This is a genomic window from Allorhodopirellula solitaria, from assembly GCF_007859855.1.
GTDB lineage: Bacteria > Planctomycetota > Planctomycetia > Pirellulales > Pirellulaceae > Rhodopirellula > Rhodopirellula solitaria.
This window is the reverse complement of the sequence record NZ_SJPK01000003.1, coordinates 126,853-242,195: the sequence shown is the minus strand read 5'-3', so window position 1 is coordinate 242,195 and position 115,343 is coordinate 126,853. Positions and strand designations below refer to the sequence as shown.

Here is a 115,343-nt window from a genome sequence, read left to right as displayed (position 1 = left end):
CTGCCCGATGGGGGCGCCGATCACTTCTATCGATGCGTCCTCGCTGTCCGCGAACGCACCGGCGCGACCACCGAGGTACTCACGCCCGATTTCGTCCAGTGCAAAGACGCCCTCGCACGCGTTATCGAAGCCCGGCCGGATGTGTTCAACCACAACATGGAGACGGTGCCACGGCTCTACCGCCGCGTCCGCGGCCCCAAGAGCGACTACGCCTGGACCCTGCAAATGATGCGGGAAGTCAAGAAATACGACGAGAGCGTGAAAACCAAGAGCGGATTGATGCTCGGCCTCGGCGAAGAACGCGGCGAACTGCTCGACGCGCTCGCCGACCTGCGGGAGCACGGTGTCGATTTCCTTACCCTCGGTCAATACCTCCAGCCCGGCGAGAAGTACTTGCCCGTCGTCCGCTACGTACCACCGGAAGAATTCGACGAGCTGGCCGATCTGGCCAAAGAGATGGGCTTCATCAAGGTCGCCGCTGGCCCCTTCGTCCGCAGCAGCTACCACGCCCGCGACATGGCCGAGACGACCTGAGCGCCGCCCGAGTTGTACGAATCTCGGGCAAGATGAATTCTGACGCCGAGAACGCATCGCTCCCTCGTCGGGCGTGTATTTCAGCAGTCTCCGAAGTTCGGGGAAGGGTATTACGCTGGTTTGGGACTTTACGCTTGCGCTGTCGGCCCTCCCCGGAAGACTCGCGAAAGGCTCGTCTCCCGACCCTCCCAGCTTCGCCGGGCGGGTGAAGTCAATCATTGAGTGACAATCACTTGAAAGCTGCACGACCTTTTGTGGGTAATCAATAGCTCGTCGCCTCGTTCTAGGGTGTCTCAGGGGAGGCGGCTTCGCCTCTCAGGGCTAGCGTGGCTCGATGCTCGCGACGGGCGGAGCCGTCGGTCGACTATTATTGACATTGTTGCCGAAGTGGCTGCGCGCGTAGACTCTGCCGATGCCGTTTGAAAGACCGTTTCAGCGGCTCAAATCGACACTGCCCGGCCACCCCAGGGACTCGGATGTACCGCCTGCTGCTTTGTTTTCGCTACCTTCGCACTCGCTACATCGCGCTTGCATCGATCATCAGCGTCACGCTTGGCGTGGCCACGCTGATCGTCGTCAACAGCGTGATGTCGGGTTTTTCCGCTGAGATGCACGAGCGGTTGCATGGTTTGGCCTCGGATATTTTGGTCGAGTGCCACGCCAGCGGCGGGATGCCCGATCCGGAAGGACATCTCGCGGAGATCAAACGCATCGTCGGCGACGACTTGGAAGGCGCTTCCGTCAGCGTCCATGTGCCCAGCATGCTCGGTATCGATTTCAACGGCCAATTGATCACGCGGCACGTTAATCTCGTCGGCATCGATGCAGCCACCTACGACAAAGTCAGCCAATTCGGCCGCTACCTGATCCACCCCGAAAACCAAAAGCAAGTCGATTTCAATTTGCGGGAAACCGGATTCGCTGAGTCACGAGAAGGATTCCCTGCCTCGGGATGGCACTACCGCCGCGCCCGGGTCTCCTATGAACGAGCCCTGGCCGAGGAACAGGCCCGGGTGGAAGCGATTAATCGAGAAGCAGAAAAACTCAGCAGTGGCAAGCCACCCCAGCGTACGGGCGACGCTCCTTCAGCGGGCCAAGAAGCCGTTGCGGGACTGATCGAGGACGATCAAGACAGCGAGGCTGAAAATGCCTTCGCCGCAGCCGGCCCGACGATGGGCGGATTCCTGCCACCGGAACTCGGCGGCGGCCAAGGGGCAGCCGAAGCTGCTGTCTTTGACCCGGCCACCGAGCAGTACCCCGGTATCATCTTGGGAATTTCGACCTGCAGCAACAAACTCCGCGACGACTCCGGCAACGTTCGCGATCACTATTATTGCCGCCCCGGCGACGATATCCGCATGATGTTCCCAAGTGCCTCGGAGAACCCCAAGGTACTCAACCAGAAATTCACCGTCGTCGACCTCTATGAATCGGGCATGAGTGAGTACGACAGCACCTTCGCGTTCGTGCGATTGGACCAACTGCAAGACCTCCGCGGCATGATCGATCCGGTGACAGGCGTCCGCAGCGTCACGACGATCCAGCTCAAACTCGTCGAAGGCGCCAACCTCAATGCTGTCCGCGATGCGCTTCGCGATCGCTTTCCCCCGGATACGTTCGCCTACAGCATCCAAACGTGGCGCGACATGCAGGGGCCATTGCTCGCAGCGGTTCGTTTGGAAACAACCATTCTGAACATCCTGCTGTTCCTGATCATTGCTGTTGCCGGTTTCGGCATTCTCGCCACCTTCTTCATGATCGTTGTTGAAAAAACGCGAGATATTGGCACGCTCAAAGCCCTGGGTGCGAGCGGTGGAGGCGTGATGAGCATCTTTCTCAGCTATGGACTGCTGTTGGGAATCGTCGGTAGCGGCGTGGGCTTGGTCGGAGGCATCGCGTTCGTCCATCACATCAACGAGATCGCAGGCGTGATCGAAAAAATCACCGGCCAAGAAGTATTCGACCCCACGGTTTATTACTTCACCGAAATCCCCACGATTCTCAATCCATTCACACTCGCCTGGGTGATGGCGGGCGCCGTGGCGATCGCAACCACCGCCAGCGTATTGCCGGCGATGCGTGCAGCACGCATGCACCCCGTCACCGCTCTGCGTTTTGAGTAAGCAACGCTTCGAATCCCCCCAAGCAAAAAATAGATCCATGAATCCACTTCTCGAAGCCCGTGGCATCTGCAAGAGCTACTACAAAAACAAAATTGAGTTGCCGGTTCTACGCGGCGTCGATGTGGCTTTCCAACACGGGGAGGTCTCGGCATTGGTAGGCCGTAGCGGCAGTGGCAAGAGCACGCTGATGCATCTCCTGGCGACACTCGACCAACCCGACGCCGGGGAAGTCTGGTTCGGCGGCCAACGGGTCGACAACCTTTCCAGGCGGCAGCGCGACGAGTACCGCAACCGCCAGATCGGGATCATCTTCCAGTTCTACCACCTGTTGCCGGAACTCTCGGCACTCGAGAATGTGCTCACCCCCGCGATGATCTCCCGCAGCGTGCTCGGCTATTGTCGTGATCGCAAAGCACTCACTCTCCGCGCCGAAGCGATGCTTGACCGGGTTGGCTTGCTCGACCGCAAAACCCACAAGCCAGCCGAAATGTCGGGCGGCGAGATGCAACGAGTCGCGATCGCACGCTCTCTGATGAGCGAACCGGAACTGCTGTTGGCGGACGAACCGACGGGGAACCTCGACACGGAAACCGGCGAGTCGATCCTGCAACTGCTGCGTCAACTCAACACCGAAGATGACTTGACCATCGTCATGATCACGCACGATGAAACCATCGCCGAGCGAGCCGATCGCTGCTACCGCATGCAAGACGGTTTGCTCGTCGACCGCTTCACGGTCGAGCCCGCCGAAGAAACCTTCACTCCCCGCGCTCGCGTGGTCGCGTGAACATCGCGTGACGAAATTTGCGAAAGTTGTTCTGTAGTGTCCGCACACTTTGACGTGATCGTCGTGGGGGCAGGGCCCGGTGGCTCTCTGACCGCGATGCAGTTGGCCCGCCGCGGGCGCCAGGTGGCGATGCTCGACAAGACGCAGTTTCCTCGCTTTGCCGTAGGCGAATCCTCCACGCCGATCGCCAGCCGTACGCTGGAGCAGATCTCTGTCGATTTCGGCATCGACGAGCTCGCGCCGCTCACACGCTGGGGAAAATGGCGTGAGTCGCAAACGCAGGCTACCGGCGGCCTCAAACGGGGCTTCACCTACTACGACCATCGCCCCGGCCGAAATCGAGATGCAACCGGCCTGTGGCCCGCTGACCCCGCGGCTCGCCTACTCGTCGCGGCAAGCGCCAGCGATGCTGACGGCGACTCACATTGGGTCCGCGCCGAAGTCGATCAATACCTGGTCGATATCTGTCGTCGCCAGGGTGTTGAGGTGCGATTCGGATGCACCGTCGAGCAGATCCAGGCGGAGTCTCCCTGGCGCATAACAGTTCGCCAGGCCGGCGATTGGAGCGCGAGTGAAACGCTCAGCTGCGACACGCTCGTCGATGCGTCGGGACGAGCCGGGGTTATCCTGCGCCAATTAGGATACCGCGACGCTGTTGATGCCTTGCGGACGCAGACCTCAGCGCGGTTCACCCACATCGTAAATACCGCAGTGGCCGAGGCGGCCGATGCCGACAAACTGCCTTACCGCGCCCACGAAGCCGCCGTACACCATCTGCTGCACGATGGCTGGGTATGGGAACTGCGGATGAGCGACGGCCGAACGAGCATAGGACGCGTTTGGACCGGCTCTGGACCAACGGATGCCGCTGCGAATGGCACGCGTCCCTCACCCCATCAGCTGCGCGACAACCTCGACGTGGCCAGCTCCCCCAGTCTGTCTGCTTGGCTCAGCTCGGCACGGCTGGCGGAGTCCCCGGGCGATTGGCTGCAGTCCGCACGGGTCCAACATCGTTGGTGTGGCGGCCGAACAATGTCGCGATCTTTTCTAGCCTTGCCCACCAGCTTGGCCACCATCGATCCACTGCATAGCACCGGATTGGCTCACGCGATCACGGGCTCGCAACGCATCGTTGACCTGATTGTGCGTGAGGCCGGCGGTGACGTTGCCCGCTATGCAGAGCAGGTCGAAAGCGAGATCGAATTGCTCGATCGTGCCGTCTCACTGGCCTACCGCGTATGGGCTCGCTGTGACCTATTCTTCGATGCCTGCATGCTCTACTTCGCACTCGCTATCGGCGATGAGGAGGACCGTATTTCGAAGGGGTTCCAGCCTGAGCGGGCGACGTGGCGTGCCACCGAGCTGCAGGTTCAGCAAGCACAGAGAGCTGCCGAGGCGATCATAATGGACGCACTGAAAGCCGATCGGCCGATTGACCGACCCGCTTTTCGACGCCAACTCGCAGAAATTTGCCAGGTGCCGCTAGCTTGTCGAGACGACAACTTGTACGCATACACCTTTGGCTAGTCTTAGCCTTCGACAACGATGCCCATGCTGCGGGCGGTGCCTTGGACCATCAGAGCGGCTTGCTCGATGCTGCGGGCATTAAGGTCGTCCATTTTCTTTTGAGCGATTTCTTCGCACTGAGCTGCGGTGACTTTGCCGACTTTGTCCTTGTTAGGAACGCCACTGCCCTTGGCGATGCCAGCTGCATCCTTGAGCATGGAAGCCGCTGGGGGGCTCTTGGTGATGAAGTCGAAGCTACGGTCGTTGTAGACAGTGACGATTACAGGAATCGGCGTGCCGTTGTATTCCTTGGTACGATCGTTGAACTGCTGGACAAATTGGCCCAAGTTCACACCGAACTTACCGAGCGACGTACCGACTGGCGGTGCGGGAGTGGCTTGTCCGCCGGGGACTTGGAATTTGGCTTGGCCGGTGACTTGTTTTGCCATGAGTGTAGCTATTAGCTGTTAGCGATTTGCGGTTCGCTTGGAATGGTGCAACGATTCGCTGCGGAGCGTACGCAATCAAGGGTGAGGGAAGTTGAAATAGACGAATATTGGCTTGCAGCCGTGTGTTTTTCTAGAGCGGCTCGACTTGCCAGTGATCGAGTTCCATCGGGACGCTGCGGCCGAAGATATTGATAATCACGGTCACGCGGCCATTGGCTTCATCGACGACATCGACTTCGCCTTCTTGGTTCTCGAAATTGCCTTCCTTGACACGGACACGATCACCCACTTTGAAGGGGATCGCGGTCTTGATCGGGGCGTCCTCATCATCATCGACCAAGGGTCGGTTGACGAATCGCTCGACATCTTCAGGTTCCATCGGCATGGGCTTGCCCGCTGAACCGGTGAAATCACTGATCCCTCCTGTCTCGCGAACGAGAAACCAGGTGTCATCGTTAATCGACATGAAGACCATGATGTAGCCCGGCAACAGCTTCCGCTTGGTCACCCGGCGTTTCCCGTCACGAGTGAACGTCGCAACGTCCTCGGTGGGGACAACAATCTCACCGAAAAACTCACTCATTCCCTCCATCTTGACCTTCTTGCGAAGTGCGTCAGCAATGGAGTCTTCGCGGTTAAAGGCAACCTTGAGGATGTACCAATCCATCGGCGCCTCGTCGGACACCTCTGGTTTTGGCGGCGCATTGGGATCGACGGGAGCAGCGGGTGGCAGCGTAGGGCCAGCGGAAGCGGTGTCCGAATCAGCCGTGTTCTCAGTTTCGTCTGCGCCGTTGGAATCGACGTTCTCAACGAGTTCGTTTTCGGTTGTTTCGTTTTCGCTCACGAAGTGACCCCGAGGGTACTGAAGATAAATTGCCAGATGACATCAAAGGCGAACAGCGTGATAGCCAGAAAGAAAATTGTAAAGATGACCACGACCGCGGCCCGCTTCAGTTCGTCCTTGCTCGGCCAGGTGACCTTGTTCATTTCCGCTTCGACGGCGATCAAAAAGTCCGCGAAACGCGGCCAGTTCACGACCCGAAAACCGAACCACAAGCCTGCGGCCAACAGCACCCCAGCGATCGACCTCGCGACCACAGCGTTGTTCATCACCGTTGGCAGAAACGAATAGAGGCGCCAACAGCCGAGCCCGACAATGACAAAAACAGCCAGAGCGGTTAATTGGCGGACCATCCGGCCCTGATTGGGCTTGTACACATTGCCGTGAAACAGCTCACTCGCCAATGGGGTCATTGCCGTGTTTGATTGAGTGATCTCTTTTGACATTCCTTTAGGTCCTTCACAGCCAATGATTTCGGCAGGAATTGTATGTTTTGAAGAAGCAGGGGCGGCGAGAGTCGAACTCACAACCGCTGGTTTTGGAAACCAGTGCTCTGCCAATTGAGCTACGCCCCTGTCATTGCGGAAACCTTGGGTGGTGAATGGTACACCATCCAAGGAATCGCAGTATGATTGTAGCGTCAACCCGGCTTGAACTGAATAGCAAGCTGGGCCGAAGCAAATGTCTAGCTGATGATCTTGGTCACCACGCCTGAACCGACCGTCCGGCCACCTTCGCGGATAGCGAAGCGAACGCCGTCATCCATGGCGATTGGCTTGTGCAGTTCCACTTCTACCTTGACGTTGTCGCCAGGCATGCACATGTCGGCGCCAACCAAGTTGGCAGTACCGGTCACGTCGGTCGTGCGGAAGTAAAACTGTGGGCGATAACCGCTGAAGAATGGCGTGTGACGGCCACCTTCGTCTTTACTCAGGCAGTAAACCTCAGCTTCGAACTTGGTGTGCGGGTTGATGCTCTTAGGCTTGGCCAAAACTTGGCCGCGTTGAATGTCTTCACGCTTCACACCACGGAGCAGGCAACCGACGTTGTCACCAGCACGGCCTTCGTTCATTTCCTTGCGGAACATCTCGACGCCGGTGCAGGTGGTTTTGACGGGGGTTTCGGCGAGACCAACGATCTCAACTTCTTCACCGACGGTAACCACACCACGCTCGATCCGACCGGTAGCCACAGTTCCGCGGCCTTCGATCGAGAACACGTCTTCGATTGCCATCAAAAACGGCTTGTCGTCTTCACGAACGGGTTCAGGAATGTACTCATCGAGAGCGTCCATCAGTTCCGAGATGCACTTGGATGCTTCTGGATCCGAAGGATTGTTGTAGGCTGGCAGCGAGCTACCTTGGACGACGGGAACGTCATCGCCCGGGAAGTCGTACTTGCTGAGCAATTCACGGACTTCGAGCTCCACCAATTCGAGCAACTCTTCGTCGTCGACGAGGTCACACTTATTGAGGTACACGACGATGTAAGGGACGCCAACCTGGCGAGCCAACAACACGTGTTCTTTCGTTTGCGGCATCGGGCCGTCGGCAGCCGACACAACCAAAATCGCACCGTCCATCTGGGCGGCACCCGTGATCATGTTCTTGACGAAGTCAGCGTGGCCGGGGCAATCGATGTGAGCATAGTGCCGATTATCCGTCTCGTACTCCACGTGAGCCACGGCGATGGTCACGGTCTTGGTCGCGTCACGGACCGTACCACCCTTGGCGATATCGGAGTAACCCTTTGCTTGAGCCAAGCCCTTAGCCGCTTGAACAGCAAGAATAGCACCCGTCGTGGTCGTTTTACCGTGGTCAATGTGGCCAATTGTCCCGACGTTCACGTGGGGCTTGGTCCGGTTAAATTTATCCTTAGCCATGCTAATTTCACCTACAATTGCAATCTGCACCACTACTTTCACTGAGATACGCTCTGCGAAAGCCCTCATCGCCGGCGACCGTGTTCACACCCACGGTGGACCGCTGACGAATCGGCCGTGCCGATCGCATTCGACTTTCAAAAAATCGAAACGAAACGGAATTGTTTGGACGTCCCGTATCTGGTTGGATCGGCCACGTGTGCTTTGCACGTAAAAATGCCAATCCTCCGGACGCCCCGAAAGCTGCTGATGGGATTTGAACCCATGACCTCATCCTTACCAAGGAGGCGCTCTACCCCTGAGCTACAGCAGCAGGAAGCGGCTAACCCTTTGCCACCAGCAACAGGCCCAGCAGTCACGAATTTCGCGACTAGCCCAAAGCCAGTGGCTAATAGCTAGCAGCTAGTAGCTTTCTCTCTCAAAAGCGGGTGAAGGGAATCGAACCCTCGTATTCAGCTTGGAAGGCTGCTGCTCTACCATTGAGCTACACCCGCACGACACGCTGCCAGACCGAAACTCTCAGCCACTAACTACTCGCGACACCCGGGTCACACCCAGACATCTCGTCAGCGGCCAATAGCCAATCGCTAGCAGCTCTTTTCCAATGGGGGCTACAGGATTCGAACCTGTGTAGGCATAGCCAGCGGATTTACAGTCCGCCCCCTTTAACCACTCGGGCAAACCCCCAAAAAATTCATTTCAGTCGTGTTGTCGTCATTCTTTGCTGGCGAGCTTTGCAAGGCTTGCCAAACTACATCATATCGATGTCTTTCAATCTGTTTAACCGGTAGCACGCAAATAAATTACCTCGCGTGCAAACTCTCTCTGATCGGCAGTCTTTGGTGCGGTCACAGACAAAGACATCCAAGAGCCAACGGAGGGATTCGAACCCACGACCGGCTGATTACAAATCAGCTGCTCTGCCAACTGAGCTACGTTGGCCGCTGTTTCCGACCAAGGAAGGCAGAGTGTACCGATCCGCGGATTCGGAACAAGACGGAATTGACGCAAAAAAAGCAGAGAGAAACAAAAAGTTCGCCAGAAGCGGCCCGGACCCACCCCAGCACGACCGAATTGACGACGATCGAAAGCTGCCTGCGGGAGGATCACCGCCCCTGTCTTCACATAGCGTCATTCACACTGGGCTAGCCAGGCAACCTGCATTCCCTGGGACCGATTGAGCCCACGGGGGCGGCCTGCACGCGTAGACGATCGCTCTCCCGGCCGAATCGATCTGTCGCGCCCTTTCCGCCCGCCCCGTGGCTTGGTATCACCTGCGTGCATGAACGAGCACACCGAAAACCTTGACTCCGACGATACCTTCGAAGCGGCCCTGCAGCGACATGGAATGGAGCTCGATGAGCCGCTGACCGAATCGCTGCGGCAGTACGCTGAGTTGATGTGGCGGTACAACGAACAGCTCAACCTGACCCGCCATACAACTTGGGATCTCTTCGTCGGCCGCGACCTGCGGGATTGCCTGCAATTGGCTCATCTCATCCAGCCCGACGAAGTCGTTCTCGATCTCGGCAGTGGCAACGGAGTACCCGGCATCCCGCTGGCGATCCTCCGCCCTGATATCGAGGTTTCCCTGGCTGAATCAGTGGGCAAACGCGCCAAGGTGCTCGACGAACTGGTGACGGAACTGAACCTGGCGGTGCCGGTCTACGCTGCCCGAGGCGAGCAGCTTCTCGAGGACTTTCGCTTCACGACGATTGTTAGCCGCGCCGTCGGCAGCCTGATGAAGTTCTGTCGCTGGGTCGAACCACACTGGAATAGCTTCGACCGGATGCTGCTGGTCAAAGGACCGAAATGGGTGGAGGAACGTGGCGAAGCCCGCCATCACGGATCACTCAAAGGCGTTGACCTGCGGGTTGTCGCCAACTACCCATTAGGACCGCCCGCACTCGACTCCGAAACGGCTGAGGCGTCACCGGACACCGAGCTAGCCGATCAGGATCCTGCCGATCAGATGAGTGAAGGCCAGGGCGTTGTCCTGCAACTGTCTCGCAAAGGGCGTTTCGAGTAGCGGCATCCGAAGCATAGAGGGGGAATCCTTCGCAACGTTACCGCGGACTGTTCGACCTTTGGGGTTGCCAGCCGTTTTGCTTGGTTTTGCCGCGTTGCGTTCCATCCTGATTTCACCCTTCCGAGCGTCAAAGGAACGCCGCCCCTTTTCGGCTAGCCCATTAAATTATGGTGACCTTTTGTGCTGCAAACGCCGAAAGGGGTTTCGTGGCCAATCACCACTGTCTTTTCTGCGGCGACCATTGGTCCGTCGCCCCCGGCAAATCTTGCCCAGGCGGTAGGCCTGTTGAAATTCGAATTGCCAACTATACTTGGCGTGCCCGCCTCCTCCCTTTTCTGTCCGTTTCTATCCGCCAGCACTTGCTCAACGGTTCCCATGTCAGATTACAGCCTCACTCACCTACGACAGCTCGAGGCCGAGAGTATTCAGATTTTCCGCGAAGTCGTCGCGGAATTTGACAAGCCAGTCATGCTGTATTCGATCGGCAAGGACTCTGCCGTTCTGCTGCGTTTGGCACTCAAGGCGTTCCACCCGGCCAAACTGCCGTTCCCGCTGTTGCATGTCGACACGACGTACAAGTTCAAGGACATGATCGAGCATCGCGAGGATTATGTCCGCGGCGAACTTGGGCTCGACGTGCTGGTGCATATCAACTCGGAAGCACTCAAGCTCAACATTCACCCTTGGGAGGATAGCGAGCGGCATACCGAATTGATGAAAACCGATGCCCTCAAGTCCGCTCTGGACAAATATCAGTTCGACGCGGCGTTCGGTGGAGCTCGCCGAGACGAGGAGAAGAGCCGGGCGAAAGAGCGGGTCTTTAGCTTCCGCGATAAATCCCATCGCTGGGACCCGAAGAACCAACGCCCCGAACTTTGGAACCTCTACAACGGGCGGGTCAACAAAGGGGAATCCATTCGCGTCTTCCCAATGAGCAACTGGACCGAACTCGATGTTTGGCAGTACATCCATTTGGAGAACATCCCCATTGTCCCGTTGTATCTGTCGGCACCACGCCAAGTCGTTCGCCGCGACGGCGTCCTGCTGATGCGAGATGATGAGCGGATGCCACTGCTACCCGGCGAGGTCGAAGAGACGAAAATGGTGCGGTTCCGTACGCTGGGCTGCTACCCGCTTTCGGGGGCTGTCGAAAGCGAAGCGACAACGCTTCCGGAGGTCATTCAAGAGATGCTGTTGACCCGCACGAGCGAACGCCAAGGCCGCGTGATCGACCAAGACGAGGGCGGGGTCGGCATGCAGAAGAAGAAAGAACGCGGCTACTTTTAGCGGCTTCGCCGCGGCTGCGGGCTGTGAGCTTCTAGCTAACAGCCGTTGGCGGACTACCGATTTGATTCGACCCAAGCGCGTCCGGCGCAGTGAATAGAGCTAGTAGCGAAACGCTATTAGTGAAGAACCCCATCCACCATTACCGTCTGTTTTTAGCTAGCAGCTAGAAGCGAACAGCTAGTAGCTACCAAAATGTCACATCAATCAGATCTTATCGCAACCGACATCGACGCCTACCTGAAACAGCACGAGCAAAAGCAGCTCCTGCGTTTCATTACCTGCGGCAGTGTCGATGATGGCAAGAGCACGCTCATCGGTCGTTTGCTCTATGATTCCAAACTCGTCTACGAGGACGAACTCGCGAAGGTCCAGAACGATTCGGTCCGTCAAGGATCCGTCGCTGGTGGGTTCGATCCAGCCCTGTTCATGGACGGGCTCAAGGAGGAACGGGAGCAGGGCATCACGATCGACGTGGCCTACCGGTATTTCAGCACGGCCAAGCGTAAATTCATCATCGCCGATACGCCGGGGCATGAACAATACACCCGCAACATGGTGACCGGAGCGAGCACGGCCGATCTCGCGATCATTCTGATCGATGCTCGCCATGGAGTGCTCACCCAGACCCGGCGGCACTCCTTCATCGTCTCATTGCTCGGCATTCGGCACGTGGTTGTCGCGATCAACAAAATGGACTTGGTCGATTTCAGCGAAGAGCGTTTCGACGAAATCTGTGCCGACTACCGCGCCTTTGCGGCGCGGCTGGATCTCCCGGATCTGAACTTCATCCCGATCAGCGCTCTCAACGGGGACAATGTTGTCGATCGCAGCGCCTCGTCACCGTGGTACAACGGGTCGACGCTGATGAATTTCTTAGAAACGGTGAACATCGGGTCGGACCGCAACCTGCAAGACTTCCGGATGCCGGTTCAATACGTCAATCGCCCCAATCTCGATTTCCGCGGATTCTGTGGCACGATCGCGTCAGGAATCGTCCGCGCGGGCGATGAAATCATGGTGCTGCCGAGTCGCCAGAAATCCAAAGTCAAACAGATCGTCACCTACGACGGGGACCAAGAGGAATCGTTCGCACCGCAGTCGGTCACACTGACGTTCGAAGACGAGATCGACGCCAGTCGCGGTGACATGATTGTGCGCAGTGGAAATGTCCCCCGCAGCGATTCCAATGTCGAAGCCATGCTCGTTTGGATGGGCGAAGAGCCGATGGTGCCGGGCAAGACGTACCTGGTCAAACACACGACTCGGACACTGCCCGGAAACGTCCAAACACTGCAGTACCAAGTGGACGTCAACACGCTCCATCGGACCCCCTCGCCGACACTCGAACTTAACGAGATCGGACGTGTGGCAATCGAACTTTCGGCGCCCATTCAGTTTGACCCCTACCGCCGGAATCGGTCCACAGGCGCCTTCATCTTGATCGATCGCATCAGCAACGCGACGGTCGCAGCGGGCATGGTTCTCGATCGCGGGGCGACTGGAAAATCACGATCGGTATGGGACGATGATATCGAAGCGGCAGAGACCGACGCTGACGCGGAAGTCTCGGCCGTCTCCATCGAAGAGCGCGCCGCTCGGTTTGGTCAGAAACCGGTCACCGTCTTGTTGACCGGACTGACCGGCAGCGGGAAAACCTCGATCGCCAAGGCCGTCGAACGGAAACTGTTCGATGCCGGACGGGCTGTCGCCGTGATCGATGGCGAGCAGATTCGCCGCGGGCTGAGCCTCGACCTTGGTTTCACAGCCGAAGACCGCAGCGAGAATCTCCGCCGAGGTGGCCACCTCGCCCACGCACTCAATGATGCCGGGCTGATCTGCATGGCGTCGATGGTGGCGCCCGCAGAGGACGTCCGCCAAAAGGTCGGCAAGCTGATTGGGGAATCACGCTATCTCGTCGTGCATGTCGCCACCCCGCTGGCCGTCTGCCGCGAGCGTGATACGAAGGGGCAGTACGCGAAGGCGGATGCCGGCGAACTGCTTAATTTCCCCGGCGTCACGGCTGAATACGAAGCCCCCACGGCACCCGATCTCGTTGTCGATCCATCCGATTCATCGTTGGGGAACTGCGTTGATGCGGTAATCGAACTCCTGAAATCTCGTGGATTCATGAAATGAAACTGGAAATTGTCCGCAGGTTCAGCGTGACCGCTGCGCTGCTTGCCTCGACTTCTCTCCCCTGTCTCGCTGGACCACAGGCGACAGGGGCAGCTTCCGATCCACCGGCCCACCCTGAGCAGACTGTGACTGATTCCAAGACCACTCAAACGCTCGATTCGTCCGAAATGCTCGACGCCTGGAAGGGGCCCTATGGGGGCGTCCCTCCCTTTCGCAGTGTCCGCGTCGACGAGTTCTCTCAGGCGTTCGATGTCGCTATCGAACAAGCCGAACGCGATATCGAGAAAATCGCTGACAACCCCGAGCCAGCAACATTTGAGAACACGCTCCTCGCTCTCGAAACCGCTGGCGAGACGCTCGACCGACTGGAGGTTCTATTTGATGTTCATGCCTCCAATTTGAACCTCGGCCCGATCCCTGACCTCGAACGTGAGATCACTCCCAAACTGGCCGCACACTCCGATGCGATCACACAGAACGCCAAGCTATTTGCGCGGATCGAATCGGTTCACCAGCAAGTGTTTGATCAGGAGACGGTAGAATTGCGACCCGATGCCCGGCGACTGCTCGATGAAACGTACAAAGCGTTCATTCGCAGCGGTGCGAAACTCTCCGCCGGCGACAAGTCGAAACTGTCTCAGATCAACGCCCGTTTGGCCCGGCTCTTCACCGATTTCAATCAGAACGTGCTCGAGGAAGAGAAGCGGCATGTGACTTGGATCGATTCGCGTGAGGATCTCGCAGGTCTCTCGGATTCGACGATTGCTGCCATGGCAGATGCTGCCCAAGAAAAAGGCGGCCAAGCAGCTTACGCAGTCACCAACACGCGGTCGTCCATGGACCCGTTCCTGACCTATGCGGAGAACCGCGAACTTCGCGAAAAGGTCTGGCGGAACTATTATTATCGCTGTGACCACGATGACCAGTTCGACAACAAAGACATCATTCGTGAGATCCTGCACCTCCGCGGCCAACGCGCTGCATTGCTGGGTTATCCCACCCACGCGCACTGGCGAATGGAGTCCACGATGGCTGCCCAACCCGAGGCGGCAATGGAGCTGATGATGCAGGTGTGGAAGCCTGCCATTGACCGCGTGGCCGATGAAGTCGCCGATATGCAGGAGATCGCCGACGTCGAAGCGGCGGCTCAGGGCACGCCCACGATCGACATCGAGCCCTGGGACTATCGCTTCTATGCGGAAAAAGTTCGCAAGGAAAAATACGACCTCGATATGGCCGAGGTCCGGCCCTATCTGCAGCTCGACAAGATGCGTGAGGCCATGATGTACTGCGCCGAACGCCTCTTCGGTTTGCATTTCGAACGCGTCACGGGTTTGCCGACCTTTCATCCGGATGTGACCGTCTACGAAGTCACCCGTGATGGCAAGCATGTAGGCTTGTTCTACCTCGACCCATTTGCCCGCGAAGGCAAACGTAGCGGCGCGTGGATGACCGACTACCGGGAACAGTCGGGAACGGACTTGGCTGCCACGGACGAGAACATTCCCGTCAGCACCTCGATTGTTTCCAACAATAGCAATTTCATCTCGGTCTCCGGCGACGGTCCCATCCTGATTTCATGGGACGATGCGACGACGCTCTTCCATGAGTTCGGCCACGCCCTGCACGGGCTCTCCAGCGAGGTGCGCTATCCGTCACAATCCGGCACGAATGTGGCACGCGATTTCGTTGAGTTCCCCTCTCAGATCCTCGAACACTGGCTGTCGACCCCCGAGGTGCTCAGCCAATTTGCGACGCATTACGAAACCGGCGAACCCATGCCAGCGGAGTTGCTCGAGAAGATCGAACGCTCCTCCAAATTCAATAGCGGATTTGACACGACTGAGTATCTCGCCTGTGCGATTCTCGATATGAAGCTGCACCAAGCCAATGCAGCCGATATCGATATCAATGAATTCGAAGCCGAAGAACTGGCGGCGATCGAGATGCCGGCGGAACTACCGATGCGCCATCGACTGCCCCACTTCAGTCACCTCTTTAGCAGCGATGCCTATTCAGCGGGCTACTACAGCTATCTGTGGAGCGATGCCCTGACCGCCGACGCCGCTGAGATGTTCGAGCAGGCCGACGGCGAGTATTTCGATGCCGATGTCGCGAGCAAACTACGCGAACATGTACTCAGCGTCGGCGACACGATCGACCCAGCGGTTACCTATCGTGCGTTTCGCGGCCGTGACGTCGACACCAATGCGTTGTTGCGGAAACGGGGATTCGCCCCGGCGAACCCATAGCCAGACCGTTCTCTTACCGAGTATCCGTGGACCATGTCGGATTCCATCGAACAACGCCTCAACGACCTCGAGATTCAGTTGGCCCATACCCAACGAACCTGTGAGCAGCTCAACGAAGTCGTGACCAAGATGTCAATGGACGCGCAGACGCGCGAACGGTTGATGAAGCGAATGGTGGACCAGATCAAGGATTTGAAAAGCAATCTCGGCGAGTCCGATGCCGGGGGCGACGAAAAGCCGCCTCACTATTGAGACGATGTGCCTGGATGACGCTGACGAGCAATCGATCCTGCGCACACTTCTGCACAGCATGCTCACGACGTGCTAGAGTGACCCTCGCGTGTTAGAATCCATTGGTGGCACACGTTCTTTTCCAATCCGGCTTTCCCCTTCTCTCCGTGGCCTTGATCCATGTCGACCGTTGAAACGATGCAGGCAGACGCGGAACAGTTTCGCGTCCGGTACTCCGCAGTGCGAGAGATGATCGGACGTGTGATTGTGGGGCACACCGAGATTGTCGACGGTGTTTTGACTGCGATGCTGTGCCGCGGCCACTGTTTGCTCGAAGGCGTCCCCGGGCTGGGCAAGACCATGCTCGTGCGAACACTCGCCGAGGTGCTCGATCTGCAGTTCAGCCGGATTCAGTTCACCCCCGACCTGATGCCCGCCGATATCCTCGGCACGAATATGATTGTCGAAGAGGAAAGCGGCCGGCGGAAATTCGAGTTCCAGCGTGGGCCCGTGTTCACGCAGATTCTTCTTGCCGATGAAATCAACCGGGCGACACCGAAAACACAATCCGCGATGCTCGAGACGATGCAGGAAGGTACCGTCACGGCAGCGGGCACCCGATTCGAACTCTCCCAGCCGTTCTTTGTTCTGGCGACTCAGAACCCAATCGAGCAGGAAGGTACCTATCCCTTGCCCGAAGCCCAAATGGATCGGTTCCTGTTCAAGCTCGTGGTGGGGTATTCTTCGCGTGAAGAACTCGGCACGATCGTCGACCGCACGACCCGCGGCGGCCAACCGCCGATTGAGAAGGTCATGGATGGCGAAGAGATCATTCGTTGGCAGAAACTGGTGCGAGATGTCATCCTGGCGCCCCACGTCCAGGACTATCTCGTCCGATTGACGATGGCAACGCACCCGCAGGGAGCCCACAGCGTGCCGATCACGAACGAGTACGTTCGCTGGGGCAGCAGTCCGCGCGGAGCCCAGACGCTGGCATTGACGGCGAAGGTGCGCGCCCTGCTCGACGGCCGATTCAATGTCTCCTTCGAAGACCTGCGGCGGGTGTTCCTGCCTGCGATGCGGCATCGCGTGTTGTTGAATTTTGAAGCTCAAGCCGAGGGGATCGAGCCAGACACCGTGTTGTTGGATATCCTCGAAAAAGTCCCCGAGAAAGCCGATTGACCATCGGATTTGTCGCTCCCAACATTGCTTATCCCACTCACTGAAATTTTATGGCCAGCCCTCAACCTCCCGAACTTAGCACAGCGCTCCTGCGGCGATTGCACCGTATTCATCAACAACAAGCCGATCTCCAGAGCCAGGCCCGACGTGGCCCGATGCAGATCAAAGCCGTACAAGCCTCCGTCGATAACGCGCAGGCCGCTGTCGATGCCGAACTCGAGGTGCTGAAAAAAACACGCATGGTCTCCGATGAAAAGCACATGCAACTGCAATCCCGCGAGGATCACGTCGCTCAGCTTCAGCGGCGACTCAACGAAGCGGCGACCAACAAGGAGTTTGCACTCCTCAAAGAGCAGATCGCAGCGGATCAGCAAGCCAATAGTGTTCAGAATGATGAGATCTTCGAGATTCTTGAACGCATCGATACGCTCGAGACGCAGCTGACCGAAACCAAAGCGAAACTGGCCGAGGCGGAAGCCGAAGCCGCCAAGCGGACAGCAGAGATCGAGGAACGCCAACAACGCATCGCCATCGATCTCGGCCGCGTCGACGTGCAGCTCGAAGAAACCGAATCACAGATCCCAGCAGTCGTCAAAGCCGATTACAAGCGATTGGTGGCGGCTCGTGGTGAAGAAGCTCTCGCACCGATCGAGAACGAATCGTGCGGCGGCTGCTACCAAACGCTGACCACGCAGGTCGTCAGTCAGATCATGCTCTCCCGGCTGACCTACTGTCCCAACTGCAACGCAATTCTATATCTGCCCGAAGATCGCAGCGTATAGGGCCAGCCCTCACTTCGGACGGGCTGCTCACTTCACCTTGCACGCACCCGCGACGGCGCAGGACGCGCAGCCTCCCGATGATCCGCAGCCGCCGCCTGCCTCACTGCCGCAGCCGGGACCACAGCCTTGAGTCATCAATTCGCTCAGGCGAATCGATTGGACTTGGGACTCGTACTCGGCCACGATCGCATCGGTCAGTTCGCGGCCGAGTGCGTCGACCGGGCCGAGAAAATGCAAGACCAAGCTATTGCCATCGAATAACTGATCAACATCCAGAAGCACCGCCGCGGACTCACTTTGGGCGAGGACGTCTTGGCAGCGGCGAACGGCATCGCGTTTGTAACGCTGCAAACGCTCGACAAGCAAACGGTCGTCCGCAGTCAATTCCCGCAGAATGCTCAGTGAAGTCTCCGGACCAGCGCCGGGAGGGGATGCTTCGCCGAGCACCTCGCCCAGCTCGACGCCTCGAGGTGTTTGCACGAGCACCTCGCTGCGACGAGAAAGTCTCATTTCCGCCAACAGCGAGGCCGCGACAAACACGTCACCGGCGAAACCGATTCGGACGAGGTAGGCCGCCATGACTAAGCGAGAATTCGCTGGCGGATTTCGTCGACGCAGTCGTCAATCTTGACCCGTGTTTGTTCCAGCGAATCACGATCACGGATCGTAACAGTGCGGTCGCTCAGGGAATCACCATCGACGGTAATGCAGTAGGGCGTGCCTGCTTCGTCTTGACGGCGATAGCGTCGACCGACGGCGCCCTTGGCATCATAGAACGCGTTGAAATGCTTCTTCAATTCCCCGTAGACTTCCTGAGCGATCTCGGGCATACCGTCTTTTTTGACCAAGGGCAGCACTGCGGCTTTGATCGGCGCCAATCGCGGGTGTAGCTTCATCACCGTGCGGCTCTGCATCTTGCCTTTCTCATCGGGAGCTTGGTCTTCGGTGTAGCCTTCGCAGAGGAACGCGAGCGCTGCTCGATCGGCACCCGCGGACGGCTCGACGACGTGCGGAATGAACTTTTCGTTGGTGATGTCGTCACGGTAGGCGAGATCCTTGCCGCTGCCTCGGTACTTCGGTTTGCCATCTTCGCCGAGCTGGACGGTCATCGGGTTGGTCGCGGGATCGAGTTTCCCTTCCATGTGGCTGCGAAGATCAAAGTCACCCCGGTGAGCGATCCCTTCGAGTTCGCCGTACTCACCTTCGGGCAGGAATGGGAACGCGTATTCGATGTCTGCGGTACCGACACTGTAATGAGCCAGTTCGGCGGATTCGTGCTCCCGCATGATCAGCGAATCACTCGACAATCCCATCGCGGTGTACCACGCCATCCGGCGATCTCGCCAATAGCGATACCAATCGTGCGATTGATCCGGGTGACAGAAAAACTCGATCTCCATCTGTTCAAACTCACGCGATCGGAACGTGAAGTTCCGCGGCGTGATCTCGTTGCGGAAGCTCTTACCGACTTGGCCGATCCCAAAAGGCACTCGCATGCGTGAACTGTCGAGCACGTTTTTGAAATTGACGAAGATACCTTGGGCCGTTTCAGGGCGTAGAAAAGTGGTATCTTCGGCGCCTCCGAGTGCCCCCAAGGTGGTTTTAAACATCAGGTTGAACTCACGGGGCTCAGTCAGGGTACCGAGCGATTTCGCATCGGGGCCGAGCACTTCGTCGTGAGAATCGAGTCGATCGAGTGTGATCGATTCCGACCCAATCGATATTTCGCCCGCGTTTTTCGCCCGCAGTTTAAAAAACTTGAGCGCCCGCCGCTGGATCTCCTCCAACTCGTGTTCAATCTCGGCGAGCGTGGTCACAAAGATCTTTTGCTCGTTGTACTCGACGAATCGGCCCCGGACTTGATCGTGCCGATAACGTTTTTTGGACTCGCGACAATCGACCATGTAGTCATGAAACAGGTCGTAGTGGCCGCTGCACTTCCAAACCTGGGGGTGCATTAAAATGGTGCAGTCCAGCCCGACCATTTCATATGGTGAGGGGGCACCCGCGAGGGTGGCCAGCTCGTTGTGGCCGGTGATCATGTCCTGCCACCAGACTTCCTTGAGGTTCCGCTTCAGCTCCACGCCGAGCGGTCCGTAATCCCACAGCCCTTGCACGCCGCCATAGATTTCACTGGATTGAAACAGAAAACCGCGTCGTTTGCACAACGACACCAGGGCGTCCATGGACTTCATGAGATTTTGGGGAGAGAGGGAGCGTGGAGAAAGTAAATGGGAACGGCACATTGTCGACGATTGGCGACTTTATGCAAGCATCGGGGCGCGTTAATCATTGCTGCCCGGTGGCGACGCCAAGTTTCCGGCTGCGCCCGGGATCGCGACGGCTAGTGAGGCGGGCGCCGATGGGGGCCCTAGCCGAATGGCACGTACTTTAGTTTGCGAAGCGGTCTTGGTAACCCGGCGCGTGAACGAGGATGATCTATTGACCACGCAAAACGCTGCATTTTGCTCGCTGACGCAGCGGGTTACCAATCTAGTCATGCCCCAAACGGGGCCAAAGCAAGCGCCATTCGGCTAGTGGTCTGTCACAGTTAAAAGTTAGGGTTGATCGTAGTGGACGAGGCGACGAGCTGGTCATTACCCACAAAACCAGATCCCCTGTCAGCTTGTCTGACAGGAATCACCGTTTTGTGATTAGATCAAGATGGAGCATTCACCCCGCTCCCATGCGGGCTTGCCCCGCATGACAGCAAAGTTTATCGACTTGGTTTCCTGTCAGACAAGCTGACAGGGGAACGTGTGTCGATACCGCGGTTTTCTAATTTCAAAACGTCGCTTCCCGTGTGACAAGCACACGGGGGAGCAAACTAATGGGTAATCAACAGGAGGCGACGAGTCCTTGGATTTGACGCCAGTTCAGGACTCGTCGCCTCGTCCACTACCCTAAGAATAAGTCGTGACAGACCACTAGCGTCCACCGGCTCATTGGGCCATGCGAAATGACTTCCCCGCACCTGCTCAGTAGCGAGTCGAACCGAATTCGGGAGTCGCCATTTGCGTACCACCGGCGTTGAGCTGAGCATCTCGGGCCGAGTTGATTTGACGGCTCAGAGCAGCCACGCGTTCGGTGGCCATCGTGGCATTGGGACCGAGGCTGCCTCCGCCGACTTGCAAGGCGTGTTGATAGTTCTGCAGCGCTTGCACCGGATCCCCCTCATGCTCCCGCAGCCGCGCCAGGGCCAACCACGCGCGGGGGTTATTGGCATCACTTTGAACGGCATCTTCGAGATATTTCAAGGCGACTTGAGGCTCACCGTGCTCCTCGTACAAACGGGCCAATTCGATGCGTGGCTCAGCGAGCGTGGGGTTCTGAGCGGCCCAGTTTTTCATCAGGGTGAACGCACGATCGGGACGTCCGGAATCGACCAACAGGACCGCTAGGCCGCGGTGTGCGTCGACGTGGTTGGGATCGTGATCGAGGCATTGGTTATACAACGACTCGCTCTGCCGAATCAGGTTGGGGTCTTGCCGTTGGTTGCCTAAGTGGTGAGTCGTGGCGGCGAGGTTGTAGTAGCTGTCAGGGTCTGCTGGATTGGAAGCGATCGCTTTACGGAACTGTTCCATCGCCCCGGTGTACTGCCCTTGGTTATACATCGCCGCACCCTGGCTGTTCTGGCTGGCCGAGGCCCAATGACAGCCGCTGAGCGTCGCGAGCATAATCCCGACGATCATGGAGGTGATCAAACACGACCATGTCATGTAGGGGCGCCGTGCTCCGATCGAATAGGGATTGCCAGCATCCGGGTCCGAATATTCAGCCGTCGAGGCGTCGGGGAACGCGTCGCCGACGACCAATCGCAGCCGCGGTGGCTCGGGCTGGACTTCCGGTGTGGCGGGCGGAACGGGTGCCGTTTGTTGGAGTGCGGGACTGGGCATCGGCTCTTTCGCAAATAAATAGGGTAACGCGTCTATTTTGCTTGGTAGCGATTGCGAGCCGTTCACCGCAAGACGAACTGTTAGCCTGATTGTGAAACGAGTCGGTACCCGCCACTGAGGTTGACGGCATCGAACCCCCGCTGTTGAAGTATCCGCGTGGCCATGTAGCCGCGTTGGCCGACCTGACAGTAGCAAACCAGTTTGCGATCCCGCGGCAATTCCGAAATTTGAGACCGCAGCACCTCCAGTGGAATGTTGATCGCGTCAGGAAGGTGCCCGCGAGCAAATTCTTGCTCGGTGCGAACGTCCAGCAGAATCGACATGTCAGCCGTGGATTGCTCGAGATCGCTCCAGTGAACGACGGCGTGATCGCCACGCAGTGCCCCGGCGGCGACGAATCCGGCCATGTTGATCGGATCTTTGGCCGAACCATACTGCGGTGCGTAACAAAGCTCGACTTCTTCGAGATCATCGACAGTCAAGCCAGCTTGGATCGCCATCGCGATCACATCGATGCGTTTGTCCACGCCGTGAGTGCCAACCGCCTGGGCACCCCAGATCCGGCCGTTCTCCGGATCGAAGAGCAATTTCAACGTCATCTGAGTCGCACCGGGATAGTACCCAGCGTGATCATTGGGGTGGATGTAGATTTTCTGATAGGAGCGACCGGATCGCTGCAGCATTTTCTCGCTCAGTCCGGTCATCGCCGCCGTCTTGCCGAAGACTCCGACCACCGCTGTCCCCTGAGTGCCACGGTAGGTCGAGTCGCGGCCGAAGATATGATCGGCGGCGATCCGGCCTTGACGATTGGCAGGACCGGCCAGAGGGATTTGAGTGGGATCGCCTGTCACGAAATCCTTCACCTGCGCGACATCACCCACGGCATAGATATTGGGATCGCTGGTTTGCATGTGCTCGTTGGTCACAATGCCGCCGCGTGGGCCACAATCGATGCCAGCCTCCGCCGCCAGTCCGCTTTCGGGGCGCACGCCGATGCATACGACTGCGAAAGAGCTGTGGATTTCTTCACCTGTCTGCAGCGTGACGACCAGCCGCCCCTCCTCGGTTTTACTGTCCCGAAAAGACTCTGCGGAATTCTGCAGCTTCAAGCGGACACCTTGATCTCGCAGATGCTGCTCGAGCGGTCGAACCATCTCAGCATCCCAGGGCGGCAAGATTTGCTCCGCCAACTCAACGACCGTGACCTCAATGCCCCGTCGAGCAAGGTTTTCCGCAACCTCGATTCCGATGAACCCAGCTCCCACGATCACGGCGCTGCTGCTGCCATCGGTCGCGACACGAGCGTGCATCTGATCGGCATCGTCAAGGTCGCGCAGCTCGAGAACGTCGGGATGATCGATACCTCGAAGCGGAGGTCGAAACGGTGATGCCCCCGTTGAAATAATTAACTTGTCGTACGTTTCGGTAGAGACTTCGCCCGTCTGCAAATCCTTGATCGTTACCGATGCGTTGTCACGATCGATGGCAACAACCTCGTGCCGGGTGCGGACATCGAGCCGGTGCCGTTGACGCAGAAGCGAGGTGGGAGCTACCAGCAGTTTGTCCCGTGCTTGAATCTCTCCCCCGACGTAGTAGGGAAGGCCACAATTGGCGAACGAGGGTTCGGGGCCACGCTCGATGAGGATGATCTCCGCGTCCTCATCCAAACGCCGCGCCCGAGCAGCGGCCGAAGCGCCTCCTGCAACGGCACCGATAATCACAATCTTCATGGGTTCACTCTATTCCTGTTGTTGGGATGGGCCAATCGTTCTGGACGCAGGTTCAATGACGGCTACGTTGAGCACGATCCGTCGGTGGATTGGTTCCAGGGCATGCGGGCGATCAGCATCCCCATCGCGCAAGTGTCGGTGATTCCCGCGAACATCAACCCAGCCCCCACAAAGGCGCAGACCCCAGCGAAGGCCGGATGCACCAAAAGGGCCAAGAGTGCGCCGACGAGCACGATAGAACCGGCAGCGATGCGCACCTGACGCTCCAGCGACATCGTTTGCTTGCCGCGCACGACCGGCAACCCAGCCGCCACCCAGGCATCGGTGCCGCCGTCAATATTGATCACGTCGGTGAATCCGGCATCGATGAACTTCTGCTGCGCCTTGGCGCCGCGTGAGCCCGCTTTGCAGATCACATAAACCGGCTCCTCGGCCGCGGCCGTGCGAGCAGCGATCGCTGCTTGTGGATCGAGTCCGTCTAGCGGCATGTTGCGAGCAGGCGCGGCATGCACCCCGCGAAACTCCATCGGAGTGCGAACGTCGATCAAATCGACGCTCCCCTGCCGTGTGCGATGGGCCAGTTCGTCGACTGATATGATTGGGGAGGCTGTCATGGTGGGTCCTGACTGTTCGACATATCGACACACGGCGATACGTCATTCAAAGAAGTGGAGAGGGGGAGAAAAAAGTTTTTCAGTGCAAGAAGCGAGCTTCGACACACTCCATCAGTTGCTTCAGGTGCGGCTCGGCGACTTGGTAGTAGACCCGCCGACCCTCGCGTTGACTGGTAAAAAAACCGCATCGCTGCATCAACCGGAGGTGCTCCGACGCCACGTTGTCTGGCACGCCGGCATCCTCAGCGAGTTCACCGACGGTGAAGCGACCATGCAGCAGCAATTGCACGAATCGCAGCCGGACGGGATGGGCCAGTATTTTGAGGCATTCAGCAGCCTCGGCGAATGCAGCCGGACTGCCGGTGGGTTTCGGTACGAGATTGGGTTTCATGTTCATTGGTTTTCTCTAACACCATTATCTCGTGATGTCACGACATGTCAAGTCATCCTGAAAAATCAGATGATTGTGGGTATCCTGGACCCCTCTGCTGCCATATCCCTATGAGATGAGCATGAACTCCCTTCCCAGCGATCCGAACGAGACAGACGCGTTGCAGCGTGTTTTGCGTGGGGAGACGTCTGCATTCGAGGTTGTCCTGCGTCTGCATGAACGCTCATTACGAGCCTGGCTGGCCGCGCACGTGCCGGTCGGAGTCGATGTGGATGAAATTGCCCAGCGCAGCTTTGTGGTTGCGTTTTCGCGTTTGAAGGAATTTGAAATAGGGACCAACTTCAAGGCTTGGTTGTTCGCCATCGCTCGCTACCAACTGATGACCGAACGGACGCGTCTGCGGCGTATCGCGGACTACCATGCTCGCTACGGGCCTGACTTGCTGCAGCGGGAACTGGATCGCCGATGTGACGAGTCCCCAGAGGCATGGACCACAAAACTCGAGCATTTGGAAGAGTGCCTGCAATCTCTTGGCGACCACCTACGCCGCTTCTTAACCTGGCGATACGAAGACGAGATCCCGCTTCAGGAGATCGCCGCCCGCTGCGGTCGATCGGTTCCTGCGGTGAAAAAACAGCTTTGGAAAATCAGAGGTAAGTTACAGGAATGCATGGACGCGAGACTGGCAAGAGAAGGGGTGTCGCCGTGAATGACCAAGACCGCTTTGCTGAATTGTGGACCGATTACCTCGAAGGTGAGTTGGACGACCAAGGATTCGTTGATTTGCAAGAACTGCTCGCTGCCGAGCAGAGCTTCGTACAACGGGCCGCCGACCTACTGCAAACGCACCGACTGCTCGGATTGGTTGTGGCAGAGTCACCACCGCACCAGGACGCCTTCGTTCGCCAGACGTTGGCTCAATTGCCCAAAAGCCAAGATTCCTTTGTCACCGAAGTGATGTCACAGGTTGTCACTCAAGACGCTGCTCGGGACGGCGGGTTGGAACCCGCACGACGACAGGCGCGGCGAGATCGGTCGGTACTCACTCGTCAAGTTGGGATGGTCAGCGCAGTGACGGTTGTCGCCTGCCTGCTCTATGCCTTCGGAGCGCGGGAAGGCGATCCAGACGCAGCCCATGTTTCGTCACCGCACGTCAGGTCCGTGGCAGAACGCCAGGTTCATATGGCGAGCAGCGCGCACGCAAAGTTCTTCGGCGAGCTTCCTCCGCCCGTCGGTGCCGCGCTCCTCCCACAGCGTGAATACGTCCTGATGAGCGGCTTGATCGAAATCTTATTTCCTGCTGGAGCGACCGCAATCCTGGAGGGGCCAGCGGTCTTTCGCATTGTGTCTGACGAGCGTTTGGCGCTCGACGTTGGCCGGTGTTCGGTTCATGCATCTGAGGGCGCGGAGGGATTTTGCATTGAAACCCCGGTGTCGCGTGTGGTCGATCGCGGGACACGTTTTTCTATCGATGTCGGCGAAACGGGCGAAACAGAAGTACAAGTCATCGAGGGCGCGGCCGATGTTTATGACGCCCAGCGATTCGAGGGCTCACTCGGCGCAGCAGAACGGTTGGTCGACGGGCAAGCAAAAAGGTTTGTAGCAGCCGATTCCTTCGCCACAGAAACCGTCCCGTTCGAGGCGACTTCGTACCGCAGCCGATTACCCGACCGAGTGATTTCTTACCAGACCGCCCCCGGCCCCGACGGTGATGCCGAGAACCTCACCAGCGTGACGGTTCAGCGTGGCGGTATCGTGAGCCGACTGCCCGTCGATTCATTGATCCCATCGCGTGTGAGCTGGTTCCGATCAACCACCGCCCGCCCGTATCTCTGTGGGGCCGTCACGATCTCATCGCCTCGGCTCGAGTCTCTCTCCGATACCAGCCTCGTCACCGGCGTGATCAATCCCGATGGCAGTCTCGAGCCACTGTCGACGGACCCGGTCTTGGAAGGTGATGCTGGAACGCCTGGGATGGCGATTCGTTTTGACCGACCGGTGCTCAACGGACCCGGCGCAGACGTACTCTTCTTCGATCTACAAGCGTTTGGTAACCCGCCCGATGGCGATGCGTTTCATGTCAGTCCACTGAAGTTTCGCGACGGCCTCCAGTCGCTCACGATTGAGAAGTACGATCTGACGATGGAGTCGCCTGAAGCAAAAGTATTGTCGAGCTTCCATGTCCACTTTTTCGCGGACAAGGCGACGTCGCTCACCGAACTCAATACGTTGGCGACATCAGCACGGCAACAAAACAATAAATTTCGAGGTTTGGCCGTCGGAATTGATCTCTCCGAGCTGGGTTATGCCAGCGGCGAGAGCGTCGACGGACTCTTCATTCAAGACGCACTGGGGGACAGCGATTTTGTCGATCCTGTCTTCATTGCTGGCCTGCCGGAGCAAGAGTGAGTATGCCCTATCAATCAACGCGATTCGATTTCAGGACCTTAGCGATCATCGTGTCGCTCTTCGCATTTGCATTTCCCGTCATTGGTGGAGAGTCGTCGACGACGCAGCGGGACCAGTTTGAACAGCACGTGCGACCGATGCTGCTGTCGAAGTGCATCGAGTGTCATGGCGAACAGGACCCCGAAGGTGGCTTGAACTTGACCACGATCGAAGGATTGCTGCTCGGCGGTGATTCCGGCCCCGCAATCGTTCCCGGCAAACCCGATGAAAGTCTACTGATCGAGGCGCTGCGTTACGAATCCTACGAGATGCCTCCAAGTGGTCAGCTCGATGGATCACAGGTAGAGGGCGTTGCAGCCTGGGTGGCTGCAGGCGCGGCCTGGCCGAGCGGATTGAAGCTGGAGAAGGTATCTCAGATCGAGGAAGGTGATCGCGACTGGTGGTGTTATCAAGCCGTCGCCGATCCCGCGGTTCCCGACGTGGACGACCAAGGCTGGTGCCGCAACGAGATCGACCACTTCGTCTTTCAGCGTCTAAGCGATGACGACATCCGCCCGGCTTCCCAAGCCGAACCACGGAAGCTTGCTCGCCGGGTTCACTTTGCCCTCACTGGCTTGCCTCCGAGCGACGAAACGGCTGCTATGTTGCAGGGTGAGAATGAGCAGTGGTACGAAACGTTGGTGGATCGGCTCCTGGCAGACTCTTCCTACGGCGAGAATCAGGCAAGGTTTTGGTTGGACTTAGCCCGCTATGCGGATTCGGACGGATACAACGCGGACCACGCGCGCCCCGAAGCCAAGCATTTTCGTGATTATGTAATTCGCTCCTTCAATGAGGACAAGCCGTACGATCGTTTCGTGCTGGAGCAACTCGCCGGAGATGAAGTCGATCCTGGAAATCGAGATGCGTTGATCGGCACGATGTACCTGCGTCACTGGATCTACGAATACAACCAACGCGACGTCGAGGGGCAATGGGCTCAAATACTCAACGACGTTACCGAAACGACCGCTGACGTCTTCCTTGCTCAAGGCCTCAAGTGTGCCCGCTGTCACGATCACAAGTTTGATCCGTTGTTGCAGCGAGATTATTTTGCGCTCCGCTCGTTCTTCACGCCCCTGCTGCCCCGAGAGGATCAACCTGTTGCCGATCTCCCAACGCGTGCTGATCACTATGAGCAACAGCGAATCTGGGAGCATGCCACGGCCGACATTCGCCAACGTCTGCACGAAATTGAAACGCCGGTACTCCTGGAGAAGGCCGGCGGTCAAGGGTTCGATAAATTCACTGACGAGATTCAAACACTCGTCTCAAGCCGGCGGGACGAAATCAGTCCTTATGAGTATCAGATCGTCGCACTGACGATTCGTCAGCTCGAGATCAAGCCTGAAAAACTACCCGAGTGGCTCGACGAGGAAAAGGAAGTCGAGCGGCAAAAACTGCTCAAAGAACTTTCGGAGTTCGATTCATTAAAACCCGAGCCACTCCCTACGATGAAATTTGTGGTCAGCGACGTGGGGCCGGAAGCACCGCCGACATTCATCGCCGGGGTCAGCGACACGACTCCCATCGAACCTGCGTTCCCGCTGGTCTTGGGCGACGACCGGCCAGACATCCAGCCGCCTGCTGAAGCACTGCAATCGACCGGACGAAGAACCGCGTTAGCGAACTGGATCACCAGCAAAGACAATCCACTGACAGCCCGGGTGATGGTCAATCGCGTCTGGCAGCAGCATTTCGGCCGTGGTCTCGTTGAGAACACGAGCGATTTTGGTCGTCTCGGAACACCGCCATCGCACCCGGAACTGCTCGATTGGCTGGCCCGTCGGTTCATGGATGACGGTTGGAGCATCAAGAAGCTGCATCGTCGGATTCTGACATCGGCGACGTATCGTCAATCCGCCGAACGCCCGATGAACGAACAGTTGGCGAAGCTCGATCCGCAGAACGTGCTGCTCTGGCGACAAAATCCACGACGCCTCTCCGGGGAAGAGATCCACGATTGCGTGATCGCTGCGAGCGGTGAGCTGGGACCACAAAAACGGGCTGTCTATCAAACGGTCAAACGCAATGCCTTGGACCCGTTGCTGGCTGTATTCGATTTTCCTGATCGGGTCGAGAGTCAGTGCAAGCGGCATCGGACGACCACGTCGCCACAATCGCTGTTGATGATGAACAATCCATGGGTTCACGATCGGGCTCGAGAACTGTTGGCCGACATCGGTTCGATGAGTCTCCATTCGCTGGTCGAAGAGGCCTACGAGCGTCTTTATTTCCGTCAACCGAGTCCAGAAGAACTCGACATGGCGTTAGGGTTCATCGAGTCCTACGAAGCGGACGTCGAAATTCCCGAACCGCCGAATCCACTCACCTCGATGCCGAGCGGGGTCCCCGCGATTCAGCTGAGTCCCGAGAAAGCGGTATCCATTGAAGTTTCGCCACTCCCAGAGCTGCTCGATCCGGAACACAATGGTGACTTCACGATCGAGGCAACCGTGATGCTGCACTCGCTGTATCGGGATGCTTCGGTTCGCACGATCATCACCGGTTGGTCGGGCAGCCAATCTCAACCGGGTTGGTCGCTCGGTGTCACCTCGACGAAAAGCGGCTATCAACCTCGCAATTTGATTCTGCAATTGATCGGTTCGCGCGATGACCAAGACAGCAAGCCTGAATACGAAGTCATCCCTTCGAACCTACGGCTCGAACTCAACAAGCCCTACCGCGTCGCCGTGTCGATCGATTTGGACAACGTGGCCGAGGCAGGGATCACGTTCTATCTACAAGATCTGTCGAAACCAGACGTTGAACCGGAAGTAGCCCATGTGGCGCACCAAGCGCGTTGGAATGTGCAATCGAATCGTCCCATGGAGATTGGTGGTCGCGGGAAACATCATCGTTGGGATGGGCTGATCCAGAACGTTCGTTTGCATCGGCGTGCGTTGAGCCGGGCCGACGTCTTCGCGGACCCGCAGGACTCCGCTGACTTGCTGTTGGATATTCCATTTACGGACATCGAGAACTTGGGCCAAGACCAATCCGGTCATCACCATCACGCCACCGTGACCCATCGAGACACGCCCCCGCTCGCTTCCCCTGCGATGCAAGCACGCACCGCACTGATCCACGCCCTGCTTTGCTCCAATGAGGTGATTTATGTCGATTGATCTCGAAAGCCAAGAGCTCGCTTCCCGACGAGAAATGCTCCTCAAGGGGGGTGGAGGTTTCGGCGCACTGGCCTTGGCCGGTCTGTTGCAGAACGACAGGGCAGAGGGAGCCGAGCAGCCTGCGGATTCGCCCCTGGCAGCCAAGTTGACCCATTATCCCGGGAAGGCAAAGAGCGTTATCTTCCTGTTCATGGATGGGGGGCCCAGCCATCTCGATACCTTCGACCCCAAGTCCGAACTCGACAAATTGGCGGGCAAGCCGATCCCAGAGAGTTTTGGCCGCGTGATCACCGCGATGGGCGAATTCGATTCCCCGATCATGGCGACGAAACGCAAGTGGAAACAGCATGGCGAAGGAGGGCTGTGGATTTCCGATTGGTTACCCCACACAGCAAAAATGGCGGACGAACTCGCGGTGATTCGCTCCTGCTGGACCAATGGCATCAACCATTCCGGCGGCATCTGCCAAATGAACACCGGAACCCAGTTCGCTGGCCGCCCGTCGCTCGGCAGTTGGGTGACATATGGTCTCGGTACCGAGAACGAAAACCTGCCCGCGTTCGTGGTCATGCAGGAAGGCAAGGGGCGTGTGATCAATGGCGCCCGAAACTGGGGTGCCGGGTTCATGCCCGCCGTCTACCAGGGAACGACGATGCAACGAACAGGCCCTGCGTTCTCGAACCTGGTCCCGCCGCAACACATCGCGACAGCTCAACAGCGTCAAGAACTCGACTTCCTTTCACAACTCAATCGTCAACACGCTCAGTCACGCCAGGACAACACCGACCTCGACGCCCGTATCCGCAGCTTTGAGCTCGCCTTCAAGATGCAGTCCCACGCTCCCGAGGCCGTCGATCTGTCTCAAGAGACGGCGGCGACTCAAAAGCTGTACGGCATGAATGACAAAAAAACAGAAGCCTACGGGCGAAACCTGCTGATGGCGCGGCGACTCGTCGAGCGGGGTGTTCGATTTGTGCAGTGCTATCACGGAGCAGGCAGCAAGTGGGATGCTCACTCCGACATCGAAGGCAACCATACGAGGATGTGTGGTGGTATGGATTTACCCGTCGCCGGTCTGCTCCAGGATCTCAAACAACGCGGGTTGCTCGACGAGACCCTCGTCGTTTGGGGAGGCGAATTCGGCCGCACACCGATGAGCGAGCAAGGCAACGGCCGAGACCACAATCCCACGGGGTTCACGATGTGGATGGCCGGTGGTGGCGTTCAGGGCGGGCAAGCCTACGGGACGACCGATGCCCTGGGACTCCATGCGGTCGAAGATCGACTGCACGTGCATGATATCCATTCCACCATCCTTCACCTGATGGGCGTGGATCATCGGAAACTGGTCTACATGCACAAAGGGCGTCCCGAACGGATCGACCAAAACGAAGGCCACGCCTACAAAGAGATCGCGGCCACCTAGGGCTTGCGATCGTCACCCGCCCGCTCCGCCACACGCTCGCCGGGCTATCGATTTAATCGACGTGGCCCCGGCAAGGGTGATCCGAGTGCCGTCAGGCCCCAGGTAGCGCCGCCTGCCCGGGCGGTTCAGTCGTTGTGGCTCCGCACGAGACGCTCGCGACCTCGTTGGTCCTGCCCCACCCGTCGACGCTCACGCAGCAATCCGTGCTCGTCATCTGAAACGAGCGTTCGACCCGCTTTCGTGGGGACTTGTCCAGTTTGAAAGCAGAGCCTGCCAACTTGGAGTTCTCGCGGACGAGCCGATCGGAGGGCCACTATCGTTGCGCTGTTTCAGCTGTGCTAAATCAACCCGAGTGACTGCATCGCATCGGCGACGTTCATGAATCCCTCGATGTTCGCGCCCTGAGCGTAGTTGCCAGGGACTCCAAACTCATCAGCTGTCTCGAGACATCGGTCATGGATGTCCTTCATGATGGTCGCGAGTCGGCGTTCGGTGAACTCAAATGACCATGCATCGCGAGACGCATTCTGCTGCATTTCCAGCGCACTCGTCGCGACGCCCCCTGCATTGGCGGCTTTCCCGGGCGCATAGGCGACACCCGCCGCAATGAGTTTGGCGGTCCCCTCGGGGGTTGTCGGCATGTTCGCACCCTCGGCGACGATCTTGCAACCGTTGCGGATCAGTGCATCGGCATCCCGACCGGTCAGTTCATTTTGCGTCGCGCAGGGCAGTGCCACGTCGCAGGGCAGTTCCCATAGATTGCCACCGCGGCGATACTTCGCCTGCTTCCGCGTCTCGCAGTACTTTTCGACGGACGCCCGATCAACCTCCTTGATCCGTTTCAGCGTTTCCAAATCGATCCCCTCGTCGTCATGGATCATGCCTTTGGAATCGGAACACGCGATCACCCGCCCGCCCAACTGAGTTACTTTCTCGATGGCGTAGATGGCCACATTGCCAGCACCGGACACCACACAGGTCTTGCCCTCAAGAGACTCGTTCTTGGCCGCGAGCATTTCTTGGACGAAGTAGCCCAGTCCGTATCCCGTTGCCTCGGTGCGAACGAGTGCTCCACCGAAGCTGAGGCCCTTGCCGGTCAAGACGCTCGACTCATATCGGTTGCTGATGCGTTTGTATTGCCCAAACAGATAGCCGATCTCCCGTTTGCCAACGCCGATATCACCTGCCGGTACATCCGTGTATTCGCCAATGTGCCGGGACAGCTCGGTCATGAAGCTTTGGCAGAACCGCATCACCTCATCATCGCTGCGGCCTTTCGGATCGAAGTCGCTACCACCCTTGCCGCCGCCAATCGGCATCCCGGTCAACGCGTTTTTGAAGATCTGTTCAAATCCTAAGAATTTGATGATCGACAGATTCACCGAGGGATGAAATCGCAGGCCGCCCTTGTACGGCCCCAACGAGCTATTGAACTGAACCCGAAAACCCCGGTTGATATGGACCTCACCACGATCGTCTTGCCAGGGGACCCGAAAAATAATCTGACGCTCGGGTTCGCAGATTCGCTCGATCACCTTCTGTTCGGTAAATTTCGGATACTTTGCGAGTACCGGACCCATCGATTCGAGGACTTCCTTGACCGACTGAATGAATTCCGGTTCACCAACGTTGCGTTGTTGAATGTTCCAAAAAACAGAAGAGAGTTTTTCGTCCATCTTCGACTTCTTTCCATATCATAGGTTTTAAAATAGCAGTTCTTTGCAATCGATCCTGATTGATTGCAACCGGCATGCCACTACCCATTCTGCCGCTGGTTTGTCTTCCTGAGTTGACGCCCCCAAATACGGCGTCAACGCAGGTTACCGGATTGTCAATCGCGGTTGTCACCTCGCTGTGCATACGGCGAGGCACTTGAGGCGAGAACACCGAGTACGCCGTCTCTGCACGCGTTTTTTAGAGAGTGGAACAGGTCTTGCAGGAAACGGTTTCATCGCCCGTCATTGAAACCTGTTCCACATTCAGGAAAGTCGCCGTGTCGCCAAATGCACCGTCCGCAGTTGTTACGATTCAAACCAATCATGGACTCGTATACACAGTTACCATTCCCCGACTCGCGGTCGTTAGAGAGCCAAGCAGCAATCGGGATGGATCGGCGCGGCAAGCCAATCCGCCGAGCCAACACGCTCAAACGCCAAGTTTCTCAGTAAACTAACGATTGAGCAGGGGGCCGAGCAGGCTCATAGTCTGTTGTGCGTCAGCCGGCTCGAATCGACGCGAAGCCCCCCAGGGAGCGACCACCCGAAGCGATTTTCGCCCGGGTGGTTTGCGATTCTCGCCCGACCGCTTCGCCGGTCGGCCATGGTCGGTGTGCGCTTCACACGCCCCGCCCGCTAAAGAACTCAATGCTCCGTCTGCGGAGAAAAAGCGTTCGTCCTACCTTCCTGCCGGCTTCACGCCGAGGCAGCTTCGAACGGCCAGCCGATATTCTTTATCCGGCAGCTTGATAGTAGCCGGGGTCATCCCGATCATCGCCATCAAAATCGCCTGTGATCGGTTGAGAATCGCCGTCGGGACGTGGGACTTGGATGTGCTTGTCGTTCTCTGTGAGCCGGCGGTCACCATCGGAGTCGATGATCCACAGATCACCACGAACCACGCCGATCTCATCAATCCCATCGCCATCAAAATCGCCCACAATCGGCTCATCACCGGGTTCGCCGAAGTTGACCGGACGATCTTTACCGGTCCAGCGTCCATCGCCATCTTCGTCGAGCATCCATTGCCCGCTGCGGAAGACGCCGATTTGATCGATGCCGTCGCCATTCCAATCCCCTGCCACCGGCGTATCGACTTGCTCGCCGTACTGGAAAACGTGATCCACGGCATCGGCGAGCAACTCGCCATCGCGGCCGCGCATCAGCACACGTTGTTGCTTTTCGTGTTCGGTGGGAACACGGTGGACCAGGTCCACTCGTCGTAGGTTTCGGCGACGTTGGTTGGCGGGGTCGGGCAATCCAGGATCCTGGCGAATACGGCGGTCGTCGTTTTGCCACCTGCGTCCGAAGATGCCCACGTCGTCTTTGCCGTCGCCGTCCCAGTCGCCCACGACGGGCCGATCAAGTGCCGTGCCCAAACGCACCCACAGGTCGCCCTTGTCCCACTGGCCGTCGCCGTTGAGATCCACGAACCACTGGCCATTGAGAAACAAGACCGCTTCATCCACACCGTCGCCGTCGAAGTCACCCGTCAATGCGGTGGCGTCGTCGTGCCCGAGCCGAATCTTGCTGCCGTCGACGGAGTCAGACAATACCGAGGTGCTGCTCGGTAGGATCTGCCAACGTCCCGCCGACAGGTCGACCTCGAGCAACATGTCCGATAGCTTTTTCGTATCCGGTTCCTCGTCACCATGGCTCCGGAACGAAGCGGGCTGGGCATTGAGTCCGCCGTCGTGCGAGGTCATGATTGCCGATTCGGGCTGTTGCCCCTGGCCTCTTGGATAGCCACCATTGATCACGCTAAGGTGCCAACTGACCTCCCACTCATCGTCGGCGATGAGCGGTGGGGCGACGTCCTGCACGAGATACGGGAGCACTTCAAGAGGTGCCGAGGGCAGGAAGGTTTCAATCGGAGCCGTCGGTGAATCGACAGTCGTCGGTAGATCCAACGGCCACTGCGGTACGACCGGTGGTGCCTCGATTACGATTTCGCTGAAGTTGTTGCTCGCGCTCGTGCCTCCCGGAGCGACCTGGACGTGGAAGATCGCATCGAAATTGGGATCGCTGCCCGCACGCAGGCCGTCGAGGAACGCCTCCAATTCACCGGGCTGGGTAAAGTCGGCCAGGTTGATGGCGAGACCACCCGTCGTGCCGGCCGTGTCGAGTGAGTCGACGAAGCCCTCGGGGTGCGATTGGTAGATAGAATAGCTCGTCCACGGCCGCAATCCCGTGAACTCATAGTAACCGTCGGCATTGGTCGTCACCCGCAGCACGCCGCCTGACGTGCCTCCGAGTTGATCGGTGCCTGGATCGATCAAGACTCCGTCGGCATCACGCAGTTCCAACACGACGTCGCCTAACCGAGTGTCATCGTCGGTGAGCAATCCATCGCGATGCTCGCGCAGTTGTTCGGGATCCGGGGCTTGGCTGAGGATGAGTGCCCCGCCGTCTTGGAAAACGTATCCCGAAATCGTCACGGGGGCGAGCTCGAAGAAGTTGTATCCAGTTCCCTGATCGCCACCCTGGAGATCGATCTCACCGATGACGTCCACTTCCAAGGATCGACCGCCCAACAAGCCGACTGTTTGCCCACCCTGAAAATAGCCTTCGGGTTGGTACTCCGTCACGGTATAGCGTCCGGCAGGCAAACCCGTGAACTCATAGCAGCCCTCCGCGTCGGTCGTTGTGGTCGCGATCACGCCTGTCTCGTCGGACAGTTCGATCAGGACCCCAGCGATCGGGGATTCATTGCTATCGAACTCTTCATCGCGATCGAGATTGCTCCACACCTTGCCTGAGATCGTACCGGGCAGTTGCTCGCAGAAATTGTAGTCGGTGAGGCGTTCCCCCCAGCCGATTGTGATCGCTGAGATGTGATCGGCGACAGAGGCGTCACCACCGTGGCTACCGGCTTTCTGACCGCCCTGGAAATAGCCGTCGGGTTGTGTTTCGCGAACGGTGTACTGCCCCGCCTCCAATTGAGTGAACGTGTACCGACCGCTGGCATCGGTTGTCGTGGTGCCGACGACCTCGCCAGATTCATTGATCAACTCGATCAGCACACCTGCCAACCCTTCTTCCTCGTCATCGCGAACGCAATCGGCATCATGATCCACGTAGACGACGCCGGAGAGTTCGGCGGGGAGGACTTCGCAGAAGTCGTAATCCGTCAGAGTATCTCCCCAGCCGATCGAGATCGCCGAAATATGATCGGCGAGAGAGGCATCGCCTCCGCCGCTGCCCGCGGACTGGCCACCCTGGAAGTAACCGCTCGGTTGGGTCTCGCGAACCGTGTACTCACCAGCTTGCAGATTGGAGAACGAGTACTGGCCGTCCGCGTCGGTCGTTGTTGAGGCGACGACCTTCCCCGAATCGTCGAGCAATTCGATCAACACCCCTGCCAAACCCTCTTCGCCTTCATCGCGTATGCAATCGGCATCGCGATCGACGTAGACGATCCCCGAGAGCTCGGCGGGCAGGACTTCGCAGAAGTCATAGTCGGTGAGTGTCTCCCCCCAGCCGACCGAGATCGCTGATATATGGTCGGCGAGGGACGCATCGCCACCACCGCTGCCCGCTTTCTGGCCGCCTTGGAAGTAACCACTCGGCTGCGTTTCACGAACGGTATACTCACCGGCTTTCAGTTCGGTGAACGAGTACCGCCCCTGACTGTCCGTTGTCGTGCTGTCGATGACCGTACCCGATTCATCGAGCAACTCGATCAGCACGCCTTCCAATCCCTCTTCGCCTTCGTCGCGAATGCAGTCCGCGTCGCGATCGACGTAGACGACTCCTGAGAGGCCCGCCGGCAGCACCTCGCAGAAGTTATAGTTTGTCAGCGTGTCTCCCCAGCCGACGGGGATCGAAGAGATATGATCATCGACGGATGTGTTGCCACCATTGCTTCCAGCGGTCTGGCCGCCCTGGAAGTAACCGCTGGGCTGCGTTTCGCGAACGGTGTACTCGCCGGCACGCAGATTGGAGAACGAGTACAGACCGGCAGCGTCGGTTGTCGTGCTGGCCACGACCTTACCCGAGCTATCGAGCAACTCAACAAACACCCCAGCTAAGCCTTCCTCATCGTCGTCGTGCACGCAATCGCCATCGAGGTCGACATAGACGACGCCGGACAGTTCCGCAGGCAGCTGTTCACAGAAATCGTAGTCCTCGCCTTGCTCGCCCGACCCAATCGTGATCTGGTCCATCCGGTTGGGGCCGTCCGTCACGCCACCGAGCGATCCAACGCTGGCACCGCCCTCAAAGTAGCCACTGGGTTGGTGCTCGATGACGGTATAGGTACCCGGCAACAGATTATCAAACCGGTACATACCATCGGCGTCGGTGGTTGTCGTGGCGATGGTCGTACCACTGGCGTCCTTGAGCTCAATCTGCACACCCTCGAGGGTGGGCTCACCGGGGTCGAATAGGCAATCACCGTCCAGGTCAACATGGACCTGACCGCTCAACGATCCGACTTGGCGTTCGCCGAAGTCATAGCCGATGCCGTGGAGTCCTTGGCGCAGGTCCACGTCGACGAAAGAATCTTCGTCGCTGCCGAATCGTCCGGTAAGCACTCCATCGATCGTGCCCACTTGATCTTTGCCGTCGATGTATCCAGCGGGCTGGGATTCGACAATCCGGTATTCATCCGGCGTTAGGTTCTCGAATCGATAGACGCCCTGGGCGTTGGTCCGAGCGGTGGCCACGACGGTTCCATCGGATCCCACCAAATCCAAAGCAACCCCCTCGATCGCCTCTTCACCGTCATCTCGCTGACCATTGTCATTGCGGTCGTGGTAGACCTGGCCGGACAATGAACCGGGTGCCGCTTCGCAGAAGTTGTACTCGCTGCCGTTTCCGCCCGACGGCAGCTCGATGTTCTGGATTCGACCACCGTCGATCGCCACCCCGGATGCCGCGAGTAGCGCTGAAGCGAGGGTCTGGATATCACCCGCGTGCGCTTCGCCATCGAGCAAGCCTGCGGGGGTGATCTCGACAATGCTGTACACGCCCGCATGCAGGTCATCAAAGCGATAGCTACCGTCGGCTCCGGTGTAGGTGGTGGCGACTGTCTTGCCACTGGCGTCGATCAGGCGAACTTCGGCGCCCTCAATGGGATTGCTATTGGTGGCATCGTGAGGCCCTTCGCAGTCCTCGCCTGGGTTGACCAGGTAGACAAAACCGCCGAGCGAACCGAGTGGCAACTCGCCGAAGTTGTAGTGGATGCCTGAATCGCCACCGCCGAGCACGACGTCGCGAATTTCATCCCCGGGGTTCATGGCGGTACCGACGATTTGTCCGGATATCGTTCCGGCCGCATCGGTACCATCGTCCGTGTCCTCGGGTTGATCGAGCTCCACGATGCGGTAGCGACCCGGCATCACTCCGGTGAACTCGTAGGAACCATCGGCAGCGGTCGTTGTGATTAGCGGTGCCTGGGCTTCGATCGTGTCGATCGGTTCCAACCGCACACGAACTCCCGCCAGCCCTTCTTCGCCGGCATCCTTGGTGCCCGAGTCGTTGTTGTCGAGGTAAACGAAACCACTGACCGATGCGGGACGAGGGGTCTGCGTGACGCTGCCCACGGCTGCGGCCGAGCGGTTGGGAAGACTATCAACGTCGTCGCCTTGATCGGGCGGCAGCTCCAATCCATAGTCGGCATTCGGATCGCCATAGTCGTTGAGGAAGATCGAATCGGCGGAGGATTCGAAGTAGTTGGGGGCTTCAAACTTCGCTTCGAGAATTGAGTCCTGGAACTCTTGCCCCGATGCGATCACGTCGAGCCGTTCGTTAAACTGATCGAGATCAGCGAGGTTGCGAAGCACCTCGTCGACGTCGATGGTGAAGATCAGCCGGTCACCGGCCTGAAAGTCCGTCGGGCGCAGGATCAGCTCTTGCCCTCCATCAGCAACCTCAGCGGTCGCTTCCTCGGATTGACCAGGCACCAGGCTGAAGGAATGGTATCCGTTCTTGCCGCGACCGCCCTCGTCGGTGTCAAAGATGAGGTCGCCAACGCTCAGTCCATCGTCGTCTTTGTCCGTCCGAATACGAAGCTCGGTTAACTTCGTTCCCGGCGCACCACCGGTGAATGAAACGATGAACCGATCTCCCTCGGAATCACTCCCAACATCGGACTCCAAGTAATCCGTCTCGACATAAACCACGCCGACGTGAATCGGATCGGCCGCCATCAGTCGTCGGGGTTCGAGCGACTCCACCCGCATGCTTCTCGAATGCATACCGGCGTGCGTGGACGTCGCTGCGATGAGCCGACTGAGCTTGCTACGCCGCGCCCCGGCCGACTCCGATCTCGCGCTATCGAGCTTCGCGGACGAACCGCGTCCCGAGAATCCGAGTGTCGCACAAAAACCTTCGATATGTTTCCAGAACATGACGGGCACCTCCCTGTGCCACCTAATCGTTCTCCCGAAATCTCGTTGCAGTCGATCGCTTAGTCGCTGCTGTCTACCGGGGCGTTGGAATCAGAGGCACTGATCCCGACTCATTCCCCAATGCGATCTTGTTCTCAGAGACGAGTGACCTGGACAGGTCCCATCGCCGAAGGGTGGCATCAAACCCTCCCGAGATCAAATTGCCGCGGTTGACAACGAGAGTGGATACCGTGCCAACATGCCCGTTGAGCTTCGCTTGAACATGCAGTTCACGATCATCCTCGCCGACGCGAACGATGTGGATCTCATCATCGCTGCCAGCGGCCGCGATCGTGTGTTCATCGATGACCGCAAGTGAAAACAGCCGACCGGATGTAATCTTCTGCTGCGACAGGAGCTGTTTGCTTCCCGTGTCATAGCGGATCATCTCACCGTCTTCGGAGACGCTGACAAGTACGTCCGAAGCCGGCATGAAGGCGATATCACGGACGCGTCCAGAATGCAGCTTTTGCTCCATCAATGTCTCGCCGGTGGCGGGATCAAAGAGATGGATACGTCCGTCGCGGCCCGCCACGGCGAGTGCACTCCCATCATCTCGGTAGGTGCAACATCGCAAATCGACACACTGACACCGCAGCACCGGCATCGTGTTGGCTGTGTTGCCAATCAAGAAGACGCGCGAGTCAAACCCCACCGCAGCAATCTGTTTCCCCGAAGCAGCAAATCGCACACAGGCCAATGCCGGAGCCGAATCGATCTCCTGCAAGGCCGCAAAGTCCCGACGGCGGTCCCACAGTATCAACTGTCCATCGTTTCCTGACGACGCCAGCCGATTGCCCGAAGCGTCAAACGCCAACGTGCGAATCCAATCAAAATGTCCCGGCGTCGACGACTTGGTGGACCCACCTTCGCCGAGAACGTGAACAATTCCGAGCGTTTCAGCATTCAAGATGCGGATAACGTGATCATCTCCCGCGACGGCTAAGAACTCGCCCCGAGGGTCCACGGCAATCGCCGTCACAACCACCCGATCAACATGAACATCGACCGGGGGCAGACGAAAAATTCGCGATGCCACCTGATCGGAGTCGGTTTTCCAAGCGGCGTCGGCCGCGACCGGAGGGCTGGGGGCCTCCCCGTAAGCAGCCTGCCCGCTGATCCATCCAGCAAACCCGAGGGCGTACCCGAGCATCACCGCGTGTCGCCGCGTGAGCATGGTTTTAATGATATTCCTCATGACGTTTCCCCCGTTCCGGCCGCGCGTGCACAGGCACTCCCCTTACTTCAATCGGCATTTAAACCCCCGCTCATGAATGCAATCCGTCGCTGCAGAGCCTTCAAGTCGACCAAACGTTGTCGATGGCTATTCGTGCGGGTAGGAAAGCGGGAACGGTCCACTTGGCAGTGGACGAGACGGCGGCTTCTTGTCTGCCGCTCGCCATCATGATCACGCACTGCCTAGGGAATCTGCAGACAACCGAAATGATCGCGTGACATTGACGTCAGCATCGACGTTGATTCTGGCTGCAGGTCCGGGTTGAGCCGCACCGCGATCGCTGAGTGCTCGGCGGCCAGCTTCGATTTTTGATGCTCGCTGTAACACTGAGCTAGCAGGAAGTGGTTCTCGGCGGAGGGCGCCAACTCGACGAGCGTGCGGTACGCTTCCTCTTCTAAACTGCGTTGGCTCAAATGCCGCGCGGCGAAGCCGATGCCCTTCCATGCACTCGCCAAGCTGACCTGTTTTCGATCACTGTCGGGTTGCTGGGTCCAATAGGAAACGGCGTCTTGGTAGGCCGAGAGGCTTTCGCGGTACTGCCGCAGTCTCTGCCAACAGAGGCCTTGATAGTCCAAACCAATCGGTTGAAAACGTGCCCCACGCGTCAACGGCTTGAGTAGCCGCAACGCCTCCTCATTCTCGTCGAGATGCATCAGGATCGTGACCCGCTGCCCGATCTCAGCAACGGAGGCATCCGAGGGCAGCGGCCGGCTCGCCTCGGCAGCGAGTTGCGATACGGCTCGCTGCAGTTGAGGAATCTGCTGTGCCAAAGGTTTGTTCTGTACCTGCAGCCCAGGATCGAGCTGCCAGAGGACTTTGGATTGTCGATAGGCCAGGGCAAAGCGGCGCGATTGCAGACTGTTTTCCAAATCCGCTCGGAGACCATCGGCGACGGCGTCGACATAGGCTGCCGGGACGAACGCCGCGAACAGACTCATCATGAGGAACATTTTCCACGACCGCTGGATCGGCACGGGCAACGACTCGCCCCGATAGATCCATGTCGCTGCGATGGCCACCGCGGTCATCGATGCGACCGCGACCAGGCATCGACAGACCGTCAGCCAGCCAAGTGATAGCTGCGTAAACCTGCCGATCGATGGCGGGATCACTGCGAACGCAAAGGCGATTAGCAAACATCCGCAGAAGACAGAAAATCTCCATCCCGGGCTTGCGTTCCGCGTGGTCTGAGCCAGCATTAAGCTCAGCGGCATCGCTGCGAGAAAACTACACGCCAGGACGTCCCACCGGCCGTACTCCCACAAGACGCCCTCGCCGGTCGACAAGGCCAAGCAACAAAAAGCGATCACCGTGAGCACGGCTGCGAGATAGGCAAACCAAGCCACGCGGGGTGAAACGAGAAAGTGGGTCATGTCGTCGCTGGCTTAAGCGGATCGGCGGTCGAAGAAGGTTTTCGAGATTTCCAAATCATGCCATCGAAGCAGTAGTGCCAGAACGCGACGACAAGATTGATAAACACCCAAAACTCAAAGTAGCCACGTGAGAGAGCGTAGTTGCCCAGCCCGATGACCACGACAAAGATGATCAGAAACAGCAACCACATTTGCGAGAGCCTGACCAGCGGGTTCGATCTCGTTTCTTTACGAGGTCCGTTCATCGACCACGTCACGATTGACATGTATTCCAATGAATGGAATATCGCTGATGCCAGCGCTAAGGCGACCACGTAAGGTGTGTGCTCATAGTGGGCAGCGATCAGCAGAGCGGAAAAGAGCGTCATCACACTGGTCAAGTACGCCACACTCGCTACCGATGCTGTGCGCGTTACAAAGCACTGGCTGAACTGGCGACATACCAACGCGGCGGGAATCAGCAAGACAAACCAATCGACGGTCGAAACCCATTGAAAGCCATCGAGTGGTCCCTCGGTCCATCCCCAACCTGCAACGCGTGCGATGACATAGAGCATGAAACCGCGAAAAAGTCCCTTGTCGGTAGACAGCGACAATCGACTCGGTGGTTGCTGCCCCGCCGCGGCATCAGCACTTCGCCGGCGCTGGTAGATGCGAAACACACCGTGGTGCTGAGAGGCGAAGTGCCAGGCGTTCCAGATGTAATCGATCACCCCCAAACACAATAAAGAGCCCGTACCCATCTTCACGCAAAGACAACCGACAAGAATGGCGGCGCCCCAAGCGAAGAAGTGACGGCGGCGGTCAAGTCCCTTGTGATGGTCGACACTGACCAGGACGAGCGTGATCCAGCGATGCGGCGCCGTCACAAAGTAGATCTGCCAGAACAGGAGACTTTGATGGGTCGTCACGCCACCGAAAAAGTCGACGATCAAGAGCAGCGGCCAGAACGCGTTGACAATGAAAAACAGGTCAATCGCGGGCGAGAACAAAAAGCCTCCGCGCGGCCGAGAACTCGGCAACCCGGGCGTCCTCTGTTGGTCTTGGGGAGAAAGACCGTTGCTTCCTCGCGGCTCCTTACCGTCCTGCTCTCGTGGATTGGAGGCGTGTTGGACCGAACCCGCGTCCGGTGTCGTATGTGCGAGCACAGTCATCTAAGGGCTCCTGGATCCATTCTCTGTGGATTCCGATTTCACGCGATGGGTTCCCCCATCATCGGTCGTTTCGCTTTCAGGGACTCGTATCCAATGATCGTGAAACGCGATCCCCGATGTCCACGGCACCAACGGCATGTGGCAGTCGATGCAATCGCCGCCGGGTTGATGGGTACAGGTACTCGATGCGCCTTGCTGATGACACTGGTGGCACTGGTCGATCGAGCTGGCGCGGTCCTGTGAAACGGTGTCATGCGGATCATGGCAGGTCGAACAGGTGATGTTACCCGGCGTTTCCAGGTAACACCGACTGCGTTGGATTCCGTAGGGTTGGAAACGCGCCGCTTTCTGAGGCGACACGTCGGGGGTGACGGAGGATGCATCCCGATGGCAGGTTGCACAGGCCGCCATATAGTCCGCTGCCGTTTCGTATTGCAGCAGCGGTTTGGCTTCCTCGGCCCGTCCGAGGTGCGCCAATTCGACGTGCTTTTTACGGGGGCCATGACATCGCTCGCAACCCACGTTGGCGATCACCATCGAATTGAGGACAGGCAGACTCGGCGGTGGCATCATCGTGCTATGACAGCCCAAACAGGCTCGAAGATCAGCATCATCCATGGGGCGACCAAAGCACTCGATCGTGCGTTGGGCGAAATCATCGTAGCGTTCGTGGTCAGGGGTTAAGCCGACCCGATTTTGCGAGGGAAAGTAGGACCATCGCAGTTCGACGCCGCGCTGCGTTGCCTCGTCGACAGCAATGGGGGTTTGCGCGTGAGTGCCCGAACCGAGCAACCAGGTGACGGGAACGAATGCATCCTGGGGGGAATCTCCGTCCCGGACCACGAACTGACCATTGCTTGCTAAGAATTCGAACACTTGATCGCGCCGAGGGTCTTCATAGCGTTTCTGTTCAGTGAGCTTGCCTGCCAAGGAAGAGCCGTTCATGAGCACCGCCGTCTGGGAATGCCCTGACCGAAGGTGCGCTTCATACTCGTCCTGATGGCACTCCGCACATGCCTCATCGCCCGCAAAATTGGTGGAGATCATGTGGTTCCAGCCCCGGATTTGTTGCTGGACGGCCAACGGAAGACTGGCGAGCACTCGCTCAGACACCTGTTCAGGAGACGCTTGCAACTGCCCCTGCGTCGCCCCCTCGTGGGCGATCGGAGGCAGCCACCATCCCGTCGCCCATGCGAACATCAGCCCAGTGACGCCGACAGCAATCACCATCAACGCCAGCACTCGTGCATACGTGGAGCGTCGCCATTTCGGTGGCTCGGTCGCATTCCGAGCCGGACCGGCAGCGGAATCGGATTGGATCGCTTTTCGCGTGGGCATAGAGATATCGAGTCGAAGAACCTATTTAAAAAGGGTTCTGCCCCTCTCCGGAGAGGCTGTTAATAACCATACCAGATGACTCGCCTTCAAGGGGTAGCTCCCGTTTCGGATAGGCTTTTAGCCGAGTGGCGCGTCCTTGAGTTTCCACTGACCATCGATGCGTTGCAGGGTCCACACCTGCTCGGTCTCGCCTGCTTTGCTGGGCTTGCTGCGACCACCATCTCGACCAGCGGTCTCATGGACGCCGCCGAAGATTTTAACCGGTACGGTCACTTGGTCACCGTCATAAGTGGCTTCACCACTGACCTGGTACCCGCGTTTTCCGTATTCTGCGCGGTCTTCAGGTACGGACCCTGGAACGAACGCATTGGCGAACATTTGCTGGTCACCGGCAATATCGCCGAGTCCCTCTACGCTCGCAAATGCATTCTGCTCGTCGGTTGGCTTGACTGCCGACGAGCCACATCCCACCGTCGATGAGATGCACAAAAGTGTCAGCAGTGCGGATACAAATTTGATTTTCATAGTCGTTATTTCGAATGGTCTCTGAGTGAATGTTGCTGTTTATAGTTCTTCGAGGACTTCGTTGTTGGCAGCAGTGCTCAACGGCTGCCAAATTTTGAGATTATCGACGGAGTCGGTAACAAACCGCACACTCCCGTCTGCCATCAGCACGTTCACGCCACCGGTGTGATAGCTACGGGCCGCTGCGTAGATGGCAGCCGTATCGCGTTCCTCGAGGCAGTCCAAGCGGTCGTTGCTGTCGATCGTGACCGTTGTCGATGGGTCCGTGATCTCATCGCCGCAAGCTGCCAGGACGTCTTTCTCATTGGAGTTCGGGTTGCGGAAGGCAGAGAAGATCGTCGCTCCCATTGCTGGCGACATCCACGTACCTCGGATATCTGTCTTGGAGTCCACCGCCAAGATTTCGCTCATCGCCATCGTATTGCTCAAGCCATCGAGAAAATCGCGGCTCTGCATACCCTTGCGGTTTTGAAAGCGATCTCCCGCCGAGACGACCCCATTGACGTTATTAATGATTTCGTCCTGGTGGGCGTAGTGGGTCCCGAAAGCACCACGTGTCTCGGGGTTTTCCCACGACAACATGTCCCCCGATCCCCAACATGCAGCGTAGTTGTTGCCCTTGGCGAGAGCTTCGAGACCGTAGCTGCCATCGGAGAACTGTGATCGCACAGCAGGTGCGGTGGGGCACTGGTCAAAGGATGCGAGCTGTTCACGTCCCAGGTGATCGGTGACCTCGATCGCCTCACAGTGATCGCAGGGATTGGATGTGTGATCGTCGGCGCGATCATCCTCGCAGACCTGCACTCTCTCCCACATCGCAGGCTGTTCCATGTAGGGGAACAGCATCACGAGCCAGTGCCAGCCCTGTTCGTTCTGCCCGTGTTGCCATCCTCCGGTTTTGTAGCGATTGCCACTCTCGTCGTAATTGACACTTCCCGGTGGGAAGGCATTGAACGTCGACATGTGGTTGTGCATGGCGAGACCGAACTGTTTCATGTTGTTTTGGCACTGCATGCGGCGGGCAGCTTCTCGTGCTGCTTGGACAGCAGGTAAGAGCAGTCCGACCAGCACGCCGATAATGGCGATGACCACCAAGAGTTCAACGAGCGTGAAACCAGGCCGCCGTCGTGCCTGCTTTTCCATGGTTTCGATCTGTTGACAACGCATTTGTAAAGTTCCTTCATCGAGTGATAAGCGATTGATTCTGTTTCGGCGGGATTAAAACAGGCGTATGTTGCGATTGGGTTTGGAAAGTGTGAAGAACTCTTGAAGAGGACCGGCCGCCTGGGTAGCGACGGCGTGCGAAACGGTGCATGGCCTCTAGGGGGACGGCAGTCCCCATTGAGCCTAAAAAAAATGGCTCATCCGACGGAAGCGTGCGTCGGATGAGCCAAGAAAAATGGGCCACCGAACCCTCCCCCCTGACAAAGGGACCTCGATCCTGATTTGGCACTCGCGATGTTTTTGGCACTCCCGATGTGCGGAGCCTTCAATTGGTCTTGGGGAAGCCAGGTCTTTTTTGGTAGTCGATAGGGTTCTCGCAAGCTTCTGCACGCTCGTACTCCTTCCTCACCGACGCGGAACCTACCCATGGCGTCTGAAAAACGTTTCGCCGATTCGTTCAGCACCTCCGCAATCACCAACTCATCCGCACGATTGCCAATGGGAATCGGCCGACGCGCGCTCCTGCTCGCTGTCTTGGCTGCCGGTACGAGCGGCGCAACGTCCGGCTGCAAGGATGGGCCGATGTATGCGCTCAAAACAGTCAACCCTTACTTCACGATGCGGCAATGGGCACGGGACGAAGAAATCGGGGTCACCGACCATCAACGACGCACCGAACTGCAGTCACTCGTCAAGACGATGCCAAACTTGCCACCGGAGCGACAAGAATATTGGTCCAAACATCTCGAGCAGATTTTTGCCAATGACGAAAGTGCGGAGATGCGGCGTTTGGCTGTCGTCGCGGCAGGAAAATCGTCCGATCCCGCCGTCTTAAGCTTGATCGAAAGCGGGCTCGAGGATGACGTGATCAAGGTGCGGATGGAGGCCTGCCGGGCGTTGGGAAATCGCCGAGAGGACGAAGCGACGATTCTATTAGCAGAGACGATCGGCAAGTCGCAAAACAAAGACGTCCGCCATGCCGCCATCACCGCGTTGGCGGAGCACCCCGGCCAGGTTGCCACAAACTCACTTAAACTCGCTCTGGAAGACCGCGATCCGGCCACACAGAGCCTCGTCATCAGCGCCCTGCGAGAGAATACCGGGAAAGATTTTGGCGACGATCCTGAGGTCTGGATCGCTGGCCTTGAGGGGAAGGACGTGGATGAGATACCACGCGGTGGCTTTGGCTCGTATTTCTAATGGTCGTTGGAACAGTGATTGACTCCGCTCCAGCGACGCCGCGATTTACCGTCTCAGCAGCCGATGGATCAGTTCGTGCCAAACGGCGCTATGGAAACCCTGCGAAATGAAGTAGACTGGGGGGCATCTCGCTCGCTTCTCTGCTCACTGCTGTAAAAAATTTCCACCGATGGCGACTCAACGACTGACCAAACACAACGCGTCGATGATCCTCGCGGGTGTTGCGTTGAAAGCCGACCGGAACGCGGACGCCCTGCTCCTGCTCTTGGACGGCGGGACGGATTGGAAACGCGTCTCCGGATTGACCAATGCGGCCAAAAGCACGGTCATCATTGCGGTCGATACGCTCGAAGATCTCGATGGGGCTGCCGAAGCGGGGCTGCACCCACTGGCGTTAAACAAAGAAAAAGCGCCGCTGCTCGAACGCTTGCAAGAAGCCCTCTTGGAGGCAGCTGCCGACGAGATGATTCGCACCAACGGTGAGGTCGTGGCCGTCTATAGCGGGTTTCAGCAGGGGCGACTCGACTCGATCAGCTACCTGCAGCTCGACGAACGCATGCGGCGGTTCACGGTGCGCGACCTGCAAACCCTCGAAAGCAGCGTGCCGCTGAAGACAATCAAAGCGGTCGTCGACCTGGCATCGCAGATTGGCCGGGAAGGCCGTGAGGGCAAGGCCGTGGGAACGATGTTCGTCGTCGGTGATCACCGCCGGGTGCTCGAACACTCCAATGACGGCGGCGTCGACCCGTTTCGTGGCTACAACAAGAAACACCGCAATCTGCTCGACCCCAAGGTTCAGGAAGATGCCAAAGAGGTCGCCCAGCTCGACGGGGCCTTCGTCGTCACCAGCGAAGGGGTGATCGAACGCAGTCGTCAGATGCTCGAGGTCTCCCACGAAGACTTGAAAATGACCAAGGGACTCGGCTCGCGACATTGGGCCGCCGCCGCCATCACGCGGAAAACAAAAGCGGTTTCGGTCGTGATCAGCCAATCAACCGGGACCGTTCGACTGTACCAAAACGGCTTCCTGATTCTGCAGATTGTGCCCATGGATAAAGCCGTCAAGTGGCAGGAGTTCGCCTTTGAGCCGCCACCGCAATCGAGCGAGGATTGACCGCGCAATTCGATTTGCTAGTTTTTGGGAAACAGATGTCCTCGCTCACTGCCTTGCTTTCGGGTTTGGAAGGACCATTCACAACCCAAGATCGGATCAACCAGATGACCAAGACTCGGACCGAACGTGACTCGATGGGCGAAGTTCACGTTCCCGCAGACGCCTACTACGGCGCCCAGACGCAGCGTGCCGTTGACAATTTCCCCGTCAGCGGCTGGGAGATGCCGCCAGCGATGATCTCTGCGATGGGCCGCGTCAAATGGGCTTGTGGGATCGCCAACAAAGGGCTCGGCAAACTCACCGGCAGCGGGAAAAACCCGCTGAGCGACCGACAAGTGCGCTCGATGCTTTCGGCCGCCCAAGAAATCGCCGACGGCCAACTCGCTGATCAATTTCCCGTCGATGTCTTCCAGACGGGCAGTGGCACCAGCAGCAACATGAACATCAATGAGGTGATCAGCAATCGCGCCATTGAGATCGATGGTGGCGACCGGATGTCCGAGGACAAGCCGATCCATCCCAACGATCACGTCAACATGGGGCAGAGCACCAATGACACGTTTCCCACCGCCATTCACGTCGCCACCGCAGTCGAGATTCAAAACCGATTGATCCCGACCCTCGAGCGAATGCATGCGTCTTTCGAAGACAAAGCCAAGGCCTGGGACAAGATCATCAAGATTGGCCGGACCCACCTGATGGACGCCACACCACTGCGTCTGGGTCAGGAATTCGGCGGCTTCGCACGGCAGATTGAAATGTCGATCAGCCGCGCCGAGCGAGCCCGCGACGCCGTGCTCGAACTACCCGTCGGAGGCACAGCTGTCGGCAGTGGAATCAACACCCACCCGGAATTCGGCGCCCGCGTCGCCGAGCAACTCGCCGAACAAACCGGGATCGACTTCGTTGAAGCGGTCAATCATTTCGAGGGCAATGCCAACCGCGACGGCTTGGTCGAAGCCCATGGCCAGCTCAAGTGCATCGCCCAGACGCTGCTCGGCATCGCCAATAACATCCGCTGGCTCGGCAGTGGCCCCCGCTGTGGCTACTACGAAATCAAGTTGCCAACGCGACAACCAGGCAGCTCGATCATGCCGGGCAAGGTCAACCCGGTGATGTGCGAATCGCTCATGCAGATCGCCGCCCGCGTGATCGGCAACGATGCCACCATGACCGTCAGTGGTGGCTGTGGCGGCAACTTCCAGCTCAACATCATGATGCCCGTGATGGCGCACACCGTGCTCGAGTCGATTCGGTTGCTCGATGGCGGCTGCGCCGCCTTCATCGACTTCTGCCTCGATGGCATGCTGCCCAACGAGGAAGCGTGCAACGCCGCCGTCGAGCAGTCCCTATCGATGTGCACGAGTCTGAATCCGCTGATCGGTTACGAGCAAGCAGCGGCGCTCGCCAAAGAAGCTTTCAAAACCGGCCAAACGATCCGCGAACTCTGCGAGCAGAAGAACCTTCTGCCCGCCGACCAGCTCAACGAAGCTCTCGACCCCTGGTCCATGACGGAGCCGCAAGCCTAGTGCTGCGCCTCAGCTCTCAAGGAACTCTTCACCCGGCAGGATCGTTTGGAACCAGCTTGAAATTGAGAGCAGCCGCTCTTTTTTCGAGATTTCTCCTTACCCTTTCTTGGTACTCCTTTTCATAGTAATCCTTCCCGATGTCGATGTACTTCTTGCCGTATTTTAGCATCCCATAGACGATTTTTGCGAGTTTGTGCGCAGTAGCAGTGAAATCAGCGTCATAGCGGTTTGGCCGCCGATTCCGTCGATGGTGGTTAGATCCATCCCCAGGATTCGGTATAGGTGATTTCGCATGTCGAAGGCAGGGCTATTGCTTGCTGCCATGGGGGCTTGGAGCTTCGGCAGTACCTCGCCCTCGCTAAGGTCTTCAAACGTACTCAGGTGCTGCTCCTGTTTCTTATCGAGCTCCACCAGCTTCGTCCCGTAGTAACGATACAGCTCAAGAGCCTGTTGCAGTGCAAAGAGATGTTCTTCACGCCAATTTCCTTGAAGAGCCACGCCGGTTGACTCCATTGCTACGGTCTCCATGCCACAGTCGTCCAGCCAATCGGCGAGTGATTCGAGATCGGCGGTAAACTTACTAAAGCAGCGGACACGCGCGTTATTGTCGGGAGATCCGACACGCGAACGTCGTTTCGGTTTTTGAGGTTTCGATTTCTTGGCCATGACGAATCCCCGGTAAAGGGGGAACGGAAAAACGCGGCAGGCGCGGGAGTAAGGCTCTGTTATTCCCTCAAACGGGGTCAACGCTTTTCGGCGAGCCACCAAGGTCATTTTCAAGCAAACTCCCGAGACCAGGCTGAGAAACGGGCACGAGATACCATGTAGAGAACAGCCTTCACGACCCGCCGCGGATATTCCAAGATACTCAAAACCAGTTCCTTGGTATCATTTGGGCACTTGTGGCCTGCGGCGGCTGGGAAGCAACTTGCCTAGGAATATCTCGGTCGCACATGAGCCGAAAGGTGACTTCGGCGGCTCATCCGACGGAAGCGTGCGCTGGAGGTTTTGGAGGCATGGCTCCAGTATCCAATGATTGATTTGTCGGAGGTGATAGTGGATGTTAGCCTGGAGCTGCCGGGAGAAACGGAGCCGAACTCTGCAGAGGTGCTGGCTTGGCAAGGGATATCTCGGTCGATGGTACGCCAATGGTGTTGCCGGTCCCTGGCGGACATTCGTTCGTCGGGCACCCATTTTTGTAAGATTATTGGATACGAGAGCCATGCCTAGAAAAACCTTCCCCCTGTGCTCCGCGCACACTTCCGTCGGATGAGCCACTTCGGCTGGCAGCGGACGCGTCCGCCGCCAGCATTCATTCTGTGACGGCATCGCTCATTTCGGACGCCACCGCCATGCCTCTAAAATCCAACACGCTGGAGTTACCTACGACAAACCCGGATGGACCGAAACATTTGCAGATGCCCGATAAAACGGACTCAAGCAAGAATGGCGTGGACTTAAGCAGCTTTACTCGATTTTCACGGGCATCTATGTTCGCTTCCGTCCGGCTTGTCCGGGCGGAGCGGCAACTGCAAGCTACCTGTTTTCGCCAGAAACTCGTTCGAGAATTTCCTTGACCCAAGAATTCAGAGCCCTCATACTCAAGCCAAGCCAACCGGCGATAAGACTCCCTCGAACCGGCGACAGCACTTTCCGTGCCACCGAGGGAACCGAAGGTCCAACCGGCGATAACACCCCCGCGGATCAACTTATCACCCCCACAACCAGCGATAATTACCTCGTTCTGGCACAAAGTGGCCATCGTGCTCGTGCTCGTGCTCAGTGAAACGGTGCTCGTGCTCGTAATCGAAATGGCGCAACCATGACCGAACCAATCTTCGACCACGATCGACTCGACGTCTACCGTTTGTCAATCGGATACGTCGCTGCTGCATTCGACGTTTCGAAATCGCTGAGCGGTTTGCATCGCCACGCTCGTGATCAATGGCTTCGCGCTGCTCAATCGATTCCGCTGAACATCGCCGAGGGTAACGGCAAGCGCAGCTTGAAAGATCGTGCTCGATTTTTCGACATTGCTCGCGGATCTGCGTTTGAATGTGCTGCGATTCAAGATGTTCTGGTTGCGACGGACGGTTTGGAGGACGTGGCGAGTCGAGAACTGAAACGGATGCTCAAACGAATTGTCTCGATGCTAACTCGAATGGCGATGAAGTTTGACGGCGTTAGGGAGCCGTCGGTAGACTATGAGCTGGGGAACGATTACGAGCACGAGCACCGCGATGCTGAGCACGAGCACGAAAGAAAGCCAGAACCAAGCCGTGCACCTAAGGACGGCTTGCGCGATTATACCAATGGAAAATCAATCGTCCGTCCTAGGTGACGGCCACCGTTATTTGATTTAGCGGCGTCGTGCAACGCTTGTCGAATCTGCGCTCCCGTTAGCGTTTCGACCCAACGATCGGCACGGCGACAATTGCCGTGGTAGCCGAACACGATGTCCGCAGCACGACACTGCGGAAGCCAGTGCCGATCAACTCCAACGCCTGATGAATCCAACGCGTGCCAATCCCAAGGCGTGACAACTCCAACGCCTGGCGAACCCCAGGTCCGAAGTTGTGTCGTGAATCCCACACCGATACAATGCCCGTAAGACTGGTTGCTGCTGGCCACCTCACGGCGTTTCGCTAAAGCCTAAACCATCCAACGCCATGCAATGGAGGACGACGTTCACGTCTTGGCAGGTGAACTTCGCTCTGCCGTCCCCATTGATGTCTACCGTTCGCCGACATTGGCTACCCTTCTGCTACCTGGACCGAACCATTTGCAATGCCCGAACTCGAACAATTCAAGACGCCAATCGCTTTCGTCGTGACACTGACGATTCTAGGGTGCATAGGCGGCGCTGCCGTTGGGTATTTGATGGGGACGTATAACCCAGCTTACTATCGTGCTATGTTCCCAGACGTTCAACCGCAGCGTTTGGACGAACTTGCCGTTGGCATCGGCCTTGGCGTGACTCAAGGCAGTTTCGGTGGTTTTGTCGCTGGCATTGTGCTGGCCGTGGCGTCTCTGATTGCCAATGCTCGGGCGTGATCCAGAGGCGCGACGTGACGCAATTCGTTGAACCCAGGCCGGCGTGGAACCATGAAGTGTACGGGAGAACGGGTGGTCCGTTTTCTCGTCTGCTTGCAAGTTTTCCGCCCGTTCCCCGTGATTTCTACCGTTATTCGACTGAAATTGACACGGCCTCAACTCTTCACCCTGGATGGGTTATTCACACCTCTCAACGTTCATCTACATTGCGGTGATTCCCGGTGCGATAACGGGTCTTGCCCTTGGATACATCGGAGACCGCTTTGAACTAACGTCGCTTCAACGACTGATCGCCGCCGTGCCGCTATGGCTCGCGATCCTATCGGGTTGGGTATTCGGAATGGCCGGACTTGCCTATCTGTTTGGCGTGGCCCTCGCGCTGATCTATCCGATGCCACGATGTGCGTGTTGCGGCCAACCATTGCTCTGCCGTCATGCCGAGCAGTGCTTTCATTGCGGTGCGGACTGGCACAAAACATGAACAAACGACGAAAAGGGGAAGGGGGTTGGTTGCTCCGTCGACCAATTCGGGAAACGCTATCAGCTGCAGCGCAGCTCACGCAAGCGATGTGTCAGGGGATCGAAGCGGCGGTGATCGCGTCGACGATGCCTGGCATCGATGCTGTCTTAGCAACGGCGTCGACCCGGCGTCCCTGTTGGGCGAGGACCTCGGCGGTGATGGGGCTGATCGCTGCGAAGCGGCACTGATCGAGATCGTCGCCAAAGAGCCGCTGGAGATTCTCAGCCGTCGCGCTGCTGGTGACGGTGACCCAGTCGATCTCGCCCCGGCGGAGCATTTCCGAGACGTCGGGACGGGCGGACTGCACATCGACGTTCTGATAGGCCACTACCTCTTGGACATCGGCTCCGGCGGCTCGTAGTCCGTCGGGCAGCAGCGAACTGCCGCGACTCGCTCGCACGATCAACACGCGTTCATCCTGCACGCTCGCGCCAAGTGCAGCGACCAAACCCGCGGCATCGAACGAGTCGGGGATCACGTCGGCAACGAGGTGGAACTCGCCGAGCGCCGCCGCGGTCGCGCTGCCCACTGCAGCGATGCGAAGTCCGGCGAGGCATCGCAGATCAAGGCCACGCTCGAGTAGACGCCCCATCCAATACCGCACCCCGTTGGCGCTGGCGAAAACGATCGAGTCGAACGAGGACAAGCGATCGATGGCCGCATCAACGTCCGACCAATCGCCGGGCGGTTTCACTTCGATCACGCTGTGGCGCACGATATTGGCACCGAGTTCGGCGAGCGGCCGAGCGAGTTCATCGGCCTGGGCCGAGGGACGGGTCACCAGCACGCTCTGGCCATGCAGCGGGCGGCGGCGGAACCAATCCATTGTTTCAGCCAACTGGGTCACCTCACCCACGATCGTGATCACCGGCGGCCGAAACCGGCTGGCGGGGGTGAGCTGGTCGACGACTTCGTCGAGCCGGCAAGCGATCTGCTGTTGGTCCGGGAGACTGCAGCGACGGATCAGTGCACAGGGAGTTTCAGGAGGCTTCCCCGCCTCGAGCAAGGCCCGCGTCCAGGTCTCAGCTGTCGTCACGCCCATGTAGATCACCAGCGTGCCGGGGAAAGCGGCCAAGGCGTTCCAGTCCAAAGCGGATTTCGATTTACCAGGCTCCTCATGCCCGGTCACCAAGGCCACTGCGGAGGCGATCCCACGATGCGTGATGGGGATTCCTGCGTAGGACCCTGCCGCCAGGGCGGCGGTGATTCCGGGGACGATTTCATAGGGGATCTGCACCTCGACCAGGGCCTCGACCTCCTCGCTCGTGCGGGCAAAAACAGCAGGATCGCCGCCCTTGAGCCGCACCACGCACTTGCCCCGGGAGGCATGCCGAAGCGTTTCGGCAATAATCTCGGGCTGGGTCCAAATCCGCGTCTGGCCGTGCTTGCCCACACAAATGCATTCCGCTTGAGGTGCATGGGCCAACATCTCAGCATTGGTCAGGCCATCGTAGAGGACCACATCACAGCGGCCGAGCCAGTACTGCCCCCGCAGGGTGAGAAGTTCCGGGTGGCCCGGGCCGGCACCGACCAGAGCGACAAACCCGTTGGGGACAGTCACCCCGGAATTGTTTTGAGAAGCGGTCACTGCGGGCAATTTCCAAGCAAAGGATTTCCAGAGATTCGATAGGATTCGAACGATTATGGAAGTTTTTCATGGATCTGGACAGCGGACGCTTCGATCGGCATAATACCCCGCTTGCCAATTCACTCGTAGGCAGATTCCCTGCCGCGAAATCAACATTTTCAGTAGTCTCCAAACGGGGCAGCACCCCACCCCCGCTGCCAAACAAATGCCAAACACCCAGAGCGCCAAGAAACGACTCCGTCAGAACGAAGTCCGCCGTCTCCGCAACCGCGGCGTCCGCAGTAACATGCGGGGCGCCGTTCGTCGTGTCCGCGAAGCCATCGCTGCCGGCGATCACGAAAAGGCGCAAGGCGAATTTCGATTGGCATGCAAAAAGCTCGATCAAGCTGCTGCCCGCAACGTCATCCATCGCAACGCCGCCGCTCGCACCAAGAGCCGACTCAGCTCGGCTCTCAAGAAAGCCACCCAAGCTGCCTAAGCGGTAGCGGATCTGGGACGTCGTCGAGGACGAGGCGCGCGGTCCTCCTTGAGAGGACTCGTTATCTCGTGCGCGAAGCAGGAAGAGGGGACTCTTCCGGTGCCACTTAAACCGCCGTTCCGCGTTGATCCGTTCTTCGAGCTGTCCCGTTGGGTAACGCTGTGGAGTACTTTTCTCTTGGGACAAAAGCCCCCGAAGTTTGAGTAGCACAGCGGATCTTCTAGGACGCAAGCCGATAGCAGGAATTGCCGACGGCATCACCGTCTGCGGGTTTCACCGACGCTGGTGAAATCGTGTGGAAATCATAACACGCCGGTTAGCGAGGGATCACATCGAATGCGTCGCCAATGCGTCGGATTATTGAGACGCGCAAGCGGCCGGGTGGGCGGCACTACCCGGTGCCTTCGCAACGCACGATCAATTTCTGTCGCAGGGGACGAGGCGACGAGCCCAAAGCCGCAGGACTCGTCGCCTCGTCCACTACGAAAACCGACACTTACTCATCGTGTGTTGCTTACCGGGCTGTCGATTTATTGAGCCGAGATGTGTCAGCGGCCAGGAAGGCGGTGATACCCGAGGCCTTACGGCCCTCGGCTCAACATTGTGGAGCCAACATCGATTGAATCGTCAGCCTGTGACGCCACCGGCAGGGATTTTGCCGGCCCCCGGCCGAACACGAACCATTGGCCCACACCTGCTTAAACCCCATTGCCCACGACTGGACAGGACGACACCGAGCGTTATGACGACCCTTCCCGACGCGAGCGTTGCTGTCATCTTGCCCGCGGCGGGCAGCGGCCAGCGGTTTGGTGACCAGTCCAACAAGCTGTTCGCTCCCCTGGCCGGGCGGCCGCTGTGGACGCACGCAGCCGAAACGCTACTGCGCCGCGACGAAGTCAGTTGCCTGTGGCTCGCCGTCTCCCCAGGAGACCGGGAGCAATTGGAAGAACAAGCAGCGATGTTGTCACGCCCCGATAAAATCCACTTCGTGAACGGCGGAGCCGAGCGGAGTGACAGTGTTGCTGCCGCACTCGACGCCGTCGCCCAAGCAGCCGAGGCATCGATCCAGTGGGTAGCGGTCCATGACGCCGCTCGCCCCCTGCTCCGTGCGGAGGATGTGAGCTCCGTCTTGGCGTGCGCCGCTCACACGCGGGCCGCTATCCTCGCCACACCCGTGACCGGGACCCTCAAACGCGGCGCAAGAGACCAATCCGCTTGCCAAACACTCGATCGCAGGGGAATATGGGTCGCTCAGACGCCGCAGGTTTTCTCGTTGGATTTGCTCCGCCAGGCCTACGCAAGCCATCGTGGGCGACCGGCGACCGACGACGCTGAATTGGTCGAGCGAACCGGGCATCCGGTAGCCCTCGTGGCCGGTGCCGCGGACAATCTCAAGATCACTTATCCTGAAGACCTAGCGGTCGCCGAAGCCTTGCTGCAATCCCGAACCCACCTCTCCTAGCCATTGTCGCTGGGAGGATACCGAAAACAAACCACGCGAAACCACACGAACATGACGCAGCCAGCATCGTCCCCAACCGACCATCTCCTCGACGAACTTCAGTGGCGGGGCTTGATCCACCAGAGCACCGATGAAACAGGCCTGGCCGAGTTGCTCGCGTCGGGACAACAGAGCATCTACATCGGGTTTGATCCAACCGCAACAAGCCTCCATGTCGGCGGCCTAATGCAACTCATGATGCTGCGGCGATTCCAGCGGGCTGGCCATCGCCCCATCGCCCTGGTCGGTGGCGCCACCGGCATGATCGGTGACCCCAGCGGCAAGAGCGAAGAACGCAACCTGCTCTCGGCCGAGCAACTGCAACGCAACGTCGATGGCGTGGCCGCTCAAATGCGACGCTTCCTGGACTTTGACGGCGAAGCCGGCTTCACGGGCAGCAACGGCGCCCTGCTGCTCAATAACTTTGACTGGATGCAGGGCTATTCTTACCTGGAGTTCCTCCGCGACGTCGGCAAGAACTTCCCTATCGGTGCGATGATGGGCAAGGAATCGGTCCGCAGCCGCATCAACAGCGACGCGGGACTGAGCTACACCGAGTTCAGCTACATGCTGTTGCAAGCCTACGACTTCGTGCACCTCTCTCGCGAGCATGGCTGCCGGATTCAAGCCGGAGGCAGCGATCAGTGGGGCAACATCACCGCCGGAATCGACCTCGGTCGGCGGATGACCGGCGAGCAACTCTTTGGGCTCACCGCACCGTTACTGACAACGAGTGACGGGAAGAAAATGGGCAAGACCGAACGCGGTGCCATCTGGTTGGATGCCGAACGGACCAGCCCCTATGCGTTCTACCAGTACTGGGTCCACGTCAACGACGAAGACGTGATGCGCTGTATCGCCTACCTGACCGAAATCGAGAAAGCCGAATACGATGAGCTGGCCGAACGAACCGAGCAGGCCGCAGGTGAACGCGCCGCCCAAAAGCGTTTGGCGCAGTGGATGACCGAACTCGTCCACGGCGACGAAGGCTTGGCATCGGCCGAACGGGCAACGAAGATTCTCTTTGGAGGCGATATCGGAAACACGCCCGACAACGAACTACAAGAAATCTTTGCGGACGTCCCGAGCCAGGACATCACCGCTGATCAAATCGAAGGCGAGGGACTGTGGATCATCGAAGCCCTACAGCTCGCTGGGCTCTGCTCCAGCGGCGGTGACGCTCGTCGCAGCGTCAAGGAGAACAGTATCTCGCTCAACAGCGTTCGCATCGGCGACGAGCAAAAGCGAATCACTCGCGATGACTTCGCGGGCCGCACCGTGATCGTGCTGCGCCGCGGCAAACGAAAATATGCCCTCTTGAAACTCTCGTCCGACGCCTCTCCCAAGTGAAAATCATGCGAACCGAACTCGATGAAACACTCAAGCACCTCCGCGCTCAACTGGCCAGCCTCGACAGTCTCGACCCAGAGCAGTGCGAGCAGCTGCAAGTCACCGTCAATGAGATCGAAGAAAGCCTCGACCAACACGACGTCAGCTCCCAATCGCTCGCCGATCGGTTGAGCGAAGCGACCGCCGAGTTCCAGGAATCACATCCGTCGCTGACAAACAACGTCGGACGCATCGCTCACATGCTCGCCCAAATGGGTATCTAAGCAACGCACGATCAATTTCTGTCGTAGTGGACGAGGCGTCGGTTATCCACAAGTTTGCTCCCCCGTGTGCTTGTCACACGGGAAGCGACGTTTTGAAGTTAGAGAACCGCGGCATCGATGCGCATTCCCCTGTCAGCTTAACTGACGGGAAACCAAGCCGACAAACTTTGCTGTCATGGGGGCAAGCCCACATGGGAGCGGGGCGAACGCTCCATTGCTCTAATCGCAAAACGGGGATTCCTGCCAGACAAGCTGACAGGGGATCTGGCTTTGTGGGGAATGACCAAGAGGCGACGAACTGCTCATTGCCACAAGTTTTCTCACGCCGACCGCGGTAAAGAAAATAGCCGGTGGTCAAGCGCAGCGAACACCACCGGAAACACCTTCTCTTCGAATTGCATTTTTGTTCCTCCATTGCAAAACAATGGAGTCTCCCCTCGCCGCCGCTTCGAGGAAGAGGGGTTGGGGGTGAGGGGGCCATTCACAACCGAGATCCGCCATGACCAATCGTCAGCGCCACAGCGGAAGCGAGTGCGAACCACCTGACGAAAGACGTGAAAGGCTGCTACGCGAATCAGGATCTAAAATCCGACGAGTCATAGGCTTTCGCGTCGCTCAAGACCGAATGGGGGTGAGCAAAGAGATTGAGCACGTCATCGAAAATTGTCGCCGTGTGCAGAGCAGTCCCCACGTTCCTCGGCCACCTGTCTACCGCGGCTCGGCAAGCAATTCCTCGATGGTGGTTCGCATCTGCTGCTCTCCGGGCGTGCCTTTCCAGTTCATCTCGCCCTGCCACCAGCGGCGGATGAAGCCGTCTTTGTCGATCACGTAGGTGGATGGCCACATCGTCGTCCCCCACGCCTGCCAATTCATGGCCGCCTGATCGAAGAGGACAGGGAACTCGAATCCGTCGGCATCCTTCGCCGCGGCCACCTTGTTACGATCGCGTTCAGCAGACGTCTCGGGGGTCTGAATCCCGATCACGACCAACCCATCGTCGGCCATGTCACGCTGCCACGCGAGATAGTGGGGGAAGTTGCGCTGGCAGTTGATGCACTGGAATGCGTAGAAAAACACAACCACCACCTTGCCCCGCAGGTCCGTCAACTGCACGCCATCGCCATCCAGCCACGTGGCGTCTTCGGTGATCAGCTCGGGGGCTCGGGGATAGGTGCGTTTCACACTCGAAAAATCGAACGGTTCGCCAATCAGGGAACCGATCTTGCGGCGCTGATCGTCTGAAAGAATGCTGAGTAGTGCCTGCCGCTCCTCTTGCTGGATCGCCGTCGTCTGCTGACTGGCTTGGTCCGTATCGATTTTTTGATCGGCGATTTCCTGTTGGATGCGAGCGACCTCAGCGTCGGTGGTGTCGAACCGATCGCTTAACTGCTGGGCTTGAGTCGGTGTAATCGCGAGCTGCCTCGTCGTGTCATCTTGCTCGAGCACGCGAGTGCCAGCGGCCTGACGTTCGAGCTCGATGAGCCGCTCTCGCTGCCCCTCGTCGAGCACCTCGGCGAGACGGCCCCTGAGTATCTCGGTCAGTTGGCTGACCTCAGCCGCCTGTTCCTCCGCTGGCAGAATCCGGCTCACCCACCACCTTGGATCCACTTCCGCTAGCGCCTCATCGACGCCCTGAATCGCTGTTTCGTCCAGCCCGAGTTCTTCGTGGACAGCGTCGTCGCGGATCATCTGCAAGAGGTAAGGGGGTGCCGCTGGCGAAGCCGATTCCTCACCGTAAGAAACCGGCAGCCCACACAGACAGGTGACCAGGATCAACAGCACAAGACCTGAGACGCAGCGGAGAACAGGATTCATCTTCATCCCAGGTTGAAGTCGCAAACGTGATATCGGTTGCCAAAATGATCAGGAACGGGCTGACCCGGCCGGTCGGGATCGCCAACGTCGCATCACGGCGGGCAGGCGTCGATGCAAAGGAGACTTTGCCGGAGCGTCGACCCGAGCCAATTCCGACTGGATCATTTCACTCATCTCCAATGCCTCCGGCTTGCGTGCAACCACATAGAACGGGTGCTCAGCGACTGCCTCGCGGCCTTCCTCAACAAATACCCGCACCCGAATCCCCCACTGGATCTTCAATAGGTGACCGCGATAGCTCAGCGGTGAGGGGGGCAGGCGGCAATGGATGGGCTGGCTATCGCCGATCCCGAGATTCCGCAGGTTGGCGGCATCATAACGCCGGAAATAGTGGACACTTAGGTCTTCATCGCCCTTTCCCTCAGTGTACCAAAGTACAGACACCTCCACGCTACTGAGCTCTTCCAGCTTGACCCGACTGACCCGCCAACTCGCTCGCAGGTAGCCGCCCGCGGAGTAGGTCGCGTCGTCACGGCACAACGATACATTCACCGCGGGCTGTTTGGTGGAACCATGAGCGGTGGGTGGACGACGAGCGGGAAACTTCGGCAGAACGATGGCCAAGGGCGGGCTTCTCCAGAAACGATCAATCGCCACCGCACGGAATTATTCGTAGCGCGAAAGGAATGCATCACATCGTGCGGTAGGTCGAACTCTAATTGTTGCTCCCAAGGGGTCATGGGGTCAACACGCACAGAGCTTTCTGAGAGTAAATCTTTGCTAAGGGCAATATGTTGATCCGAACGCACGTCGGTTCCCTGCCGGAAAAACGACTCTTCTTCACAGACCAGCCTAATCCGTAAACTCCGCAACCGCATGCGACCCATCTGCATCACGAAGAGCTGATAGGTTCCGCCGGGCTGTAGTGGATGGTCACTGATCTCGACCACCGTGGGCCCCACACCAGCGATCTGGCGGACGCGGCGCAGGAAAGATTTCAATGCCCACACTGCGACACCGGAAAAGGGCACCAACAGCATGGCGAGAACGGGTCGAGGGCTGCCATACCACCATCCTGAGATGGCAACGGCAAGCAACACCACGCAGACCGAATTCCACATCAACGCCAGCGACGCGGAGCCAAACACCGACCAACGGCCCGTCGAAATCGATGCCAAGCGATATCGCAGTCGCTCACCCGGGCTCTCGTTGAGCGTCGGCCCACGCGGCACGGTCGGCAAGCGAGGGAACTCCTCAACTCGACTCGAATCATTCGCAGGCTCCTCCTGTCCGCTGTTTTGCTGATCGGCGGAACCCTCGTTCGCAGCAGCGTTATCACGCGCTGCCGAATTCCCCTTCGCGTGCGAGTGCGATCGAGCACCCCAGCCTGCGATCCGGCCCTTTTGGGCCGAAATCCGCTCTTGGCTGAATCCGAGGTGCATCAACCGATAGCCCAGTCCGAAGGCCCCTGAGCCAATCGTCGCTAGCGAAATCAATGCGACCAGCCAACGCCCCCAGTGGAAACCGCCACCACGAGCGAGGTCAGAATCCAGCACCACACGAGCCTCGTCGGGCAAATCAATCCCGATTTGAGGCACCATCCAATACGCCACCACCACCAGCGTGAAGACGAACACGCCAACAAAAATTAGACCGAGGTAGAAGGCGAGTTCGCCGAGCACACCGCGAAACGGTCCCGTGCGCAAGCGACGTCCGAGCTTTTTGCTCCAAGGTCGCCAATGCCAAGTTCGTCGAGACCGTCGCACCAAGGCTCGCCGCTCTAGTGAGCTTTGGAGGTCACGACTTGGCGACCCGGACGGAAGAATCCGAGTAGTTCCAAGGCGTCGTAAACTTCGTCGAGTGTTTTCTCGCCAAAGTTGCTGATCTTCAACAATCGACGGGGCGTCGCGTTGAGCAGGTCACGAACAGTCAGGATGCCGGTTTCCTCGAGGCAATTGGTCGTCCGTACCGAGAGACCCATCTCAGCGATACTCAAGTCCAAACGCTCGCGGCGGAGGCGGGCGTCTTCTTCGGCTTGGCTCAACGGGATACGTGTTTTCATCAGATTCCTTCCAAAACAATAATGTGAATAAGCAGCGATGCTAAAACCCCCATGAGGGCATTTCCGCACGCTCGCATGATCGATTAATCGTACTGTATCAAATTTTCCGGGCAATGGGAAGAAATTCTCCGAACCTCAACGACGCTCGTGCCAACCGGGGTCGCGATACCGCGATTCCCACAGCTCAGCGGCGATCCCTGCAATCGTATCCTCCAGCCCCGCCGATTCGCCCCGCACCCCAAATTCCTCCGCCAACGCCTGCACCAACCTGGCTTCGTCCAAGTCGACGTTGCAGATGAAACTACGATGGTCACGGCCACGACGATACTCGGGCTGACGAGGTGCATAAGTCAAAGACTTGGCAATCCGATCCAGGTCGGCATCGATCAGGATGGTGCCGTGATAGAGCAGGTGATGACGGGCCACACGCAGACTGTTTCCTGAGAACTTGCGCCCCCGCCACGTCAGATCGCAAATTCCCAGCCGCTCGGCATCAGGCAACTGCCTGCGGACAGCCCCAAGTACCCGCTGCATCACATAGTCGTGAGCTGCGTCGATATTGCGAAGCCCACCGCTCGAGGGCACCCCCACCACGACGCTGTACATCAGACATCCCGGACCACCGACGACGGAGGCACCCCCGGTGCAGCGGCGCAAGACGTCCATTCCCTGCCGGGCGCACCAAACGCGGTCGACCTCCTCATCGATCCGCGAACTCCTGCCGAGGATCACCGTTGGGCTGCGAAACCGCCACACCCGAAACAAAGCCGTGTCGGTCCCCGCCTCTGCCTGTTCCTCACGCTCGTGCAGTCCGCGATTGCCGCCGTCCCCACTTCGAACAACGGCGTTTTCGACGACCCGGTCAGCCCACTGCAGCATCGCTTCATCACGCGCCAGTTCGTGCGGCGGCGCGGCGCTCTCAAAGTTCAATCGCAGCATGTTCGGCTCGCAGGGATTCCAAAAGCGGCAATGTCGCGACCCGCCAAACTGCGATCAAGCCCGCTAGCATCCCAAAGGTCAGAATTCCTAGCAGGATCCACAGCGGTTCAGCGATCGGTACCGAATTGCCTGTCATCCATGCGTAGGGCAGCACCGCTAATATCGCCGTCACCACACCACAGCCCATGCCCAAGATCAGTAACACAAAATTCTCACCCATGACGAGTTTCGCCAAGCGTGCCCGGGTGAACCCGACGGCCCGCAGCACCGCGAGTTCATTGCGGCGTTCGAGCACGCTGCGAAGCTGGGAAATCGCCAACCCAATCGTGCCGAGCAGCAACCCGAGCGCCCCGAGACTTTGGAAGGTGCGTAGATAGGTGTTCTGGACCGCCAGCATCCCGCTGAGTACCTGGGGTGCCGATTTCACATCCATGCCAATATCGACCAACCGAGATTCCAAAGCCGCGGAAATGGTCTCGGGATCTTCGCCCTTACCCGAGCGAATCAGAAAGTAGCGGTAACCACTCTCGCTGGGAAACGCAGCTTCAAAATTGCTCTCGCCGATCATTAACTTGCCCTGCAAAATTGATCCGGCGAGCAAGCCAACGACCTGGAACGTGAGCGACTTGCCCTCGCCGTAATCAAACGTTTTCTCTTGGCCGATTCCGCCCGTCATCTGCAAACTCCACATCGCGGTGTTCTGGTCGATTACCACCGGGATCGGATCATCCATCGTCCCGCTGGCCGGTCGCTCGAGCAGCTGCCAGGGTGCCTCCCCAGCGTCGGCACCGGACGCTGCCCAACCAAAACTTTCCAGATCGCTCTTTGCGGGAATCCCCAACACGGTCGGCCGGGTCGCTTGATAGAGATTATTGCAACTGGCGTCCTCACCGCTGCGCATCCGGCAGGTCACGATCGTCGCCTCGGTTAGCGACTCGGCATCGCGACCGAGTAGATCCTCCCGCACGACGGGGTCATGAAGGTCGAGTGAAATCGGTGTTCCCGCTTCGGCGATTAGATCGAATCCGCCCGTCCCCTCTTCCGACGGCGACATGCGAAACGCCGTGATCGATAAGATCAGGAAGGCGGCCGTCGCGACGAGCCCAATCGTCAGTGTGCTGCGTAGCGGGTTGCGCTGCGCATTGGCAGTGGCCAGCGCCGGCAGCGAAAGCCGCATCGTGCGACGTCGAGCCAGCCATCCGTAGATGCCCAGCAGGGAGGCGATCAACAGCAGCATCCCGGCACCGACAAAACCTCCTGCGGCAGCTTGCGCACTGCCCCGAGCACCTGCCGCCGCTGCCCCCATCGCCAGTAGAACCAACAGCCCCATGGCGACCGGACGCACACGAACGCGGTCCCACCATCGCGAAGCGTCTGCCGGGTTGGTCTTGTCCGACACGCGGTGCCCGCCGAGCAGGGCTGCGGGGTTGAGTCGCAGCAGAAACCGCAATGTCCATGCTGCCGTCGCCATGCACACCAGCCAGCCGCCGACACCGCCCAAAACGATCGACAGCGGCGTAGCGTGAAAACGCAAGAACGGTACCGTGACCGCACCGACCCACCAGGAACGCAGCGCCCACAGAACAAACGCAGCATAGCCCACGCCTCCGACCAGCCCGATGAGAACCCCGACCGTCGATGTGATCGCAGACTCACCCAACACCAACCCCATCACCCGCCGTGGCGAGAAACCCACGGCGAGCAACGTGCCGAATTCATCGATCCGCTGCAGCATTCCCAATCGCAATAACAACGCAATCAACATCATCGCTGCGAAGATGACGAACATCGACAACGCCAAGAACAACCCATCAAAGGGCGTCGTGCCTTTGGACGCGGCGAGCTGCTCGCTACGAATCGAACGGGGCACCCAGCCCAGGTCCGCTCGAATCGGCGCAATCGCCGCCGTGATCATCGACTCGAGCTCGGCGAGGTCATATTCGGGGGAGATCCTCAGGCTGGTCGTCTCGCCAAATCGGCTGCCGAATCGATTCTGTCCCGCCGCCAGCGGAATGAAGGCCTTGGGCGTCAAGCCATGCTCGTTCCAGTATTGATCGTCCTCTGGTTCAATCTTCCTCTCCAAGGCGAACGGCAGGTCCCAATCGCCAATCGACGCTTGATCCGTCACACCGGGAACCTCCGGTGTCAGATTAGGATCGTTGTAGGCAGTGATCGGTTCGTCGTAGTCACCGGGACGTCCAGGCCGATACGGGCCGGCGCGGGGCGTCAGCGGAACGATCTGCGTGAGCACGGCCGCGAAGGAATGCTCGACCTCTTTACCACGCTCCACCTCAGGCTCGTAGTAATGAACCTGGACCGCGGCACCCACCTCGACACCCAAGCGATCCGCCGCCCAGCGATTGAGCACGATCGGAATCCGGTCCTCCAGACTCATTCCCTCAGGGGGCCGAAAATCGAGCTGCAACGTCGGCCCCGAATCGATGGCTGAAATCGTGCTATAGGGAACACTCGCGACAATGGTGTCGGACACAATGGTGTCGGACACCTTTTCGGGCTCGGCCTCTCGCTCGATCGCATTGGCGAGGTAGGTCATTACCTCGGTCACGTCACCGGGCGGCAGGCTTTCTTTGATTCGATCCACCGCGGCCTGCGAGAGCAACAGATTGTCGCTCGAGAGTGAAATGTAGTCGACCGCCGGGCCTGGCTCGACGCGTTGCAGATTCCACCGCAATGTTTCCAGATTGAGCGCGACCGCATCGGCATCGAGCGGGTGATCGAACAATATCGCATTGGCTTGGCCGGGCCGATCGAGGACATCGGCGACGACTTCACGCGATACGAAAACGGTCTTGGGCGCGCTCTGGCTGGCGGTCAAAGAGAATCGACCGAGCCCACGATCCGGGACGATGGCGACGACCTCCATGCGGGGCAAACCCTCGCCTTGGATCTCCCGTTTGCCTAACGGGCTGTCGGCCGGCACGGCCGCTTCGACGGGCAAACGCAGTGTGACTTCATCACCCACGCTGACCTCGAGTTCATCGGCAGCGGACTGATTGAGCACCACGCTGGTTTCACCCGGCATGACGTCGGGGCGGACCCCGGATACGTCGAGATCCCAGAATGATTCATCCGCTCCGACAATCTGCACGCCGCCGACGTGACGGATTCGCGGCAACCCGCTCGGTGGCTCCGCATCGGCAGCGGGTTCGAGGGGCTTGATAATCTTCGTTTCAACACTGCCGCCGGGGAACAGGATCACGCTGACCGCTGACTTATCGCTGGCCGAGATCGACCCGCCACTAACTTCAACTCGATCGATGGGGAAGAACTGACCGGGTGCCAAAATCGATTCGATGCGGCCGAGTCGCTCGACGGTCAGGGCTCGCAAGCTGGACCGCATGGAATCCCCCACCAACAGCGCCCCCGTGATCACCGCCGTGGCGGTGGCCACTCCCAAAGCAACTGCCAAGGTGATCGCAGAGCGATACCTCAGCGTCGCACGAATCACGGAGAACAGCGAAAACGACCGTGGCGTGTGGGCCATCAAAGTTCCTCATTGCGTTGGTGTTCGCTACGCTCAAACCACCGGCCATTGTCCAAAATCCCTGTCGGGATTGGCTCAAAAAGGCGTGTCGGGTAACGATCCCAACCCCGGGGCGTCCGTTTCTACTTGATCTCGACGAGCTGTTTTTCCTTCGCCATTTGCCGGATGTCTTCGGTGATCTTCATCGAGCAATACTTCGGTCCGCACATGCTGCAGAAGTGAGCGCTCTTGAAGGTGTCCTGCGGCAGTGTCTCGTCGTGGTATCGCTGAGCGGTCTCGGGATCGAGCGACAAGCGAAACTGTTCTTTCCAATCGAAAGCGAAACGGGCTCGCGAGAGTGCGTCATCACGGTCTTGGGCGCCAACGCGTTGCCGAGCAACGTCAGCCGAGTGGGCAGCAATCTTGTACGCGATCACGCCCTGTTTGACGTCTTCCTCATTGGGGAGACCGAGGTGTTCCTTGGGAGTGACGTAACACAACATGGCGGCGCCGTGCATACCCGCGTTGGCGGCACCGATGCAACTGGTAATGTGGTCGTATCCTGGCGCGATGTCAGTGACGAGCGGCCCGAGAACGTAGAACGGGGCACCGTCGCAAACTTCGATCTGGCGTTCGATGTTCATTTGGATTTGATCCAGTGGAATGTGGCCGGGGCCTTCCACCATGACTTGCGTCCCTTTTTCCCAACCGCGGCGGGTGCACTCACCGAGCACGTCGAGCTCGGCGAACTGGGCCGCGTCGGAGGCGTCGGCGATGCTGCCCGGACGCAGGCCGTCACCGAGTGACCAGGTCACATCGTACTGACGCATGATGTCGCAGAGATCGTCAAATGCTTCGAGCAGTGGGTTCTGTTTGTTGTGGACCATCATCCACTTGGCGATCAGTGACCCGCCGCGACTGACGATTCCTGTTACCCGGTTGGCGCTCAAGTGCAGGTGCTCAAGCTTGATCCCACAATGGATCGTCATGTAGTCGACGCCCTGCTTGGCTTGATGCTCCACCATATCCAGGAAATGCTGGGCCGTCATGTCTTCGATGTTGCCACCGAGTTCCTCGAGCATCTGGTAAATCGGCACCGTCCCAATCGGCACCGGGCTCTTCTCGATGATCTGACGCCGGATGTTATCGATATCCTTGCCGGTCGACAGGTCCATCACCGTATCGGCGCCGAAATGAACAGCGGTGTGCAGCTTTTCGAGTTCTTCGCCCGCATTGCTCGTGACCGCACTATTGCCAATGTTCGCGTTGATCTTGCACTTCGCCGCGATGCCAATGCACATCGGCTGCAGAGCGCCGGCAGCGTGGACCTTGTTGGCAGGGATGACCATGCGTCCCGCAGCGACTTCATCGCGGATCAGCTCCGGCGACAACGCTTCACGCTGGGCAACGAATTCCATTTCGGGGGTGATTTCGCCCGCGCGGGCGGCCAGGATTTGCGTCATGGTGTTCGAACTCAGTTTCGAGGGGGCGTAGGATTCGACGTTCTTTATACGGCAGCGGGACGGGGGCGAGTAAGCACCTGCGGCCAAGTTTTTGTGTGAAATCGACTGATTGAGCGTTCCATCGAACCCGCGATCCAAATGAAAACGGGCAATCGATGGCTGCAACCGCCCGCCGGTCAGTCCGCTTCGAGCGAGAGGATTTTTTGCAGTCGGCGAGCGTGCCGCTCTTCAGGAGTGTACCGGGCAGCCAAAAACGATTGCACGATCTCGAAAGCTAACTCGCTGCCGATGATCCGGCCACCGATACACAATACGTTCATGTCATCGTGCTCGACACCCTGGTGGGCGGAGTATGTATCGTGACAGATCGCGGCGCGAATCCCAGTAATTTTATTGGCCGCAACACTAACCCCGACACCGCTACCACAAATCAACAGCCCCCGGTCGGCCTGACCGCTATTGATCCGCTCGGCGACCTCGACAGCGAAGTCGGGGTAGTCACTGGGCTCCAAGTCATGGGTCCCGCAATCGATCAGATCACTCACCTGGCCCTCCAAATGCTCGATGACCATTTGTTTCAGCGGGAAACCAGCGTGGTCCCCCCCGATGGCTAGACGTAACGACGAATCGGGAGCAGACATGGCTTGCGGAAAAACGGGAAAATGAGGTGCGGGTGATCAACGGTCGATGCGTGGAGGATATCCGCTGGAGGGCTAGGTCGGCTAGGCGGGGTTTTTTCGCGCCAGCCGCTCTCCCGGACGTCTCCGGTCGTCTTCGCTCGCCCGCCAACCACCGGCTATGTTCTAAAACGCGCTCGCCGTGGAATGACGTGTGCAACCAGGCATGAGGGCGTGGGGGGACAGGACTCTCTCAACGGGTTCACGCAGCGGGCGACGCAGGCCAGCGAGTTCTAAGCTTGTGATGGCGCGAACCAGAGGTAGATTTCGGGGCCTAGGATCAGGAGGCCGATGGCGATGGCGGCGAGGGAGGCTGCTAGGACTGCGGCGGCGGCTACGTCGAGGACGCGGCCGATGCGGGGGTCGCGATCGGGGTGGATGACCGCGACGAGCAGTTCCAGCGAGGTGTTGAATAGCTCGGCGGTGATGACCGCCCCAATGGCGAAGATCAACCCGGCCCATTGCCAGAGCTGCAGCGGCAGTAGGACCCCGACGACGATCACGGCGGCTGCGACACTGAGGTGGACATGAAAGCTCGGCTGGTCACGCAAGGCCCAGAACAGTCCCGCGAACGCGACCCGGAATTTGTGCAACCAAGTCTGGATCATGACGTTCTACTCGAGACCCTCGACACCGGGCGGTGGGATCATTTGCCCACCGAGAAGCCCGAGCCGTGAGGAGGGCAGGAATCGCGGTTCAAACGTGAACCCAAAACTCGTGTTGTCGCGGCCGGCGTCAACGTTGGCTCCGATCTGGAACAGGAACGACTCGCCGATCCGGGTCAACCCGAACGATTGCGTGTTACTGCCTGTGGAACCGAAGTCATAAACAGTGCCCGCTGAGACGATCCATTTCTCGTTCAAACGGTGGTCAATTTTGGCTTGCAGGACCGTACTGCTGATCGGCCCTTCGAGGGACAGCAAGCCGACGTAGAGATCGCCGAGACCCGGACGACTGGTCCGGACACCGCCGCTCAGCGATCTCAACCCATCGTCGAAAAAGTCGATGTAGCCGTCGCCGAGCAGCGCCACCCGATCCCCAAGATTGTACTGGGCATCGAAAATCGTCGGGCCGACCAGTTCGCCGTAGTTATCGCGATCCGCTTCGGGCATCAGGATGGTTTGCATGTCGAAACGAAACAGATCGACGATGCGTTCCCGGCCGGGCAAACCCCGCTTGGTCTGGAAGCGATGGTTCATCCCCAGCTTGAATTGCTGGAGGTCGTCGGCGATCGTGTCACTGGGGCTGGTAACGTTCCCCTGGATACCTTGCCGGAGGGCGTAGCTGCGTGGATCAAACCGGTCGGGGAGCATGCCACCGTAAGTCGTGTAGATGAACGACCTGCGGAACTGCTGCTGGGTATGATCATCGAGCGGGTCGTAGTAGGGCAGCTCGTCGTAGTCTGTATTGCTGTCGGCATAGAAGTATTCCGCCGTGAGATTCACTTTGTGCGCCAGGCCACGCACGTTGAGCAGGCTGCTCTGGACGGTGGGATCGATTCGTGAGAGCGGCAGGTTTGCGCGGATCCCGCCGCCACCCCACAATCGCGTCAGGTCATCACCATTGATGTCTTGACCGTACTGGGATGCTTCGCCGATAGCGAAGGGGGCAATTTTGACAGGCCCAGCATCGATGGGCATCGATATCTCCTGTCGGGTGCGAGCGACAATCCCCTCGCTGCTGACCTCGCCGGGCAGGGTCGCCGTGACCGCTGCGGTCGCCGGATCTAAAGGCGCGTCGGCTGGATTGAGCCGTTGGTAGCCAACCTGATTATGCATCGACCAGGTCAAGCGGTCGCCGAGCAGCGATCCGCCGAGGGCGTAGTGGTTCAGTTCAGGAAGCCGCTCAGTTTCCTCAAAGAAATCGTTGACCTGGACATTGAAATTGGCGTCAAACAGTTGCGAACCATGATATTTACGCAACCGCATCCCCGTCGTCCGATTGGCCCGCTGGTCCCAGCGATTCTCGAAGTATTGCTCGAGGAAGTTGCGATCGCTAATGAACCCTAACTCCGCTGTGTACTCCCACCCATTGGCCAAATCATGCCGGTGGAACAACACGGCCGCACCGCGAACATCCTCTTCGGGAACGAGGTTATTGCGACCGTTGCCGATGTTATCGAGCCCGTGGTCTTTGATGATATAGCTGTCATAGGTTCCCACGACGGGGCCGGCGACACCGAAGAGCCCGGGGAGCGTGTAGTCGGTGTGCGAACCGAGAGCGGGACCACGCTCGCTCAAGTAGTCCGTTAACAGACTCGATTCCACACCGTCGGGTGTATTCATGCCGAGGAGTTGGAACGTATCCCATTCCAGCATCACCTGTCGGCCAAAGATTTGGTCACTCTTGATACTGGCGCCGTTTAGGTACGACGTTGGCTTTCGCAGCGGGGTGGAGAACCGCGGCCAGTAGAGCACGGGGACGCCGCCGAGATACACGAAATTACCGCTGCTCGAGACATACGGTTCGGTATCGGAGATGACTTGGTTGGTATCGGGATCGACACGCGAGACGGGACGCTGGGTCAGCGACAGCTCGTTGCTCTGCAACCAATAGCGTGGGACGCCGAGCCGGCTGCTGGTGACGGCGGCGTTGTTGGCGACGAAGTTGCCTCGGGCGACCTGACGCATCACCTCAGCTTTTACTCGCGCGGTGCCTTGGGTTTGTGGGATCGTCGCAATCACCTCGGCGTCGAGGATCACGCCGACCTCGCGGGCCGCGTTGTAATACATCGCATCGGCATAGATGATTTGATCACCTTGCCGGACCACGATATCCCCTTCGAGATACAGCTCTCCCTCGGCATCCGAGACGCCGGCCGCACCGGTGATAATATCCCCGAGCGGAGGCGTCCAAGCAACGATTCGGTTGGCCGACAGGGAAACCGTTCCAATCGGCACGCGCAGCCCCGTGGGAGTTTGCGCCATGACATCACGAACCAAGACGGTGATCCCGCCTGTCGCCACCACAATGGTTTCGTTGCTTTCGGTTCGATCGATGGTTTGAAAATCGGTGGGGTGGGAGGTTCCGCGTGAGAGCAACTCGATGCTCTTGCTACCTCCACCAATCGAATAGGCCCAGCCGCCTGTTGTGCCGCCGGAGTCCGTCATGATCGGTGGTTCAGGCAACGGGACGACGGGGTTGAGTTCGGTCGGACCGGCCGGTGTCGGCGACGCATAACTCCTCACAGGACCATTGAGCTGTGACGGCGAACGCAACGCGGGGTCGGAGGTGATTCCCGATTCATCCCACGTCAAACCGCTCGGCGGCATCATCTGCATGTCGGGTTCGGGCGCGGGCGCGGGCAGCGGTTGAACGAACGCGTGGGGATCGCCTGGCAAGACAGACTCCGCCGCTGGAGTGGGCCCGCCCGCTGGAATGGGTTCGCTGTACTGCACCGGAGCAATGTGGGAGGCGGGGCCCGTGGAAGCGGCGTTGGTCGGTGCCACGCCGCACTTGGCCCACCAGTCCGCCGGCACCTCCGTCTGGCCTCGATACTGCTGGGCGCGAATTTGCGGCGGCGCCGACAACCGCAGGCTGGCCACGATCGGTTCACGTGTGGTCTGGCCCGACCCGAGGCCCACCCGATCCATCAGCAATCGAACTTGGATCGCGTCACCGTGGCCGTCGACAACCATCAGGATGGATTCCGCCTCAAAGCGTTTTCCTTGGTATTCGAGCACACAGTCGCCTCGTAATAACGTGCAATCCTGCGGCAATTGCGATGCGGTGCCCGTTGCGATGGGGGTTGCGGCGGTAGCGATCGGTGTCGCCGAGGCGGAACTTGGCTCACGCTGCCAGCGGTAGACGGTCTGGCCATGAACACTCAAGGCGGCCCCCTGGGGGATCGCGACCGCGGGGACCGGTCGCAGGGTTTCGCGGCCCGGTTCCTCCGCCCCAGCAGCAGGCGAGAATAGCATTAGCAAGCCCATTGCCACCGTCGTAGCCCACGGCGCAGCGACGAACCGCGTCCATGCAAAATAATTTTTTTGCTTGGGCCGCGGTGGCAAAACGGTGTGGTGGACAACAGCAGCCAACAGGCGACTTTGCAATACAATGGTGGTCGAAATGCACTTAATAGCACGGACGATCCACACGAGGGTGACCCGTCCGCAAGCGACATTACGAAAGCCAGCCACTCGTCCACAAGCCAAATTCCACGATTGCCAGAACCGAGTCTCGGGCGGCTAATTCAACCGCCCCAGTGGCGCAGCGGCTCGCCGCACTCCTGGGGAAATAGAGCAAATGGGCAATATTGAAAAGTCAGAGTCAGCAGTCTTATTTCGCCATCTGCGGGAACTGGATGCCGCCGGTGAGGCCTCGATCGATGACCCAGATATTGCGAAAGCGGACGGGATCGCCGTGGTTCTGGATCTTGGTTGGCAATAGCGTCGGGGTTTCGTCTTGCCCGGCGCCGGTCGGACCAGTCAGTTCCTGATCATCTTGAACTTTGACCCCGTTGATCCATGAAGTCACCCGAGCGTTGCGTACTTTGCTGCCGTCGGCGGCATAGCGGGCTGCGGTAAAGTGAATGTCGTAGGTCTGCCACACCAAGGGTGGGAACGCCATGTTGATTTTCGGCGTTTTGTAGCGATACAGGGCGCCGAGGCCGTTGAAAACCTTCTCCTCCCCGAACGAATCGAGGACCTGGCATTCATACCGGCCCTGCAGGTAGAGCCCGCTGTTGCCGCGTTTTTGTCCAGTCATTTTGGGCATGTGGGGAATCCGGAACTCCAGGTGCAGATCGAAATCGCTCAGCATCTCGCGGATATCAGCCCCCTGTTGCAGTAGGCCTTGCTCGTTCATCTCGGCCTGGGAGAATGCCGACGTGTCGCTGCCGTCGAAGAGCACGGTGGCACCATCGGGCGCCGCCGCCCCCAAGGTCGGGCTACGTCGCTCGACCCGCTCCAACTCAGCGAGCGTGGAGCCGGTCACATCAATGATCTTGCACCCGTCAGGCGAAGCAAACATGGCCCAGGGGCCGCCCGAAAGCACGAGCGTTTTGCCGCTGCGACGCCCCAGCAACACCATCGGCTTTTCATTGACATAGCCTTCTTGCCCCGGCAGGCCACCTGAATAAGCGCGGGCTTCGAACTCACCGTCGCCCAGGTTGCGAATTTGAACTCCCAAACGATTGTTGTCTGACGATTCAGCGGACTCGTCCGCGGAATCATCTCCATCGGCCTGCGTTGCCCCGAGATCGCCGACGTATTCACCTACCAGTGAAAAATCGATCGCTGCTGGGCCTTCGGTCGGTGGCAGCGTCCACACCCCTTTGGCCACCCATTCGGGGTCCGCCACGGGCTCCGACTCCGCATCCTTGGACTGAGCCGCATCGGCGGCAGCATCTTCCGACGTCGGCTCAGACGGTTTCTCGCCATCATCGGCTGGTTTGCTTTCACCTTCGCCGGATTTTGATTCATCCGCCTTTTCGGGCTCTGAGTTCTCTGCGGGCTCGGCGTCACCGCCGTCTTGTGTTTCATCGGAGGCTTCGTCGGTGGTCTCTGCCGACTCGCCCGCCGAATCCGCCGCCGTGTCTTGGCCGAACGCAGGCGATGTGGGAAGGCCAATGAGTAACGCCAGCAGACTGACGCTTAGGATGAACGACGCGGCGCGGGACGGGCCGCCGAGGCGGGGGCAAAACGAACTCGTAGTCATGGGGGCAATGCAAACGTGGGGGGATGGGGTGGGATGGGACACGCCCGACATTATAGTTCCACCGCCAGCCTCCGTCGGCATCAAATTAGACACGAAATCGAGGCAAAAGCCTGGCAAAGCTTAGCTCGACCGCCGAGAAGCACCCCTTGCGACGAGAAGGCCGCGGCATCGATCGGCTTTCCCCTGCCTGCGGCACCGCGCCGGCCAACTCCCAGCGCCAATTCGGACGTTCACGAAAACAACGCGTCGATCACTTTCCCGTTGCGGACCAGTGTGATGGGGCGGCCCGTGCCGGAATCGTATTCCTTGGAAGGGTCGATGCCCAGGTTGTGGTAGAAGCTCGCGGCGACGTCATCGGGCGAGAGCGCGTCGTGGCGAGGCGCGGCCGCTGTATCGTCACTCTCACCAATCACCTGGCCACCTCGCACGCCACCACCGGCCATCAACATGAACATGCAGCGCGGATAATGATCACGACCGCCCTCGGCACTGCGACTGTTGATCTTCGGTGTCCGGCCAAACTCACCGGTTACCATCACGGCAGTCGATTCGAGCAGCCCCCGTTGTTCCAATCCCATAAGCAACCCGCTCAGACCGACGTCGAGTCGCGGAAGCAGCCCGGTCTGCAGCCGTGTGAAATTATCTAGATGGGTGTCCCAACCGCCGAGTTGCAGCGAAACGAAGTTGACACCGGACTCAACCAAGCGCAAGCTCAACAAACAACTCTGGCCGAAACTATCCTCACCGAACTGGCGCCGGAAACTTTCGGGTTCCTGCGTGATGTCGAAGGCGTTGCGAGCCCGCGGCGAGGTGATCATCGCGTAGGCCTGCTCACCGAATCGCGAGAGCCCCTGCAACAGCTGATCGTCGGATTCCAAATCCGCAAAGCGGCGGTCGAGACGTTTCAGCAAGGTTTGACGGCGTGAAATTTCATCGACCGATAGATCGCCTGGCAGCGAGATGCCGCGGACGGAAAACGGTTGATCGAAACGGGGAGCCGCTTTGGTTTCCAGAGCTGCATTCTCGAGGCCGAGGAACCCCGGTCCGTGCCCCGCCTGCGGGATGGCGACGTGGTGCGGGAGATTGAGGTCGCCCGATCGCTCCGCCGAGACAACCGATCCGAAGCTGGGGTACTGCAGCGATGGGATTGGGCGGCTGCCTGCATTGACGTATTCCCGGCCGAGCTGGTGGGCGGCGAGTGTATGGGAAACACCTCGCAGTATCGCGTACTTGTCAGCGACTTTGGCGAGCTGAGGAAGATGCTCGGAGATCTCCATCCCGGGCACATTGGTACGGATCGGCGAGAACGGCCCCCGCACCTCTCGGGGCGCATCGGGTTTCAAGTCAAACGTGTCCATGTGAGAGGGACCGCCAACGAGCTCTATGAAAATCGCCCGGGTGGCCCGGCGCGGCTCCAGCTCGCCCGCGCCAGCCATCTGTAGCCAAGCCGGCAGCGTCAGTCCGCCGATGCCGACAGCGCCGGTACCGAGCACGCCGAGTCGCAGCAGATCACGGCGAGACGCGCCGTCGCATGTTTTGTGCAATCGCATGATATTTCACTAGTGAGTGATGATGAACTCTTTGGTATTGACCAATGCCCAAACCACCGACGACAGCCCGTCGGCGACCGTTTCGGAATCGTTGATATACTGCGTCGTGATCGCGACTTCCTCCGCATCGGGATGCCGCGACAACGTCCGCAGGTAAGCATTGTCGATGATCTTTTGGAGCGACTCGCCGCCATCGCTTGCCGAGCCTGGTGCGCCCGCTCGGCCGGCCCGCGTCAGCTGCCAGGCATTGGGGTTGGCCAGCAGTTTGGCAAAGGAGGGAGTCACAAAACCATAGTCGGCAAAGCGGCGGCGGACCGTCCGGTAGGACTGGACGAGCTTCTCTCGTTGCCGCGACTGCCGGACTGCGTTGAGCGATTGAAAACGTTGGAACCTCGCGATCGTTTGCAGCCGGATTTGCTCCGCCTTCTGCGTGATTTGGTCCTGGGCAGGACGGCCGCGCTGATCCGGCCCCGGTTCGCCCAAACTCGCACACGCCTGGGCTACCCAACCGTCCTTGGAAGCGAGCTGTTGGTACATCTGCATATCATTTCGCAGGTAGATCGATTGCAGGAGACTCGGCGAATCGCTGCGGTCACAATCGCAGTTACTCTCCCGCTGCGATTGACCAAAGACCTGCAGCGTGAAATCGGGCTGGTTGCGGCGTTGCGGAACGTCCGCTGCGATCGCCATGTCAGTCAATTCCGAACGCATCCTAGACGTCTGCTGCGTTGACTGGGTCGCCAACAATACCGCGTCACGAATCACTTCGGCCGGTAGCCGCCGAGGCACATGGCGGCTGAAGTGCATCCGATCATGAATGTTGCTGGCATTGGTCAGCGTGCTGCGCTGATAGGCATCACTGGTCGTGATCTCTCGATGCAACCAATGCAGGTCGAAGTCATGCTCACGCAACCCCGCCGCCAGATAATCCAGTAGCGGCTGATTGCTCGCCGGATTGGCGAGGTTCATGTCGTCGGTGGGATTGACCAACCCGACGCCGAAGTAGTTCGCCCACACGCGATTGGCGATGGCCCGACTGAAGTAGGGATTGTCGGCCGATCGCAACCACCGCATCAACTCCGGACGAGGGTCCTCGTCAATACGAAGTGGGGCCGATTCGCCGAGCACGTAGCCTTGGGGAACCGGGGCGGGCTGGCGCTGCCGATTCTTGTTCGCGGCGTTCTTTCGCCCACCTTTGCCACGGCGGTTGGGGGTCTTCGGCTCTTTGTAAACCAGCTCGGGAAAGGGAACGACCTCGCCATCGGCAGCCCGCCGGTAGATCAGTTTGCGAAGTTCCCCGTTGTTGATCTTCTTGCCATCGGTTAACTCATCGAGTAGCTCTTGACGCGTTTCGACGGCATCGCGGGCGACAGTGTTCGGCCTCGCGTTGAGATTCCCGAACAGTTTGGCAAACTGATCAAAATCGTCCTTGGACCATTGGTCGAAGGGATGTTTGTGGCACTGGGCACATTCAATTCGGATTCCCAAGAAGGCGTATGCGAATCCGATCGCCCGCTCCTCGGGCTGTTGCAGATTTCGACGTGCCCAAAAGAGTGACATGCCGTCGCGGGCCGCATACAGATCTTCCTTACCTGGCTCGCAGGCGGCTGTCATCGACTCACAATACTCGAGATATGACTCGTCTTCCTGGCGGCTGTTCGCGGTCACAATGCCAGCAACAATCTCGTCGTAGGGAATATTGTCATCGAGTCTCACCCGCAGCCATTCGTACCACAGCCGCGTGGCGGCACCACGGACGGGCAACACATTATTAAGCTGCTCGTCACTGTTTCCCGTCCAGTCTGAGAACCGTATTGCCCACCAGGCCGCGTAGCCGGGAGCGTCGAGCAGATCGTCGATCAGTTGCTCACGCTTGGCAGGGTGATCGTTGCCAAGAAACTGGCGCACCTCTTCGGCTGCGGGAAGCGTGCCTGTGATATCCAAGCTCGCTCGGCGAATGAACTCGGCATCCGTGCAGATCGGCGAAGGCGTGATCCCCAACTTGCTGTGCTTGTCCGCGATGAGCCGGTCAATCGGATGATCCGATGGGCGAGGTGCCATGACGGTTGAATCAGTCTGCACCGGGCGAATGACCGAGACGGGCACAACGGCTCGGTCGTAAGCCACCACGACATGCGTATCGCCCGCCAATCCGCTCCGCACCCGGCCGTTCTCATCAACCGCAGCGACCGCATCGTCATTGGTGGAGAACCGACACAGAGCCGTGACATCTTCTCGCGAACCATCGTCCCAATGAGCAACCACTTCGAGCTGCTGGTCTTGTTCACTCGCGTCAAAGAGAATCTCTGAGGGACTGATCTCGAGTCGCTCGAGTACGTGCAAGCGATCTCCGGCCGATTTGGCTCCTGTTGCAATCCAACGGCGAAGTGCGTGGTACTGCCAACTGCCCACTTCAAACCGCTCGCCGCCTTCGTGCATATCCGCATCGGTCGGTTTGACCAGGATCAAACTTTCATCGACGTCATCGGTGTCCACTCGCCCTGCATCCTCTGCAAGCAAGGCGGCATGATCGGCTCGAAAGTCATATCCAAAGAGCGACAGTGGGAATCCGCCTTGCCCCTGAAACGATCCGTGACAAGCCCGACCATTGCACCCCAAGCGACCGAGGAGCGGCATCACGTGCTTTTGAAAATCAGGAGCACCGGTGGCCTCCGGATCGGCAAACCGCTGAGGCAGCGACTGGACCTCTCGCCCTAACTCTCCCGCTGTTGCGGTTCTGCCGGGATCGGCAAACAAACTGCCGCCGCCGATCACACTGACCGCCAACCATGCGAGGATGACAGACCGGAACACGAATAGCGCAGGCTTCATCGAACAACTCACCGATTCAAGAGGGCAGGACCACAACGCCAGACAGAGACGCCCATTCTAGCACGGCGACCAACAAGTGGGGGGCTCAGAAATCCCGGCTTTCCGTCGTCTCCAGGGCTGTTAAACACATCGGGAAAATGATTCCACACAACTCTTGTGAGCCGACGGCGCTAGCCGCGGTTAACAGCGAGAACCCGCGGCTAGCCCCCTCTTTATCCTACACATCTTTTTTTAGCCCGTTCCGAATGCAATATAGGCTTCGCGGTACGCCTGCAGTCGCCGCAGTCCACGCCAGATTACGGTGGAACCGGGCGGTCCTTGCCCTGTTTTGTTCAAGTAGCCGCCCAACTGCGCCAACACCAGCATGAACTCGAGTCGAAACAGCGCTGCTCGACGCCCACAATCGGAGCAACATCACCGATCACACCCTCCAAAACTCAACCATTGCGGTTCGCCTGCGGCCTATCCACCCAACGGATGGGTTCCGCCGGGAACTGCTGCAAGATCTCCAAAGACATTCCTCTGGGGGCTAGCGAGTTTCGCCAGCCACAGTTCGACCGGTTGCAGCAGCTTCGCCAGCAGTACGAACGGCTCGGATGGCCGATCTTGAGCGTGGACACGAAGAAGAAGGAGTTGGTCGGTCAGTTTTCCCGCAGCGGACGCTCTTGGACTGATGGCTCGCTACAAGAGACTCAGAGGGACATAGCACTTTGTTTGCCGAGTGCCGAGTGAATGCTGGCTTCATGGATTTCACAGCGAATGGCGGCCGAGTCGATGAGCTGTCAGCTCGCGCGCAACAAGTTCCCCGCTGATCAACTTGTCTAGCCGATGTCGGTCCGCACCTTTCCTATTTCGGCTCTCTGCTGCTGATTTCTGCACGCGAAAGTTGGTGAAAGCTGCTAGTGGTCTGGTCCAGCTAAAAATTAGGGTTACGCTGTTTTCTATTTTCTGCGACACGGGATGAATCATGTTTCGATTCGTCGCCAAGGAAGTCGCAGTGAGCGTTAAAAAGTTTATCGTAGAGTTGTCTGAACAGGAACGTCAGCTCTGCCAAAGTGTTGTCAAGAAACTCAAAGGAACCAGTCAGAAAGTCAAGCGAGCGAACATCTTGCTTAAGGCTGACCTGGGTTGGTCGGACGCGGAGATCGCCGAGGCTCTCGATTGTCGAACCAAGACCGTCGAGAACATTCGGAAACGGTTTGTCGAAGACGGCTTTGAGAAAACGCTCGATCGGAAGCCGCGTCAATCACCGCCCACTGAGAAGCTGCTTGATGGAGAACAAGAGGCGAAGATCATTGCGATGCGTTTGGGCGATCCGCCCAAAGGTTTTGGAAAATGGACGCTGCGTCTGTTGGCACGGAAGGTCGTCGAACTGGAAATCACTCCGCCGATCAGCCACCAAACGGTTCGGCGGACACTAAAAAAAACAAAATGAATACCAATCGCAATCTCGAGTACTGGGTCATCCCGCCCAAAGCCAACGCCGAGTTTGCGGCACACATGGAAGACGTTCTGGACGTTTATTCCCGTCCCTATGACGCCAACGTTCCGGTGCTCTGCATGGACGAACAGCCCGTTCAGCTAGTCCAGGAGACGCGTCAGCCGATCGCGGCAACGGCCGAGCACCCCGAGTGAGTTGACTACGAATACAAGCGGGCGGGGGTAGCCAATGTGTTTATGTTTGCGGAACCGTTGGCATGTTGGCGTCATGTCTCGGTGCGAACGATGAAGACAAAAGTCGATTGGGCAATCGAGATGGCAGCATTGCTCGAAGGTCGCTACGCGGACTGCGAGAAAGTGATTGTGGTCTGCGATAACCTCAACACGCACACGATTGGCGCTTTCTATGAAGCGTTTGAACCGGCACGCGCAAGAGCCTTGGTCAGCCGGATCGAATTTCACTACACCCCCAAGCACGGCAGTTGGCTCAACATTGCAGAGAATGAACTAAGCTGCCTGACCAGTCAGTGCGTATCGGGGCGTCGCATTGGTAGCGAGGAAGAACTTCGCGAGCAGGCAACTGCTTGGTACGACGAAATTAACTCAACCCAACGCGGCGTTGATTGGCAAATGAAGATCGACGACGCGCGGATTAAGCTCGACTCGATCTACCCTAAAATTAAGATGTAACAGACCACTAGAGCCATGCCTCAAAAATCCAACATCCTAGATGCCTGCCACTAAATTCCGAGAAGAACCGTTCTATTTTTCAGCATGTCGACTCCGGTGTTTTCGGACGTTTCCTAAAACTCTTCCACCACTTTGCTCGAGCGCACGTCGCCCAACGCCGACCAGGTTTCGGCGTCGATACTCTCGGACACGAAGCGTACCGTGCCACTGGCCAGCAGCATGAACACGCCACCTTGATGCCGGCTACTGGGGGTCATGATGGTTCCATCCCAGGTGATCACATTCTTGCAGCTTGGTTGATTCGGGGGAGCGACGTGGTTGTACCTGGTCCAGTTCATGTTGCCTTCGAGCCAAGTCATGCCGCCGTTGGAGTCTTGCAGGGCTAGCGACGAGGCGGACTGCGGTGTCAGCTCTGCGCACCAGGTTCGCAGGCTGGGCTCGGTCCACTGGCCACCGTCTCCGAACAGATCGCTCCGCAGTTCAACACCTGCGTTGGTTCCATCACCCATCATCCGCTCGCTGAAGGCGGCCACGTAATTCATCCCATCGACTATCTCCCCCGGCCGAAGCAGTTTTGCTTGCCCAAAAATGCCGTTGCCGGTTCGACCTTCCCAAGTGCTGCCGTTGCACGACCGGTAGCTATTGCCGCCCCAGGGACGCCCCATGCTATTGAAATCGGAGGGACACAAGAACAGCGGCACCACCGTCTGTGCCGCCTCTTCATTTGGTCCCATGCCCGTCACACGCTCGGGATTGCCACTCAGGTCGGGATAAAACGGGCTGTAGTTGAAATCAATTTTCTCATAGAGCGACTGCAATTCGAGAAACGGTAGCAACTGCGAGTGCGTCGAGTAACGCCGATGGTTGAGCGAACCATAGGTCGATGTGACTTGATCGCCGTCGCCACCGACGCCGAAAGGAAAAGCCTGGAAGGCGGAGACATAGTTGTTGATCCCCAGGCCAATTTGTTTCAGATGGTTGCTGCACGTGACGCGGCGACTTGCCTCCCGGGCGGCTTGAATGGCGGACAGGGTCAGGGCAACCAAGATGCCAATAATCGCGATGACCACCAGCAATTCAATGAGCGTGAAGGCGCGTCGCGGCCCCATGTGTCGTGTATTCATTGTCAAGTCTCCGGTAGGGAAGGTGACTGCTGGGGGTTGAATTCACATGGAACGCTGGAAATGGGTAACCATCACCAACTCTTGAAACGGTTGTGATCCCTGGAAATATTGTTGGTCCGCGATCGTCCATTGGTCTCCAGGATCAAAATCAACACGTCCTTGCGATGACACGACCCACAAACCTTGGCTGCTCGGACTATCCATCTCCTGCGGATTTGCAAAGTCCGCTTCCGTGGTGACTGGCATTCCTGTTGAAAAGACCAGTCCCTCGACATCGCTCATCATCCGCCAACGCGACCGGTCGTGGGCGTAGAAGGTCGCCGGAAAATAGATCAGACTGGAATCGACGATAACGGTCTCGTCGGGACGGAGCTCACGCTCGACACACGCGACCGCATCGCGAATCCCACCGCGCTGCCAGACATCTTCATTATACAGATGCGTAGACTGTGCTACCAGCGAAAAAAAGATTGCCAAGTCTCGCGCAGCGTCGCGGGCAACGCTCCCGGGAATGCTGGCGATGGAGACTGCCAATCCCATCAACCACAGTACTTGAATGGGCGCAAAATACCGCGATACCATGATATTCGTCTTCATCGCTGAATAACCCACTACCATCACCACAGGAAATAAGATCATCCAGGCAAGGTAGTAGCCCATCACGCCGCCGACGGACAGCAATCGCAACAGAATGACAACCGTCAGGACGGCAACCAACATCGCGACGATGTCCGCGGAGGCACCGACCGCTCGTGTGGAAGCCATCCAATCGACCGCGACGTTGATAAAATTCCAGCTATTGAGCGGCCCTGTCCACCAATCGTCCTGGACCCGTTGCCGTTGATCCAAGAACGTCGGCAGCCAAGCCAACCATCCTAATGCTACCGATACCGCCGCGACAAACACTCCCTGGATCGCCTGGATGCTCACCGGCCGCTCACGTGCGAGCAGGGACTTGCACAACCAACCTGCCAGAAACACGAATTGAGCTGCTACAAAAAACAGCCCGAAGTAATGCGTGTACATCATCAGCAATGCCACCACGGCAAAGCTGAACCAACGCCGCATCCTCGCGGGACGCTCGATAGCGCGAAAGAGTAGCAGCGAAGAGAGAAGCGAAAAGATCGCCATTAACGGATACATCCGCATCTGAGACGCCATCCGGATCTGATACGGGTTGACCGCAAACAGTAACATCGCGATCACCGCGGCATCCCAGGGCGACCAAACCGCAGCCTCGGGCACGGCACGATCGTGCGTGCTCTGAGCAGGGGAGGGCGCCCACAAAGGAGCCCTGGTGCATTGCATGAACCAAGCGATCACGGGCAGGGTCGCCACGGCTAGGAACACATTGAAACCGCGCAGCACGACGAGCGACTCGCCCCACACATCGCCCCAGCCCTTGAACAGGATAAAGAACAGCGGAGCATGCGTGTTGACTTGCACCGATTCGATCATTTCCGGCCAAGGCAGGATGACGGTCCGCCAGGACATCGATTCATCGAACCACATACAGCGAGCCAGCAATCCGATACAGCGAATTCCGACCGTCAGTGCCGCCACGAAGGCAAACCATTTCCAGTGCCGCGTGATTATTCCGTGATCGCACGCTCCCTCCGGTCGTTGAGCCGTTTTCTCGACGTCTTCACTCTCGCCAGTCATCGATTCACCGCCACATCCGGTTGATCGCGTTGAAATCGCTCGATACCTGACTCACTGAGCTGACATTGCCAGATCGACAGTCGCTTCAGTTGCGGCAGTGATTTCAGCGAGGTGAGCCCGCGATCGGTGATCATGGTCTGGTCCAACCCCAAGGTCGTGAGCGTCGAGATCTTGGCGATCTGTTTGCAGCCAGCGTCGGACACCGGAACCCGATGCAAAGAAAGCATCTCCAAGTGCTCCGCATGGGCGAGTTCCGCAAAACCCGGATCGGTGATCACGGTTTCATCGAGACGCAAAGAAACCAGTTTAGGAAAGTTGGTCACCAATGTAGCGATCCCTGCGTTGGAGACCCGTGTCTGTGCCAGCGACAAGAGGTGCAGGTTCGGCAGATGCCCCATTGCCGCTAGCCCATCGTCGGTAACGGGTGTTCGGTCCAAATTCAAACTTTCCAAGCCATCGAGCCCCTGCAGTTCGCTCAACAGTGCATCGTCCTCCAGTGGGCTTTCACTCAGGTCAATCTCAGTCGTATGCCCGGCCCGCACCTCCTTCACGGCCGAACGCAGTTGATCTTCCTTGCTTCGGCTGCATCCGGCAATCAGCAAGCATATCAGCATTAGCCACGGGCAAGTTGACGACCGAGTCATGCGGTGAAACCAAGTGGCAGCGTCTCCCCGAGACGCTGGGAATTGCGAGTCGCGGAGAGGCTCGCCTCCTTGAGATTCCGTTCCAGCACTTCCTCCGAACTGCTGATCAGTCAAACCGCCCCATTTGAAGTCATTTCGTCCAATGTCTCTGCTCGCTCCCATAGCTCATCCAGTTTTGCGTTGTTTCCGGTTCCGGCAGCCGCTTAGCCAACGCCATGCTGACGGTAGCGCCGTCCAGCCATACCGCCACGTCAGCTTCTTGCCTTCTGCTGTGAATCGGTACGCCTGGCCGCATCAGCACTGCCGAGATCTCAACACAGCCTTCCAATCCTGACGATTGAAAATCCAGGTCTTGAAACAGCTGTGTGGGAACTATTCTATAGCAAGTCGCATGATGGTGCTTCACGGCACTGAGTGGCAGGTATCCAGGATGTTGGATTTTTGAGGCATGGGCGCCTGCGTCGAGTGAGCGAAAAACGGATGCCCGGCAAGCGTGAACGTGCCGAGCATCAACCGCACCACTGGCGCCCAGCTTACGCAGGAAATGACAGGCGACCGGAATATCCCTTCCCAGGCCCGCGTCCCCGCATTGCCTGAGTCCGTTTTTTCCGGCATCTACCAATGTATCGGAGTGGTCCCTGCATATGCAAAAACTACTTGGGGCAGGACCAGATGCCTGGGAAATCAACCACGCTGGATCCGAGAATCGATCGGTCCACCTGCGGTTTCCATTCCACTCAGTTCCGAGAAGAACCATGAAACATGCTTCCCCGCGTTGGCCGGCGCGCCAAAGGGCGGAGTCAAACGACTTTCTACTTGGCACGACCCCCGGCGGTGTGCTGGTTACTTAGGGCCCTGTCGAATGATTGAGCCGAGGCGCCTAAGCGGCCGAGTAGGCGGCGCTACCCGGGGCCTTACCGGCTCTCGGCTCACCGTTGCGGAGACAACGTCGATTCCATCGACAAACCGTTAGGAACGCGGCAACAAGTAAGTGCCGTGTTTCCAAGTGGGCGAAGCTTCGAGATTGCGATATTTTGCCGCCCGCAAGCTGGAAGCTTACGCCACGTTTTGTTCTCCCGGTGCCTATACGCGGTCGATGTATTTGTTAAATACGTTCTCGAGCATTTCTTGGCGTCCGCTCGCATTGGCTTCGACCTCGCCCTTGTCGAGCATATACTGCTCGAGCTCGGCAAAGCCGACCTGGCCGCTCTCGATCTTGGCGCCGATTCCCTCGTCCCAGCTGGAGTATCGATTCTTGACGAAATCGCAGAGCTCGCCACTTTCGCGAATCGCTGCAGCGATCTTCAGCCCCTTGGCGTAGGCGTCCATGCTGCCGATGTGGGCGTAGAACAAATCGATCGGCTCGTGCGATTCACGCCGCACCTTGGCATCGAAGTTCACTCCGCCGCTGCCCAGTCCGCCGTGCTTGAGGATCATCAGCATCGTTTGTGCGGTCAGGTAGTAGTCGGTGCCGAACTGATCGGTATCCCAGCCCAGCAGCATGTCGCCGGTGTTGGCGTCGATGCTGCCCAAGGCATCCTGCATGCCCGCGTAGTCAAGCTCGTGCATCATCGTGTGCCCAGCGAGGGTCGCGTGATTGGTTTCGATGTTGAGTTTGAAGTGATCTTCCAGGCCGTAGCTGCGGAGGAAGTTCATGCAGGCTGCCGCGTCGCTGTCGTATTGGTGCTTGGTCGGCTCCTTCGGTTTGGGCTCAATCAGGAACTGGCCCGTGAATCCGATTTCCTTCGCGTAGTCAACGGCCATGTGGAAGAACTTGGCGAGATGGTCGAGTTCTCGTTTCATGTCGGTGTTGTAGAGGTTCTGATAGCCTTCGCGGCCGCCCCAGAACACGTAGTTCTCACCGCCGAGTCGATGGGTTACTTCCAGTGCCTTTTTGACTTGGCCCGCGCAGTAGGCGAACACATCGGCATTGCAGGAAGTGGCTGCACCGTGCATGTAGCGGGGGTTGCTGAACATGTTCGCCGTGCCCCAGAGCAGCTTGACGCCGGAGGCCTGTTGTTGCTCGGCGAGCACGTCGGCGACGGCGTCGAAGTTGGCGTGGGTTTGGGATAGGGAATCGCCTTCCGGGGCGACGTCACGATCATGAAACGCGTAGTAGGGAGCTTGCAGCTTGGTGAACAGCTCGAAGGCCACCACCGCTCGTTTCTTGGCGTTGTCGACACTCTCGCTGCCGTCGTCCCATGGCCGCAGGGCCGTGCCGGGGCCGAAGGGGTCGCTGCCGGTGCCCCGGAACGTGTGCCAATACACAATGCTGAACCGCAGATGATCGCGCATCGTCTTGCCCTCGACCACTTCATCCGGGTTGTACCAGCGAAAAGCGAGTGGATTGTCACTCTGAGGGCCTTCGTATTGAATGACAGGTACATCGGGAAAAGCGGTCATGTCGATTGAATGGGGTTGGATGGTTCGGGGGATGACGAGAGTTGGGATTGCGAGGCGATCAGCAAAATCGGCATAAAGCGGCACAATCTCAGCCATTGACCCACTAATATCGGCCCTTGGATCACCCGCGACAAGGGGAGCAAGCAAACTCTCAAACCTGCGGTGTACCTTGTATTGCGGAACCTGAAAGGATCCCGGTGATTGGTCCGTCGCTGCCACGCGAACGCTGGCCAGATATATCAGCATCCCCGCCCATTGAACCCTGAGTCGTTCCCCTGAGCTCTTCATCCTCACCAAAAGTCGCCTTAATCACCGGGATCACCGGCCAAGACGGATCGTATTTGACCGAATGGCTGTTGGAGAAAGGGTATGTCGTGCACGGGTTGGTGCGGCGGACCAGCAACACGGTGCGCACGCGATTGGATTCGTTGTTTCGCAATAAAGACGTCTACGAACGCTCGCTGTTTCTGCACTACGGCGACCTCGATGATGCGACTACGATTCGGCGGATCCTGATGAAAACGCAGCCTGATGAGATTTATCATTTGGCGGGCCAGAGCCACGTTGGACTGAGTTTTGAGATTCCCGAGTCCACCTGCCAGTTCACCGCGATGGGGACGCTGCGCCTGCTCGAGATGATCCGCGATCTGGAGAAACAGCCCAAGCTGTTGCATATCAGCAGCAGTGAGATTTTTGGCCGGCCGGAAAACTCTCCACAGGATGAGCAGACACCGATGCGCCCCGTCACGCCTTACGGAGTCGCCAAGGCGTTTGCGACGCAGATGGTGCAGGTCTATCGCAGTTCCTTCGATTGTTTCGCCTGCAATGCGATTTGCTACAACCACGAATCCCCGCGGCGGGGTGAGTCCTTCGTAACCCGCAAGATTACACGAGCGGCTGCGGCGATTTCATTGGGCAGGCAATCCGAATTGCGACTTGGCAATCTCGATGCCCGGCGGGATTGGGGGGATGCTCAACGCTACGTCGTCGCGATGTGGATGATGTTGCAACAGGACACGCCGGATGATTATGTGATCGCTACCGGCCGTACGCACAGCGTCGCAGACTTCCTGCAATATGCGTTCGCCCATGTGGGGCTGGATTGGCGAGACTACGTCGTTAGCGATTCACGATTCCTCCGCCCGACGGATGTCGCGGATTTGTGTGGCGACCCCTCCAAGGCCATTCGGGAGTTGGGGTGGCAGCCACCCGAGAGCTGTCAAGAGATCGCTGAGAGAATGGTCGATCATGATGTGAAGAAGCTGCTAGCTGCTAGCTCTTAGCTTTTGGAACCCTTGCATTTTTCTGAACTCGAAACTCCATGCCGTATCATAAAATTTTCGTCGCTGGGCACCGAGGTATGGTGGGGAGTGCTCTCCTGCGCCAGCTCGCTGCTGCGGATATTGGGACGGCGCCGAAGCCAGAAATCGTGACCCGCTCGCGGACCGAACTCAACCTATGCGACCAATCCGCAGTCGACGCTTTCTTCGCTGCCGAGAAGCCGGACTGCGTTTTGTTCGCTGCAGCGAGGGTGGGGGGAATTCTCGCCAATGCGACCTACCCAGCCCAGTTCGGTTACGAAAACACCATGATGGCAACCAACGCCATTGACGCGGCGTATCGTCAGGGTGTGAAGCGTTTCCTGTTCCTCGGCAGCACATGCATTTACCCGCGAAACGCTCCCCAGCCGATGGTGGAGTCGAGCTTGTTGAGCAGCCCATTGGAGACAACCAACGAAGCCTATGCGTTGGCCAAGATCATGGGCCTCAAACTCTGCCAATACTATCGTCAGGAGTACGGAGTGCTGTTTCATTCTGCGATGCCGACCAATCTGTACGGTCCAGGCGATAACTATCACCCGGAAAACTCTCACGTGATCCCCGGGCTGATCCGTCGGATCGATGCTGCCAAGCGGTCAGGTGATGAGACGGTGCGTGTTTGGGGTTCGGGCACGCCCCGGCGCGAGTTCCTGCATGTCGACGACCTCGCTCGAGCGTTGTTGCATTTGATCGCTTTGCCCGACCCGCCGGACTGGGTCAACGTCGGCAGCGGTACCGATCTGACGATCGCAGAATTGGCGACTAAAATCGCAAGTGTGGTGGGATACTCGGGGCGGGTCGAGCAGGATCTTTCCAAACCCGATGGCACACCGGTTAAGCGGACCGACACGACGCTGATCAATTCCACGGGGTGGTTTCCCAAAATCGACCTCGACGAAGGCCTGCAATCCACTTATCAAGCGTATCTAGCTTCTAGCTTCTAGCTTCTAGCTTCTAGCTTCTAGCTTCTAGCTTCTAGCGACCTCTTTTTCCCTGAGTCTTTATTTCGATGACCTCCAAAGTCGCACTCATTACTGGAATCACTGGCCAGGACGGCTCGTATCTGGCCGAATTGTTGCTCGAGAAGGGCTACACGGTGCATGGCATTGTTCGCCGTTCGAGTACGTTCAATACCGACCGGATCGATCATATTTATCGCGACCCGCACGAAGCCGGTACGCGGATGTTTTTGCATTACGGCGATCTCACCGACGGCCAAAACCTGACCAATCTCGTGCTCGATGTGCAGCCGGACGAAATCTATAATCTCGGTGCCCAGTCCCATGTGCGGGTGTCGTTTGATGCACCTTCCTATACCGTCCAAGCCACTGGCATCGGCGCCCTCAACGTGCTCGAGGCGGCGCGGCAGCTGAATAAAACCAAGCCCACGCGGGTGTATCAAGCCAGCAGCAGTGAGATGTTTGGTGAGGTCGTTGAGACGCCGCAATCCGAAACCACACCGTTCAGCCCGCAGAGCCCGTATGCTTGTGCGAAGGTGTATGCGTTTTTCCAGACGGTCAACTACCGCAAATCCTATGATCTTTTTGCCAGCAACGGAATCTTGTTCAACCATGAATCGCCGCGTCGGGGCGAAACGTTCGTGACACGGAAGATCACTCGTGCCGCCACCCGTATCAAGCTTGGTTTGCAAGACAAGCTGTTTCTGGGCAATCTCGACGCCAAACGGGACTGGGGCTACGCCAAGGACTATGTCGAGGGCATGTGGCGGATGCTCCAGCACGACGAGCCTGACGATTTCGTGCTCGCCACCGGGGAGACGCAAACCATTCGCACCTTCCTCGACTATGCATTCGGGGCCCTCGATATCGATTGGGAGAAACACGTTGAGATCGACCCCCGCTACTTCCGCCCGGCCGAAGTTGATCTATTGCTAGGCGACTATTCCAAAGCCAAAGCCAAACTCGGGTGGGAGCCGATGACGAGTTGTCGCGAGCTTGCCGAACTGATGGTTCAAAGCGACATGGCACTGGCCAAGCAAGAAGCTGGCGAAAAGTCGTAAACCCATCGCCGAGAGTGATTTCCCCAGCATGCTATTCTGTTGCAGCCCATGATCGAGACTATCAAGCACATCGACCAGACGATCGGGATCATTATTCGATCGGGATATCATAACGACGGCATTGAGTTCTTCACGCCGAGTATGTTTTCGCAGCAGCTCGGGTATATGAACCGGCCTGCAGGCTATCAAATCGATCCGCATGTTCATAATCCTGTTGAGCGAGCGGTGGTTTGGACCCAAGAGGTCTTGTTTATAAAGTCGGGCAAGGTCCGTGTCGATTTTTTTACCGATGGCCGACACTATCTTGAAAGCCGCGTGGTCAGCACCGGTGACGTGCTGCTCTTGGCAGCGGGAGGGCACGGTTTTGAGATGCTCGAACCCACCGAAATGATCGAAGTCAAACAAGGTCCGTACTGTGGCGACCAAGACAAGACGCGATTTGAGCCGATTGACGCTGACCGAATTCGATTCAATGACTGAGCACTTTCAAGCCTACAGCCGCTACTACGACCTGCTTTATCAGGACAAGGATTACGAGGCTGAAACGGAGTATGTCGCTGAACTGCTGGGGCGGTTTCGGCCTGCCGTGAACACGGTGCTCGAGCTAGGCTCGGGTACCGGGCGGCACGCTGAGCTACTTGCCGGTCGTGGTCCGCAGGTGACGGGGGTGGAACGGAGTGCGACGATGCTCGAGATTGCAAACCGTCGTGCCGCAGCGGTGGAGGAAGAGGCCGCTTTCGCATTCCATCAAGGAGATGTGCGGACGTTTCGCAGCGATCAGCAATTTGATGCCGTGATCTCGCTGTTTCATGTCGCTAGTTACCAGATCAGCAACGCGGATATTCGGAACATGTTTCGAACGGCCTCGCACCATTTGCTAGCAGGTGGCTGTTTCGTGTTCGACGTTTGGTTTGGTCCCGCTGTGCTCGCTCAGCAACCCGAGGTGCGTATTAAACGCTTGGAAGACGATACAGTGTGCGTGTTGCGAATCGCCGAGCCGAGCATGAATATTTGCGCCAACCGCGTCGACGTTCATTACACGATGCTCGTTAGCGACAAGGCGACCGGCACCGTCGAGCAATTCACCGAGTGTCACCCCATGCGGTACTACTTTCCACTTGAACTCGATTTGATCGCCGAGCAAACCGGCTTCGAGATCGTTCATCGTGAGGAGTGGATGACCGGTCACGCGCCGTCGGAGCAGACTTGGGGGGTGACGTTCGTCGCCCAAAAGAACGCATGGAAAGGTGAGCTGTGATACCGGTCAACACGCCGCTGCTCGACGGCAACGAGCGAGCTTATCTCCTTGAATGTGTCGACAGCGGGTGGATCAGCAGTGAAGGCCCATTCGTCGGCCGGTTTGAGCAGGCCTTTGCTGCGGCGGTCGGCCGCAAGCACGGCATCGCCTGCGCCAACGGATCGGGCGCCCTCGATATCGCAGTGGCTGCTGCAGGAATTGGCCCCGGCGACGAAGTCATCATGCCCACCTTCACGATCATTTCACCAGCAGCGTCGGTGGTCAGGGCAGGCGCGACCCCGGTGCTCGTTGATAGCGACCCGGATAGCTGGAACATGGACGTTGCACAGATCGAAGCCAGGATCACACCGCGCACCAAGGCTATTCTTGTCGTTCACCTTTATGGTCTACCCGTTGAGATGGACCCGCTGCTCGACATTGCCCGCCGCCATGGGCTGCAAGTGATCGAGGACGCAGCGGAAATGCATGGGCAGACCTACCGTGATAGGCCCTGCGGCAGTTTTGGGGAATTGAGCACCTTCAGTTTCTATCCCAACAAACATGTTACGTGTGGCGAAGGCGGCATGGTCCTCACCGATGACGATACAATCGCCGAAGATTGCCGGCGCCTGCGCAACCTGTGCTTCCAGCCCGGCCGCCGGTTTGTTCACGAACAACTCGGCTGGAACTACCGCATGACGAACATGCAGGCCGCGATTGGGTTGGCCCAGCTCGAAAACTTGGATGCTCATATCCAGCGCAAACGTGAGATGGGAGCGGCCTATCAAGCTGCCTTGCGTGATCTCTCCGGCATCCAGTTGCCACTCGCCCAGACCGACTATGCGGAGAGCATCTACTGGGTTTTCGGTATTGTTTTGACGGCAGCCCGTCAGATCGATGCGACGGAAATCATGCGGCAATTGGCTGATCGAGGAATCGGAACGCGACCGTTTTTTTGGCCCGTCCATGAACAACCCGTCTTTCGCAAGCAAGGCCTCTTCGCCGATGAGTCCTATCCGGTGGCAGAGAGGATCGCTCGAAGGGGGTTCTACATCCCCAGCGGGTTGGGGCTCACGGCAACCGACATCTCCGAAGTCACCTCCGCCCTCAAGCACTGCCTAGCAACCCCATCGTAGCCAGACGGCTCCGCCCGTCTGAGCTAACAAGTCACCTCCCGCCCGTTTCAGCCAGCCCTCCTGCAGTGCGAATGATCCGACCAAGCCGCAAAACCCTTTGATTTGACCTGGCAGGAGAATACATCAATCGTCTAACCATGATTTTGTCAGTCAGATTTTGCCGACAAGGTATTCTTTGAGGGCATGGCGGGTTCTTTCGCTGCTGTCCCCGCGTTTGACTGAAGCCATAGCGGGGACCGTCCAGCCGATTGGAAGCCTGCTTCGAACTGCGAATTGTCGCAGCGAGGCCGAGCCCCGTTACAACCGAACACCATGGGGTGTCTCATTCGCCAGCGAATGTCACCCAAGTGGACGAAGTCCGCGCCGGCGGAGGTATTCTACCTCTGCTTAATCGTTAACCGTGTCAACCAGCATTCATGAACTCACCAGACGATGACGACGGAGATTGGGATCTGGTCATCCGGCCCAATTCCTCCGTCTTCACCCTGCAGCTCGGCGAAGTCTGGCGGTATCGGGATCTGCTATACCTGTTCACGCGTCGGGACATCGTCGCGTTCTACAAGCAAACGATTCTGGGGCCGCTGTGGTTCTTCATCCAACCGATCTTCACAACGCTTGTATACGTCCTTGTTTTCGGTCGCATTGCAGGCCTGTCCACTGACGGGCTGCCACAGATCCTGTTTTACCTATGTGGGATCACGTTCTGGAACTACTTCTCGGAGTGCTTTAACAAGACTGCGACTGTGTTCAAGGACAACGCACAACTATTTGGCAAAGTGTATTTCCCTCGGTTGATTGCACCCTTGTCGATTGTCGCGTCCAATTTGATCCGGTTTGCCATCCAGTTCTCGCTCTTTCTCGGCTTTTGCTTTTGGTACTGGTGGCAGGGCAAGATTCATCCCAACGCGGCGGTGCTATGGTTTCCCATTATTGTGGCGACCATGGCGACGATGGGGTTAGGCTTCGGCATGCTTTTTTCGGCGATGACGACCAAGTACCGGGACATGGTGTTCCTGCTCAGCTTCGGCGTTCAACTCCTGATGTACGCAACACCTGTGATCTATCCAGCCTCGGAGATTCCCGCAAGTGTGGCCAAGTACTTAGCCTGGAATCCCTTGACGCCACTATTTGAAGCAACGCGATACGGCTTTCTGGGCGCGGGGAACTACAGCGTCAGCGGTCTTGCGTACTCAATTGCATTCGCAGTCGTGATGTTCATCGTTTCCACAGCGGTGTTCAACCGAGTCGAACGAACATTCATGGATACGGTTTGAGCGTAGCGATTCAGTTCGAAGACATCTCGAAACAATATCGCCTCGGCGAAGTTGGAACCGGTACGCTATCGCACGACCTGCACCGCGCCTGGGCGAGATTACGAGGTAAGCCTGATCCGTTCGGTAAAGTGGGGGCGTTAAACGATCGAGAAGAAAGAGGTGGTGAGTATGTGTGGGCGCTTAAAGACGTCAACTTTACTGTTGAGCAGGGTGAAATCCTTGGAATCATTGGTCGTAATGGTGCTGGCAAAAGCACTCTATTAAAGCTGCTCTCCCGCGTTACAGCCCCGACGACCGGCAGCATTAAAACCAAAGGCCGAATCGCTAGCTTACTTGAAGTCGGCACCGGCTTTCACCCCGAACTGACCGGTCGCGAAAACATCTATCTCAACGGCGCAATACTCGGCATGCAGCGCCGTGAGATCACCAGGCAGCTTGACGCTATCGTTGACTTTAGCGGCTGTGCGAAATACATAGACACTCCCGTCAAACGCTACAGTAGCGGCATGACAGTCAGGTTAGGGTTTGCTGTTGCGGCACACCTTGAGTGCGAGATCCTGGTGGTAGATGAGGTATTAGCAGTTGGTGATGCCGGATTTCAAAAAAAATGCATTGGCAAAATGAAACAGGTTTCAGGTCAGCTCGGAAGGACGGTAGTATTCGTCAGCCATAACATGGGATCGGTGATGGGACTGTGTGATCGATCCTGCATATTGGTTAACGGAGTCGCCGAGCCACCCATGCCTACAAAACTCGCAGTCAAGCGATATCTGCAACTCAATGAGCAATCACAGAACCCCGAGACCAGTGCGACGATTTCACTGACTCCGAACAGTTCATTTCAATTTCATAAAATAGAACTCTGCAGTGACGAAGGTAGAAACGCATTCCGGTTTAGCATAGGGCAGCCAGTCCGAATCAGTTTAGAATATGAGTGCCGGCAGGAGGTGCCCGGGCTCGAAATTGCTGTCGCGATATTTAATAGTTACGAGACTCGCCTGTTCACTGTTGAAAGATCTCAGCATTTCAAGCAGCAGATGCAGGTCGGGTTTTACAGTGAGTCCGTTGCGATTCCAGCAAATACGCTCGTCGCAGGGGAATACTCAGTTACTGTGGCTGCATTTGTGCCGAATAGCCAGATTCTGCAAAGTCTGAAAAGCGTCGTTCGATTCTCAGCATTTGACGATGGTTTTCATTTCAGCAGGTATGTAGGAGCAGATATTGGTGTTGTCCAGGTCGACTGCGCATGGTCGGCTAGCCAGAATGCTGATAGTTCGGTCGTATGAAAGCAGATATGAGTCCGTTGGCACTAGAAGATATTGTTTGCATTAGAACATTCGACACAAGCGAAATCGTCCGGCGATGGAAAGAGAATTATGAAATCGATATTTCTTCAGAGTTGATTGCTAAGAAGTCTCAGATTTCTTTGATGCAAGGTGAGCACTCGACGATTAGGTTCTTTACTCCGCTAAATATAGCAGGTAGCGATCAGTTTTACTCAGAGTTCCACACGCACAAACTGGAGCACTGGGGCGACGAGTATTACCGAAAGCCGCGTTGGGAGCATCGTGAGGTCTTGGCAGGCCTCTCTGGGGACCTTCGGGTTCTTGAGGTGGGGTGTGGTTCGGGAGCATTTCTCGACGCTTGCAAGGCAAGGAAAGTGGAAGCGGTGGGAGTGGAGCTGAATGGTGCATCAGTTGCGTTCACGAGACGTCGTGGCCTGGACGTGTTTCATGGAGGAATCTCAGAGTTCGTAGCAAGCGACCCTGCGGCATTCGACGTGGTTTGCGCATTTCAGGTTCTTGAGCATGTGTCGGATCCTCTTGGGTTCGTGAACGACGCTCTGAGAACGCTCAAGACCGGTGGCCGGTTGGTGATTGCAGTCCCCAACAATGACAGCTTCCTTGGTTCACAAGATAATCTTTTGGACATCCCCCCGCATCATATGCTGCAGTGGTCAGAGACGTCTCTCCGATTTCTTTCAGAGGTTCTTCCTGTTCGTGTTCTGCGGGTTCGTCGTGAGCCATTGTCTTGCGTGCATCGCCCTGGCTTCGAGTCGGTTCAGAACCATCGAATTGACGTAGCGTTTTCCCATCTCCCTCGCAAGTTGCGTAGCTTAGGAAAACGCACTGTGCAGGCAGTCACACGATCACCGTTGCGACGTTTGCTAACCGGGCAGAGTATTTATATTGAATTTCGCAAGACGAACGAATCGACGAGTAGCTGATGACGCCTCCGAAAGAATACCAATGTCTTAACCTCGGATGTGGGAATCGATTTCGTGAAGGATGGGTGAACGTCGACTTTGTGCCGGCTGATCGAGCGGTGCTAGCCGCAAACCTTCGGGAGTCATTCCCGTTCGAGGACAGTTTTTTCGATGTGGTCTATAGCTCTCACGTTTTAGAGCACTTTACCCGCAAAGAAGCAAATCAGTTTATTCAAGAGTGCATGCGTATTTTGAAACCTGGCGGGGTTGTGCGCATCGTTGTCCCGGACCTGGAGCTTCTCTGTCGTAAGTACCTTGGCGTGTTGAATCGCGTAAGGCAGGGGGGGGAATTGTGGGAGCTTGACTGGTCTGTTATTCAGATTGTTGACCAGTTGGCGAGAGAGAAGTCAGGAGGTCAGATGAAAGAGATGCTCAATTCTGTGGAGAAATCAGTGTTAAAGCAACTTGCTAACACTAGCAGTACCGCGCGTCGTATTTGGGTGGAGAGGAATGGGGATGAGGACAAGCAGACTCACGCTTCAAGTCCCTCGGTCGCTCCAAGGCAGCATACTCAGACTTCGTTCGGGGGCATAAAGGGGCGGTTGAAGCGATTTCTGGTGAGCAAGCTATGCCCGGAATACTCATCTGCGGCTTGCTCTATTGGGAGGTTTCGGATGTCCGGTGAAGTGCACAAGTGGATGTATGACGCCATTCAGCTGCAGTCGCTGCTGACGTCTCACGGCTTCGTGGATTTTCGTGTCCAGGATCCATTAGAGAGTATGATTAGAAACTGGGATGAATTTGGGATCGACATTGAGCCCGATGGAAGTCCGTATAAGCCTGATTCAATCTATGTTGAGTCACTGAAACTGGTCTAGAACCTTGCGTTCTTGTGACACGGAATTGCTCGGTGTCTTTGCGTCGACTAATAATACCAGGTTCGGTTCTGTGCCGCTTCTGCGGGCTTGCCCAGGTGCCGTTTTTACAAGAAGAGACATCTTCTGAAAATTATACATTTGTCGACCTACGAGAAGTCTGGAGGCGCAGGTCTAGCTGCAAACCGCATCCACAATGGATTGGTTCAGTTAGGTGTCGACTCACGGCTTCTATGCTTGAATGGCAATGCCAACGGCAAGAGGACTATTGCAGTGAGTGGCCCAGGTAAGCGAGGGCTTTGGCAAAGGATGGTCTCGGAAGACTGGGAGTTTAGGATGCGGCATGTCTTGGACGGAGGGTGTGGGATAGACATGTTTTCCGATGTAGAGGCGAGGCCTAAGGGGATCTGGTCCAGGATACCACCCGATACTGATTTGATTCAGTTGAACTGGACGTCGCATCTCATTGATTGGGCTGACTTCTTTCGGTCCAGTCCTGAGGTTCCTATTGTCTGGCGATTTGCTGACTTGAATCCGATGACGGGTGGTTGCCACTATCCAGACTTCTGCAATGGTTTTCTGAACGGGTGTCGTGGTTGCCCGCAGATACACGACGAGAAAGCCAAGCAGCGAATTGCTTCAAATTTTCGGTTAAAGGGGGAGTGCATTGCACGCATCCCTTCTGAACTCATGACAATTGTGGCGCAGAGCGAATGGATGGATTCACTGGTAGCCCAAAGCCCGATATTCAAGCGGTTTCCCAGGGTCATTATACCGAATGGAGTAAATAAGTCTCTGTTCCGACGGGTGGATCGCGGTTTTTGTCGCGAGTTTTTGAATGTTCACAAATCGGCGCCTATCGCCTTGGTATTCGGCAGTGATGGGGCGCCGAAGCGTAAGGGGGCCCACGCCTTGCTAGATCAGCTTGAAAAGCTAGGAAAACTTCCGTTTCATTTGTTGATTGTCGGTGATTCAAAGCATTCAATTGGGAGACGTCCAGAGGTAACTATTGTAGAGAGTCTGCCGTCATCTTACCTCTCTCTTCTGTATTCTGCAGTTGATCTCGTGCTGTTTCCGTCTTTGCAGGATAACTGCCCAAATACCGTGCTCGAATCACAGGCGTGTGGGGTGCCTGTACTCGCTTTCGACAACAGCGGCACTAAAGAGCTTGTTGACGGAGTTACTAATGGGTATCTCGTTGCAGATCGCGACTTTCAAGGATTCGTTCGCAAGGCATGTTCTCTGTTGACGACCCAAACACTACCGCCGATGGACTTAGTTCGTCGGAGTGTTCGTGATTTCCAGGATATGCTCAGCGATTACATGACGCTGTATCGTAAGGTGGCGTCAATGAAGGACTTGGACGTCTCATGAACACGGTTCCTCCTCGCATCAGCCTCATTACGGTGAATTACAATCAGGCTCCGTTCATTCAGCAAACCATCGAGTCGGTGCTCAGCCAAGGCTATCCGAATCTCGAGTACATTGTTATCGATGGTGGTAGTACCGATGGTAGCGTGGATATTATCCAAAAGTACGAGAGCCAACTTGCGTATTGGGTCTCGGAACCTGATGAGGGACAGTACCACGCGATCAACAAGGGGTTTGAGCGTGCCAGTGGCGAAGTGCTGGGGTGGATCAACTCCGACGACTTCCTACTGCCAGGGTGTCTCGGGGCACTGGGGTCCATTTTTCAGTCTTTGCCTGATGTGCAGTGGCTGACCAGTCGCATGCTCGTGATTTGTAGTGAGTATGGCGTGCTGCAGGCCCATAGTGATGCTGGGATGTCAGGCGATGCTTATTGTGAGAATGTTCGTCGTGGTAGCAATTTCATCCAACAGGAGCAAACATTCTGGAGACGCTCGCTTTTCGACAAAGCCGTAGGCGGCCAGATTCCGACGCGGCATAGCCACGCAGCCGATATGGACTTATGGTTTCACTTCTTCCAGCATTCCGATTGTCATGTGGTGGACATTCCTTTGGCGTGTCTGCGACAGCGGGCGGATCAGCGTTGGCGACATGCGGCCGGACGTGAGCAAGATCGAGTACTGCGCGAGGAGCACCTTTGCGATCACGGTCTCGTGACTCAGTTGCGACGACTCGTTTATTCAGCCGGTCTCCAGAATGCTCCCGTCCTTAGGAGTTTGTTGCGGCGAACATTGGGGTATTCCGCGCAGAAGATCGTGATGGATGCAGACGGTCTGCTGTCGGGAGACCCGCCCTCGTGGCACGTCAACGAGTACAAATTCCTGTAGGCCGGTGAATCGATTGACGATGGTAGTGAAAGAGGCCTTGCGGTCGGTGAATCGACGCGATCCGGGCGTGTGCCAAGACATTCGCCCATGGTGTCGTGAGCACGACGTACCGATGCAACGCCTCAGACCCGCTGAGGTTTGCCGTCGCGATTTACCCGTTGGGAGTGGGGACTGCCCCCGTGGGTTCGTCGACCAGCAAACGTTCGAAACGAATGAACGATCTCTGACGGTGATCGAGAATGCCCGTGTGAAGGGCTTCGCGGGGCTCGTCATTTTGCCCGATGGAACTTTCGTCGTTGACTATCACACACGCAATCTGGCTTACGTCACCGATCACCCGGATTATTTCCAGCGGTGGCAACCACGGTGTCGTAAAGAGTATTGGCCCGGCGACTATCTTTCGATTGTCTCCAAGTTTTGTCGCGAGCATTATCACTGGATTCATGATGTGCTGTTGCATTTGCACCAAGTATGGGCGCAGTTGCCAGAGAGTGTCAGGTTGATTGTGCCTGAGGGAATGACACTGTCTCAGCGGTCGCTGTTAGAGGCGATCGGAGTGAATAAAGATCGAATGGTTCCGCTCGCCGCACATGTCGAAGTGCATGTCGAGCGTCTGCACTTCTGCCCGCCTATCGTGCCGACGCGTTTTGATGAGCCGGTTTCCTCCGACTGGCTGCGTGATCGACTGCGTGGCCATTTCTCACCGAATGCGATTCGTGGTGATAAGAAACTATACGTGTCGCGTCGCAATGCGTGGGCGCGGCGAGTCGTTAATGAGAACGATCTACAGGACGTGTTTCAACGATGCGGCGTCCAAGTGGTCTGTCTCGAGGAATTCTCGCAGGCGGAGCAAGCAAAGCTGTTTGCGGAAGCGACTCACGTCGCGGGCCCGCACGGAGCCGGACTGGTGAACATGTACTTCGCTCAGCCGGAACTTCAGATTCTCGAACTTTTCAATGATCCGGTCGGCGATCGAACGCACTATTGGTCCATGGCAGAGGCATTAGGGCATTCGTATGAGTACGCGGTGGGGGACACCTTGTCCAACCCTGCCGTCTGCGAGGAGTACCGAAGCTTCGCAACCACCCAGGATATTGTTTTGACAGCACAGAATATTGTGGAAATCGAATCTTTCTATAGGCGACCCTGCGGTGGGAATTAATCCGAACGCGCTCCGGTTTCTCGCCCGCGAATTCAAACGGGGAAATCGTTTTGAGAGGACCGCAATGATCGGTCGGCAGGGGATTCACGTTTCTGTTGAGCAGTGCGAGCAAATCTTGAACGGCGAATTTGACTTGCGTCTGCCCGTTGACCGGATCAGAGCTGCTCATAACTCTGGCTATGCTGACGAGCTCTTCAAAGTATTGGGGGCTCGAACGGTCGAATCATTCGATTATTCAGACTACGAGGGCGCGACGCATGTTCATGATTTTAACACTCCGGTTCCGCGAGCATTCCACGGTCAGTATTCATTTCTGATTGATGGTGGCACACTCGAGCACGTTTTCCATTTCCCGATCGCGCTGAAGAGCTGCATGAAAATGTTGAAGATAGGAGGTACCTACTTTGGAGCGACCCCGGCGAACAATGAAATGGGACATGGGTTCTACCAATTGAGTCCTGAACTCTACTTTCGTGCGTTCAGCCCCGCGAATGGATTCCAGACGGACGCTATCTATCTTTACGAAGGGCGCGAGTCGAGGAGATGGTTTCGGGTTGCCGACCCGGAAGTAATTCGTCGACGGGCGGAGAAGGTCAATTGTAAGTCGACCTACCTACTTGTACGAGGTACGAAGACCTCGGACGCAGACGTGTTTGCTACGTCACCACTACAGCCCGACTATGTTTCGCAATGGGAGTCTCGCAGTGACCATTCTGTGGCTGGTGACGAACTGAATGTTCTTCCAGAGCAAAAATCGTTTCTACGCCGCATTGCATCTCACTTGCCCTATGGCATGAAACGCAGGATCACGATGTCTCGGGTAGCCGTCGAGCGATGGGTTCGTGACGGCAGGATGCATCTAGGAGTGAATGCCGATCACGAGGTGTTTCAACCATTTGATCCACGCGATGACTGATGCACTATTGTCCGATCTTGTGCTGTTCTCCACAGCGATTCCCTTTCAAGGTGGTGTCAACCATCTTAACGAGCAGTGGCAAGCATATTGGGCGGAGAAATTTGGTAGCCATGGCTATGTGCCTACCGATCCGGTGCGGCCTCGCATTTGGCGTGATCGGCGGATCTCCATTCCCTATCGTCAGAACATGATTCTTTATGTTTCTAAAATCCGGATGGCCGAAATTGCTGAGCCGATATGTACCGTTCCTTTTCTGTCAGTAGCTCATCCGGAGATGTATGAGATCCGCAATTCCAAATCAGTGCGGCAGTCCCTGCGGGATTTGCAGATGACGACGGCCAGTAAATGCAAGAGGATCTTCGGAATCTCGTGAACGCGCTTGTTGAGAGACCAGTGGAAAGCAGTGCCCAATCCGCGCCGTCCCATGAGCAGCGATTGAAGGGAAGAGTCGTTTTAGCATGCTCGGGGATCGGGCACGTCAATCGAGGCTATGAGGCATCCGTCTCCGAATTGTTTGCTGCCATTGCCAGCCGAGGCGACGTGCAGTTGTATCAAGGCAAGGGAAGTTTTCCAGGAAAACGCTCAGTAACAACGATCGGCCGTCGGGCAGCCTTGTATCGAGCTTGGCCATTTTCCCGTACCTCAGAGTACGCTCGGTACCGCAACGAAAACCTGTCGTTCGCGGTTCACTTCGCCAGCAGCTTGTTCCGGCGGCCGGCTGATATCGTGTTTACACCAGACCATTGTTTGGCCGGCTATTTGCAGAAAATGCGGGCTTGGTTACCCCGCAAACCAACAGTTGTGTTTTCGAACGGGGCGCCTTTTGAGAATCAGTTTTGTGAACGATTCGAGGCAGTCCATCAAAAGTCGTACGAGCACTATGCGGCATCGGAAGGCACACCGCTGCAGCAGCGGTCGTGGTTAATTGCCAACGGATTCTCGGCGCAACGCCTCAGCCAGCCCGTGGGGTTCTCACGCAGCGAGGTGCTCAACCGCTACAACGTGGATCCGCGATCCAAGGTGGTCCTATCACTGTCGGCGCACAACAAATCGCATAAACGCGTTGATTGGTTGCTGCGAGAGTTCGCGACCTTGGATCAAGCGAAGTTTACACTGATTGTTGCCGGCCAGCCCACGGGAGACAGCGAGGAGCTACAGCAACTGAGTGCTGATCTGCGCTGCAATGTCCGCTTCCTCACGGTGCCTCAGGAATTGGTTCCCGAGTTGATCTGGGCGAGTGACCTGATGACACTCTGTTCGCTATCGGAAGGCTTCCCGCGATCGATCGCAGAGGCGATGGGTGGCGAGCGACATGTTTTCGTTCATCCACATCAGAATGCGAAGTGGATACTGGGCGACAATGAGTACTGTTTCGTCGATATGGAAGAGAAATCTGCACTGGCCAATGCACTGCGCGATGCCTGCAACAATCCAGAGAAAGTGGCAATGAGTGCCCGCAGCATTCACCAGAGGTTTCTCGACAACTTCACGTGGGAGCGAGTGAGTGATGTGTATGTAGCCATGTTTGCTGAGATAATGGACCTGCGTCGCGCTAGCGAGCATGGAGGGTCGGGCGGGTGAGTCGAGCGCATCTCGAGAAAGTATCCGTTGTTATCCCAGCGTATAACCGCAGCGACCTCATTGGCGAAACGCTTCAATCGGTTTTGGCACAAACACTCCGGCCCCATGAAATTATCGTTGTGGACGATGGGTCGACAGACAATACGGCCGATGTCGTGGCAGCATTTAGTTCCGATGTTCGGTTGATTCAGCAGGAGAACCAAGGGCCCGGGGCGGCTCGAAATCGTGGACTCCAGGAATCGACCGGTGATGTCATTCATTTTATGGACAGCGATGATCTTGTGTCGCCGAACATGCACGAGGCGCAGTTGCGAGTGCTGAATTCAGAGGGTGCAGATTTTGCATATGGGCCGTGGGTGAAGACTCGCTTCGACGGACCGTCCCTTCACTGCCAGAAAGTTGTTATCCAGCAGCGTGCCGTCCCTGATACAGCAGGGATGAAGCAATGGGTGATGCGAGGGTGGGTGAGTGTATTCCAAGCTTGCCTGATTCGGAAATCTCTGCTCGAGAAGGCCGGCCCGTATCGAACCAATATAAAGAGTGCGGATGACTCCGAGCTACTATTTCGAATTGCGAAAACGGGCGCCGTTTTCGCACACACGCCCGAGACTTTGCTGGTCTATCGGGTCCATCCGGAAGGACAGATTTCAGCTCAAAACAGTACTGCCCAACGAATAGACTGGGTGCGTTATCTCGATTCGGTTCAACAGTTCTGCGACGACTCCGAACGACTCGATACCAGAACCGATCTTGCCTTTACTTTTCGCAAGATTGAAGCCGTGCGTGCGGCGGGAGTTCAAGGGCATGAGGAAACGGATCGATTGGCCGCTACGGTTTCCAGGCCGATGTTCGTGCTGCATACGCTTGCGAAGCCTTTTGTTCGAGCAGTCAAACGGGGGCGGCGATCTCGATACGGTGATAGCTATATTCCAGCATTTTGTCCGGGGCCAATGACCGAGCATCAACGCACGTTGATTCGACAGATGTGCTGTGAACTATCTTAAATTCCTCGTCTTTGCGAGTTTTGTTTGGATGCTGGCGACTCGGTTGAATTGATATGAAGCTATTGCGAGATTTTGTTTTTCGCGTTCGGTACTTGGGACGAGGTGTTCCGAGAGCCGTCGGTGATCGCTGCTTTCGTTTCGACGAGAGCCTGCGGCGGTGGAACTTTGATCAGGAAGCGGAGGTGCGTCAGTGCATCGAAGCAAACGTCAAAGAGGGAGGCGTCGCCGTTGATGTCGGTGCCAATTTCGGATTGCACACGCTCGTCATGGCCGATCGCGTGGGGGCGAGTGGTTCTGTTCTTGCCTTCGAGCCGGTAACCGAGAATTTGCGTCTGCTGCGGCGGAATATTTCGCTGAACGGTTTTTCCGATCGAGTGAGTGTGGTTGATTCTGCGGTCAGTGATCTCGATGAAGCGACGATAGAGATGCACGTTGATTCGGACGCCTTAGAACCCAGTGCATCCATCGCCACTTCTGCGGGTGAGCGAGTAGCTGTTAGAGTCGGTAATCAATCGCTTGATTCTGCAACCTCGGCGCTAACTGAATCTCAAAATTGTTTCGTCAAAATTGATGTCGAGGGTGCCGAGCTCTCTGTACTGCGAAGCGGCCTCGGGTTTCTCGATCGTGTCCGACCCACGTTGCTGATCGAGGTTCACGACTATGCATTGCCGCAATTCGGTGAATCGACTGAATCGGTTTACAAGTTCCTGCAGGATCACGGATTCGAGATCCAACAGCTTTCTGATATGGCGAACCACAACGGGAGCTACCATCATATTATTGCGATTCCCAGTGTCTTGATGGGAGCGAGTTCGAACTGATGGAGATAGAATCACTTCCCGTTGAAGGTGCCAAGCTGATCACGACGGACGTCTTCTGCGACGACCGGGGGGCTTTCGAAGAAGCTTTTGATTACGAGTCGCTTTCGAGGTTGGGGGTTGAGTTCCAGCCCAACAGCGGATGTTTCTCGTACAACGAAAGTCCGCACACGTTGCGGGGCATGCATTTTCAGAAATCGCCCTATGCACAATCCAAACTGGTGTCGTGTGTTCAAGGTCGGGCTTGGGATGTGATCGTGGACCTGCGTCCTCAATCGGGAACGTTCGGGCGATGGTGTGGTCGAGAGCTCGTCGCCGCCAGCGGCCTGTCTGTCTTGGTCCCCGCTGGGTGCGCCCATGGGTTCATGACGCTGGAATCAGGTACGACAATCGCTTATCTAATTCAGGGTGCCTATCGCCCTGAATCAGGACGAGCTTTAAGCTGGAATGACACATCGATCGGCATCGAGTGGCCATGCAGCGATCCCATTTTGTCTGCGAAGGACGCAGCGGCACCGGATTGGAACTCATGCGAGTTTTAGTCACCGGGGCATCTGGTTTCGTCGGTCAGTGGGTAGTCAAAGGACTCATTCGAAGGGGACACAGCGTCATTGCAGTGGGACGGAGAAATGTTCCCGTTGACGCCGATGCTTCTGGTCCGATCCAGTGGCGGTCCTGTAACCTTCTAGATCAAGCAGATGTTGAGTCGCTAGTCGCATCAGAGCAAGCGGCGGGTCTGATTCATTGTGCCTGGGACACTACTCCGGGCGCATATTGGACGTCGTCGGAGAATCTGAAATGGGTTGCTGGCAGCCTGCATCTGCTCGAAGCCTTTGTGCGTTGCGGTGGGCGACGAGTGGTGATCGCGGGGACCAGCGCCGAGTATGACTGGAGTGGCGACGAGACGCTGCATGAGGACACATCTGCTGTTGTCCCCGGCACGCTTTATGGCACAGCCAAGAACTCTCTGCATCATATCCTACAGCAATGGACTCCGACGAATGATCTCTCGCTCGCATGGGGAAGGATTTTCTGCCCGTATGGACCCGGTGAGAATGCGGCGAGATTAGTGCCTCGATTGATTCAAGCTCTCAGCAGCGGCGAGCCGCTCCCATTTGATAGTGGCAGCCTGATTCGGGATTTTCTGTGCGTCAAAGATGTTGGTGACGCCTTTGCAGAGGTGTTTGATTCGGGATTCGAGGGCACCGTGAACGTTGCATCAGGATGTGAGCTTTCGATTGGAGAGCTCGTCCGTATGATTTCGAGATGTGTTGGCAATGAGCGGGTCGATTTCGGTACCTTGCCCGACCCGATCGATCAGCCTCACCGTATCGTCGCCGACACCACGCGACTGAACCGAGTTGTTGGCTGGACACCATCGCGAAGTAACGAAGCGCGGATTCTCGAAACATGCCAATCGATACAGCACCCTGCCCAAGGCGTAATGCCTGATAGGCCACATCACCACTGATGGACGCAAATTGAAATTATGAAGAACCTGCATTGCATGAATTGCGGATCGTTTGATCTGCATCGCTTTATCGATTTGGGCGATCAGCCCAACGGAAACCATTTTCCGACGGCAGACACGAAGGCCGACGAATTGGTTTTCCCATTCGCGATGATGGTTTGTCGCTCGTGTGGGCAGGTGCAGCTGGAGGAGTTCCCCACACCGGAATTCATGTTCTCCAACCATCCCTATGTCACGGGGATCAATATGCCGGTGGTCGATCACTTTGATTGGCTCGCTAAGCACACTGTACGTCGATTCCAGGTTCCCGAGAATTCGCTGGTGATCGATATCGGCTGCAACGATGGAACACTTCTTCGTAAGTTTGAAGACAACTCCATGCGCGTATTGGGCGTGGATCCGGGACGGTTGACGGGCAAGTTGTGCCGTGAAGCGGGAACGACCGTTTGCGAAACGTTTTGGAATGAGGCGACCGGCAACGCCCTACGCCAGCTCAACCTCAAGCCGCGGGTGATCACCGCCACGGCGGTTTTCTATCACGTTCAGGATATTCACAATTTTGTCCGCGGATTGGCTGCGGTAATGGATGATGAGACCATCTTCATCGCGCAGTGTGTCAACCTTCAGGATGTGATTGAGAAGTGCCAGTTTGATCATTTCTATCACGAGCACACGATGATCCATTCGGTGGGGCCCCTCAAACGCCTTTTTGCTGAGCATGACATGCGGGTGATCGACGTCGAGCACGTTGATGTGCATGGTGGTTCCTTCGTGATTTCGGTCGGCCGCAACGCCAACCCTCATCCGACATCGCCAGGCGTCGACGAGTGGATTTCTCGTGAGAAAGCTGCCGGTCTGTACGACACCTCTACCTACGACGAGTTCGCGACCCGGGTCCGTGCCAATCGAGATGACTTGGTCAAGCTTTTGAAGCAGCTCAAGGCGGATGGGAAGCGAGTTTGGGCGTTGGGAGCACCACTGAAGGGAAATACGCTCCTGAACTACTGCTCCATTGGGCCGGACCTGGTCGAGAAAGCGGTGGAGGTGAACAAGTTCAAGATTGGAAAGCTCACGCCGGGCATGCATATCCCGGTGGAGTCTGAAGATGAGCAGACCGAGACACCCGATTACTACTTGGTGCTGACTTGGAACTTCCTGCCGTTTTTTATTGAAAAGTACAAGGCGTTTCTAGCCGATGGAGGACAGTTCATCGTCCCCAACCCGACCGTGCGAGTGGTTGGGTATGAAGGCGTCGCTGGGAAATCTTAAATGCACAAAGCAATGAGACCTTTTCTGAGAATTGATCCGATTGGCAGTTGGGAGTTGCTGCATCGAATAGGGGTAGCTGCGTGAGGCCGCATCGTTTATTGATTGTCGAGGAAGCACTTCGTGATCGAGAAGGTCACTGGTTTGAGTACAATCGGGCCACCAAGGCGGCTTTGCAATCGACTGGTGATGTTCACGTCGACATGTTGGGCCATCAAACGATGGAGCTGGATGTTGCTAGCGAACTCGAGGCGATGCCTCATTTCCAGTTCACTGTCTGGGACCAAATTTACAACCAACCTCAGGCATTGCGGCGATATTTTGGCATCGGGCAGCACAACTATCGCTTGTATCGAGACTTGTCCGCCTACCTGAAACAGGCGGACTACTACGATACAGTTTTCGCTCCTACCGTGGTGCTGCATCACTTAGCGGGCTACCACGCGCTCGCCAAGCGATATACCGGCAAGCGTTTCGGCCAGTTGGTACTGCTGGTCCGAAACAACATTGCCCTGTACGATTCGGAGGGCAGTCGCACCTTTCGCAGCACGGCCAAGTTCTGGAAGTGGGCGATCTGTCGATTCTCACCGATGCTCGAGGATGGCAGCGTGCGGCTAGTAACCGACAGTGAGCGACTCGCCGACGAATATGAAGAATTGACTGGCATTCGCTTCGAGGTCTTGCCGCACCCATCACTTGTCGGCGGATCTAACGACGAGACGATGCCGCATGTGGCTGGAGCCGATGGCACGCAAGCGCTGCGGGTCTTCCTGCCGGGACCCGCTCGCTACGAAAAAGGGGTCGTCAGACTACTCGAGGCAGTCCAAATGTTAGCGACGCAGGAGTTAAGCTCACCGCTCGATATCCTACTGCAATGGCGGACGGCTTTTAAACTTCCTGACGGCAGCACTATCGGGCCGGATGACGTGGCAGGGTACGGATCGGATCAGATTCGATTCCATGTGTTTCGCGAGGCGTTGAGCAGTGCCGAGTATCTCGCGGAGCTCAACTCAGCGGATCTCATCGTTCTGCCGTACCTCCGCGAAGCATATTTCGCTCGCATTTCCGGCGTGGCGGTCGAAGCCATGATGTTAGGAAAGCCAATGGTATATACGAGCGATACGTGGGTGGCGGCATTGGCGGAATCGTTCCGCGTGGGTATCGCGAGTGGGGGAAGCAGCGAAGAATTGCGAGATGCGCTGCTCGACGCAACGGTGCACATTGAGAAGCTAACAGCAAACAGCAAGGGCCGGGCTGAGGAGGTGAAACAGTATTTTTCTGCTGAGAAGTTTGCGAGCGTTCTACTAGCCGATCGAGGAGAGAAAAGCGATGGCTGAGGTCTCGGAGGCGCTAGATACAGCGATCGAGGAGTCTAACTCGCTTCGCCCAGCGTTCGGCGATATCGGTGATTACAACACTCATATGCGATATCGCTACAGGCGAACGATCGAGGATATCGCGCGAATCGGTAGTCATTTACGAATCTTGGAGATCGGCGCTTTCACGGGAGTCGTTTCCGCTACACTTTCCACGCTCGGCCATGATGTCACGGCACATGATATTCCGTTCGTGATCGAGGATCCGGAGCTGACTCAGTTTCTCTCTAAGTTCGGAGTGGACCGCGTTGCGTTGGATCTTGCCGAGACAGATTTTCCGATAGACGCGTCGCAGTTTGATCTCATCGTTTTCAACGAAGTGATCGAACATCTGAATTTCAATGCGATCCCGTTGCTTCGAGAGTTCGCACGCTTGCTACGACCAGGAGGGCAGGTCTATTGTGCTACGCCGAACTTAGCCTGCTTAAAGAACCGTATGTACATGCTTCGCGGGAAGGGATACTTAAGTCCGATTGGGGCTTTGGAGATGCAGTTGTTGCCGGGCAGATCGACAAGTGTCGGATTGCATTGGCGCGAATGGACGAAGTCTGAATTGGTCGATTTGTTCGGCGTCTCCGGATTTCAGGTGCGCGAGCATTGGTATCGCCGTCATGTGGAGAGCACATCCGGGGCGATCCGGCGCGCGCTCGTCGGTGGCCTGTACGGCATTATGCCAGCGTTGATGCCAGGGCAAGTTGGAGTGTTTACCAAGGTATGAATGAGGCAATACGCTTACTTCATTTCTGCCCGATCAGTTTGGGCGGTGTGGCGATGAATGCCCACCATCAGGCGACGGCATTGTGCGAAGCTGGAATCGATGTGACGGTTCTTTGCCCCCCGGATTGGCGTCATGCGGAGACGGACACGTCCTATCGCCAGCAACGAACATTGGTGAGTCCCCCGCCGCACGGCAGTAGTTCGCGAATGAAAAGTCGGTGGCTGACAGCGAAAGCAATCTGGAAGAATGCGAGTCTCTGCGATGCAGCGATTCGTCGAGGCGGATTCGAGAATGTGCTATTCGCATCCTATATGGAATATTTGGCTCCGCTCTGGACGCCTCCGCTGCGACGCTACAGGGAATCGGGGGTTTGGTTTGGCGCGATGGTACTGGATCCAGCGAGAGACTACGTAGTGGGGCCGGCGTGGTGGCATCAACGCTCTGTGAGTGCGGGTTATTCATTTCTCTGCGATGCGTTCGTCCATCATGACATCGATCTTAGGGATCATGGTGCCCCCGGTATCCCTACCACGGTTGTTCCGCATGGTGATTATCCAATGCCGAATCCGACGAAAACATCGATGGAGTTACGTCAGGAGTTGCAGGTTCCGCCTGGTGATACGGTTGTGCTGTGCTACGGTCACCTCCGCGACAACAAGAACCTGCAGACATCGATTGATGCGATCGCCAGTGTCCAAAATATTACACTGGTCGTCGCGGGCAGTGAGGCAGCCCCCGGTCAACAGCAGTCAGCGCAGTATCAACATTATGCCAGCGAGCGTCATGTTGGCGACAAGGTTCGATGGCTGATCGGGTATCAATCTGAAATAGAGACCGCCAATTTGTTCACAATGGCTGACGTCGCTTTAATGCCGTATGACAAGTCGTTTGTTTCAGCTAGCGGAATCCTTTACATCGCCGTTCCGTTTCAGGTGCCGATGATCGTCTCGTGCGGAGACGGTCCGTTGGCACAAACGATTCAGGAGTACTCGTTGGGAGTAAGGATGAGTGAGCCAAGCGTGGAGGCCATTCAAGACGGTCTTCAGAGAGTGTTGAGTAGTCCGGGCAAACCGCGATGGGAGGCTTTCCAGAAGGAACAATCTTATGAACGCAATGCAGCAATCGTGATTGAGCGGATGAAGAAGCATCGCACCTCCCAACAACTTCCAGAGAGCGGTATCAAAGAAGTATGAACGTCAGTATTTTTGGCATCGGGTACGTGGGGGCGGTTACTGCAGGTTGCTTAACCAAGCAGGGTCATCGCATCCATTGCGTCGACGTGAACGAAGTGAAGGTCGATGGGATCAACGCGGGTCAATCGCCTATTTTCGAACCGGGCCTCGATGGATTGCTCAGCACAGCTTGTGATCGTGGGTTGTTGACCGCGACAACCGACTGCGAATCTGCCGTGGCAGCGAGCGAGGTGTCGATTGTGTGTGTGGGGACTCCCGCGTTGGAGTCGGGAAGACTCAATCTCGCGTACGTGAGTCATGTTTATAAACAGATCGCAGACGCTGTTAAGAGCAAAGGAACCGAACACCAGCTGATTCTGCGTAGCACGATGTTGCCAGGCAGCGTACGCAGCCTCGCCGAGCAACACCGCCCCGAGCTGATTACATCAGGGCAACTGAGAGTTTGCTTTTGCCCTGAGTTTTTGCGTGAGGGATCTGCCATTGGAGATTTCGGAAATCCCGCCTTGGCCGTGTATGGAACGATTGACGGTGAACGCAATCTTGCGTTGGAGGAATTGATGGGTGATTGCACCCTGATGCCATTGGAGGCAGCCGAACTGGTAAAGTATGCCTGCAATTACTGGCATGCTGTAAAAGTCGCCTTTGGAAATGAGGTGGGCCGATTGAGCAAACACCTATCCGTCGACGGACACGCCGTCATGGAGGCGTTCTGCCAAGACACGCAATTGAACATCTCAGCGAATTACCTGCGTCCAGGAACTCCATTCGGTGGATCCTGTCTGCCCAAGGACATTGCGGCACTCAACTCGTACGCACGGCAGGAAGGCGTTGCGCTACCGATGCTGGAGAGTATCCAGGCGAGCAACCATGCCCATCTGGACCATCTCATTCAACTCGTCAACCACACGGGGCAGCGGAGTGTGCTTATCGTTGGGCTGTCGTTCAAAAAGGGGACTGATGACCTGCGAGGCAGCCCAATGGTTGCTCTCGCGGAGACACTGATTGGAAGGGGAGTGGAAGTCGAGATCTACGATACAAACATTGATCTGTCTCGTCTAACGGGAAGCAACCAAACCGAAACATCTCGTCGACTTCCCCACCTCGCTGCTCGGTTGACAGTCGATACGGCGGGAGCATTCGAAAGGAATCAGCTTATTGTCTTTGCACAAGATTTGATTCCTGAACCCGACCTTGCCCAGCTGATTTCAGCAGATCATGTAGTCCTCGATGTCAACGGGATTCCGTCACTTCGGTCAATTCCCTGTCATTACGAAGGGCTCTGCTGGGAATCATGAAAGTCTTCTTCGGCTCGCTGCTCTCCTACCTGTTCAACAATTGGGTGACGCTGGTGCCTTCTCGGCGGGTGAGGACGTTGTATCTGAGAGGGTATTTCGGCAGTCTTGGTAGCGGATGCAGCATTCAGATGCGGTGTCGGTTCCTCAATGCTAGAAAGGTTCACTTGGGAGATCGAAGTGTTCTCAATTTCGGCTGTTTGTTGGATGGAAGAAAGTACATTATCAAGATAGGTGAGGATGTATCGATCGGCCCGGAGACGTCCATACTGACGTTGGGACACGATCCGCACAGCACGACCTTTGCGGACCGGGGCGGCGATGTGGTGATCGGAGATCGCGTTTGGATTGGATACCGGGCTTTGGTAATGCCGGGAGTCAGTATCGGGGAGGGAGCTGTGGTGGCTGCCGGTGCCGTCGTCACGAAAAATGTGGAGTCATTTACTATCGTCGCCGGCGTGCCAGCAAAGAAAATTGGTGATCGTGAGCGAGCGCTCGATTATCGACTCAACTATCACCCATGGCTAATTTGAATGCCAGATCTGAATAAGCCAGCGGTCTTGGTGGCGACGCATCCCAGGTCGGGGACGCACCTGACCATAGATTTGCTGCGTCGAAATTTCCCGGATCTTGCGTCAAAAAAGAAGCGTGGTGAGTCTCTTGACTCACTTTACGTACCCATCGACATCGTCTTAGGGAGAGATCCGTCAGCGATTGAGCGAACGCAGCGGCTGGTCGAGAGGCATGATCACCCGATTTTGAAGTCACATTGGCTGAATCCCGATTATGCGAACTTAATTGCCGCGTCAGCAGACCTAGGTCAATGGGTTGCTGAGAACGCAAAGGTAATCTATGTCGTGCGTGAGCCACACCGCGTTCTCGCTTCCCACTATCTCTTTGAATCGTCACACCGGGATGTCGATGGTGACCTGCAAGCGTGGTTCGACCATGCTTGCAGGTACTGGTGCCGACATGTGCGTGGTTGGCTGTCGACAACACCTAGCATGGTGCTCCGGTTCGAACAGATTATCTCAGAGCCTAGCGAGACCGTGCGAGAATTGAGTGACGTGCTCGAATTGCCAGCTCGGGCTGTTGAGCCGATGTTGCCACCGAAGTTGAGATCAAAATGGCTCGGACGATGGTACCGCGTGACGGGGACTTCGGCACCTTCGACCGAGATCCTCACACCTGGACAGGGAGCTTCATTCGATAGTCTGTTTGGCGATCTCGACATGACCGTTTTCGAGAGTCTCGTTTTGCCCTTGGCGGAACAGGTTGGGTACGAATGATCCTGCGGGATGAGACTGGGTAGTGATGGCTTCGGGTAAACAGTCGCTGGTGGATTTGACGGGACTCGATACGCTCCGAGGGTTATTGGCAGTTTTCGTGGTGGCGCATCACGCTCGATGGCTGTGCTGGACCGGACAGGCCCAATGGCGGATGACAGAACATACGTGGTTGCCCTCGGCCATTGCGAATGTGACAGCCGTATTCCGCTATGGGCACGAGGCGGTAATGGTTTTTTTTGCACTGAGCGGTTTCTTCATTCATCTGCGCGCTGCTAAACAGTTTGCGGTGGAACGGCAATGTGAGCGGTTGAACGTGCGACGCTTTACCAAACGACGATTGCATCGTCTTGCTGCTCCCTACTTTCTTGTTTTATTTCTGACCTTCGTCCTCGATTCAATCGGCAGGCATTCCTTTCCCAGTTTGTACGTGGGCGATACGGGTAATGCCTTATTGGACCAGAACTTTTCAGGTGGGAATTATTCCGCCCGTGCGGTGATCCCCGGGCTCGTGATGTTGCCGCGTTCGCTCGGTCTGACTTTTGGTTCCAACGGGCCGCTGTGGTCACTTGGCTATGAGGTGGTTTATTATGCGTTCTATCCGCTCTGGTTGATGGTGCGTCGTCATAGTTTATGGTTTGCGTACCTTGGCATTCCCTTTATCTGTTTCGTGATCGCTGGATTAAGTCTGGGGGCGTGGTTGCCGGCGGTCATCTCACATTGGCCAATTTGGATTGCTGGCGCAGGCCTTGCCGAATGGCTAATGCTGCGCAACCATCAGATAAGCCGTCGAGGTGGCGGGACGCAAGCACTGCCTAAGCGAGACGTCGCCCATTGGCGAAATCGATTCTGTCTGTATGGTCTCGCATTGACAGTCGTGGGATTTGCGGGCTGTCAGATCTCGCAGCTTCCCATGGCAATCCTGCTCAGCTATGCGGTGTTGGGATGTGGATGTGTGTTGTCATTCTGCACGCTTCCCACGGTGATCGGCGGGATGAAGTTTTTCTCAGCTTGGCAGTTTCTTGGGTTTCGATCCTACACCATCTACATTCTTCACTTCCCGCTACTCGCATTGATGGCGGCCCCGTACTTTCAGGCTGGCGGGCCGCCGAGCGATGGATGGTTCGCACTGGCTGCCGCCATAGCAACGACGTTGATTTGCGTGGCTGTCTTTGAACTTTGTGAGCGGTGGTTTGTGCATGCACGGATACGCGTCGAATCGAGGCCGGAGCCCACATGAGTCCACCGGATGAACGATGGATGGTATGTCAGATTGGCGCGCGCGAACACTACTCGATTGCGCGAGCACTCCATCTCGCTAAAGTCCCCACGACGCTGCTGACGGA

The 115,343-nt window shown here is 57.4% G+C and carries 94 protein-coding genes, 5 tRNA genes and 1 pseudogene (2 of these 100 only partly in view); 58 read left to right on the top strand and 42 right to left on the bottom strand.

What is annotated here, in order from left to right:
* The 4 genes from lipA to CA85_RS07085 all read left to right on the top strand — a co-directional run.
* Positions 1-534, top strand: partial view of a lipoyl synthase gene (lipA, locus tag CA85_RS07100; RefSeq protein WP_146390970.1) — the 3' portion only. It extends 384 nt beyond the left edge of the window; the window shows 534 of its 918 coding nt (coding positions 385-918); its start codon lies off the left edge, out of view; its stop codon occupies positions 532-534.
* A gap of 476 nt (positions 535-1,010) precedes the next feature.
* The gene (locus CA85_RS07095; protein ID WP_146390619.1) at positions 1,011-2,657 is read left to right on the top strand and encodes an ABC transporter permease; all 1,647 of its coding nucleotides are present in this window, start codon (positions 1,011-1,013) and stop codon (positions 2,655-2,657) included.
* A 37-nt stretch (positions 2,658-2,694) separates the two neighbouring features.
* Positions 2,695-3,444 carry an ABC transporter ATP-binding protein gene (locus CA85_RS07090; protein WP_146390618.1) on the top strand — a complete coding sequence of 250 codons (750 nt, stop codon included), beginning with the start codon at positions 2,695-2,697 and terminating at the stop codon, positions 3,442-3,444.
* 36 nt (positions 3,445-3,480) lie between these two features.
* Positions 3,481-4,971, top strand: a complete 1,491-nt coding sequence (locus CA85_RS07085) for an NAD(P)/FAD-dependent oxidoreductase (RefSeq protein ID WP_186774804.1) — start codon at positions 3,481-3,483, stop codon at positions 4,969-4,971.
* 2 nt (positions 4,972-4,973) lie between these two features.
* Here the strand turns inward: CA85_RS07085 and rplK are convergent, their stop codons facing one another.
* The 9 genes from rplK to CA85_RS07040 form a co-directional block, all read right to left on the bottom strand.
* Positions 4,974-5,399 (bottom strand): 50S ribosomal protein L11, encoded by a 426-nt coding sequence (gene rplK / locus CA85_RS07080; RefSeq protein ID WP_146390616.1) that lies wholly within the window; start codon positions 5,397-5,399, stop codon positions 4,974-4,976.
* Positions 5,400-5,529: 130 nt separating this feature from the next.
* Positions 5,530-6,243 (bottom strand): transcription termination/antitermination protein NusG, encoded by a 714-nt coding sequence (gene nusG / locus CA85_RS07075; protein ID WP_146390615.1) that lies wholly within the window; start codon positions 6,241-6,243, stop codon positions 5,530-5,532.
* Positions 6,240-6,686: a preprotein translocase subunit SecE gene (gene secE, locus CA85_RS07070; protein ID WP_146390614.1), complete on the bottom strand. Its 447-nt coding sequence runs from the start codon at positions 6,684-6,686 to the stop codon at positions 6,240-6,242. Before secE ends, nusG begins: the two co-directional genes overlap by 4 nt.
* Positions 6,687-6,742: 56 nt before the next feature.
* Positions 6,743-6,815, bottom strand: a tRNA-Trp gene (locus CA85_RS07065).
* A gap of 110 nt (positions 6,816-6,925) precedes the next feature.
* Positions 6,926-8,122 (bottom strand): elongation factor Tu, encoded by a 1,197-nt coding sequence (gene tuf, locus CA85_RS07060; RefSeq protein WP_146390613.1) that lies wholly within the window; start codon positions 8,120-8,122, stop codon positions 6,926-6,928.
* 241 nt (positions 8,123-8,363) lie between these two features.
* Positions 8,364-8,435: transfer RNA gene (locus tag CA85_RS07055), tRNA-Thr, on the bottom strand.
* Positions 8,436-8,545: 110 nt separating this feature from the next.
* Positions 8,546-8,616 (bottom strand) — tRNA-Gly (locus CA85_RS07050).
* A gap of 111 nt (positions 8,617-8,727) precedes the next feature.
* Positions 8,728-8,809, bottom strand: a tRNA-Tyr gene (locus CA85_RS07045).
* A gap of 182 nt (positions 8,810-8,991) precedes the next feature.
* Positions 8,992-9,064: transfer RNA gene (locus tag CA85_RS07040), tRNA-Thr, on the bottom strand.
* 340 nt (positions 9,065-9,404) lie between these two features.
* On the opposite strand from CA85_RS07040, the gene rsmG reads away from it, so the two are divergent.
* From rsmG to CA85_RS07005, 7 genes are all read left to right on the top strand, one after another.
* Complete coding sequence (gene rsmG, locus CA85_RS07035; RefSeq protein ID WP_146390612.1) at positions 9,405-10,151, top strand: 16S rRNA (guanine(527)-N(7))-methyltransferase RsmG; 747 nt, start codon at positions 9,405-9,407, stop codon at positions 10,149-10,151.
* Between the two features lie 375 nt (positions 10,152-10,526).
* Entirely contained in the window at positions 10,527-11,438 is a 912-nt protein-coding gene (gene cysD, locus CA85_RS07030; protein ID WP_146390611.1) for a sulfate adenylyltransferase subunit CysD, read from the top strand.
* A 192-nt stretch (positions 11,439-11,630) separates the two neighbouring features.
* Positions 11,631-13,574, top strand: coding sequence for a sulfate adenylyltransferase subunit CysN (cysN, locus tag CA85_RS07025; protein WP_146390610.1), 1,944 nt, complete (start codon positions 11,631-11,633; stop codon positions 13,572-13,574).
* 167 nt (positions 13,575-13,741) lie between these two features.
* Positions 13,742-15,826 (top strand): M3 family metallopeptidase, encoded by a 2,085-nt coding sequence (locus tag CA85_RS07020; protein ID WP_146390969.1) that lies wholly within the window; start codon positions 13,742-13,744, stop codon positions 15,824-15,826.
* Positions 15,827-15,859: 33 nt separating this feature from the next.
* Positions 15,860-16,078, top strand: a complete 219-nt coding sequence (locus tag CA85_RS07015) for a SlyX family protein (RefSeq protein WP_146390609.1) — start codon at positions 15,860-15,862, stop codon at positions 16,076-16,078.
* 159 nt (positions 16,079-16,237) lie between these two features.
* Positions 16,238-17,239 carry an AAA family ATPase gene (locus CA85_RS07010; RefSeq protein WP_146390608.1) on the top strand — a complete coding sequence of 334 codons (1,002 nt, stop codon included), beginning with the start codon at positions 16,238-16,240 and terminating at the stop codon, positions 17,237-17,239.
* A 50-nt stretch (positions 17,240-17,289) separates the two neighbouring features.
* Positions 17,290-18,021, top strand: a complete 732-nt coding sequence (locus CA85_RS07005; RefSeq protein WP_146390607.1) for a zinc ribbon domain-containing protein — start codon at positions 17,290-17,292, stop codon at positions 18,019-18,021.
* Between the two features lie 27 nt (positions 18,022-18,048).
* On the opposite strand, the gene CA85_RS07000 is transcribed toward CA85_RS07005, so the two are convergent.
* The 6 genes from CA85_RS07000 to CA85_RS06975 form a co-directional block, all read right to left on the bottom strand.
* Positions 18,049-18,600, bottom strand: a complete 552-nt coding sequence (locus tag CA85_RS07000; protein WP_146390606.1) for a hypothetical protein — start codon at positions 18,598-18,600, stop codon at positions 18,049-18,051.
* Positions 18,601-18,602: 2 nt separating this feature from the next.
* Complete coding sequence (locus CA85_RS06995) at positions 18,603-20,207, bottom strand: glycine--tRNA ligase (RefSeq protein ID WP_146390968.1); 1,605 nt, start codon at positions 20,205-20,207, stop codon at positions 18,603-18,605.
* Positions 20,208-20,999: 792 nt separating this feature from the next.
* Positions 21,000-21,917, bottom strand: coding sequence for a tetratricopeptide repeat protein (locus CA85_RS06990; protein ID WP_186774803.1), 918 nt, complete (start codon positions 21,915-21,917; stop codon positions 21,000-21,002).
* A gap of 80 nt (positions 21,918-21,997) precedes the next feature.
* Entirely contained in the window at positions 21,998-23,647 is a 1,650-nt protein-coding gene (locus CA85_RS06985) for an FAD-dependent oxidoreductase (RefSeq protein WP_146390605.1), read from the bottom strand.
* A gap of 62 nt (positions 23,648-23,709) precedes the next feature.
* Entirely contained in the window at positions 23,710-24,261 is a 552-nt protein-coding gene (locus tag CA85_RS06980; RefSeq protein ID WP_146390604.1) for a rhodanese-like domain-containing protein, read from the bottom strand.
* A gap of 79 nt (positions 24,262-24,340) precedes the next feature.
* The gene (locus CA85_RS06975; protein ID WP_146390603.1) at positions 24,341-24,658 is read right to left on the bottom strand and encodes an ArsR/SmtB family transcription factor; all 318 of its coding nucleotides are present in this window, start codon (positions 24,656-24,658) and stop codon (positions 24,341-24,343) included.
* 115 nt (positions 24,659-24,773) lie between these two features.
* Here CA85_RS06975 and CA85_RS06970 point away from each other — a divergent pair, with 115 nt between their 5' ends.
* The 4 genes from CA85_RS06970 to CA85_RS06955 all read left to right on the top strand — a co-directional run bounded on the left by CA85_RS06970 (position 24,774) and on the right by CA85_RS06955 (position 31,654).
* Positions 24,774-25,361, top strand: coding sequence for a sigma-70 family RNA polymerase sigma factor (locus tag CA85_RS06970; protein WP_186774802.1), 588 nt, complete (start codon positions 24,774-24,776; stop codon positions 25,359-25,361).
* The gene (locus tag CA85_RS06965; RefSeq protein WP_186774801.1) at positions 25,358-27,061 is read left to right on the top strand and encodes a FecR domain-containing protein; all 1,704 of its coding nucleotides are present in this window, start codon (positions 25,358-25,360) and stop codon (positions 27,059-27,061) included. The genes CA85_RS06970 and CA85_RS06965 overlap by 4 nt, the downstream gene beginning before the upstream one ends.
* 137 nt (positions 27,062-27,198) lie before the next feature.
* Positions 27,199-30,228 (top strand): DUF1553 domain-containing protein, encoded by a 3,030-nt coding sequence (locus CA85_RS06960; protein WP_391564844.1) that lies wholly within the window; start codon positions 27,199-27,201, stop codon positions 30,226-30,228.
* Positions 30,218-31,654, top strand: coding sequence for a DUF1501 domain-containing protein (locus tag CA85_RS06955; RefSeq protein WP_246112570.1), 1,437 nt, complete (start codon positions 30,218-30,220; stop codon positions 31,652-31,654). Before CA85_RS06960 ends, CA85_RS06955 begins: the two co-directional genes overlap by 11 nt.
* Before the next feature lie 338 nt (positions 31,655-31,992).
* Here the strand turns inward: CA85_RS06955 and gdhA are convergent, their stop codons facing one another.
* The 8 genes from gdhA to CA85_RS06915 all read right to left on the bottom strand — a co-directional run bounded on the left by gdhA (position 31,993) and on the right by CA85_RS06915 (position 46,555).
* Positions 31,993-33,330 (bottom strand): NADP-specific glutamate dehydrogenase, encoded by a 1,338-nt coding sequence (gene gdhA, locus CA85_RS06950; RefSeq protein WP_146390599.1) that lies wholly within the window; start codon positions 33,328-33,330, stop codon positions 31,993-31,995.
* A 773-nt stretch (positions 33,331-34,103) separates the two neighbouring features.
* Positions 34,104-39,554: an SdrD B-like domain-containing protein gene (locus CA85_RS06945; protein WP_456236669.1), complete on the bottom strand. Its 5,451-nt coding sequence runs from the start codon at positions 39,552-39,554 to the stop codon at positions 34,104-34,106.
* Positions 39,555-39,795: 241 nt separating this feature from the next.
* A complete protein-coding gene (locus tag CA85_RS06940; protein WP_246112569.1) occupies positions 39,796-40,959 on the bottom strand; it encodes a WD40 repeat domain-containing protein in 1,164 nt (387 codons plus the stop codon).
* Between the two features lie 221 nt (positions 40,960-41,180).
* A complete protein-coding gene (locus CA85_RS06935; protein ID WP_146390597.1) occupies positions 41,181-42,371 on the bottom strand; it encodes a tetratricopeptide repeat protein in 1,191 nt (396 codons plus the stop codon).
* Positions 42,368-43,525, bottom strand: coding sequence for a hypothetical protein (locus CA85_RS06930; RefSeq protein ID WP_246112568.1), 1,158 nt, complete (start codon positions 43,523-43,525; stop codon positions 42,368-42,370). The genes CA85_RS06935 and CA85_RS06930 overlap by 4 nt, the downstream gene beginning before the upstream one ends.
* Positions 43,526-44,863, bottom strand: a complete 1,338-nt coding sequence (locus CA85_RS06925; RefSeq protein ID WP_246112567.1) for a multiheme c-type cytochrome — start codon at positions 44,861-44,863, stop codon at positions 43,526-43,528.
* A gap of 117 nt (positions 44,864-44,980) precedes the next feature.
* Positions 44,981-45,388 (bottom strand): hypothetical protein, encoded by a 408-nt coding sequence (locus CA85_RS06920; RefSeq protein WP_146390596.1) that lies wholly within the window; start codon positions 45,386-45,388, stop codon positions 44,981-44,983.
* 39 nt (positions 45,389-45,427) lie between these two features.
* Positions 45,428-46,555 carry a DUF1559 domain-containing protein gene (locus CA85_RS06915; protein ID WP_146390595.1) on the bottom strand — a complete coding sequence of 376 codons (1,128 nt, stop codon included), beginning with the start codon at positions 46,553-46,555 and terminating at the stop codon, positions 45,428-45,430.
* Between the two features lie 423 nt (positions 46,556-46,978).
* Here CA85_RS06915 and CA85_RS06910 point away from each other — a divergent pair, with 423 nt between their 5' ends.
* The 3 genes from CA85_RS06910 to CA85_RS06900 all read left to right on the top strand — a co-directional run bounded on the left by CA85_RS06910 (position 46,979) and on the right by CA85_RS06900 (position 50,395).
* Positions 46,979-47,752 (top strand): HEAT repeat domain-containing protein, encoded by a 774-nt coding sequence (locus CA85_RS06910; RefSeq protein ID WP_146390594.1) that lies wholly within the window; start codon positions 46,979-46,981, stop codon positions 47,750-47,752.
* 169 nt (positions 47,753-47,921) lie between these two features.
* Positions 47,922-48,866 carry a DNA integrity scanning protein DisA nucleotide-binding domain protein gene (locus CA85_RS06905; RefSeq protein ID WP_146390593.1) on the top strand — a complete coding sequence of 315 codons (945 nt, stop codon included), beginning with the start codon at positions 47,922-47,924 and terminating at the stop codon, positions 48,864-48,866.
* Positions 48,867-48,970: 104 nt separating this feature from the next.
* Complete coding sequence (locus CA85_RS06900) at positions 48,971-50,395, top strand: class II fumarate hydratase (protein WP_146390962.1); 1,425 nt, start codon at positions 48,971-48,973, stop codon at positions 50,393-50,395.
* A gap of 162 nt (positions 50,396-50,557) precedes the next feature.
* Here CA85_RS06900 and CA85_RS06895 read toward each other — a convergent pair whose 3' ends face one another.
* Positions 50,558-51,061: a hypothetical protein gene (locus tag CA85_RS06895; RefSeq protein ID WP_146390592.1), complete on the bottom strand. Its 504-nt coding sequence runs from the start codon at positions 51,059-51,061 to the stop codon at positions 50,558-50,560.
* A 1,156-nt stretch (positions 51,062-52,217) separates the two neighbouring features.
* Here CA85_RS06895 and CA85_RS06890 point away from each other — a divergent pair.
* From CA85_RS06890 to CA85_RS06880, 3 genes are all read left to right on the top strand, one after another.
* Positions 52,218-52,736 carry a four helix bundle protein gene (locus tag CA85_RS06890; RefSeq protein ID WP_146390591.1) on the top strand — a complete coding sequence of 173 codons (519 nt, stop codon included), beginning with the start codon at positions 52,218-52,220 and terminating at the stop codon, positions 52,734-52,736.
* A 446-nt stretch (positions 52,737-53,182) separates the two neighbouring features.
* Entirely contained in the window at positions 53,183-53,449 is a 267-nt protein-coding gene (locus tag CA85_RS06885; protein ID WP_146390590.1) for a hypothetical protein, read from the top strand.
* 172 nt (positions 53,450-53,621) lie between these two features.
* Entirely contained in the window at positions 53,622-53,930 is a 309-nt protein-coding gene (locus tag CA85_RS06880) for a hypothetical protein (protein ID WP_146390589.1), read from the top strand.
* Between the two features lie 91 nt (positions 53,931-54,021).
* Here the strand turns inward: CA85_RS06880 and cobA are convergent, their stop codons facing one another.
* Positions 54,022-55,557 carry a uroporphyrinogen-III C-methyltransferase gene (cobA, locus tag CA85_RS06875; RefSeq protein WP_246112566.1) on the bottom strand — a complete coding sequence of 512 codons (1,536 nt, stop codon included), beginning with the start codon at positions 55,555-55,557 and terminating at the stop codon, positions 54,022-54,024.
* 205 nt (positions 55,558-55,762) lie between these two features.
* Here cobA and rpsT point away from each other — a divergent pair, with 205 nt between their 5' ends.
* The 4 genes from rpsT to CA85_RS06855 all read left to right on the top strand — a co-directional run bounded on the left by rpsT (position 55,763) and on the right by CA85_RS06855 (position 59,149).
* Entirely contained in the window at positions 55,763-56,035 is a 273-nt protein-coding gene (rpsT, locus tag CA85_RS06870) for a 30S ribosomal protein S20 (protein ID WP_146390588.1), read from the top strand.
* Positions 56,036-56,777: 742 nt separating this feature from the next.
* The gene (gene ispD / locus CA85_RS06865; RefSeq protein ID WP_146390587.1) at positions 56,778-57,497 is read left to right on the top strand and encodes a 2-C-methyl-D-erythritol 4-phosphate cytidylyltransferase; all 720 of its coding nucleotides are present in this window, start codon (positions 56,778-56,780) and stop codon (positions 57,495-57,497) included.
* Positions 57,498-57,548: 51 nt separating this feature from the next.
* A complete protein-coding gene (gene tyrS / locus CA85_RS06860) occupies positions 57,549-58,886 on the top strand; it encodes a tyrosine--tRNA ligase (protein ID WP_146390586.1) in 1,338 nt (445 codons plus the stop codon).
* A 5-nt stretch (positions 58,887-58,891) separates the two neighbouring features.
* Complete coding sequence (locus CA85_RS06855; RefSeq protein ID WP_146390585.1) at positions 58,892-59,149, top strand: DUF4404 family protein; 258 nt, start codon at positions 58,892-58,894, stop codon at positions 59,147-59,149.
* 708 nt (positions 59,150-59,857) lie between these two features.
* Here CA85_RS06855 and CA85_RS06850 read toward each other — a convergent pair.
* From CA85_RS06850 to CA85_RS06790, 13 genes are all read right to left on the bottom strand, one after another.
* The gene (locus CA85_RS06850; RefSeq protein ID WP_246112565.1) at positions 59,858-60,964 is read right to left on the bottom strand and encodes a redoxin domain-containing protein; all 1,107 of its coding nucleotides are present in this window, start codon (positions 60,962-60,964) and stop codon (positions 59,858-59,860) included.
* Positions 60,965-61,012: 48 nt separating this feature from the next.
* The gene (locus tag CA85_RS06845; RefSeq protein ID WP_146390583.1) at positions 61,013-61,516 is read right to left on the bottom strand and encodes a hypothetical protein; all 504 of its coding nucleotides are present in this window, start codon (positions 61,514-61,516) and stop codon (positions 61,013-61,015) included.
* Positions 61,513-62,730 carry a hypothetical protein gene (locus CA85_RS06840; protein WP_186774800.1) on the bottom strand — a complete coding sequence of 406 codons (1,218 nt, stop codon included), beginning with the start codon at positions 62,728-62,730 and terminating at the stop codon, positions 61,513-61,515. The genes CA85_RS06845 and CA85_RS06840 overlap by 4 nt, the downstream gene beginning before the upstream one ends.
* Positions 62,731-62,744: 14 nt before the next feature.
* The gene (locus CA85_RS06835) at positions 62,745-63,026 is read right to left on the bottom strand and encodes a DNA-directed RNA polymerase subunit alpha C-terminal domain-containing protein (RefSeq protein ID WP_146390582.1); all 282 of its coding nucleotides are present in this window, start codon (positions 63,024-63,026) and stop codon (positions 62,745-62,747) included.
* Between the two features lie 135 nt (positions 63,027-63,161).
* Complete coding sequence (locus CA85_RS06830; protein WP_146390581.1) at positions 63,162-63,965, bottom strand: lipoate--protein ligase family protein; 804 nt, start codon at positions 63,963-63,965, stop codon at positions 63,162-63,164.
* On the bottom strand, positions 63,946-67,470 hold the full coding sequence (locus CA85_RS06825; RefSeq protein ID WP_146390580.1) for an ABC transporter permease: 3,525 nt from the start codon (positions 67,468-67,470) through the stop codon (positions 63,946-63,948). Before CA85_RS06825 ends, CA85_RS06830 begins: the two co-directional genes overlap by 20 nt.
* Before the next feature lie 122 nt (positions 67,471-67,592).
* Positions 67,593-68,927, bottom strand: a complete 1,335-nt coding sequence (gene thiC / locus CA85_RS06820) for a phosphomethylpyrimidine synthase ThiC (RefSeq protein ID WP_315852703.1) — start codon at positions 68,925-68,927, stop codon at positions 67,593-67,595.
* 161 nt (positions 68,928-69,088) lie between these two features.
* Positions 69,089-69,553 carry a ribose 5-phosphate isomerase B gene (gene rpiB / locus CA85_RS06815; RefSeq protein ID WP_146390578.1) on the bottom strand — a complete coding sequence of 155 codons (465 nt, stop codon included), beginning with the start codon at positions 69,551-69,553 and terminating at the stop codon, positions 69,089-69,091.
* Positions 69,554-69,822: 269 nt separating this feature from the next.
* Positions 69,823-70,197 carry a diacylglycerol kinase gene (locus tag CA85_RS06810; protein WP_146390577.1) on the bottom strand — a complete coding sequence of 125 codons (375 nt, stop codon included), beginning with the start codon at positions 70,195-70,197 and terminating at the stop codon, positions 69,823-69,825.
* Between the two features lie 6 nt (positions 70,198-70,203).
* A complete protein-coding gene (locus tag CA85_RS06805; protein ID WP_246112564.1) occupies positions 70,204-73,509 on the bottom strand; it encodes an LPS-assembly protein LptD in 3,306 nt (1,101 codons plus the stop codon).
* A gap of 358 nt (positions 73,510-73,867) precedes the next feature.
* Entirely contained in the window at positions 73,868-75,247 is a 1,380-nt protein-coding gene (locus CA85_RS06800) for a 3-keto-disaccharide hydrolase (protein WP_146390575.1), read from the bottom strand.
* A 230-nt stretch (positions 75,248-75,477) separates the two neighbouring features.
* Positions 75,478-76,797, bottom strand: a complete 1,320-nt coding sequence (locus tag CA85_RS06795; protein WP_146390574.1) for a DUF1501 domain-containing protein — start codon at positions 76,795-76,797, stop codon at positions 75,478-75,480.
* 9 nt (positions 76,798-76,806) lie between these two features.
* The gene (locus tag CA85_RS06790) at positions 76,807-79,629 is read right to left on the bottom strand and encodes a DUF1549 and DUF1553 domain-containing protein (protein ID WP_146390573.1); all 2,823 of its coding nucleotides are present in this window, start codon (positions 79,627-79,629) and stop codon (positions 76,807-76,809) included.
* Between the two features lie 477 nt (positions 79,630-80,106).
* Between CA85_RS06790 and CA85_RS26090 the strand changes: the two genes are divergently transcribed.
* From CA85_RS26090 to CA85_RS06770, 4 genes and pseudogenes are all read left to right on the top strand, one after another.
* Positions 80,107-80,361: an ISAzo13-like element transposase-related protein gene (locus tag CA85_RS26090; protein ID WP_391564846.1), complete on the top strand. Its 255-nt coding sequence runs from the start codon at positions 80,107-80,109 to the stop codon at positions 80,359-80,361.
* A 235-nt stretch (positions 80,362-80,596) separates the two neighbouring features.
* The gene (locus tag CA85_RS06780) at positions 80,597-81,064 is read left to right on the top strand and encodes a helix-turn-helix domain-containing protein (protein WP_146390571.1); all 468 of its coding nucleotides are present in this window, start codon (positions 80,597-80,599) and stop codon (positions 81,062-81,064) included.
* Positions 81,061-81,264 carry a hypothetical protein gene (locus CA85_RS06775; RefSeq protein ID WP_146390570.1) on the top strand — a complete coding sequence of 68 codons (204 nt, stop codon included), beginning with the start codon at positions 81,061-81,063 and terminating at the stop codon, positions 81,262-81,264. The genes CA85_RS06780 and CA85_RS06775 overlap by 4 nt, the downstream gene beginning before the upstream one ends.
* A 15-nt stretch (positions 81,265-81,279) precedes the next feature.
* Positions 81,280-81,759: pseudogene (locus CA85_RS06770) on the top strand (transposase); the annotation flags it as partial.
* Between the two features lie 113 nt (positions 81,760-81,872).
* Here CA85_RS06770 and CA85_RS06765 read toward each other — a convergent pair.
* From CA85_RS06765 to xylA, 4 genes are all read right to left on the bottom strand, one after another.
* Positions 81,873-82,883, bottom strand: a complete 1,011-nt coding sequence (locus CA85_RS06765) for a DUF1559 domain-containing protein (RefSeq protein WP_146390959.1) — start codon at positions 82,881-82,883, stop codon at positions 81,873-81,875.
* Between the two features lie 42 nt (positions 82,884-82,925).
* Positions 82,926-84,545 (bottom strand): glycosyltransferase family 39 protein, encoded by a 1,620-nt coding sequence (locus CA85_RS06760; RefSeq protein ID WP_146390568.1) that lies wholly within the window; start codon positions 84,543-84,545, stop codon positions 82,926-82,928.
* Positions 84,542-85,189, bottom strand: a complete 648-nt coding sequence (locus CA85_RS06755) for a leucine-rich repeat domain-containing protein (protein WP_146390567.1) — start codon at positions 85,187-85,189, stop codon at positions 84,542-84,544. The genes CA85_RS06760 and CA85_RS06755 overlap by 4 nt, the downstream gene beginning before the upstream one ends.
* A gap of 1,083 nt (positions 85,190-86,272) precedes the next feature.
* Entirely contained in the window at positions 86,273-87,592 is a 1,320-nt protein-coding gene (gene xylA / locus CA85_RS06750) for a xylose isomerase (RefSeq protein ID WP_146390566.1), read from the bottom strand.
* Positions 87,593-87,867: 275 nt separating this feature from the next.
* Between xylA and gmd (CA85_RS06745) the strand changes: the two genes are divergently transcribed.
* The 29 genes from gmd (CA85_RS06745) to CA85_RS06605 all read left to right on the top strand — a co-directional run.
* Positions 87,868-88,875, top strand: coding sequence for a GDP-mannose 4,6-dehydratase (gene gmd, locus CA85_RS06745; protein ID WP_146390565.1), 1,008 nt, complete (start codon positions 87,868-87,870; stop codon positions 88,873-88,875).
* A 38-nt stretch (positions 88,876-88,913) separates the two neighbouring features.
* Positions 88,914-89,855 (top strand): GDP-L-fucose synthase family protein, encoded by a 942-nt coding sequence (locus tag CA85_RS06740; RefSeq protein ID WP_146390564.1) that lies wholly within the window; start codon positions 88,914-88,916, stop codon positions 89,853-89,855.
* A 65-nt stretch (positions 89,856-89,920) separates the two neighbouring features.
* The gene (gmd, locus tag CA85_RS06735) at positions 89,921-90,931 is read left to right on the top strand and encodes a GDP-mannose 4,6-dehydratase (RefSeq protein WP_146390563.1); all 1,011 of its coding nucleotides are present in this window, start codon (positions 89,921-89,923) and stop codon (positions 90,929-90,931) included.
* A 48-nt stretch (positions 90,932-90,979) separates the two neighbouring features.
* Entirely contained in the window at positions 90,980-91,411 is a 432-nt protein-coding gene (locus CA85_RS06730) for a cupin domain-containing protein (protein ID WP_146390562.1), read from the top strand.
* Positions 91,404-92,189, top strand: a complete 786-nt coding sequence (locus tag CA85_RS06725; protein ID WP_146390561.1) for a class I SAM-dependent DNA methyltransferase — start codon at positions 91,404-91,406, stop codon at positions 92,187-92,189. Before CA85_RS06730 ends, CA85_RS06725 begins: the two co-directional genes overlap by 8 nt.
* Positions 92,186-93,304, top strand: a complete 1,119-nt coding sequence (locus CA85_RS06720) for a DegT/DnrJ/EryC1/StrS family aminotransferase (RefSeq protein ID WP_146390560.1) — start codon at positions 92,186-92,188, stop codon at positions 93,302-93,304. Before CA85_RS06725 ends, CA85_RS06720 begins: the two co-directional genes overlap by 4 nt.
* A gap of 416 nt (positions 93,305-93,720) precedes the next feature.
* Entirely contained in the window at positions 93,721-94,578 is an 858-nt protein-coding gene (locus CA85_RS06715) for an ABC transporter permease (RefSeq protein ID WP_146390559.1), read from the top strand.
* Positions 94,575-95,864 (top strand): ABC transporter ATP-binding protein, encoded by a 1,290-nt coding sequence (locus CA85_RS06710; RefSeq protein WP_146390558.1) that lies wholly within the window; start codon positions 94,575-94,577, stop codon positions 95,862-95,864. The genes CA85_RS06715 and CA85_RS06710 overlap by 4 nt, the downstream gene beginning before the upstream one ends.
* Positions 95,865-95,872: 8 nt before the next feature.
* Positions 95,873-96,805, top strand: coding sequence for a class I SAM-dependent methyltransferase (locus CA85_RS06705; protein WP_186774798.1), 933 nt, complete (start codon positions 95,873-95,875; stop codon positions 96,803-96,805).
* 65 nt (positions 96,806-96,870) lie between these two features.
* Positions 96,871-97,662 carry a class I SAM-dependent methyltransferase gene (locus CA85_RS06700; protein ID WP_186774797.1) on the top strand — a complete coding sequence of 264 codons (792 nt, stop codon included), beginning with the start codon at positions 96,871-96,873 and terminating at the stop codon, positions 97,660-97,662.
* Between the two features lie 432 nt (positions 97,663-98,094).
* Positions 98,095-99,033: a glycosyltransferase gene (locus CA85_RS06695; RefSeq protein ID WP_186774796.1), complete on the top strand. Its 939-nt coding sequence runs from the start codon at positions 98,095-98,097 to the stop codon at positions 99,031-99,033.
* Positions 99,030-99,914, top strand: a complete 885-nt coding sequence (locus CA85_RS06690; protein ID WP_146390554.1) for a glycosyltransferase family 2 protein — start codon at positions 99,030-99,032, stop codon at positions 99,912-99,914. Before CA85_RS06695 ends, CA85_RS06690 begins: the two co-directional genes overlap by 4 nt.
* A gap of 229 nt (positions 99,915-100,143) precedes the next feature.
* Positions 100,144-101,076, top strand: a complete 933-nt coding sequence (locus CA85_RS06685; RefSeq protein ID WP_186774795.1) for a glycosyltransferase family 61 protein — start codon at positions 100,144-100,146, stop codon at positions 101,074-101,076.
* 115 nt (positions 101,077-101,191) lie between these two features.
* Complete coding sequence (locus tag CA85_RS06680) at positions 101,192-101,992, top strand: hypothetical protein (protein ID WP_186774794.1); 801 nt, start codon at positions 101,192-101,194, stop codon at positions 101,990-101,992.
* Entirely contained in the window at positions 101,985-102,365 is a 381-nt protein-coding gene (locus CA85_RS06675) for a hypothetical protein (RefSeq protein WP_146390551.1), read from the top strand. The genes CA85_RS06680 and CA85_RS06675 overlap by 8 nt, the downstream gene beginning before the upstream one ends.
* Entirely contained in the window at positions 102,362-103,573 is a 1,212-nt protein-coding gene (locus tag CA85_RS06670; RefSeq protein WP_186774793.1) for a glycosyltransferase family 4 protein, read from the top strand. Before CA85_RS06675 ends, CA85_RS06670 begins: the two co-directional genes overlap by 4 nt.
* The gene (locus CA85_RS06665; RefSeq protein WP_146390549.1) at positions 103,570-104,577 is read left to right on the top strand and encodes a glycosyltransferase family 2 protein; all 1,008 of its coding nucleotides are present in this window, start codon (positions 103,570-103,572) and stop codon (positions 104,575-104,577) included. Before CA85_RS06670 ends, CA85_RS06665 begins: the two co-directional genes overlap by 4 nt.
* A 53-nt stretch (positions 104,578-104,630) precedes the next feature.
* Positions 104,631-105,398 carry an FkbM family methyltransferase gene (locus CA85_RS06660; protein WP_146390548.1) on the top strand — a complete coding sequence of 256 codons (768 nt, stop codon included), beginning with the start codon at positions 104,631-104,633 and terminating at the stop codon, positions 105,396-105,398.
* A complete protein-coding gene (locus CA85_RS06655; protein ID WP_146390547.1) occupies positions 105,398-105,937 on the top strand; it encodes a dTDP-4-dehydrorhamnose 3,5-epimerase family protein in 540 nt (179 codons plus the stop codon). The genes CA85_RS06660 and CA85_RS06655 overlap by 1 nt, the downstream gene beginning before the upstream one ends.
* Positions 105,871-106,866: an NAD-dependent epimerase/dehydratase family protein gene (locus CA85_RS06650; protein ID WP_146390546.1), complete on the top strand. Its 996-nt coding sequence runs from the start codon at positions 105,871-105,873 to the stop codon at positions 106,864-106,866. The genes CA85_RS06655 and CA85_RS06650 overlap by 67 nt, the downstream gene beginning before the upstream one ends.
* A 36-nt stretch (positions 106,867-106,902) precedes the next feature.
* Entirely contained in the window at positions 106,903-108,135 is a 1,233-nt protein-coding gene (locus CA85_RS06645; RefSeq protein WP_222435414.1) for a class I SAM-dependent methyltransferase, read from the top strand.
* 80 nt (positions 108,136-108,215) lie between these two features.
* Positions 108,216-109,469, top strand: a complete 1,254-nt coding sequence (locus tag CA85_RS06640) for a glycosyltransferase family protein (protein ID WP_146390544.1) — start codon at positions 108,216-108,218, stop codon at positions 109,467-109,469.
* Positions 109,462-110,226, top strand: coding sequence for a class I SAM-dependent methyltransferase (locus tag CA85_RS06635; protein ID WP_146390543.1), 765 nt, complete (start codon positions 109,462-109,464; stop codon positions 110,224-110,226). The genes CA85_RS06640 and CA85_RS06635 overlap by 8 nt, the downstream gene beginning before the upstream one ends.
* Before the next feature lie 53 nt (positions 110,227-110,279).
* Entirely contained in the window at positions 110,280-111,419 is a 1,140-nt protein-coding gene (locus CA85_RS06630) for a glycosyltransferase family 4 protein (RefSeq protein ID WP_186774792.1), read from the top strand.
* A complete protein-coding gene (locus tag CA85_RS06625) occupies positions 111,416-112,714 on the top strand; it encodes a nucleotide sugar dehydrogenase (RefSeq protein WP_146390541.1) in 1,299 nt (432 codons plus the stop codon). The genes CA85_RS06630 and CA85_RS06625 overlap by 4 nt, the downstream gene beginning before the upstream one ends.
* Positions 112,711-113,244, top strand: a complete 534-nt coding sequence (locus CA85_RS06620) for an acyltransferase (RefSeq protein WP_186774791.1) — start codon at positions 112,711-112,713, stop codon at positions 113,242-113,244. The genes CA85_RS06625 and CA85_RS06620 overlap by 4 nt, the downstream gene beginning before the upstream one ends.
* Positions 113,245-114,000, top strand: a complete 756-nt coding sequence (locus CA85_RS06615) for a sulfotransferase domain-containing protein (protein WP_146390540.1) — start codon at positions 113,245-113,247, stop codon at positions 113,998-114,000.
* Positions 114,001-114,025: 25 nt separating this feature from the next.
* Complete coding sequence (locus tag CA85_RS06610; protein ID WP_146390539.1) at positions 114,026-115,237, top strand: acyltransferase family protein; 1,212 nt, start codon at positions 114,026-114,028, stop codon at positions 115,235-115,237.
* On the top strand, positions 115,234-115,343 hold the 5' portion of the coding sequence (locus tag CA85_RS06605) for a glycosyltransferase family 4 protein (protein WP_146390538.1). It continues 1,135 nt past the right edge of the window; 110 of the gene's 1,245 nt are visible here — the first part of the coding sequence; its start codon is at positions 115,234-115,236; its stop codon lies beyond the right edge, outside the window. Before CA85_RS06610 ends, CA85_RS06605 begins: the two co-directional genes overlap by 4 nt.

Excerpts from the sequence above, each read along its gene's own strand:
- CA85_RS07095 (WP_146390619.1), top strand. The coding sequence starts at position 1,011 with ATGTACCGCCTGCTGCTTTGTTTTCGCTACCTTCGCACTCGCTACATC.
- CA85_RS07090 (WP_146390618.1), top strand. The coding sequence starts at position 2,695 with ATGAATCCACTTCTCGAAGCCCGTGGCATCTGCAAGAGCTACTACAAA.
- rplK (WP_146390616.1), bottom strand. The coding sequence starts at position 5,399 with ATGGCAAAACAAGTCACCGGCCAAGCCAAATTCCAAGTCCCCGGCGGA.
- secE (WP_146390614.1), bottom strand. The coding sequence starts at position 6,686 with ATGTCAAAAGAGATCACTCAATCAAACACGGCAATGACCCCATTGGCG.
- tuf (WP_146390613.1), bottom strand. The coding sequence starts at position 8,122 with ATGGCTAAGGATAAATTTAACCGGACCAAGCCCCACGTGAACGTCGGG.
- rsmG (WP_146390612.1), top strand. The coding sequence starts at position 9,405 with ATGAACGAGCACACCGAAAACCTTGACTCCGACGATACCTTCGAAGCG.
- cysD (WP_146390611.1), top strand. The coding sequence starts at position 10,527 with ATGTCAGATTACAGCCTCACTCACCTACGACAGCTCGAGGCCGAGAGT.
- cysN (WP_146390610.1), top strand. The coding sequence starts at position 11,631 with ATGTCACATCAATCAGATCTTATCGCAACCGACATCGACGCCTACCTG.
- CA85_RS07020 (WP_146390969.1), top strand. The coding sequence starts at position 13,742 with ATGCTCGACGCCTGGAAGGGGCCCTATGGGGGCGTCCCTCCCTTTCGC.
- CA85_RS07015 (WP_146390609.1), top strand. The coding sequence starts at position 15,860 with ATGTCGGATTCCATCGAACAACGCCTCAACGACCTCGAGATTCAGTTG.
- CA85_RS07010 (WP_146390608.1), top strand. The coding sequence starts at position 16,238 with ATGTCGACCGTTGAAACGATGCAGGCAGACGCGGAACAGTTTCGCGTC.
- CA85_RS07005 (WP_146390607.1), top strand. The coding sequence starts at position 17,290 with ATGGCCAGCCCTCAACCTCCCGAACTTAGCACAGCGCTCCTGCGGCGA.
- CA85_RS07000 (WP_146390606.1), bottom strand. The coding sequence starts at position 18,600 with ATGGCGGCCTACCTCGTCCGAATCGGTTTCGCCGGTGACGTGTTTGTC.
- CA85_RS06995 (WP_146390968.1), bottom strand. The coding sequence starts at position 20,207 with ATGGACGCCCTGGTGTCGTTGTGCAAACGACGCGGTTTTCTGTTTCAA.
- CA85_RS06990 (WP_186774803.1), bottom strand. The coding sequence starts at position 21,917 with ATGCCCAGTCCCGCACTCCAACAAACGGCACCCGTTCCGCCCGCCACA.
- CA85_RS06985 (WP_146390605.1), bottom strand. The coding sequence starts at position 23,647 with ATGAAGATTGTGATTATCGGTGCCGTTGCAGGAGGCGCTTCGGCCGCT.
- CA85_RS06980 (WP_146390604.1), bottom strand. The coding sequence starts at position 24,261 with ATGACAGCCTCCCCAATCATATCAGTCGACGAACTGGCCCATCGCACA.
- CA85_RS06975 (WP_146390603.1), bottom strand. The coding sequence starts at position 24,658 with ATGAACATGAAACCCAATCTCGTACCGAAACCCACCGGCAGTCCGGCT.
- CA85_RS06970 (WP_186774802.1), top strand. The coding sequence starts at position 24,774 with ATGAACTCCCTTCCCAGCGATCCGAACGAGACAGACGCGTTGCAGCGT.
- CA85_RS06960 (WP_391564844.1), top strand. The coding sequence starts at position 27,199 with ATGCTGCTGTCGAAGTGCATCGAGTGTCATGGCGAACAGGACCCCGAA.
- CA85_RS06955 (WP_246112570.1), top strand. The coding sequence starts at position 30,218 with ATGTCGATTGATCTCGAAAGCCAAGAGCTCGCTTCCCGACGAGAAATG.
- gdhA (WP_146390599.1), bottom strand. The coding sequence starts at position 33,330 with ATGGACGAAAAACTCTCTTCTGTTTTTTGGAACATTCAACAACGCAAC.
- CA85_RS06945 (WP_456236669.1), bottom strand. The coding sequence starts at position 39,554 with ATGCGGGTGGAGTCGCTCGAACCCCGACGACTGATGGCGGCCGATCCG.
- CA85_RS06940 (WP_246112569.1), bottom strand. The coding sequence starts at position 40,959 with ATGAGGAATATCATTAAAACCATGCTCACGCGGCGACACGCGGTGATG.
- CA85_RS06935 (WP_146390597.1), bottom strand. The coding sequence starts at position 42,371 with ATGACCCACTTTCTCGTTTCACCCCGCGTGGCTTGGTTTGCCTATCTC.
- CA85_RS06930 (WP_246112568.1), bottom strand. The coding sequence starts at position 43,525 with ATGACTGTGCTCGCACATACGACACCGGACGCGGGTTCGGTCCAACAC.
- CA85_RS06925 (WP_246112567.1), bottom strand. The coding sequence starts at position 44,863 with ATGCCCACGCGAAAAGCGATCCAATCCGATTCCGCTGCCGGTCCGGCT.
- CA85_RS06920 (WP_146390596.1), bottom strand. The coding sequence starts at position 45,388 with ATGAAAATCAAATTTGTATCCGCACTGCTGACACTTTTGTGCATCTCA.
- CA85_RS06915 (WP_146390595.1), bottom strand. The coding sequence starts at position 46,555 with ATGCGTTGTCAACAGATCGAAACCATGGAAAAGCAGGCACGACGGCGG.
- CA85_RS06910 (WP_146390594.1), top strand. The coding sequence starts at position 46,979 with ATGGCGTCTGAAAAACGTTTCGCCGATTCGTTCAGCACCTCCGCAATC.
- CA85_RS06905 (WP_146390593.1), top strand. The coding sequence starts at position 47,922 with ATGGCGACTCAACGACTGACCAAACACAACGCGTCGATGATCCTCGCG.
- CA85_RS06900 (WP_146390962.1), top strand. The coding sequence starts at position 48,971 with ATGACCAAGACTCGGACCGAACGTGACTCGATGGGCGAAGTTCACGTT.
- CA85_RS06895 (WP_146390592.1), bottom strand. The coding sequence starts at position 51,061 with ATGGCCAAGAAATCGAAACCTCAAAAACCGAAACGACGTTCGCGTGTC.
- CA85_RS06890 (WP_146390591.1), top strand. The coding sequence starts at position 52,218 with ATGACCGAACCAATCTTCGACCACGATCGACTCGACGTCTACCGTTTG.
- CA85_RS06885 (WP_146390590.1), top strand. The coding sequence starts at position 53,183 with ATGCCCGAACTCGAACAATTCAAGACGCCAATCGCTTTCGTCGTGACA.
- CA85_RS06880 (WP_146390589.1), top strand. The coding sequence starts at position 53,622 with ATGGGTTATTCACACCTCTCAACGTTCATCTACATTGCGGTGATTCCC.
- rpsT (WP_146390588.1), top strand. The coding sequence starts at position 55,763 with ATGCCAAACACCCAGAGCGCCAAGAAACGACTCCGTCAGAACGAAGTC.
- ispD (WP_146390587.1), top strand. The coding sequence starts at position 56,778 with ATGACGACCCTTCCCGACGCGAGCGTTGCTGTCATCTTGCCCGCGGCG.
- tyrS (WP_146390586.1), top strand. The coding sequence starts at position 57,549 with ATGACGCAGCCAGCATCGTCCCCAACCGACCATCTCCTCGACGAACTT.
- CA85_RS06855 (WP_146390585.1), top strand. The coding sequence starts at position 58,892 with ATGCGAACCGAACTCGATGAAACACTCAAGCACCTCCGCGCTCAACTG.
- CA85_RS06850 (WP_246112565.1), bottom strand. The coding sequence starts at position 60,964 with ATGAATCCTGTTCTCCGCTGCGTCTCAGGTCTTGTGCTGTTGATCCTG.
- CA85_RS06835 (WP_146390582.1), bottom strand. The coding sequence starts at position 63,026 with ATGAAAACACGTATCCCGTTGAGCCAAGCCGAAGAAGACGCCCGCCTC.
- CA85_RS06830 (WP_146390581.1), bottom strand. The coding sequence starts at position 63,965 with ATGCTGCGATTGAACTTTGAGAGCGCCGCGCCGCCGCACGAACTGGCG.
- CA85_RS06825 (WP_146390580.1), bottom strand. The coding sequence starts at position 67,470 with ATGGCCCACACGCCACGGTCGTTTTCGCTGTTCTCCGTGATTCGTGCG.
- rpiB (WP_146390578.1), bottom strand. The coding sequence starts at position 69,553 with ATGTCTGCTCCCGATTCGTCGTTACGTCTAGCCATCGGGGGGGACCAC.
- CA85_RS06810 (WP_146390577.1), bottom strand. The coding sequence starts at position 70,197 with ATGATCCAGACTTGGTTGCACAAATTCCGGGTCGCGTTCGCGGGACTG.
- CA85_RS06805 (WP_246112564.1), bottom strand. The coding sequence starts at position 73,509 with ATGCTATTCTCGCCTGCTGCTGGGGCGGAGGAACCGGGCCGCGAAACC.
- CA85_RS06800 (WP_146390575.1), bottom strand. The coding sequence starts at position 75,247 with ATGACTACGAGTTCGTTTTGCCCCCGCCTCGGCGGCCCGTCCCGCGCC.
- CA85_RS06795 (WP_146390574.1), bottom strand. The coding sequence starts at position 76,797 with ATGCGATTGCACAAAACATGCGACGGCGCGTCTCGCCGTGATCTGCTG.
- CA85_RS06790 (WP_146390573.1), bottom strand. The coding sequence starts at position 79,629 with ATGAAGCCTGCGCTATTCGTGTTCCGGTCTGTCATCCTCGCATGGTTG.
- CA85_RS26090 (WP_391564846.1), top strand. The coding sequence starts at position 80,107 with ATGGGTTCCGCCGGGAACTGCTGCAAGATCTCCAAAGACATTCCTCTG.
- CA85_RS06780 (WP_146390571.1), top strand. The coding sequence starts at position 80,597 with ATGTTTCGATTCGTCGCCAAGGAAGTCGCAGTGAGCGTTAAAAAGTTT.
- CA85_RS06775 (WP_146390570.1), top strand. The coding sequence starts at position 81,061 with ATGAATACCAATCGCAATCTCGAGTACTGGGTCATCCCGCCCAAAGCC.
- CA85_RS06765 (WP_146390959.1), bottom strand. The coding sequence starts at position 82,883 with ATGAATACACGACACATGGGGCCGCGACGCGCCTTCACGCTCATTGAA.
- CA85_RS06760 (WP_146390568.1), bottom strand. The coding sequence starts at position 84,545 with ATGACTGGCGAGAGTGAAGACGTCGAGAAAACGGCTCAACGACCGGAG.
- CA85_RS06755 (WP_146390567.1), bottom strand. The coding sequence starts at position 85,189 with ATGACTCGGTCGTCAACTTGCCCGTGGCTAATGCTGATATGCTTGCTG.
- xylA (WP_146390566.1), bottom strand. The coding sequence starts at position 87,592 with ATGACCGCTTTTCCCGATGTACCTGTCATTCAATACGAAGGCCCTCAG.
- CA85_RS06740 (WP_146390564.1), top strand. The coding sequence starts at position 88,914 with ATGCCGTATCATAAAATTTTCGTCGCTGGGCACCGAGGTATGGTGGGG.
- gmd (WP_146390563.1), top strand. The coding sequence starts at position 89,921 with ATGACCTCCAAAGTCGCACTCATTACTGGAATCACTGGCCAGGACGGC.
- CA85_RS06730 (WP_146390562.1), top strand. The coding sequence starts at position 90,980 with ATGATCGAGACTATCAAGCACATCGACCAGACGATCGGGATCATTATT.
- CA85_RS06725 (WP_146390561.1), top strand. The coding sequence starts at position 91,404 with ATGACTGAGCACTTTCAAGCCTACAGCCGCTACTACGACCTGCTTTAT.
- CA85_RS06715 (WP_146390559.1), top strand. The coding sequence starts at position 93,721 with ATGAACTCACCAGACGATGACGACGGAGATTGGGATCTGGTCATCCGG.
- CA85_RS06705 (WP_186774798.1), top strand. The coding sequence starts at position 95,873 with ATGAGTCCGTTGGCACTAGAAGATATTGTTTGCATTAGAACATTCGAC.
- CA85_RS06690 (WP_146390554.1), top strand. The coding sequence starts at position 99,030 with ATGAACACGGTTCCTCCTCGCATCAGCCTCATTACGGTGAATTACAAT.
- CA85_RS06675 (WP_146390551.1), top strand. The coding sequence starts at position 101,985 with ATGACTGATGCACTATTGTCCGATCTTGTGCTGTTCTCCACAGCGATT.
- CA85_RS06660 (WP_146390548.1), top strand. The coding sequence starts at position 104,631 with ATGAAGCTATTGCGAGATTTTGTTTTTCGCGTTCGGTACTTGGGACGA.
- CA85_RS06655 (WP_146390547.1), top strand. The coding sequence starts at position 105,398 with ATGGAGATAGAATCACTTCCCGTTGAAGGTGCCAAGCTGATCACGACG.
- CA85_RS06650 (WP_146390546.1), top strand. The coding sequence starts at position 105,871 with ATGCAGCGATCCCATTTTGTCTGCGAAGGACGCAGCGGCACCGGATTG.
- CA85_RS06645 (WP_222435414.1), top strand. The coding sequence starts at position 106,903 with ATGAATTGCGGATCGTTTGATCTGCATCGCTTTATCGATTTGGGCGAT.
- CA85_RS06635 (WP_146390543.1), top strand. The coding sequence starts at position 109,462 with ATGGCTGAGGTCTCGGAGGCGCTAGATACAGCGATCGAGGAGTCTAAC.
- CA85_RS06630 (WP_186774792.1), top strand. The coding sequence starts at position 110,280 with ATGAATGCCCACCATCAGGCGACGGCATTGTGCGAAGCTGGAATCGAT.
- CA85_RS06625 (WP_146390541.1), top strand. The coding sequence starts at position 111,416 with ATGAACGTCAGTATTTTTGGCATCGGGTACGTGGGGGCGGTTACTGCA.
- CA85_RS06620 (WP_186774791.1), top strand. The coding sequence starts at position 112,711 with ATGAAAGTCTTCTTCGGCTCGCTGCTCTCCTACCTGTTCAACAATTGG.
- CA85_RS06615 (WP_146390540.1), top strand. The coding sequence starts at position 113,245 with ATGCCAGATCTGAATAAGCCAGCGGTCTTGGTGGCGACGCATCCCAGG.
- CA85_RS06610 (WP_146390539.1), top strand. The coding sequence starts at position 114,026 with ATGGCTTCGGGTAAACAGTCGCTGGTGGATTTGACGGGACTCGATACG.